Origin of the sequence: Helicobacter muridarum, assembly GCF_000765805.2 — a bacterium.
GTDB lineage: Bacteria > Campylobacterota > Campylobacteria > Campylobacterales > Helicobacteraceae > Helicobacter_A > Helicobacter_A muridarum.
Genome location: NZ_JRPD02000001.1, coordinates 57,672 through 173,014 on the forward strand (window position 1 = coordinate 57,672; position 115,343 = coordinate 173,014).

At 33.0% G+C, this 115,343-nt stretch carries 104 protein-coding genes, 1 other RNA gene and 9 pseudogenes; 56 read left to right on the forward strand and 58 right to left on the reverse strand.

Going from position 1 to position 115,343, the window contains the following annotated elements:
* The first annotated feature begins 59 nt into the window (after positions 1 to 59).
* On the forward strand, positions 60 to 1,295 hold the full coding sequence (locus LS73_RS00280; protein ID WP_233708826.1) for a hypothetical protein: 1,236 nt from the start codon (positions 60 to 62) through the stop codon (positions 1,293 to 1,295).
* Positions 1,296 to 1,463: 168 nt separating this feature from the next.
* Positions 1,464 to 2,201 carry an AzlC family ABC transporter permease gene (locus LS73_RS00285; protein ID WP_233708825.1) on the forward strand — a complete coding sequence of 246 codons (738 nt, stop codon included), beginning with the start codon at positions 1,464 to 1,466 and terminating at the stop codon, positions 2,199 to 2,201.
* A gap of 42 nt (positions 2,202 to 2,243) precedes the next feature.
* Here LS73_RS00285 and LS73_RS00290 read toward each other — a convergent pair whose 3' ends face one another.
* Complete coding sequence (locus tag LS73_RS00290) at positions 2,244 to 3,086, reverse strand: pyridoxine 5'-phosphate synthase (protein WP_034559302.1); 843 nt, start codon at positions 3,084 to 3,086, stop codon at positions 2,244 to 2,246.
* Positions 3,087 to 3,193: 107 nt separating this feature from the next.
* Between LS73_RS00290 and LS73_RS00295 the strand changes: the two genes are divergently transcribed.
* Positions 3,194 to 4,027, forward strand: a complete 834-nt coding sequence (locus LS73_RS00295; protein ID WP_034559304.1) for a CheR family methyltransferase — start codon at positions 3,194 to 3,196, stop codon at positions 4,025 to 4,027.
* A 13-nt stretch (positions 4,028 to 4,040) separates the two neighbouring features.
* On the forward strand, positions 4,041 to 4,733 hold the full coding sequence (locus LS73_RS00300) for a CheB methylesterase domain-containing protein (protein WP_052089937.1): 693 nt from the start codon (positions 4,041 to 4,043) through the stop codon (positions 4,731 to 4,733).
* An 80-nt stretch (positions 4,734 to 4,813) separates the two neighbouring features.
* Here LS73_RS00300 and dapE read toward each other — a convergent pair whose 3' ends face one another.
* On the reverse strand, positions 4,814 to 6,031 hold the full coding sequence (gene dapE / locus LS73_RS00305) for a succinyl-diaminopimelate desuccinylase (RefSeq protein ID WP_034559306.1): 1,218 nt from the start codon (positions 6,029 to 6,031) through the stop codon (positions 4,814 to 4,816).
* Between the two features lie 112 nt (positions 6,032 to 6,143).
* Here dapE and LS73_RS00310 point away from each other — a divergent pair, with 112 nt between their 5' ends.
* Both LS73_RS00310 and LS73_RS00315 read left to right on the forward strand, forming a co-directional pair.
* Positions 6,144 to 6,893, forward strand: a complete 750-nt coding sequence (locus LS73_RS00310; protein ID WP_034559308.1) for an exodeoxyribonuclease III — start codon at positions 6,144 to 6,146, stop codon at positions 6,891 to 6,893.
* A 42-nt stretch (positions 6,894 to 6,935) separates the two neighbouring features.
* Positions 6,936 to 8,798, forward strand: coding sequence for a menaquinone biosynthesis decarboxylase (locus LS73_RS00315; RefSeq protein ID WP_104692179.1), 1,863 nt, complete (start codon positions 6,936 to 6,938; stop codon positions 8,796 to 8,798).
* Positions 8,799 to 8,835: 37 nt separating this feature from the next.
* Here LS73_RS00315 and rseP read toward each other — a convergent pair whose 3' ends face one another.
* The 10 genes from rseP to mraY all read right to left on the reverse strand — a co-directional run bounded on the left by rseP (position 8,836) and on the right by mraY (position 18,837).
* Positions 8,836 to 9,966 (reverse strand): RIP metalloprotease RseP, encoded by a 1,131-nt coding sequence (gene rseP / locus LS73_RS00320; RefSeq protein WP_034559437.1) that lies wholly within the window; start codon positions 9,964 to 9,966, stop codon positions 8,836 to 8,838.
* Positions 9,963 to 10,508 (reverse strand): CDP-diacylglycerol--glycerol-3-phosphate 3-phosphatidyltransferase, encoded by a 546-nt coding sequence (gene pgsA, locus LS73_RS00325; protein WP_034559435.1) that lies wholly within the window; start codon positions 10,506 to 10,508, stop codon positions 9,963 to 9,965. The genes rseP and pgsA overlap by 4 nt, the downstream gene beginning before the upstream one ends.
* A gap of 233 nt (positions 10,509 to 10,741) precedes the next feature.
* Entirely contained in the window at positions 10,742 to 11,488 is a 747-nt protein-coding gene (locus tag LS73_RS00330) for an SIR2 family NAD-dependent protein deacylase (protein ID WP_034559433.1), read from the reverse strand.
* A gap of 86 nt (positions 11,489 to 11,574) precedes the next feature.
* On the reverse strand, positions 11,575 to 12,345 hold the full coding sequence (locus LS73_RS00335) for an SDR family NAD(P)-dependent oxidoreductase (protein ID WP_034559431.1): 771 nt from the start codon (positions 12,343 to 12,345) through the stop codon (positions 11,575 to 11,577).
* Positions 12,327 to 14,045 carry a glycosyltransferase 87 family protein gene (locus LS73_RS00340; protein ID WP_052089960.1) on the reverse strand — a complete coding sequence of 573 codons (1,719 nt, stop codon included), beginning with the start codon at positions 14,043 to 14,045 and terminating at the stop codon, positions 12,327 to 12,329. Before LS73_RS00340 ends, LS73_RS00335 begins: the two co-directional genes overlap by 19 nt.
* An 8-nt stretch (positions 14,046 to 14,053) precedes the next feature.
* Complete coding sequence (locus tag LS73_RS00345; protein ID WP_052089959.1) at positions 14,054 to 14,488, reverse strand: UbiA prenyltransferase family protein; 435 nt, start codon at positions 14,486 to 14,488, stop codon at positions 14,054 to 14,056.
* A gap of 307 nt (positions 14,489 to 14,795) precedes the next feature.
* Positions 14,796 to 15,149 (reverse strand): UbiA family prenyltransferase, encoded by a 354-nt coding sequence (locus tag LS73_RS00350; RefSeq protein WP_114985950.1) that lies wholly within the window; start codon positions 15,147 to 15,149, stop codon positions 14,796 to 14,798.
* Between the two features lie 53 nt (positions 15,150 to 15,202).
* Positions 15,203 to 16,723 carry an FAD-binding oxidoreductase gene (locus tag LS73_RS00355; protein ID WP_034559423.1) on the reverse strand — a complete coding sequence of 507 codons (1,521 nt, stop codon included), beginning with the start codon at positions 16,721 to 16,723 and terminating at the stop codon, positions 15,203 to 15,205.
* Between the two features lie 20 nt (positions 16,724 to 16,743).
* Positions 16,744 to 17,736 (reverse strand): DUF2059 domain-containing protein, encoded by a 993-nt coding sequence (locus LS73_RS00360; protein WP_034559421.1) that lies wholly within the window; start codon positions 17,734 to 17,736, stop codon positions 16,744 to 16,746.
* A gap of 30 nt (positions 17,737 to 17,766) precedes the next feature.
* Entirely contained in the window at positions 17,767 to 18,837 is a 1,071-nt protein-coding gene (mraY, locus tag LS73_RS00365) for a phospho-N-acetylmuramoyl-pentapeptide-transferase (RefSeq protein ID WP_034559419.1), read from the reverse strand.
* Positions 18,838 to 18,995: 158 nt separating this feature from the next.
* Between mraY and gpmI the strand changes: the two genes are divergently transcribed.
* The 4 genes from gpmI to LS73_RS00385 all read left to right on the forward strand — a co-directional run bounded on the left by gpmI (position 18,996) and on the right by LS73_RS00385 (position 23,467).
* Positions 18,996 to 20,525 carry a 2,3-bisphosphoglycerate-independent phosphoglycerate mutase gene (gene gpmI, locus LS73_RS00370; RefSeq protein WP_034559416.1) on the forward strand — a complete coding sequence of 510 codons (1,530 nt, stop codon included), beginning with the start codon at positions 18,996 to 18,998 and terminating at the stop codon, positions 20,523 to 20,525.
* 284 nt (positions 20,526 to 20,809) lie between these two features.
* Positions 20,810 to 21,682 carry a biotin--[acetyl-CoA-carboxylase] ligase gene (locus LS73_RS00375; protein ID WP_034559413.1) on the forward strand — a complete coding sequence of 291 codons (873 nt, stop codon included), beginning with the start codon at positions 20,810 to 20,812 and terminating at the stop codon, positions 21,680 to 21,682.
* 16 nt (positions 21,683 to 21,698) lie between these two features.
* On the forward strand, positions 21,699 to 22,529 hold the full coding sequence (locus LS73_RS00380) for a ParA family protein (RefSeq protein ID WP_052089957.1): 831 nt from the start codon (positions 21,699 to 21,701) through the stop codon (positions 22,527 to 22,529).
* Between the two features lie 14 nt (positions 22,530 to 22,543).
* Positions 22,544 to 23,467, forward strand: a complete 924-nt coding sequence (locus LS73_RS00385; RefSeq protein ID WP_034559411.1) for a ParB/RepB/Spo0J family partition protein — start codon at positions 22,544 to 22,546, stop codon at positions 23,465 to 23,467.
* A 307-nt stretch (positions 23,468 to 23,774) separates the two neighbouring features.
* Here the strand turns inward: LS73_RS00385 and recG are convergent, their stop codons facing one another.
* Positions 23,775 to 25,613, reverse strand: coding sequence for an ATP-dependent DNA helicase RecG (recG, locus tag LS73_RS00390; protein ID WP_052089955.1), 1,839 nt, complete (start codon positions 25,611 to 25,613; stop codon positions 23,775 to 23,777).
* Between the two features lie 124 nt (positions 25,614 to 25,737).
* On the opposite strand from recG, the gene LS73_RS00395 reads away from it, so the two are divergent.
* From LS73_RS00395 to LS73_RS00440, 10 genes are all read left to right on the forward strand, one after another.
* A complete protein-coding gene (locus tag LS73_RS00395; protein ID WP_233708824.1) occupies positions 25,738 to 26,754 on the forward strand; it encodes a glycosyltransferase family 9 protein in 1,017 nt (338 codons plus the stop codon).
* Between the two features lie 142 nt (positions 26,755 to 26,896).
* The gene (locus tag LS73_RS00400; RefSeq protein ID WP_034559407.1) at positions 26,897 to 27,757 is read left to right on the forward strand and encodes a P-loop NTPase; all 861 of its coding nucleotides are present in this window, start codon (positions 26,897 to 26,899) and stop codon (positions 27,755 to 27,757) included.
* A 48-nt stretch (positions 27,758 to 27,805) separates the two neighbouring features.
* A complete protein-coding gene (locus LS73_RS00405; protein WP_034559405.1) occupies positions 27,806 to 28,117 on the forward strand; it encodes a hypothetical protein in 312 nt (103 codons plus the stop codon).
* 27 nt (positions 28,118 to 28,144) lie between these two features.
* Entirely contained in the window at positions 28,145 to 28,867 is a 723-nt protein-coding gene (locus LS73_RS00410) for an RNA polymerase sigma factor FliA (RefSeq protein WP_034559403.1), read from the forward strand.
* Positions 28,860 to 29,930 (forward strand): flagellar motor switch protein FliM, encoded by a 1,071-nt coding sequence (gene fliM / locus LS73_RS00415; protein ID WP_034559401.1) that lies wholly within the window; start codon positions 28,860 to 28,862, stop codon positions 29,928 to 29,930. The genes LS73_RS00410 and fliM overlap by 8 nt, the downstream gene beginning before the upstream one ends.
* Complete coding sequence (fliY, locus tag LS73_RS00420; protein ID WP_034559399.1) at positions 29,923 to 30,762, forward strand: flagellar motor switch protein FliY; 840 nt, start codon at positions 29,923 to 29,925, stop codon at positions 30,760 to 30,762. The genes fliM and fliY overlap by 8 nt, the downstream gene beginning before the upstream one ends.
* A 156-nt stretch (positions 30,763 to 30,918) precedes the next feature.
* Complete coding sequence (locus tag LS73_RS00425; protein WP_034559396.1) at positions 30,919 to 31,806, forward strand: EamA family transporter; 888 nt, start codon at positions 30,919 to 30,921, stop codon at positions 31,804 to 31,806.
* A 28-nt stretch (positions 31,807 to 31,834) separates the two neighbouring features.
* Positions 31,835 to 33,073 carry a flagellar hook assembly protein FlgD gene (flgD, locus tag LS73_RS00430; RefSeq protein ID WP_081955664.1) on the forward strand — a complete coding sequence of 413 codons (1,239 nt, stop codon included), beginning with the start codon at positions 31,835 to 31,837 and terminating at the stop codon, positions 33,071 to 33,073.
* Between the two features lie 32 nt (positions 33,074 to 33,105).
* Positions 33,106 to 34,263, forward strand: a complete 1,158-nt coding sequence (locus LS73_RS00435; RefSeq protein WP_034559395.1) for a glycosyltransferase — start codon at positions 33,106 to 33,108, stop codon at positions 34,261 to 34,263.
* A gap of 98 nt (positions 34,264 to 34,361) precedes the next feature.
* Complete coding sequence (locus LS73_RS00440) at positions 34,362 to 35,417, forward strand: radical SAM/SPASM domain-containing protein (RefSeq protein ID WP_052089954.1); 1,056 nt, start codon at positions 34,362 to 34,364, stop codon at positions 35,415 to 35,417.
* A 97-nt stretch (positions 35,418 to 35,514) separates the two neighbouring features.
* Here the strand turns inward: LS73_RS00440 and LS73_RS00445 are convergent, their stop codons facing one another.
* From LS73_RS00445 to LS73_RS00460, 4 genes are all read right to left on the reverse strand, one after another.
* On the reverse strand, positions 35,515 to 38,583 hold the full coding sequence (locus LS73_RS00445; protein ID WP_034559394.1) for an efflux RND transporter permease subunit: 3,069 nt from the start codon (positions 38,581 to 38,583) through the stop codon (positions 35,515 to 35,517).
* Entirely contained in the window at positions 38,573 to 39,682 is a 1,110-nt protein-coding gene (locus tag LS73_RS00450; protein ID WP_233708823.1) for an efflux RND transporter periplasmic adaptor subunit, read from the reverse strand. The genes LS73_RS00445 and LS73_RS00450 overlap by 11 nt, the downstream gene beginning before the upstream one ends.
* A 9-nt stretch (positions 39,683 to 39,691) precedes the next feature.
* Entirely contained in the window at positions 39,692 to 41,209 is a 1,518-nt protein-coding gene (locus LS73_RS10020) for a TolC family protein (protein ID WP_034559698.1), read from the reverse strand.
* A gap of 63 nt (positions 41,210 to 41,272) precedes the next feature.
* Positions 41,273 to 43,579 (reverse strand): metallophosphoesterase, encoded by a 2,307-nt coding sequence (locus LS73_RS00460; protein ID WP_052090002.1) that lies wholly within the window; start codon positions 43,577 to 43,579, stop codon positions 41,273 to 41,275.
* 87 nt (positions 43,580 to 43,666) lie between these two features.
* On the opposite strand from LS73_RS00460, the gene LS73_RS00465 reads away from it, so the two are divergent.
* The 4 genes and pseudogenes from LS73_RS00465 (at position 43,667) to LS73_RS10035 (ending at position 45,629) form a co-directional block, all read left to right on the forward strand.
* Positions 43,667 to 44,698: a type I glyceraldehyde-3-phosphate dehydrogenase gene (locus tag LS73_RS00465; protein ID WP_034559700.1), complete on the forward strand. Its 1,032-nt coding sequence runs from the start codon at positions 43,667 to 43,669 to the stop codon at positions 44,696 to 44,698.
* A 38-nt stretch (positions 44,699 to 44,736) separates the two neighbouring features.
* The gene (locus LS73_RS10025) at positions 44,737 to 45,210 is read left to right on the forward strand and encodes a hypothetical protein (RefSeq protein WP_236097210.1); all 474 of its coding nucleotides are present in this window, start codon (positions 44,737 to 44,739) and stop codon (positions 45,208 to 45,210) included.
* A 29-nt stretch (positions 45,211 to 45,239) separates the two neighbouring features.
* Positions 45,240 to 45,368, forward strand: a pseudogene (locus tag LS73_RS10030) (hypothetical protein); the annotation flags it as partial.
* Between the two features lie 3 nt (positions 45,369 to 45,371).
* A complete protein-coding gene (locus LS73_RS10035) occupies positions 45,372 to 45,629 on the forward strand; it encodes a hypothetical protein (protein ID WP_236097211.1) in 258 nt (85 codons plus the stop codon).
* Positions 45,630 to 46,008: 379 nt separating this feature from the next.
* Here LS73_RS10035 and LS73_RS00475 read toward each other — a convergent pair whose 3' ends face one another.
* Positions 46,009 to 48,459, reverse strand: a complete 2,451-nt coding sequence (locus LS73_RS00475) for a tetratricopeptide repeat protein (protein WP_233708821.1) — start codon at positions 48,457 to 48,459, stop codon at positions 46,009 to 46,011.
* Positions 48,460 to 48,580: 121 nt separating this feature from the next.
* Between LS73_RS00475 and fabG the strand changes: the two genes are divergently transcribed.
* The 5 genes from fabG to LS73_RS00500 all read left to right on the forward strand — a co-directional run bounded on the left by fabG (position 48,581) and on the right by LS73_RS00500 (position 53,566).
* Complete coding sequence (gene fabG / locus LS73_RS00480; protein WP_034559201.1) at positions 48,581 to 49,324, forward strand: 3-oxoacyl-ACP reductase FabG; 744 nt, start codon at positions 48,581 to 48,583, stop codon at positions 49,322 to 49,324.
* Positions 49,325 to 49,360: 36 nt separating this feature from the next.
* The gene (locus LS73_RS00485; RefSeq protein ID WP_052089911.1) at positions 49,361 to 50,248 is read left to right on the forward strand and encodes a menaquinone biosynthesis family protein; all 888 of its coding nucleotides are present in this window, start codon (positions 49,361 to 49,363) and stop codon (positions 50,246 to 50,248) included.
* 273 nt (positions 50,249 to 50,521) lie between these two features.
* An RNA gene (gene ffs / locus LS73_RS00490) (signal recognition particle sRNA small type) lies at positions 50,522 to 50,619 on the forward strand.
* A gap of 354 nt (positions 50,620 to 50,973) precedes the next feature.
* Positions 50,974 to 52,422 (forward strand): catalase, encoded by a 1,449-nt coding sequence (locus LS73_RS00495; RefSeq protein ID WP_034559203.1) that lies wholly within the window; start codon positions 50,974 to 50,976, stop codon positions 52,420 to 52,422.
* Positions 52,423 to 52,546: 124 nt separating this feature from the next.
* Complete coding sequence (locus LS73_RS00500; RefSeq protein ID WP_034559205.1) at positions 52,547 to 53,566, forward strand: twin-arginine translocation signal domain-containing protein; 1,020 nt, start codon at positions 52,547 to 52,549, stop codon at positions 53,564 to 53,566.
* 260 nt (positions 53,567 to 53,826) lie between these two features.
* Here LS73_RS00500 and recO read toward each other — a convergent pair whose 3' ends face one another.
* Both recO and ubiE read right to left on the reverse strand, forming a co-directional pair.
* A complete protein-coding gene (gene recO / locus LS73_RS00505) occupies positions 53,827 to 54,459 on the reverse strand; it encodes a recombination protein RecO (RefSeq protein WP_034559207.1) in 633 nt (210 codons plus the stop codon).
* Positions 54,460 to 54,497: 38 nt separating this feature from the next.
* On the reverse strand, positions 54,498 to 55,220 hold the full coding sequence (ubiE, locus tag LS73_RS00510; RefSeq protein WP_034559210.1) for a bifunctional demethylmenaquinone methyltransferase/2-methoxy-6-polyprenyl-1,4-benzoquinol methylase UbiE: 723 nt from the start codon (positions 55,218 to 55,220) through the stop codon (positions 54,498 to 54,500).
* Positions 55,221 to 55,408: 188 nt separating this feature from the next.
* Here ubiE and serA point away from each other — a divergent pair, with 188 nt between their 5' ends.
* The 7 genes from serA (at position 55,409) to LS73_RS00545 (ending at position 63,349) form a co-directional block, all read left to right on the forward strand.
* Complete coding sequence (gene serA, locus LS73_RS00515) at positions 55,409 to 57,016, forward strand: phosphoglycerate dehydrogenase (RefSeq protein ID WP_034559212.1); 1,608 nt, start codon at positions 55,409 to 55,411, stop codon at positions 57,014 to 57,016.
* Positions 57,017 to 57,610: 594 nt separating this feature from the next.
* Positions 57,611 to 59,107 carry a major outer membrane protein gene (locus LS73_RS00520; RefSeq protein WP_081955650.1) on the forward strand — a complete coding sequence of 499 codons (1,497 nt, stop codon included), beginning with the start codon at positions 57,611 to 57,613 and terminating at the stop codon, positions 59,105 to 59,107.
* Positions 59,108 to 59,225: 118 nt separating this feature from the next.
* Entirely contained in the window at positions 59,226 to 60,140 is a 915-nt protein-coding gene (locus tag LS73_RS00525; protein ID WP_034559214.1) for a pseudouridine synthase family protein, read from the forward strand.
* The gene (locus LS73_RS00530) at positions 60,134 to 60,421 is read left to right on the forward strand and encodes a carbon storage regulator (RefSeq protein WP_034559216.1); all 288 of its coding nucleotides are present in this window, start codon (positions 60,134 to 60,136) and stop codon (positions 60,419 to 60,421) included. Before LS73_RS00525 ends, LS73_RS00530 begins: the two co-directional genes overlap by 7 nt.
* Before the next feature lie 30 nt (positions 60,422 to 60,451).
* Complete coding sequence (locus LS73_RS00535) at positions 60,452 to 61,648, forward strand: GHMP family kinase ATP-binding protein (protein WP_034559218.1); 1,197 nt, start codon at positions 60,452 to 60,454, stop codon at positions 61,646 to 61,648.
* Between the two features lie 10 nt (positions 61,649 to 61,658).
* Positions 61,659 to 62,807, forward strand: coding sequence for a glycosyltransferase family 10 domain-containing protein (locus LS73_RS00540; RefSeq protein ID WP_052089913.1), 1,149 nt, complete (start codon positions 61,659 to 61,661; stop codon positions 62,805 to 62,807).
* Between the two features lie 299 nt (positions 62,808 to 63,106).
* The gene (locus tag LS73_RS00545) at positions 63,107 to 63,349 is read left to right on the forward strand and encodes a hypothetical protein (RefSeq protein WP_034559221.1); all 243 of its coding nucleotides are present in this window, start codon (positions 63,107 to 63,109) and stop codon (positions 63,347 to 63,349) included.
* Between the two features lie 426 nt (positions 63,350 to 63,775).
* On the opposite strand, the gene LS73_RS00550 is transcribed toward LS73_RS00545, so the two are convergent.
* The 9 genes and pseudogenes from LS73_RS00550 to LS73_RS09960 all read right to left on the reverse strand — a co-directional run bounded on the left by LS73_RS00550 (position 63,776) and on the right by LS73_RS09960 (position 68,582).
* Complete coding sequence (locus LS73_RS00550; RefSeq protein ID WP_034559224.1) at positions 63,776 to 64,714, reverse strand: CobW family GTP-binding protein; 939 nt, start codon at positions 64,712 to 64,714, stop codon at positions 63,776 to 63,778.
* An 11-nt stretch (positions 64,715 to 64,725) separates the two neighbouring features.
* Complete coding sequence (locus tag LS73_RS00555; protein WP_034559225.1) at positions 64,726 to 65,037, reverse strand: hypothetical protein; 312 nt, start codon at positions 65,035 to 65,037, stop codon at positions 64,726 to 64,728.
* A 57-nt stretch (positions 65,038 to 65,094) separates the two neighbouring features.
* Positions 65,095 to 65,976 (reverse strand): polysaccharide deacetylase family protein, encoded by an 882-nt coding sequence (locus LS73_RS00560; protein ID WP_034559228.1) that lies wholly within the window; start codon positions 65,974 to 65,976, stop codon positions 65,095 to 65,097.
* On the reverse strand, positions 65,958 to 66,800 hold the full coding sequence (locus LS73_RS00565) for a carbon-nitrogen hydrolase family protein (protein WP_034559230.1): 843 nt from the start codon (positions 66,798 to 66,800) through the stop codon (positions 65,958 to 65,960). The genes LS73_RS00560 and LS73_RS00565 overlap by 19 nt, the downstream gene beginning before the upstream one ends.
* A 150-nt stretch (positions 66,801 to 66,950) precedes the next feature.
* Positions 66,951 to 67,508 carry an isochorismatase family protein gene (locus tag LS73_RS00570; RefSeq protein ID WP_052089915.1) on the reverse strand — a complete coding sequence of 186 codons (558 nt, stop codon included), beginning with the start codon at positions 67,506 to 67,508 and terminating at the stop codon, positions 66,951 to 66,953.
* Between the two features lie 203 nt (positions 67,509 to 67,711).
* Positions 67,712 to 67,876 carry a DNA methyltransferase gene (locus tag LS73_RS09945; RefSeq protein WP_199768439.1) on the reverse strand — a complete coding sequence of 55 codons (165 nt, stop codon included), beginning with the start codon at positions 67,874 to 67,876 and terminating at the stop codon, positions 67,712 to 67,714.
* On the reverse strand, positions 67,860 to 68,099 hold the full coding sequence (locus LS73_RS09950) for a hypothetical protein (protein ID WP_199768438.1): 240 nt from the start codon (positions 68,097 to 68,099) through the stop codon (positions 67,860 to 67,862). The genes LS73_RS09945 and LS73_RS09950 overlap by 17 nt, the downstream gene beginning before the upstream one ends.
* A pseudogene (locus LS73_RS10575) lies at positions 68,083 to 68,322 on the reverse strand (DNA methyltransferase); the annotation flags it as partial. The gene LS73_RS09950 and the pseudogene LS73_RS10575, both read right to left, overlap by 17 nt.
* 14 nt (positions 68,323 to 68,336) lie before the next feature.
* Positions 68,337 to 68,582 (reverse strand): hypothetical protein, encoded by a 246-nt coding sequence (locus tag LS73_RS09960; RefSeq protein WP_199768437.1) that lies wholly within the window; start codon positions 68,580 to 68,582, stop codon positions 68,337 to 68,339.
* A 291-nt stretch (positions 68,583 to 68,873) separates the two neighbouring features.
* On the opposite strand from LS73_RS09960, the gene LS73_RS00580 reads away from it, so the two are divergent.
* Together LS73_RS00580 and LS73_RS00585 are read left to right on the forward strand one after the other, a co-directional pair.
* Positions 68,874 to 69,311: a DUF3015 family protein gene (locus LS73_RS00580; RefSeq protein ID WP_034559233.1), complete on the forward strand. Its 438-nt coding sequence runs from the start codon at positions 68,874 to 68,876 to the stop codon at positions 69,309 to 69,311.
* A gap of 73 nt (positions 69,312 to 69,384) precedes the next feature.
* Complete coding sequence (locus tag LS73_RS00585) at positions 69,385 to 71,367, forward strand: Lnb N-terminal periplasmic domain-containing protein (RefSeq protein WP_233708820.1); 1,983 nt, start codon at positions 69,385 to 69,387, stop codon at positions 71,365 to 71,367.
* 497 nt (positions 71,368 to 71,864) lie between these two features.
* Here the strand turns inward: LS73_RS00585 and rsfS are convergent, their stop codons facing one another.
* The 5 genes from rsfS to LS73_RS00605 form a co-directional block, all read right to left on the reverse strand.
* Positions 71,865 to 72,173, reverse strand: coding sequence for a ribosome silencing factor (gene rsfS / locus LS73_RS00590; protein WP_081955653.1), 309 nt, complete (start codon positions 72,171 to 72,173; stop codon positions 71,865 to 71,867).
* 110 nt (positions 72,174 to 72,283) lie between these two features.
* The gene (locus LS73_RS00595; protein ID WP_034559236.1) at positions 72,284 to 72,955 is read right to left on the reverse strand and encodes a nicotinate-nicotinamide nucleotide adenylyltransferase; all 672 of its coding nucleotides are present in this window, start codon (positions 72,953 to 72,955) and stop codon (positions 72,284 to 72,286) included.
* A 174-nt stretch (positions 72,956 to 73,129) separates the two neighbouring features.
* Positions 73,130 to 73,366, reverse strand: a complete 237-nt coding sequence (locus LS73_RS09965) for a hypothetical protein (RefSeq protein WP_034559238.1) — start codon at positions 73,364 to 73,366, stop codon at positions 73,130 to 73,132.
* Positions 73,367 to 73,758: 392 nt separating this feature from the next.
* The gene (locus LS73_RS10040; RefSeq protein ID WP_233708819.1) at positions 73,759 to 74,148 is read right to left on the reverse strand and encodes an HNH endonuclease family protein; all 390 of its coding nucleotides are present in this window, start codon (positions 74,146 to 74,148) and stop codon (positions 73,759 to 73,761) included.
* Positions 74,148 to 75,467, reverse strand: coding sequence for a DUF262 domain-containing protein (locus tag LS73_RS00605; protein ID WP_233708818.1), 1,320 nt, complete (start codon positions 75,465 to 75,467; stop codon positions 74,148 to 74,150). The genes LS73_RS10040 and LS73_RS00605 overlap by 1 nt, the downstream gene beginning before the upstream one ends.
* 289 nt (positions 75,468 to 75,756) lie before the next feature.
* Between LS73_RS00605 and LS73_RS00610 the strand changes: the two genes are divergently transcribed.
* Together LS73_RS00610 and LS73_RS00615 are read left to right on the forward strand one after the other, a co-directional pair.
* Positions 75,757 to 76,797: an aliphatic amidase gene (locus tag LS73_RS00610; protein ID WP_034559242.1), complete on the forward strand. Its 1,041-nt coding sequence runs from the start codon at positions 75,757 to 75,759 to the stop codon at positions 76,795 to 76,797.
* A complete protein-coding gene (locus tag LS73_RS00615; protein WP_081955651.1) occupies positions 76,797 to 77,825 on the forward strand; it encodes an AAA family ATPase in 1,029 nt (342 codons plus the stop codon). The genes LS73_RS00610 and LS73_RS00615 overlap by 1 nt, the downstream gene beginning before the upstream one ends.
* Positions 77,826 to 78,206: 381 nt before the next feature.
* Here the strand turns inward: LS73_RS00615 and phnW are convergent, their stop codons facing one another.
* The 5 genes from phnW to LS73_RS00640 form a co-directional block, all read right to left on the reverse strand.
* On the reverse strand, positions 78,207 to 79,316 hold the full coding sequence (gene phnW, locus LS73_RS00620; RefSeq protein WP_034559257.1) for a 2-aminoethylphosphonate--pyruvate transaminase: 1,110 nt from the start codon (positions 79,314 to 79,316) through the stop codon (positions 78,207 to 78,209).
* 10 nt (positions 79,317 to 79,326) lie between these two features.
* Positions 79,327 to 80,109 (reverse strand): phosphonoacetaldehyde hydrolase, encoded by a 783-nt coding sequence (gene phnX, locus LS73_RS00625; RefSeq protein ID WP_034559244.1) that lies wholly within the window; start codon positions 80,107 to 80,109, stop codon positions 79,327 to 79,329.
* Positions 80,106 to 81,827: an ABC transporter permease subunit gene (locus LS73_RS00630; protein WP_034559245.1), complete on the reverse strand. Its 1,722-nt coding sequence runs from the start codon at positions 81,825 to 81,827 to the stop codon at positions 80,106 to 80,108. Before LS73_RS00630 ends, phnX begins: the two co-directional genes overlap by 4 nt.
* Before the next feature lie 112 nt (positions 81,828 to 81,939).
* Positions 81,940 to 82,815, reverse strand: a complete 876-nt coding sequence (locus LS73_RS00635) for an ABC transporter ATP-binding protein (protein ID WP_199768436.1) — start codon at positions 82,813 to 82,815, stop codon at positions 81,940 to 81,942.
* Between the two features lie 2 nt (positions 82,816 to 82,817).
* Complete coding sequence (locus LS73_RS00640; RefSeq protein WP_052089917.1) at positions 82,818 to 83,819, reverse strand: extracellular solute-binding protein; 1,002 nt, start codon at positions 83,817 to 83,819, stop codon at positions 82,818 to 82,820.
* Positions 83,820 to 84,162: 343 nt separating this feature from the next.
* Between LS73_RS00640 and LS73_RS00645 the strand changes: the two genes are divergently transcribed.
* The 4 genes and pseudogenes from LS73_RS00645 to LS73_RS00660 all read left to right on the forward strand — a co-directional run.
* Positions 84,163 to 85,035: a DNA adenine methylase gene (locus LS73_RS00645; protein WP_034559246.1), complete on the forward strand. Its 873-nt coding sequence runs from the start codon at positions 84,163 to 84,165 to the stop codon at positions 85,033 to 85,035.
* On the forward strand, positions 85,028 to 85,711 hold the full coding sequence (locus tag LS73_RS00650) for a type II restriction enzyme (protein ID WP_199768435.1): 684 nt from the start codon (positions 85,028 to 85,030) through the stop codon (positions 85,709 to 85,711). The genes LS73_RS00645 and LS73_RS00650 overlap by 8 nt, the downstream gene beginning before the upstream one ends.
* A 158-nt stretch (positions 85,712 to 85,869) precedes the next feature.
* Positions 85,870 to 86,598 (forward strand): annotated as a pseudogene (locus LS73_RS10050) (DNA-methyltransferase).
* A 166-nt stretch (positions 86,599 to 86,764) separates the two neighbouring features.
* Positions 86,765 to 87,158, forward strand: a pseudogene (locus LS73_RS00660) (HsdM family class I SAM-dependent methyltransferase); the annotation flags it as partial.
* A 38-nt stretch (positions 87,159 to 87,196) separates the two neighbouring features.
* On the opposite strand, the gene LS73_RS00665 reads toward LS73_RS00660, so the two are convergent.
* The 19 genes and pseudogenes from LS73_RS00665 to truD all read right to left on the reverse strand — a co-directional run bounded on the left by LS73_RS00665 (position 87,197) and on the right by truD (position 106,027).
* On the reverse strand, positions 87,197 to 88,306 hold the full coding sequence (locus LS73_RS00665; protein ID WP_233708815.1) for a site-specific DNA-methyltransferase: 1,110 nt from the start codon (positions 88,304 to 88,306) through the stop codon (positions 87,197 to 87,199).
* Between the two features lie 48 nt (positions 88,307 to 88,354).
* Positions 88,355 to 89,209, reverse strand: coding sequence for a DNA adenine methylase (locus LS73_RS00670; RefSeq protein ID WP_104692181.1), 855 nt, complete (start codon positions 89,207 to 89,209; stop codon positions 88,355 to 88,357).
* On the reverse strand, positions 89,199 to 90,284 hold the full coding sequence (locus LS73_RS00675) for a hypothetical protein (RefSeq protein WP_052089715.1): 1,086 nt from the start codon (positions 90,282 to 90,284) through the stop codon (positions 89,199 to 89,201). The genes LS73_RS00670 and LS73_RS00675 overlap by 11 nt, the downstream gene beginning before the upstream one ends.
* Before the next feature lie 26 nt (positions 90,285 to 90,310).
* The gene (locus LS73_RS00680) at positions 90,311 to 90,994 is read right to left on the reverse strand and encodes a TIR domain-containing protein (protein WP_052089717.1); all 684 of its coding nucleotides are present in this window, start codon (positions 90,992 to 90,994) and stop codon (positions 90,311 to 90,313) included.
* Between the two features lie 243 nt (positions 90,995 to 91,237).
* On the reverse strand, positions 91,238 to 91,384 hold the full coding sequence (locus LS73_RS10055) for a hypothetical protein (protein WP_233708814.1): 147 nt from the start codon (positions 91,382 to 91,384) through the stop codon (positions 91,238 to 91,240).
* Positions 91,365 to 91,805: a TdeIII family type II restriction endonuclease gene (locus LS73_RS00685; protein WP_267891674.1), complete on the reverse strand. Its 441-nt coding sequence runs from the start codon at positions 91,803 to 91,805 to the stop codon at positions 91,365 to 91,367. The genes LS73_RS10055 and LS73_RS00685 overlap by 20 nt, the downstream gene beginning before the upstream one ends.
* The gene (locus LS73_RS10395; RefSeq protein ID WP_267891675.1) at positions 91,792 to 92,001 is read right to left on the reverse strand and encodes a TdeIII family type II restriction endonuclease; all 210 of its coding nucleotides are present in this window, start codon (positions 91,999 to 92,001) and stop codon (positions 91,792 to 91,794) included. Before LS73_RS10395 ends, LS73_RS00685 begins: the two co-directional genes overlap by 14 nt.
* Positions 92,001 to 92,957, reverse strand: coding sequence for a DNA-methyltransferase (locus LS73_RS00690; protein ID WP_034558334.1), 957 nt, complete (start codon positions 92,955 to 92,957; stop codon positions 92,001 to 92,003). Before LS73_RS00690 ends, LS73_RS10395 begins: the two co-directional genes overlap by 1 nt.
* A gap of 2 nt (positions 92,958 to 92,959) precedes the next feature.
* Positions 92,960 to 93,928 carry a DpnII family type II restriction endonuclease gene (locus LS73_RS00695; protein ID WP_114985951.1) on the reverse strand — a complete coding sequence of 323 codons (969 nt, stop codon included), beginning with the start codon at positions 93,926 to 93,928 and terminating at the stop codon, positions 92,960 to 92,962.
* The gene (locus tag LS73_RS00700; protein WP_052089719.1) at positions 93,921 to 95,522 is read right to left on the reverse strand and encodes a DNA methyltransferase; all 1,602 of its coding nucleotides are present in this window, start codon (positions 95,520 to 95,522) and stop codon (positions 93,921 to 93,923) included. The genes LS73_RS00695 and LS73_RS00700 overlap by 8 nt, the downstream gene beginning before the upstream one ends.
* A 2-nt stretch (positions 95,523 to 95,524) precedes the next feature.
* A pseudogene (locus LS73_RS00705) lies at positions 95,525 to 95,632 on the reverse strand (GMP synthase (glutamine-hydrolyzing)); the annotation flags it as partial.
* A gap of 37 nt (positions 95,633 to 95,669) precedes the next feature.
* A pseudogene (locus tag LS73_RS00710) lies at positions 95,670 to 96,537 on the reverse strand (CfrBI family restriction endonuclease).
* On the reverse strand, positions 96,527 to 97,684 hold the full coding sequence (locus tag LS73_RS00715; RefSeq protein ID WP_034558336.1) for a DNA-methyltransferase: 1,158 nt from the start codon (positions 97,682 to 97,684) through the stop codon (positions 96,527 to 96,529). The pseudogene LS73_RS00710 and the gene LS73_RS00715 overlap by 11 nt, the downstream one beginning before the upstream one ends.
* A gap of 3 nt (positions 97,685 to 97,687) precedes the next feature.
* A pseudogene (gene guaA / locus LS73_RS10060) lies at positions 97,688 to 98,890 on the reverse strand (glutamine-hydrolyzing GMP synthase); the annotation flags it as partial.
* Positions 98,891 to 99,646: 756 nt separating this feature from the next.
* Positions 99,647 to 101,788 (reverse strand): annotated as a pseudogene (locus LS73_RS10065) (GNAT family N-acetyltransferase); the annotation flags it as partial.
* An 87-nt stretch (positions 101,789 to 101,875) separates the two neighbouring features.
* Positions 101,876 to 102,253 (reverse strand): annotated as a pseudogene (locus tag LS73_RS10070) (glutamine amidotransferase-related protein); the annotation flags it as partial.
* Positions 102,254 to 102,563: 310 nt separating this feature from the next.
* Positions 102,564 to 103,148, reverse strand: coding sequence for a DUF502 domain-containing protein (locus tag LS73_RS00725; RefSeq protein ID WP_034557107.1), 585 nt, complete (start codon positions 103,146 to 103,148; stop codon positions 102,564 to 102,566).
* A 52-nt stretch (positions 103,149 to 103,200) separates the two neighbouring features.
* Positions 103,201 to 104,649, reverse strand: coding sequence for a glutamate--tRNA ligase (gltX, locus tag LS73_RS00730; RefSeq protein ID WP_034557106.1), 1,449 nt, complete (start codon positions 104,647 to 104,649; stop codon positions 103,201 to 103,203).
* Between the two features lie 160 nt (positions 104,650 to 104,809).
* On the reverse strand, positions 104,810 to 106,027 hold the full coding sequence (gene truD / locus LS73_RS00735) for a tRNA pseudouridine(13) synthase TruD (protein WP_052089498.1): 1,218 nt from the start codon (positions 106,025 to 106,027) through the stop codon (positions 104,810 to 104,812).
* Between the two features lie 102 nt (positions 106,028 to 106,129).
* Between truD and LS73_RS00740 the strand changes: the two genes are divergently transcribed.
* The 12 genes from LS73_RS00740 (at position 106,130) to LS73_RS00795 (ending at position 115,334) form a co-directional block, all read left to right on the forward strand.
* A complete protein-coding gene (locus LS73_RS00740) occupies positions 106,130 to 106,525 on the forward strand; it encodes a hypothetical protein (protein ID WP_034557105.1) in 396 nt (131 codons plus the stop codon).
* A 48-nt stretch (positions 106,526 to 106,573) separates the two neighbouring features.
* On the forward strand, positions 106,574 to 107,053 hold the full coding sequence (gene coaD, locus LS73_RS00745; RefSeq protein WP_034557104.1) for a pantetheine-phosphate adenylyltransferase: 480 nt from the start codon (positions 106,574 to 106,576) through the stop codon (positions 107,051 to 107,053).
* On the forward strand, positions 107,053 to 107,730 hold the full coding sequence (gene tmk, locus LS73_RS00750) for a dTMP kinase (RefSeq protein WP_034557102.1): 678 nt from the start codon (positions 107,053 to 107,055) through the stop codon (positions 107,728 to 107,730). The genes coaD and tmk overlap by 1 nt, the downstream gene beginning before the upstream one ends.
* 29 nt (positions 107,731 to 107,759) lie before the next feature.
* Positions 107,760 to 108,353 carry a ComF family protein gene (locus LS73_RS00755; protein ID WP_034557099.1) on the forward strand — a complete coding sequence of 198 codons (594 nt, stop codon included), beginning with the start codon at positions 107,760 to 107,762 and terminating at the stop codon, positions 108,351 to 108,353.
* A 96-nt stretch (positions 108,354 to 108,449) separates the two neighbouring features.
* Complete coding sequence (rpsP, locus tag LS73_RS00760) at positions 108,450 to 108,680, forward strand: 30S ribosomal protein S16 (protein ID WP_034557098.1); 231 nt, start codon at positions 108,450 to 108,452, stop codon at positions 108,678 to 108,680.
* 23 nt (positions 108,681 to 108,703) lie between these two features.
* Complete coding sequence (locus LS73_RS00765) at positions 108,704 to 108,961, forward strand: KH domain-containing protein (protein WP_052089497.1); 258 nt, start codon at positions 108,704 to 108,706, stop codon at positions 108,959 to 108,961.
* Between the two features lie 51 nt (positions 108,962 to 109,012).
* Positions 109,013 to 109,690 (forward strand): ribosome maturation factor RimM, encoded by a 678-nt coding sequence (gene rimM, locus LS73_RS00770; protein WP_034557097.1) that lies wholly within the window; start codon positions 109,013 to 109,015, stop codon positions 109,688 to 109,690.
* Positions 109,691 to 109,764: 74 nt separating this feature from the next.
* Positions 109,765 to 111,126, forward strand: coding sequence for a GTPase ObgE (gene obgE / locus LS73_RS00775; RefSeq protein WP_034557096.1), 1,362 nt, complete (start codon positions 109,765 to 109,767; stop codon positions 111,124 to 111,126).
* A gap of 64 nt (positions 111,127 to 111,190) precedes the next feature.
* Positions 111,191 to 112,318: a flagellar biosynthesis protein FlhB gene (gene flhB, locus LS73_RS00780; protein WP_034557094.1), complete on the forward strand. Its 1,128-nt coding sequence runs from the start codon at positions 111,191 to 111,193 to the stop codon at positions 112,316 to 112,318.
* A 14-nt stretch (positions 112,319 to 112,332) separates the two neighbouring features.
* Complete coding sequence (locus LS73_RS00785; RefSeq protein WP_052089495.1) at positions 112,333 to 113,586, forward strand: hypothetical protein; 1,254 nt, start codon at positions 112,333 to 112,335, stop codon at positions 113,584 to 113,586.
* Between the two features lie 45 nt (positions 113,587 to 113,631).
* Positions 113,632 to 114,534 (forward strand): 4-hydroxy-tetrahydrodipicolinate synthase, encoded by a 903-nt coding sequence (dapA, locus tag LS73_RS00790; protein WP_407918742.1) that lies wholly within the window; start codon positions 113,632 to 113,634, stop codon positions 114,532 to 114,534.
* Positions 114,535 to 114,563: 29 nt separating this feature from the next.
* Entirely contained in the window at positions 114,564 to 115,334 is a 771-nt protein-coding gene (locus tag LS73_RS00795) for an enoyl-ACP reductase (protein ID WP_172458492.1), read from the forward strand.
* Positions 115,335 to 115,343 lie beyond the last annotated feature (9 nt).

The following is a 115,343-nucleotide window of genomic DNA, read 5'->3' on the forward strand; positions in this document are numbered from 1 at the left end:
GTAATACTGGTTGTAATTTGAGGAAGCGTTATTATATAAGAATCTATTTAAGGAGAAGTATGCGGATTTTGATAATTTTTATGTGTTTGGGCATATTTGCTAGCTCGCAGGCGAGACATACAAATCTTGATAATGCGTTAACTAGTGGCTCAAAAAAGGTAGACATAGTCTTATATGGAAAGAGTTTAGATGGCTTTGGTAGTTATGTTAACGCATCTGTAGGGCTTGGTTATGTTACAGGATTCTATTATGATATTCGAGGGGCAATATCCTTTCGTGCAGCACAGAGCCTATTTGATTCTCGCAATGCTTTTAGGGGAGATTTTGGCGGTGTTGATGAAACAATAGTAGGCAATAGCACAATATTGCTAGATGAGTCCTTTCTTGAATATTTTGATGGCGATACTGCCATTAAGGCTGGGCGGTTTCAGCCTATTAATGAGTATATTAATGTTATGATAGATGGAATCTGGATAAGGAATGCAAGCCTTAAATCTATTATCCTAGAGGGAATGTGGGCTTATAGAAGTGGACGAGTTACATATTATGAAATGCAGCCATTTAGAAGGCTTGGTGGGGATAGCATAGGCTGGTTTGATTTTGGAGCAAAATATTTTTTCTCAAAGAAAGATGCTAGTGTTAAGGATTCTATGTATATTAGCATTTTTGGCAATTTTATACCTAGTGTGTTTGGGAGCGTTGGGGTTAGATGGCATTCTGGATTTAGGCTTGGACAAGGTGAAACTTGGCTTGGTATAGATGCTGGATTTGCTGCTAGCTTTGAGGATAGCAAAAATAGATTTTCAGCTGACAACAACACGTTTTTATTTGATGCAAAGGCTAGCATTGGGCTTGGTAGTTGGCTTGATGTGTTTGTTGGCTATGTAATGAGTGGAAAAGGTGGCATGGGAGGAATAAATACTCTTGGCGTAGGCAATGCAACACAAGCAGGGGATTTAATGTTTTATAAAAACATACAGCCCTTTTTTACTTGGGGTGGAGATGCTATTAAGTTTGGTAGGAATGCCAAGCTAGTTTATGCTGCTTCTAGGATTAGCTTATTTGATAATAAGCTAAGAGTGTATGCTGCCTATGGTATGACAATATTTGATGGATATAGCGGTAGATATGGAAACAACAATATATCTAATATCATTCAAAACGAACTTAATGTTATGGCAGAATTTTCAATCACTAGCTCACTAAGCATTATAGCATATATATCTGATACTCATTTTGCTAAAGGTGCACCAAATAATTTTCAAGTTAATGGCGGCTTTCGCTTTATGTTTTAGCTTGTTGCAAATAATTGACCGCCAATATTCAAGAAACAAACACTAACGTTATGCGAGATTGCACACTAGGTAGGTTTAACTGAATTTTAAAATATAATACATAAATGCTTCTTGATATAAAACTCTTAGGATTCTAGTATAATCGATTAACCTAGCTAAAGGATTGCAATGGATGGGACTCCAAACATGAATACAGATGTATTGGCATTTAAAGAAGGATTTAAATATAGTCTACCAATCCTTGCTACATATGTCCTTATGGGAGCTGTGTTTGGAATCATGATGGCAAAAGCTGGTTATAGCGCGTGGCTAAGTTTGCTTATGTCTATTGTTATTTATGCTGGTGCAATGCAATTTGTAGCTGTTGGATTGTTGGCTGGTGGATTACCTATATTAAGCATTGTTGCTATATGTTTAAGTATCAATGCAAGGCAATTTTTTTATGCTATTGCAAGTCTTGATAGATATGGATTTAGAGGTTGGCGCAAGTGGTATTTAGTCTTCTCTGTAACTGATGAAACATTTGCCATATTAAACTTAAGAGAGCAGAAAGCAGGCATACAAAACCAAGATAAAATTCACAATCAAAAAGTCATGTTTTTTATATCATTATGTAATCATTGCTATTGGATTATAGGCTGTGTAGGCGGAACATTGCTTGGCGGATATTTGTCTTTTATACAAAATATTAATGGCTTAGATTTCATTGTTATAGCTACTTTTACTGTGATACTTTATGAAAATTACAAAATAAAAAGCAATCGAGTATCAATAGGTATTGGAATGGTTTGCACTATTGCCTGTTTATTTTTTGATAGAGAGAATTTTTTGCTTTATTCTCTTGTGTGTATATTTTTAGTTCTATTACTTGGATATAGATTAGGTTTTATGTCTATTAATAAGTAGACTATATAAGAGCTCAAACATAATAGTAGCTTAAATTAAGTTTTAGTCTCTTTTTATAATCTTTATCATATCCTTTATAGCGTTTTCTAATCCAGTAAAGATAGACCTAGCAATAATGCTTTGCCCAATATTTAGTTCCTCTATATATGAGATATTGGTAATTGGTTTTACATTATGATAATTTAGACCATGTCCAGCAAATACTAATAGCCCTTCATTGCTTGCTTGCTTGCTTTGATATATCAATGAATTTAGCTCGAAACTTAGCAATGACGCCAACTTAGAGCGACTAAGCTCTAACTCTTTAATGCTGTTATGTGTGCGTGATAAATTTGATTCTATCATTAATGATAGATTGGCGTATTTTCCTGTGTGTAGCTCTACGCCTAATGAGCGACTTAGTGTATTAATCATTTCACTTGATTTACTTGACTTTTTTGAAATTAATCCTAGTTTTTCTCCAAATTTTAGACATTTCTCTATGCTTGCCTCATTTGGGTCTATAAATAATGCCACATCAATATCACTATGCAAAATCCTCTCCATAACCGGCAATAAGGAATCTTGTAGTAGCAATCCACCCTCTGTTGTTACTTCATTGCGATTTTCTGGGACTATAGTTATTCTATGTGGTTTTAATTCGCAAACCACTTTAATAATATTTGCATTTGTCGAGCATTCTACATTAATGGGCAAGAAGCTTGATTCTATAATGCGACTCAAATCATATTCACAAATATGTCTTCTATCTTCACGTAAATGCACTGTGATTTGGCTAGCTCCAGATCTCTTAGCAATGAATATTGCTTCAAGTGGATCTGGGTCATTAATCTTTCTTGTTTCTCTTAGATATGCTATATGGTCAATGTTTACGCCTAGCCTCATTACAGCCCTTTATTTTGGATAATATGCTAATATTATAACTCAAGTAACCATAAAATTTATAAGATTCCAAAATAATCAAAAATTTTTATAACCCAAAAAGGACAGGTATGCAATTAGATATTAAGCAAATACATATTATTCAAGATTTACTAAGAAATATATGTGGTATTCACTTAGTAGATTCTAAACAAACTATGATAAAAAATCGACTAAATATTCTTTTGAAACATGATTTATTAAACAATATAGCAACTTTTGAAGACCTAGTTAGTTCTATAAAAAGCAATTCACAAATTAGACAAGCTTTCATAAATAGCTTCACAACAAATAAAACAGATCTATTTCGTGAATCATATCATTTTGATGATATGTTAAATAGGACATTAATAGAACCTCTGCGTAATAATAAACAAATTAAGATTCTATGCTCTGCTTGCTCTAGCGGCGAAGAAGCCTACTCTATTGCGACAACTTGCGTTTATGCCAAAACATTATACAAGTCGCACTCCGTTATTACCATAGTTGCTACTGATATTGATACCAATATGCTGGAAGCGGCAAAAAAAGGAGAATATACTTTTGATCCAAGGTTGCATAAAATTCCTGATTGGGTTGAAATTGAGAAATATTTTGATGTTCAAAAATCAGGAGCAATATTTCAATTCAAAGCAAAAAACAATATAAGAAGTCTTATTACATTTCAGCAACTTAATTTTTTATCTAATGCATATCCTTTTAACGCTAACGATTTTGATATAGTATTTTGCAGGAATGCTCTTATTTACTTTGAGCATAATAATCAAGAGGAAATCTTGACTAAATTAAGTCATGTTTTGAAAGATGGAGGAACGCTTTACTTAGGGCATTCAGAAGATATACTAGGTCTTAAAAACAAATTTGACAAGTCTGGCAATAAAACATTTGTTAAGAAGTCTTGCTGATTAAAGGAGAGTTATGTTACCTAAGAGCATTATTCTATCCAATCAAGTAGAAGAAAAATATCATCCTGATACTGTTCTTCCAAAGAAGCCATCTCAACAGGCTCGCGACAAAGTGATAGTAATTGGTAGTTCAACAGGTGGAACAGAAGCACTTTATCAAATATTTTCAGCGTTGCCAACAGGACTACCTCCTATTGTAGTTGTGCAGCACATTCCTAAGACATTTTCTTCTTCACTTGCTAATAGATTGAATGCAAATAGTAAACTAAGCATTTGTGAGGTTAACAATTTAATGGAGTTAAAACAAGATTGGGCATATATAGCCAATGGAGATTCTCATGCAGTTTTTAAATACGAGGGTAGAAAGTGCTATGTCATGCCACTCAATGCGCAAAAGATTAGTAGACATAGACCAAGTGTAGATGTTCTATTTAGAAGTGCTAATAATGTAATAGGGCGAAGCACTTTAGCTATTATCTTAACTGGAATGGGAGATGATGGAAGCATTGGCATGAAAGAGCTTTTTGATAATGGTGCATATACTATTGCCCAAGATGAAAGCAGTTGCATTGTATTTGGCATGCCAAAAAAGGCTATTGAGGCTGGTGCAATAAAGGAAGTTTTACCTTTAAGTAAGATTCCAAATAGAATAGTAGATTATGCTAATGGGAAGATTTTATCTTCCCATAAAGATATAGAAATTTAATAAGTAGTTGCTATATGCTTATTTAATTCTTATTTGTCATTCTTAGGTTTTTTATATTTACCTTAGAGTAAGAGATTTTATTAATGAATTATCTTTCCAAAGTTGCAAAGTACATTAAAAAATATAATATTTAATCGTTCTATATCTTTTAGTTTAACTCTTTCGTTTATAGCATGTATCCTATCATTGCATACTCCAATTTCTGCTACACCAATACCATGAGCACTAAAGAATCTAGCATCACTAGTCCCCCCGCTAGTGCTCCTAGTAACATCTATAACATCAAACTTATTAGAATCTAGTATACTAGATTCTAATATATCTATAAACTTTTTATCAGTGGTTAGGAAACCCTGCGCGCTTTGCCTTAGCTCTAATGTATATGGAAGCCCAGATAGCACTCCTTCTATATAGCTTCTTAGGGAATCAAGACTAGTTTTAGTAGAGTTGCGCACATTAAACATAATACGCATATCATTAGGTGTTACATTAACAGTTTCAATACCTGCTCTAATATCGGTAATAACTAGCTTTGAGGGTTCAAATTCCTTTGTACCGCTATCTAAATTCACCCCAGCCAATTTCCCTAATCTATCTCCTAAAAGTTCAATGGGATTAATACATTTACTTGGATATGCTACATGTCCTTGCTTTCCAGATATATATATCTTGCCATTAATTGAACCACGTCTCCCCACTTTTATAATATCTCCAGCGATATTATTGCTTGTAGGTTCTGCTACAATGCAATGCGTTGGCATAAGATTCTTGCTTTTAAGAATCTCTAGGGCATATTTGCTACCATGTATTGCTTCACCTTCCTCATCGCTAGTTAATAAAATAGAAATAATAAAATCCTGCTTATTATCTTTTGTAAGAAATTCCTTAATAGCACTAATGAAGCAAGCAACACCGCTTTTCATATCTTGAGCCCCTCTACCATACAAATACCCATCGCTTATTGTAGGTGTAAATGGGTTGAATCTCCAATGATTAGCATTGTTTTTATTATTTAGGGCTTTGTTAGAATGCTCATTCCATTCTCCACCTGGTGGAACAACATCAATATGCCCAGCAAAGCATAAATGCAAAATATCTCTATTAAAAGATTTGGATTCTAAATGTGTTGGAATCTTATATAAGAAAAGATTTTTTACCCCATCTTTGTCTATATGCAATGCCTCAAAATCTGGCAATAATCCTTTAATGTATTCATAGATATTTAATTCTAAGGGCGTTATAGTTGGATAAGAAATAAGCTTTTTTGTAATATCAAGAGCATTTGTTGTTGAAGTCATAATAATCCTTAAATAAAGCATTATAACACAAAGCCAATCAAGGCACTTTAGCAATATGTTGTTATAATTCTTTTTGGATTAAAATTAAGATTCTACAACATAAGGAGATATTTTGAGGTTTATTTCATGGAATGTTAATGGCTTGCGAGCTTGCATGAATAAGGGGTTTATGGATTTTTTCAATGAAATTGATGCTGATGTTTTTTGTATACAAGAATCCAAAATGCAGCAAACACAAAGCGAATTTAGCTTTGATGGTTACTATGAGTTTTGGAACTGTGCAGAGAAAAAGGGGTATTCAGGTACAATAATCCTAACTAAGCAAGAGCCATTAAGCGTCAAAAATGATATGGGTATTCCACACCATGACAAAGAAGGAAGAGTTATAACGGCTGAATATGATGATTTTTATCTAGTAAATGTATATACGCCTAATTCTAAAAGGGAGCTTGAGAGATTGGAATATAGGCAGCAATGGGAAGATGACTTTCGCTCTTTTCTTGGTGAGTTAAAAAAGAAAAAAGGAGTGATTGTATGCGGAGATTTGAATGTAGCGCATAAGGAAATTGATTTAAAAAATCCAAAAACAAATCGTAGGAATGCTGGTTTTACTGATGAAGAGAGGGAGAAGATGAGTGAGCTTTTAGATTCTGGTTTTATTGATTCTTATCGTTACTTATACCCTGATAGAAAGGATGCATATACTTGGTGGAGTTATATGGGCAAGGCTAGAGCAAATAATACGGGTTGGAGAATCGATTATTTTTTACTATCGGAATCATTACGAGATATATTAAAAGAGGCTTTTATTTATCCTGACATAATGGGAAGCGATCATTGCCCAGTAGGAATACAAATATAACTAATACTTCATTATTACATTTATAAGCAATAAGGATTTCAAATGCAAGACCTTATATCATTTTTACAAGAACACAATGAGCTAAAAATTATTGAAGAGCCCCTAGACATTTGGCTAGAGATTCCGCACTTAGCCTATATAGAAGTAAAGAAGCAAGATTCTAAGGCATTGCTTTTTACAAATCCCATTCATAAGACAAAGGAAGGCATAATTACATATAATATGCCTGTAGTAATGAATGTTTTTGGTTCATTTCGCCGTTTGGAACTGTTAGTTACTAAATACAATACCAACAAAAGCTTCCCAAATATAGAATCTATTGCTTCACAAATTAAATCTTTATTAAATCTAACTCCACCTAAAGGAATTAAGAATCTATTCGCAAAGCTCTTCGATCTTTATGCCTTGCGACATGTATTTCCAAAGAAATATAAAGGCAAGGCTCCATGTCAAGAAGTAATTATACAAGGAGATTCTATTAATCTTTATTCATTGCCCATACTTAAAACATGGGAAGATGATGGTGGACAGTTTATTACTATGGGGCAAGTTTATACACAAAGCCTAGAAGATTCCAAATCCAAGTCTGCAGCAAATAATGTAGGCATGTATCGCCTGCAAGTTCATAGTAAAGATTCATTGCTATTGCATTGGCAGATTCATAAAGACGGGGCACATTTTTTTCATGAATACAAAAAAGCAAATAAACTAATGCCAGTAAGCATTGCTATAGGGGGCGATCCTCTATATATCTGGTGTGCTCAAGCTCCTATGCCTCCTAGGGCGTTTGAGCTAATGCTATATGGGCTTATTCGCGGGAAGAATCCTTTACTAGCAAGCTGTATTAGCAATGACTTAAGCGTGCCTTATGATTGTGATATAGTTATTGAGGGATTTGTTGATACAAATGAATTTGCACCTGAGGGGAAATTTGGAGATCATACTGGATTCTACACTCCTATTGATTATTATCCAATCATGCGCATAAATGCTATTACCATGCGACAAAAGCCAAGTTTTGCTGCAACAGTAGTAGGTAAGCCACCACTAGAAGATAAATATATGGGATTTATGACAGAGAGACTTTTCCTGCCATTACTGCAAACAAGTGTACATGGATTAATTGATTATTCTATGCCAGAGAATGGTGTGTTTCATAATCTTATTCTAGCAAAGATTGAGACAAACTATCCAGCTCAAAGTTTGCAAATAATGCATAGTTTCTTTGGGCTTGGACAATTGAGCTTTGTTAAACATGCTATTTTCTTGGATTCAAATGCGCCTAGTTTGCATAAAGACTATGAGACTTTGTGCGATTATATCTTACAGCGAGTAAGCACAAAAGAGTTATTCATTACTCAAGGTATTTGTGATGCATTAGACCATGCTACACATGAATTTGGTGTAAGCGGGAAGTTAGCCATTGATGCTACCAAACAACCATTAAAATTTTCCTTTCAATCAATAGATTCTAAAGGATTGCTAGATAAAATGAAAAGTATTTCTAGCGAGATAGAATCATTGCATATATATCCGCATGAAAATCCAATTGTCCTTTGTCGTGTAAGAAAACAAAAAACACCTATATTATCATATGCCAATAGATTCTATGATGAGCTAAATGAATATGCAAGCTTCTTTATATTTATAGATTCTAATGAGGACTTGCAAAATTACTATTTGCTTATTTGGCGTATTGTAAATTCCATTGATGTAACTAGAGATTTGGTTATTAAAGATACTTGTGCTTTCTTGGATGCCACAAGTAAGGGCGAGCTAGAAAATTATACAAGTGATTGGCCAAAGGATACATTATGCACCAAGCAAGTCCTAGAATCATTACAAGAAAAGGGGCTATTAGATGGAATTGATTTAGAGTTTATACAAAAATTTGGAATCTTATGAATTTTGCTTCGCAATAATCTTGTTTTTAGTATTTGATTTAGATAGAGCTGCTTATCAAACGATAAATATCGTTGTAGATTCCTATGCACATAATTGCTACAATTATGCTTATACCAATGGATACTATCATGCTTTCTGCTTTTTTGCTAATGCTCTTGCCTGTAAGCCATTCATAGCATGTAAATACAATTTGTCCTCCATCAAGCAGGGGTAAGGGAAGTAAGTTTATAATCCCTAGATTGATAGATATAAATGCTACTACCCAAAGAAAGAATATAAAATCTACATTTAGTGCCTTGATGCTTACTTCTGTTATTCCAATAATACTGTTTATATTTTCTAATCCAATTACTCCAATTAGCAGATCCTTTAATCCCTCATATAGCAATAATGAAGTTTTTATAGTTTGATTTAGTGATTGTATAATTGATTCTTGTAATGAAATATTTTTAAGCTCTTGTTTAGGTGCTATGCCTAGTATCAATCTATTATCATTCTTGCTATGACTAATGGGCACTTCTAACCTAAGATATTCTACATCTATGTCGCTGCTATTTGCAATGTTTTGTAAATTATTAGCCTGCCTTGATACAACTACTAGGGCTATTTTATCTTGCATTAATTCATTGCCTTTAATATTATTAGCAGAATCTAAGTTTGATTTAGATTGTTGTGAGTTAAGAATCCTAGATATATCCTGAAATGATTTTACTTCTACCCCATTAATACTAAGGATTTTGTCATTTTCAAGTAATATGCCATGTGATGGAAGACTTGGATTCACTTCTCCAATTATTGGCTCATTGCTATAAGTTGGTATGCCATGCAAGAATATACATATATATAATAAAAAAGCAAGCAATATATTGAACAATGGTCCAGCAAATAAGATAGCTATTCGCTCTAAAGGATGCTTTGCGAAAAGAGAGCTAGAATCTTTTATAAGATCTGTGTTATTTGTTTCACCTTGTAGTTTTACGTATCCGCCAAGTGGAATGAGCGATAAGGAGTATTGTGTGCCCTTATAATAATAGCTAAGCAATTTTGGACCAAAGCCAATACTAAAAGTTTGAACGCGCACACCAAATAGCTTTGCGAAGATAAAATGCCCTAATTCATGAAAAAAAACAACAAAGGAAAGCGCAAGTATGGATATAATTAGATTCATAATGATAAGGCTTTATAATATTTAATCGTGTAGTCGATCCCAGAATATACGGTAACAAATACTGCAATCCATAAAAACAGCTCACCACCGGGGAAGAAATTTGCCAACAAAAAGGCAATAGCTAGAATCTGAAAGCCTGTTTTATATTTACCAAGTGCGCTAGCAGCTACATTTTGATGAAAGTTAGCTGCTACAACTCTAAGCCCTGTAATATAAAATTCCCTTGAAAGAATGATAAAAACAGCCCAAGCATTAGCCCTATCAAGTATTAATAGCCCAATAAAAGCACTAAGCATTAGCATCTTATCTGCCAAAGGATCAAAAACTTCACCAAATGTGCTACCTAGGTTAAATTGTCTAGCAATATATCCATCAAAAAAATCTGTAATAGAGGCAATGCAAAATATAAGACACGCGAAGTAATCACGCCATGAAATATGCACATAACTTGGCACAATTAATTCCCAATGCAAAAGAATCGCCAATAACAAAATGGACAATATTATTCTTGAAAATGTAAGGACATTAGGCAAGTTTTTCATCAAATTCCCCTAAATGCAGGCTTAAAGACGAATAAAATAAACTTATATAGAATTCAAAACCGCTAGATTATTATAACAAAAAGAATTAGGCACATAATGCAAGTAATAAATCTTGTGTTGTTTAATTATAGATTTATTTTTTGCTATATAAACGACAAAGAGTAATTTAATAGTCAATGTAATATATATGCAATCAGGAATTTTTTAACTTTATAATCACAATGCCAATATGCTTAATTAGATTTATTAAAAAAATCAATCAAGCCTTCTTGTATACTATTTATTGCTTGTGTGGCAGTCATATATAATTTCATATCAAATAAAGATTCCATAATATTTGGGCTATATTCAAGATTGTTTAGAATCTTAAAACCGATTTTTTCTTGTCCAGTTCGCCTGATAAGTAATGAGTTAATATCTATCACATTGGCACTTGTGCCAATTACTACTACGCAATCTTTGTTTGTGAGATTGCTAAATACCTGATGTAATAATCTATACTTTGGTGCTTCCTCAAAGAAAAACACTATGAAAGGTTTTAGATACTTGTATCCACATGTTTCACAATCATGCGGCATAAACTCTTCATAGCCTATGTTTAATATTGTTTCACATTGTGGGCAGATAATTTTAGTTAGTTCCCCATGCAAATGCACCACATTTTCTACACCAGCACGCTCTAGTAAATCATCTACATTTTGTGTAACATGGATTATTTCTATTTGCTTTTGAAGTGATGATTCAAATATTGAGGATAGTTTAGCTAGAAATTTGTGCATATCATTTGGCTTTGCTTGTTTTAATTCTTTGCGCCTAAGATTATAAAAATCATGTACAAGATTGAAGTTCTTAAGCCAATTTTTATAATTACATACTTCCATAGGGTCATGCTTTGCCCATAACCCATTATTGTCTCTAAAGGTGCTTAGCCCAGATTCTGCGCTTAGCCCAGCTCCACTAAAAATTATTAATTTCGCCACATTATCCTCCTTAATATTTGAATCATATTTAGGATTTTATCCAATATCAAGCTGTAAGTAATGCTTATTTGATTTTGTAGCTAGGTTTATAGTTTCATCTTGTTAAAGATTCTACTAGGTAATAGTCTAATTATTATCATAATAGGCTTCCATATCCATTTAGAATATATGTTAGTTTTATTTCCTTGTAATGCCTTATATATATCTTTTGCTAGTTTGGTAGGGCTAGCAACTAGCATCCTTTGGCTTAATATGCCAAGAGCAATGCTTTGTAGACTTTTAGTATTTGTAAAGCCAGCCCTAACGCACAGAATCCTAACTGTTAGTTGTTCTTGCAAGCCAAAGCGATTGGCAAGCCCTTGCATATACGCGCTAAGAGCGGCTTTAGAGCAACCATATATATAATTGCTAGCCCTTCCTCTATCTCCTGCTACAGAGCTTATAGCAATGATAAAGCGATTTTTATGGGCGTTGTTAGATTCCATTTCAAAGCGATTTGCTATTAGCTCTAATAAACTAATAGCTCCTAGTATATTTACATCTATACTCTGTTTTGCTAGATGAAAATTTGCTTGTGCATCTTGCTGCTTTGGCATATATCCAGCTACATAAATTACGCCATGGATATTATTAAAAGATTCTATAAATTCCCTATGCACCCAAAAGTTGCAAACATCAAGCTCCATTATATTAATATTGCTAGTTGTGGTGTCTTTATATAAAGATTCCAATGTTGTAATATCTCTAGCACAAAGTATAAATTCTATGCAATCATCTTTCATAGATTTGTCAAATACTTCTACAATCGCTTTTGCAATTTCACTTGTAGCACCTATTATTAGGATTTGTTTAAGCATGATTCCTCCTTTTTGCAAACAATATATATTGCATATGCATAAAGCAAACTGCTATAGCATAGTGCTTCGAATCTTCCAAATGTATAAAAGTTAAAATCCATGTAAATCAAAATATATAGGCAATAGCAAATAAGAATAAAAAACCTTAATCCACTGCATGCAAATAATCCAATAAATGCTAGACAAATAACTAATGTGTAGTCATAAATATGATGTTGGAATAAGCAGAACGAAATTACAATGCTAGATAATATTATTGTCTCCTTTGATGTCTTAAACTTTATAGTGCAATAAGTCCAAATTATGAAGCAAGCAATTAATAGATATACAAATGGATTCTTTAGATTTAATCCGCTAAAGGTAGTCCTTGCAAGGCTTAGAATATCTATAATCATTGAGCTTGCATGTTCGCGTCCTACAAGAATTGGTAGAAATAGTGATTCTATAAATCCTATATTAAAATGCCAAGCAAATGTGGCAATGACTACAATATGGATAATGCAAGCAAGACATGCAGCAACATAGAATCTAGCTAGCAAGAATCCAATTATAAGAGGGATTCCAAATGTATATTTTACACATACTATAGAAAGACAAATTCCACAAATAATGGGATTATGTCTATAAATAAAAGCTAGAGTAACAAATAATGCTATAACCAAAGGAATATTGCCACGATAAATAGCAGCAGCATATACTTCGCTTAAAAAGAACAACATAGTAAAAATAGCAAAATATGTGAATGGAATCTGTCTTTTGAGTATTTCTCTATAAAATAAATAGCATGTAATAATTATGCAAAGATTATTAAACGCGCAATACCAAATCTTTGCTACATCATATTCAAGCATAGCAAAGGGATACATGATAACATATAATAAATGCGCATAGTTTGGTTTATTAGCAAGGAAATAATTGCCATTTAGTGTTTCGTAATATGGATTAAGACTTTGCTGTAATCCATGTAAGCCAAATAGCTGCACTGCTGGATACCATTGCATATCACCACTATCATTACTCCCTAAATACGCCCCACCATCTCTAATAATAATGCTATCTGTATAAAAGAATATGCAAAAAATTATAAAAGCAAACCATACTAGCAATAAATGCAAACTAATATTAGAATTCTCTAGTCTAGTGATTGCTATATGTATTTTATTGCATAGCTCTCTAAAGGATAAGCTAGGAATTAAGGCAAGGTTTTGCTTAGTATTAGTAAAAATCTTACCCATATATTCAAGCTTAGCCATTTGGCATCTAGGATAGATTTTTGCTTTAGTTTTATTTTTATAATCATTCCTAAGCATAACTATTAGTAGGCATATAATCCATATAGTGCATATAATTAATGCTCCTTTTTTGGTTAGTTTTACTTCATAATCAATATAGCCTATTCTTTGTTTTGGAGCTAGTTTTTTGCTTGATGTAATATATACATTGAAGCTTTGGCTTTCATGTATGTAGATAGAATCTAGATTGGAGCTAGACTCTTTTAGGTTTTGCGTATAGATATGAAATAAATAGATGTTTGATCTTGATAACTCCTTAAAAATTCCAGAGTAACCGCTAGTTTCTACAACTGCATGGAATGTTGCTGGCGTGTTGCCTTGCTCTTTTATGACAATGGGAGCATTTTTGATTCTAATAAGGCTACAGGCACAAAGCAAGATAATAAAAAATATTGAAATATACCTCATAACAATCCTTATAAGTAAAGTAAGACAAAGAAGCTAAGAGTCCACAAGCAAATTACAATTTGCAAAAATCTATCACTAAGCACAACCATACTTGGATCTTCTGCCTTATCAAAGACAAATATAAGTTGGAGATAACGCAATATTCCAATCAATACAAAGAATCCAGTTAGATATAAATAATTAGTCTGCATACGATTAACTACAGAAGGTTCAATGCTATATAAAATATAGGCTAAAACAATAGTTCCTCCAAGTATGCTAAGGGAGCAATCAAAGAATGCTATGTTATAAGATTTAAGATTGGCTCTTGCAGTATCTAGGCTAGATTTATATTCGCTTCGTCTTTTGCCTAGAGCTAGGAATAGGCAGAGGCAAAATGTTATGATAATAATATAGTGAGAGAGTTCTATTTTTACCGCAAATGAGCCAACAAATAGCCGCAAAACAAATCCAACAGCAATGGTGAATATATCTACAATGGCAATAGCCTTAAGTATAAATGTGTAGGCGATATTTAGGATAATGTAGGATAGTATTGGAAAAAAGGCAATATAAGTATTATAACTTAGCTTTAATTCTTGGTCTAAGGTATTTCTATTGGGGCTTAAATCACAATGTTGATTTTTTGGAATATTATCATTATAGCTTGTGGTATGTGCGTATTTTGATATGTTAAGATATATAACATAATTATTAAATTTGTCTATGGAGTCAAAGCTAGGATCGTATCTATTGTCATATTTTTGTGGGTCATGTTTGCCCCCCCCCCCCCCGTATATTTTGTGATAAGTATAAAGAGTTAGCGATTATAACAAGCCCAGCTATAAATAATGCACAACCAAAGCATATTGCATTACTATAGCTTATAGCACCGCTTGCAATAGGTCGCAGGGCTTTAAGTTTATGTGCTCTATCTGCTTGGACGTCAATTATGTCATTCATAATATAAACGCTACTACAAACAAGGCTAAATCCTATAAATACGCCCAATAAGCACAGAAACACAAATGGTTCTAAAATCTGTAAAGCAAAGAATGCAGGCGCAAAGATGAATAGATTCTTTACATATTGGTAAGGTCTCATAAGTTTAATATAGTTTTTCATCTATCTCCCTTATTTATTCTTTGAGGTTTTTGTTTTTTGAATCTAAGAACAAGTTAGATTCCCAATCTTTTGCTCTGCAGGCTCTCTATCTTAGAATCTAGTCCATAATCTTTTCTTAATTCTCTAAACTCATTAGCGCGTTTATAAGATATGTCAAATATATGTTTGCTCATACGAGAATCTTTGGTTAGATAAATCCTCCCACCACATTTAGTAACGATTTCATCAAGCCTATCTAATAGCCCAAATATGCTTGGGGTATTTTTAAAATCTAAGGCTAAGGAGTAGCCCTCCAAAGGAAAGCATAAGAAGCTAGAATCCTCTTTGCCATAAAGCTTTAGGACATTTAGAAATGAGCCTTGCTTAGATTCTGCAATGAGATTTAATATATCATGCAGGCTTTGCGTGCTATCTTTTGGAATTATTATCTGATATTGCAAGAAGCCATTTCTGCCGTAGATTTTATTCCATGATAGTATGGAATCAAGTGGATAAAAAAAATGCTTAAAATACACTAATTTTTGCCCATTCTTAGCCCTTGAATAATAGAGTTTATTGAAGATTCCTACACTAAATGGGTTTAACGTGGAATTTGGCAGATAGAAAGGAATCTTTAGTTTTGCCTTATAGTGTGCTTTTTGTTTGATGTTATATTGTGGCATATATTGTTCATTTGACTTCTGATTGGATTTGGGCTTTTTGTCTTCTATTGTATGTATATTGCTTGTTATTTGGTTTTGCCTTTTGTCATTGTAGTTAAAATCAGAATCCAAAGCAAAGTCCCCATAGCTTACAATTCCGCGCCCAAGATTTTTATCTTTAGCTAGGCTATCAATCCAAGCTACTGCATAAGGTGCTTGTTTGTGTGATTCTAGGTATTCCATAGTATTACTTAGATTATTAGTTTTGATTGTAGTTTGGCAAATCTTAGATGAGCTAACTTTTCTTAGCCTTATTCGGGCTTCAAGTATAATGCCTGTTAATCCCATGCCACCAAATGTTGCGTAGAATAAATCAGAATTCAAATCTCTGCTACACTGCATTATATCGCCATTTGGTAGCATAAGAGAGAAGTTAAGCACAGATTCTATAAAATTACCTCCTTTAATAAGCTCTACACAATTTAGGGCTTGTCCGCAAGATTTACATAATATATTTTTATTTATTTTTGTGTTAGCTTTGGAATCTAGCTCTTCAATCTGACTATAGTTATTGTGGTGATGGTTTTTTCCATGCACATTTGAGGCTATTGCTCCGCCTAGTGTGATGTATTGTGTGCCCGGTGTAACATGGAGAAAAAAGCCCTTTGGCATACTAAAGTCTAGTATATCATCAAGCATTACTCCGCATTGCGCATGCAAAATTCCGCAATCTTGGCAAAAGCTATGTATTTCATCGTAAGGTTTGCATAGTAGAATATTCTTGCTTAATGAGCTATCACCGTAGCTTCTACCATTACCACGAGCTATAAAGGGCTTTTTGCTTGCTAGGAATTCTTGCAATTTTGCTATTTTTTCTAACACTTCTAGGTTACTATCAATGCTAGGATAGCCACCAAATCCACTTATTTTCATAAACTACATATGCCCAATATTTAATCATCTAAATCATCTTCCAAGCCAAAGTAACTTACAACGTTATCAAGAACGCGATTAAGATAATTTTCTTGGTATGTATTAAATGTATCAGATCCATAAGTATTTAGCCATGCTAAAGTTATATTTTGTCCGGCTTTGGATTTATAAAACTCAATTAGACTATCTAATTCTTCTTGAGAGTAGCTCTCTGATTTAATATGCAGGCTATATTCTATTATCACTGTTTTTAAATTATGCAAAAGATTTCTTATATCATTTGAACTTAAGAAATCAAAATTACGAAGATATGATTCCATATCTAATAGAGCAAAGTCGATTGACTGCCTTTCTTTCTTTACATCAACTAGCTCTAGAATAGACTTCTTACGCTTTTGCTCCTTTGGATCGTTGCTGCTTAGTTCAAATGGAGGCAATTTTGGCACCTCAAAAGCCTCACTAAATGACATAACAAGCTCTATGAACTTGAGATTAATCTCTTTATCTACCATTGAATCTTTTTTGCCCAATGGAGATTGTGCGAAATCATATAGATTTTGAGCTTCTTCTAATGTGAAAAATTTTTGCATATACATAGCTATAAAATGTCTAAAGTTCTCTCTATCCTTGGCTATAGTATTTTTGTTGTATCTATTCATAACGCGTTCGAATGTCTTATAGCTAGTGATTTTATGCTTTTTTAGAACTTCTTTATCTATGCTATCAAATGTCAATCTAAGCACATTGTCATCAAAAGTTGCAATCACTCCGCTATCTCGCACATAGCCATTTAGTAAATAGTATGTGCTTTCTTGTTTTGATCTAATATCATAGTTGCTAGTATTGCTAATGCTATGATCATCTTTGTGACTATGTGCTTGCATTGTTGTTGGCATAGTAGCTAGCATAGCAACACAAGTTATATGTTTTAAAAATCTTTTTGTATATCTTGAACTAGATTCCATAAATTTGTTGAATATATGACTTTTAACTTTTGATTGGTCATTTTGCATTATTGTCTCCTTTTAATAGATTGAATGAATTTATCGAATTTTTAATGTGATTAGAGCTATGATATTGCTTAATATAGCAATAATCCAGAATCTAACAATTATTTTATTTTCTGCCCAACCTTTTACTTCAAAGTGGTGATGAATTGGTGCCATGAGAAAGATTCTCTTTCGCCTTAGCTTATAACTACCAATTTGCAGTATTACAGATATTGTTTCAATTACAAATATTGATCCCATGCAGATTAGTAATATTTCATTCTTGGAGACAATGGCGCAAAAGGCTATAAATCCACCAAGTGCTAGGCTTCCGCTATCACCCATGAAAACTTGTGCGGGATGGCAGTTGAACCATAAGAAGCCAAATAATGCTCCAATCATAGCTAGGCTTAATACCATTACCTCCCCTGAATCTACAACATGAGGAATGAATAAATAACGAGAAAGCTCTACATTCCCACTAATATAGACAAATATACTAAGCGAAGCCAATGCGCAAATGCTAGGAATAGTTGCTAATCCATCAAGCCCATCTGTTACATTTACGGCGTTGGTGGTAGCGAGGAATACTATTAGCCAAAATCCAATCATTAAAAAAGGATAAGATTCTAAGTATAAGATAGGATTTTTCATCAATGGCATAAATAGCGAAGCATTTAGCCCAACTATATATAGCCAAATGCTTAACCCAAGACCAACTAAGAATAATAAGCCAAATTTTAATTTAGAGCTCATACCCGCATTTTTTCTTGCTGAAATTTTCATATAGTCATCTCTAGCTCCAATAAGCATAAATAACATCATGCCGACAAGACCTATATGAACATATACGTTATCTAGCCTAGCAGTAAGTATGCTAGCAATAGCAGCGCATGATATAAAAACTATGCCACCCATAGTTGGCGTATCTTTTTTATTGCTGTGTGCTTTAATGGAATCTGATATTGGTTGGTTGGCTTTTTTAGCTTTAGCCCATGTTATAAAATGTGGCATAAGAAATACTGCAAGCAAAAAAGCTATGAAGAATGCCATGCCAGCTCGAAAAGTAATGTATTTTAACAAAGAGACATTTAACAACCCTTGTAAATGTAGCTCATATAGCATGCACACTCCGAATAAATAATTTAAATATTGATTAAACAAAATAATCATGTAATTATAAAGAAAATTTTGTCTATAGTGAATCTTTGATAAAAATTTATTATAATTTGTTTAGTAAGTGCTATATGATTAACTATAAACAATAAATTTAAGGATTGTTCATGAGTAAGGTCGTATTAATCATTACAGATGGCATAGGATTTAGCCCTAATACTCAATACAATGCCTTTTATCATGCGAAAAAGCCTCATTATGATTATCTATTTGAGCATGTCCCAAACTCCTTGTTGCACACTTATGGCGAGAGTGTTGGGTTGCCTAGTGGGCAAATGGGTAACTCTGAAGTTGGGCATATGAGCATTGGAAGTGGCAGAGTTTTATATCAAGACTTAGTTAAGATTAACAAATCAATAAGCGATAATACTTTAGCATCAAATCTAGTATTAAGGGATATGCTAGATTGTGTAGATACTTTGCATTTAGCTGTATTAGCAAGTAATGCTGGAGTGCATTCACATATCAATCACCTAAAAGAGTTAGCTAGAATTGCCAAATCTAGAGGCAAACAAGTGTGGCTACACTTAATATCTGATGGTAGAGATTCTAAACCGGGGACATTCTTAGAGCAAATTAGTGTGCTTGATGATATTTTAGATTCTAATGTCAAGGTTGCTACAGTATCTGGAAGATTCTATACGATGGATAGAGATAATCGCTGGGAACGTATAAGTCTAGCCTTTGATGCTATAGCAAATGGAGCAAATTTACAAAGCCAAGATATACAAAGCTATATCAATCAATCTTATCAAGATGGAATCTTTGATGAGTTTATTTTGCCTGCTAGTTTTAATAATTATATGGGTATGCCAAAGGTAGATATACAGAATCTAACTCAAAACCATATAGATACTAATAATAAAGATTCTAAAACTCAAGGTTTTATATTTGTCAATTATCGTAGCGATAGAGCTAGAGAGATTGTAGCAAGTCTTGGGCTTAGGGATTTTAAGGAATTTAAACGCGATATGCCAAATTTGATTGTTGCTTGTATGTGCGAATATGATGAGAAGTTTCCGTTTAGGGTTATGTTTCCAAAAGATAAGGTGCAAAATACTCTAGCTCAAATCATCTCAAATTATGGTTTAAGGCAGGCTCATATTGCTGAAACTGAAAAATATGCCCATGTGACATTTTTCTTTAATGGCGGAAGAGAAGATATGTTGAAAGGCGAAGAAAGGTTGCTTGTGCAATCACCAAAGATAAAAACCTATGATTTGCAGCCAGAAATGAGTGCGCCTGAAGTAGGTGATGGAGTTTGTAAGTTTATTGAGAGCGACTTTGATTTTATTGTTGTGAATTTTGCCAATGGAGATATGGTTGGACATACTGGGAATTTTGAGGCTAGTATCAAGGCTGTTGAGGCTGTGGATAAGGAATTAGCAAAGATATGGAGTCTTGCTAAGCAAAAGGGATATAGCGTTGTGATGACAAGTGATCATGGAAATTGTGAGGAAATGAAGGATTTAAACCTAAATCCATTACCAAATCACACAGTAGGAGATGTATTCTGCTTTGTTGATTCTAGCGATGTGGTTAAAATTAATAATGGCGCGCTTAGTAATATTGCTCCCACCATACTTAAAATCATGAAACTGCCAATACCTAGTGAAATGGATAAGCCTTTGTTTTAGCATTCGTATTAAGATATAATAGGATTTCGTTTTAGTTGTTATATATTTTACTTTAGAGATGTTTTTTGCTATTGCATTAGTAAGTTAGGGCTGCCAAGTTTAATTAATATTTGCATTTTGACTAGCCCCTTGTTTTATCATTTTTTATTATTTGGTTATATTGTTTATATCATATTACCTATGATTCTAGCAACATTGCCAATTCATTAGTTTTTACTGTGTTTAAACTAAGGATTTCTAGCATCTTTAGCTATGATTCTAGTTTTATATTAATAAGGATTCTTATGCGCTTATATTTTTTTAAAGAGATTAGCTCGACACAAGAATTTCTATATTCGTATTTAAAAAATAAGTCAGATGATATTCCTATATTAGTTGTTGCATTGCATCAAACAAATGGCATTGGTTCGCGTGCGAACAAATGGATCTCGCCAAATGAGGGAATATATTTTTCTTTTGCCATACATAAGTCTTATTTGCCAAGTGATTTGCCCTTGCAATCTAGCTCAATATATTTTGGTTGGTTATTTTTGCAGCGTTTAAGAAAATACAATAAGCATGTGTGGTTAAAGTGGCCAAATGATATTTATATTGGAGATGTTTGTCCTAGCTTAGTTAATTCAGAGTCTAGCTTGGACTCTATGACTTCTATCCAAAGTGCTAGCTCTTGCAATAAGTCGGATATAAGTATGGGTAAAATTGGTGGAATCATGACTCAGGTAGCAGGGCAGAGTGTGGTTTGTGGTATGGGAATAAACCTATTTGATTCTTTTTATGCTTCACTATATCCACATTCAAGCCAGCAAAATACAGATCAGATTCTAAATGAAGTGTTAGGTTTTTTAAACCTTAATAGTGTAGAATCATCTCAAATATTATGGTTAGAATCAACTAAAGATTTAGCAAGAGTAAGCGATTATATGTCCTTTGTTGACATTCCTTCAATTGAAGTCAACATTGCTGATACCTCTTTTTTTACTAATATTGCTTGGAGAGATGTTTTTGCTAAGTATCGGCAGGAATTTTACAAGAATAATAATGTAATAGCCCATATTATTAAAGATGGCATAGAGGAGGAAGTAAATTTATCTAATTGCACATTATGCGAAGATGGCTCTCTTATGAAAGATGGCAAAAAGTTTTATAATATGCGTTAGGACATAAGGAGAATAAATGAGTGAAATTATCTGCATAGCAAGTCAAAAGGGTGGTGTTGGCAAAACAACAACAGCCATAAATCTTTCCGCCTCGCTAGCCTTGCTTGATAAGAAGGTGCTTCTTATTGATTTTGATCCACAGTCAAATGCAACTGTTAGTCTTGGTATAAACCGCAGAGATATTACAGAATCTAGCATGTTGATAGTTATGAGCGGACGCAAAAATATCAAAGACATTATTCAAAAGACATGCGTAAAAAACCTCTTCATTGCACCAACAGACCAGAATCTAACGGGTGTAGAATCTGAATTTTATAGTCAAAAAAAAATTATGCTTCCCAATCGTATAGAAGAAATTCGAAGAGAATATGATTTTATTATCATAGATACCGCCCCAACATTAGGACCTCTTACAATCAATCCGCTGACTGCTTCAAACTCTGTAATAGTAACCGTGCAATGCGAGTATTTTGCCCTTGATGGCATGGCACAACTTTTATCTACTATAAAGGCTTTGCAAAGGACAAATAATCCTAAACTTCAAATTCGTGGCTTTCTGCCTACTATGTATTCTACTCAAAATAATCTTTCCAAAGAAGTTTTAGATGATTTAACTCGAAGTGTAAGGGCTAATTTCTTTCAAGATGACGAGGGTTATATTGTCATTCCTAGAAATATCAGACTAGCAGAGTCGCCTAGCCACAAAAAGCCAATATGCCAATATGACAAAAAATCAGCAGGGAATCTAGCGTATATGCGTTTAGCTAGAGCCATTATTAACAAGAAAGTGCAAAAACCTATCTTAGATATGGAATCTAATGAGCAAATCAATCCTTTAAGTCACTGACATAGAGAGTTTGCATGGCAAAGAAGAGGGCATTAAAGAGTGGACTAGATGAGCTGTTAATAGATATAGATGGTGTGTATCAAGGGGTTTATGAAACTATTGAGTCTCAAAAGATTCGAAGTATTCATGTCAATGATATACTAACAAATCCAAATCAGCCTAGAAGAATCTTTGATGAAAATAAATTAAGCGAGTTAGCTCAATCTATAAAGAATCATGGCTTACTCCAGCCAATCCTAGTAGTGCAAAATCCTAACACAGAAAATATCACTTATACATTATTAGCAGGTGAACGTAGACTTCGAGCTGTTAAGATGGCTGGCATGGAGGAAGTCCAAGCTATTATTCTTGATTATGAACAACATAAGCTGCGAGAAATGGCACTGATTGAAAATATTCAAAGAGAGGATCTAAATCCAATAGAGTTAGCTATTTGTTATCAAGCTTTAATTGATGAGCATAATATCACTCATGAGGAATTGGCACAAAGGATATGTAAATCTCGCTCACAAATCACTAATACATTACGCCTACTTGACTTAAGCGAGCAAACACAAGATCTAATATTAAAAAATGAGATCACACAAGGGCATGCTAAAGTGTTGGTTGGCTTGGAAGAAGCAGATGAAGAAAAGATTATTCAATCCATACTAGGACAAAAGTTAAGTGTTCGTGAAACAGAAATGTTAGTAAAAAAGTTTAAGAAGAAAAGACATAATCCAAGTGCAAATATTCCTAGTAAAGCCAATGTTTTAGATTCTAATGCTTTGCAAAATCATGCTAAATTGTCGCAGGTAGATATAGGATTACTTAAGCAGTTGCAACAAATACTGACTGATTATGATATATCTTCCCATATCAGTGCGTCATCAATCACACTTACATTTCATAATAGTGAATCGTTGCAAAATCTCATACAAACATTAAAGACTAAATAATTATAAGATTTTTTGACTAGCTAATTGTCATATTTTAGACGAAACGTTTCGTCATTCTTCATCAGTCCTTAGGTTTGGTGAAGAATCTCTATTAATGATATGTTTATGCCTGTGGTAATTTGGTAACTCAAAGCTCTCGCATAGCTAGGCTCAATATGACAATAGAGTTATAACAGTTGGATGTTTTTCGCAGTGCGCATTTGAGTGCTCACTATTTTGCATCGAACTAAAGCTTTAACATGACATTGCTAAATAATTTTGTTTTTGAATCTGGCTTATAGCGGTTTTATAATTTCAACATAACAGCCTAGTTGTTAGTATTTTTAATAGAATCTAATCTTTGTTTTGCTTCTTGCAATATCTTTATATCATCTTTTATACTAAAGTAATTGAAGTTATCTCCACTTTGTGCAATCCCATCAAGTAGGTCTCCGCTATTGCGATAGTGCAAATCAAGTTCAGCTATATCAAATCCGCTTAATGTTTGTGAGAATCTTCTTAGACGTTCATTATTAGTATCGTTGGTATATAGATAGCAATATCCCTTAGCCCCATTGCGACTAACTCTACCTCGCAATTGATGCAAGCTTGCTAGCCCTAATCTTTCTGCGCCTACAATTACAATTATTGTAAGTCTAGGCAATGAAATTCCTACTTCTATCATTGTTGTAGCAAGTAAGATAGCCCCGCTTGTTTGTCTAAACTGCTCTAGCACCTCTTCCTTATCCTTATCCTTTCCATAGGTGCTAAATACATGGTTAAAATTCTTTTCCCAATATCCTTTGGCTTCATTTAGCGGCATGTATGGAATATTGCCTCTCTTTGCTATATAGTTTGAAATCCCATCTGTTACGCCTTCATTGATTTTTGGATAAATGATTGCTACCTGATTATTTAGTGCTATTTCTTCTTTGATTCTAGCAATTAGCACGGAAAACCCACTTTTATCAATGATATATGTAGTAATATCCTTTTTAAAGGGCAGATCTTTTATAAAGGAAAAATCTAACATATTGTTTTGTAGCATTGCCATTGTGCGCGGTATTGGAGTAGCAGAGAATTGCAAATTATGAGGCTTCTTAGTGTTAGTGGCACTTTTTGATTCTAACATTTTCTCAAGCTTTGTCCTCACAGATGTGCCAAATCTGTGTTGCTCATCAGTCATCACTAGCGCAAACTCGCTAAAATCAGACTCCTTATATAAAATAGCCTGCGTTCCAATAATAAAATCTGCATTTATATCGCTTTTCTTGCTATTGCTAGAAGTTATGCAAATAATTTTAATATAGCTTGGGAGGTATTTCCTTGCTTCGCTATATATTTGCTCTGCTAAAATGCTAGTTGGTGTCATTAGAATTGACTTTTGTGGATAAGCTAGGATTACACTAGCAAGGATTACCATAGTTTTGCCACAGCCCACATCACCCATAATTACTCGCCTAGCAGCTATATTTGAGCTTAAGTCCATTGCTATGTCATTAATGGCGTTTTGTTGTGCCTTTGTGAGAGAAAAGGGGAGATTTTTACTAAAGTCATGCAAGTTTCCATTGCATTGGAATTTGGATTGGAATCTTATTTTTTTGCTCCTTAGTCTCTCAATATATAAGAATATCTCTATGAATTTTATGGCTTTTATATGGTTAGGGGGCATGGAATTGGCTATATTATACTCCTTGAAGAACTTTATATCTGGGTGAAATATCTCATAGATATACTTGGCGTAATTCTCACCTATGTTTGTGGCAAGTAGAGATTCTATGGAAATATATTTTTGAAGGCTATTGAGGTTTATTCCACGTGTCTTGAATATAATTTTAATAGTGTTAATTTCTGTTACTATCTTTGGGTTGATTAGAATCTTATTATGTGCATTTTTTGATTCTGTTTGAATGCTTCCATATACAAAGAGCTTGTTGCCAATTCGGAATTTTTCATAATGATATGAACGATAATGAAATATAACTATCTTAATAGCTTCATTGAATGCGATGGCTTTAGCATTAATAATTAGGGCTTTTTGGGTTTTTATACTCATAATCTCGATTTCTAATGCTCCACATTCTCCTAGTCTTAATGATTCTATAAGATAAGTAGAGAAATATCCCTTGGGAATATTGTCTAGGCAGTATGCAAGCAAAGAGCGCATAATTTCTCCTGTTGTAGTAATTCGATTAGGTATTTTACTTTATTCATGAGCTTAAGATACTAAGCATTGATTTATGTATTGAATAGTAATGTGTTAGAATCTATTGATATTGCTAGGGATGTTTATGGGTATTATGAGTATTGGATTTTATAGAGCAGGATTAATAGGCGATAATGTGGTCGCTTTGCATGGAATCTATGCTACGAAATTTCTCTATCCTAATAGCAAATTGGTAGTATATACGAATACATTTGGAATAAACCTATATAGCCAATTTGATTTTATCGATTATCTTGTAAATGTTGAATCTCTTAGCGATTCTGAATTAATTGAAAATATAAATTCATATATGTTTAGTTGCTTTATCTTAACCCAACCAAACAGATCAAAATCCAAGCTTTTATTAAATACAAACTGCGGAAGGATTATTACATTCTTAACTCTTTGGAATCTAACAAAGCCGAGATTTGAAGGCATCTTTATGTCTCGTAATTTTAACAATACTCCACAATATCAAAGAATCTTGAATCTAGTATATAGGATTAATCCCTCGCATTATAAGGAACACTACAAGAATATAGATTTTTCTGCCATAAGGTTAACTAGCAATTCAAATAATAAGGCAAAGATTGCGCAATTTTTATTAGAATCAAAACTAGATTCTAAGCCCTTAGTTATTATTAACCCATTTGTTCGTAGCACTCACTGCAATCTTAGCATTGATGGATATTGCTCACTTATTGCTACTCTATCATCTATGTATCCAAACATAGCTATAGTAATTCCTACATATAAGGGCAATGAAGATATATCATCTAATCTAGCCAAACTAGATAATGTAGCTATATTTTGTAATGATTCCGATTTGCTAAATATCGTAGCTTTGCTAGAATCTAGCTCCTTGCTAATTAGCCCTAGCACAGGTATAAGTCATATTGCTAATAATTTAGAAGTCCCTATGATTTGGCTATGTAGCAGGAGGGATAAATGTCTTTGGCGTGGTGATCATATGGATTTAGATTTTTTTATTGTGTTAAGGCAAACATCAAATAAAATGAGTAAAGCAAGTGAAAACATCTATATTTCGCTTATTATAGACAAGTTTTCAAAGCTTATTAATGATATTTCCAAAAAACACTAAAGTATTTTATGTTGTTTTTTTGGTAAAATCCAATCATAATAATTGTTTAAATTGGTATGATTGCTAGGATATTGCAGTTGTAGATTTTTAACCATGTAATACCATGATACCTTGCAATCAAGGATTATGCGTAAGGAATATTATGATAGATAATCAGGCAAAAAAATTGGAATCTATGATATATAATAGGGCTAATACTAAATATATAGCTATTACTTCGGGCAAAGGTGGAGTGGGAAAGTCTACGATTAGTGCAAATTTAGCGTATAAGCTCAATAAGCTCGGATTTAAAGTTGGTGTATTTGATGCAGATATTGGATTAGCAAATCTTGATTTAATATTTGGAATTAAAACTGATAAAAATATATTACATGCCCTAAAGGGAGAAGTTGGGATTGATGAAGTTATTTATGAAATTGAGCCAAATTTATATTTGATTCCAGGTGATAGCGGAGAAGAGATTCTAAAATATGCTAATAATAACTTAGTAGAAAACTTCATTAATGATAGCAATGTTTTAGATACGCTTGATTTTTTACTAATTGATACAGGGGCTGGTATTGGTGCATTAAATCAAGCTACTTTGCAAGCCGCTGAACATATTATTGTAATAACTATGCCAGATCCATCAGCTATAACAGATGCTTATGCAACAATTAAATTAAACTCGCATACAAAGAATCAAATCTTCATGATTATTAATATGTGCAAAAATCAAAAAGAAGCTTTAGCAGTATTTGAAAGAATGGAAAATATTACAAAAAGACATATACCAAATCTAGCTCTAAAATATCTTGGCGGATTAGAAAATAATATAGCTGTTAATAAGGCTACAAGGAATCGAGCTTTAATCTCAAAGGTTGAGCCATTAAATCCAGTATCCATTGGAATTGGTGATATTGCTGCACTTTTAGCAAGTGAAATCACTGATATGGAACATAATATGCTTTTAGAGTCTAAAGGCTTTAAAAGTTTTTTTAAGCGTATGCTAGGCTATTTATAGATTCTATTAAGGATATGAATCTCAACTTTACATTCACAAAGGATTGTTATGTTAAAGCAGGATAATTATCTAAGTTTTGCTATTGTGGTAGGATTTTTCCTTGGTTTGATGATAGGTGTTGCTAAGTTTGAGGAACCAGAACTCATGATTTTGTGGACAATATTATCTACTATGGGTATCTATCTAATCATTACAGTAGCAATTTCGTGTTTTTATCTTTTTATGGATTGCAATGGCGAGAAACTTCATAGAGAAAAGTTAGAAGAAAGCCTTGAGCATTATCGCAAAGAATTTGATAAAAAAGAGCGAGAAGTGCAAAATATTCGCTCCTTTATTAAGGGTTTGCGAAGCACTGATTAACACTCAAGTTAAGAATAAAGGAAGCCCATGCAACAGGCACTAAATGCGACTCTTAAGGGGCAAAGTAGCTATAATCAATATTTAAAGAATTCACAAGATGAGCTAGCTTTGCAGTATTTACCCGCAGTCAAAGCTATGGCTTTTAGACTAAAAGAGAGATTGCCTAGCTCAATTGATATGAACGATCTAGTATCCATTGGCACAGAGGAGCTTGTAAAGCTTGCTAGGAGATATGACGTAAATAAAAATGACTCTTTTTGGGGTTATGCTAGGACTCGCGTGAATGGTGCAATGTTAGATTATTTAAGAACTCTTGATATTGTTTCTAGGAGTTCTAGGAAACTAATTAAAGCTATTGAAGCCGAGACTTCTCGTTATTTCAATGAATTTGAAGAAGAACCAAGTGATGAATATCTCTCAAAAGTTCTAAATGAAGATGTGGAGAAGATTCATCAAGCAAGGTTTGTTAGTGATGTATATTCTGTTGTCCCATTAGACGAACAATTTAATGTGCTAGAAGATCATGACATCTTGCAGTATTGTGAGCACAAAGAGCTAATGGGGCTAATTCAAAAAGTTTTGTCAAAACTTTCAGAAAGAGAACAACTAATTATACAGTTGTATTATTTAGAAGAATTGAGCTTAGCAGAGATTAGCGAAATCCTAGATATAACAGAATCTAGAATTTCCCAAATATCAAAGGAAGTAATTAAAAAAATTAGAAAAGAGATAGGAGAGGTAAATGGCTAAGATTCTAAGTCAAGAAGAGATAGACTCTTTATTAAATGTAGTTGATGAAGATGGCGCAGTAGATGATGCTGGGCAGACAGATATCACTCCTGAAAAGCAAGTTATAGTTTATGATTTCCGCCGTCCAAATAGAGTAAGTAGGGAGCAGTTAAGAAGCTTTCGTTCTATACATGACAAAATGGCTAGGAATTTGTCTAATCAGATTTCTGCAATTATGCGCTCTATTGTTGAAATTCAACTTCATAGCGTTGATCAAATGACTTATGGCGAATTTTTGATGAGTTTACCAACTCCTACTAGCTTTAATGTTTTCTCTATGAAGCCAATGGATGGTGCTGGTGTTTTGGAGATTAACCCAAGCATTGCATTTCCTATGATTGATAGATTGCTTGGTGGTAGAGGAGACCAGTATGATGATACAAGGGAGTTTTCTAATATAGAGCTTAACCTTTTAGATACTATCTTGCGTCAGATTATGCAAAATCTAAAGGAATCTTGGGCAGCTGTTGCAGAAATTTTCCCTAGCATTGATGCAAAGGAATCAAGCCCAAATGTAGTGCAAATCGTTGCTCAGAATGAAGTTGTTGTTATGGTTGTTATGGAGATTGTTATTGGACATAGTAGCGGAATGATGAATATTTGTTATCCAGTTATTTCATTAGAAACAATCCTTAGTAGGTTAGCTAGCAGAGACTTGATGATGAGTGAGACAAGTGGGAAGAAGTCAAGAAACAGGGAGTTGCAAGCATTAATAGGTGGTGCTGATGTTCATATTGCTGCTATGCTTGGTGGGACTAACCTAAGCCTTAGTGAGATTTTGGATTTGAAAGTTGGTGACGTTATTATGCTTGATAGAGTAGCTGATGATACTGTTCATGTCAATGTTGATGGTAGGGAAAAGTATAGAGCAAGGATAGGTTTGCAGAGATTCAGAAAAACTATACAAATTTTAGATGAAATCAAAACAGAAAAAGACCAAGTCAAAGAAGTTATAGAGATGCTTGAAGCTCAAAGGAAGAGCAAAGTAATAGATGTTCAAGACGAAGGACTTAGTAATGAATGATTTTATAGAGCTGTTTATACAAGAGGTTATCGCTACTATTGATGGCATGATGGGGAGGAGCGCGACAGTTACACATAAAGAAGATGGTGATGTTTCTGATGATTTGCTATCCACACCTTTTGGCAAGGTAGTAGTTAATATATCATTAGATGGATCAAGTGTTGGTTCTTTAGCCTTTATCATGCCAGAAGTCCTAGCTACTGCTTTACCTGATTTAATGATGGGAGGAGAAGGCGATACAGGCAAGGATATGATGGATGATGATGACAAAGATGGATTGAAGGAAGTATTTCAATCTATCACAGGTGCTCTAGCCACTGCGTTAGGAGGACATGAGAAATTACCTCATTTTAGCTTTAGTATTGCAAGTGTTGATAATGTAGAATCAGGTGGTGCTTTAAGCGATTATGATAAAGCTTCACATTTTGATATTACTATAGATTCTGTTGAATCTAAATTTATATTACTAACCAAGAATGATTTATTATCTCATTCTAAACAGAGTTCAAATGAAGTTGCTGCAACTGCTGCTTCTAATAACAAAGATATGAGCTTAAGCACTAAGGAAATGCGAAATATCAGCATGTTGCTTGATATTGGTTTAAGTGTTAAGGTTCGCATTGGTCAAAAAAGAATGCTATTAAAAGATGTTATATCTATGGATATTGGCAGTGTTGTAGAGTTAAATCAGTTAGCAAGCGATCCTCTTGAGATTTTAGTTAATGATAAGGTTATTGCTAAGGGTGAGGTTGTAGTTGTAGATGGTAACTTTGCTGTGCAAATTACAGAGATAGGCACAAAGAAAGAGCGGTTAGATAGCATTAGGGGATAATTTATCAATTAAATATTTAACTTATTTTCTAACTAGGTTAGATGGATTTTCCATGTTAAACCTTGTTAGACCCTTTAGCTAAGTTGTTTATTTATTTTAGAACTTATAATTTTTGATCTTAGATACAAAATACAAATTGTATAGCAAAGGGTAGGTATGAGATACTTAATTATTGTAACATGTATTTGGGCATTTTCGTTTCCACTTATTGGGCATTTTATAGCTAGGGAAGTAGATATTTATTTTGCCATTATTATGAGGTTTGGTTTAGCATTATTGGTCTTTTTGCCATTTACTCGCTTTGTAAATGTGCAAAATGCCTTGCGTTTAAAGCTTATGGGCATTGGTGCCATACAAATTGGAATTATGTATCTTTTTTACTATGCTTCCTTTGGATATTTAAGTCCATCTGAGGTAGCATTATTCACAATTTTTACACCATTTTATGTTAGCTTATTTTATGATATTTGTGCTAGGAGATTTCGCTCATTTTATCTTGTTAGTATATGTATAGCCGTTTTTGGAGCATTTATTATTCGTAGCGGAAATGTAGATTCTGACTTTTTGGTTGGATTTCTGCTTGTGCAAGGGGCAAATGTGTGTTTTGGAGCTGGACAAAGTTTATACAAAGCACTAATAGAGCAGTATAATAAGTCAAATCCAACACTAAAGCAACAAGATGTTTTTGGATATTTTTATATTGGTGCATTGATTGTAGGATCTGTGAGTTTTATATGTTCTGGCAATATAGAGCGAATGCCTACAACTTACACACAATGGGCTATACTTGTATATCTTGGTATAGTTGCTTCTGGGCTTGGATATTTCCTTTGGAATAAGGGTGCTAGTATGGCTGATAGTGGGATATTGGCTATTATGAACAATGCAGTTATACCGGCTACTATTGTGGTCGACTTGTTGCTATTTGGTAGCAACAATGATATAACAAAGCTATTATTAGGAGCAACGATTATAATAATATCTCTATTAATACATTATAGAATTATTAAATTTTATCAAGGAACGCAAAATGCTTTAACTTAACTAGCATATAAGACTTTAAGGATAAAGCATGGCAATAGATCTAGCAGAGGTAACAGGAGCAACAGCCTCAAGGGAGAATAAAAGAGAAAGCGAAAAAATCGCAAATGGTCTTGATAAGGACGCGTTTATGAAGTTGTTTTTAGAACAGCTAAAAAATCAAGATCCAACATCACCTATGGAAACTGACAAAATCATTACGCAAACTGCACAGCTTACGCAAGTAGAAATGCAAGAAGAAAACAAAAGAACCATGAAAGAGGTGGCTCAAGCTATGAAAGCCTCCCAAGACACCAATAAATCTTTGCAAGAATTTCAAAAGGAAATTAAAAAATCCCTTGAAATATTAAATATTGGTATGGAAGAGAATACCCACGCCACAACACAAGGGGCTCGTGCTAATACATTGAATGCTATTAGTATGATTGGTAAAATAGCTGAAACCGATATTATGGGGTTGAATGTAACAGGTAGCGGTGAAAATCGCTTTAGCCTTTATTTTGATAATAAAATAGACTCTAATAAGGGGACCCCCGTTGTTGAGATTCTAAATAGTAATAATGAGGTTGTGCGGACTCTATCCTTAAAGGATAGAGACGGACAGCAAGGGTATATAGAATTTAGATGGGACGGTAAGGATTCCGAAGGTAATATGGTAGATATAGGTAGCTATCAAGTTAAGGCGCATTACAACTTGGATCCAATTACAAAGCAATATGATGAAACTAGAATAGGTAGAGGTGAGGTGCAAAGCATAATTTATGATAAAGGTGTCCCTCTTATGCGTTTAGGTGATCATATTGTGCCTGTGCAAAGTGCTCTAGAGTTTTATCCTCGTGGCGAATCTCATAATAAATCTATAGAATCTATTAAGCAGGAAGCCTCTAAAGCTATGAGCAACTATAATGACGACTTTCAGACAGAATCTCTAAGCGATAGGTATCAAAAAGTCATAAGCGATCGTGAAGCTAAATTGGTAAACAATGAAGAGTTAGACAATGAAGACTCATTGGCTCTAAAGGAGCAGGCAAGATTAGATGAGCTCAAAGCACAAGAAAGAAAAAAATATGAGAAAATGCTAGATAGTGCGGAAAAGGGTAAGCAACTAGACCAAGAACAACTAGATAAACTTTCTAAGCCGCTAGCACAATCTAATGAAAATTCTAATAGCCTAAGTTCGCTTTTACAATCAGGTAAAAGTATGGCAAAATCTCCCTCTAATATGGTAGGAGATTCTAGCTTTGATAATTCTGTGAACGTTGCAAGCTAATTTTTAATTTTTGTATAATCAATGATTAAGTAATGCGGACTAAAGACACTAAGATATTTATCACTCTAAAAGATATTACAGAATCTGGCGGCGGCGAGAGGGTATGCGTAAATCTTGCTAATGCCTTGCAAGAAATTGGCTTTGATATTAGCATTATTAGCTTCTATCACTCAAATACAAAGCCTATTTACCAATTGAATGAGGACATAGAGATAATCTACTTAACAAAAGGGAATATTAGTAAAAATTTTGTCTTTAAGGCTTTTTATAAGATAATTTATAGATTCTATCTTAGTCTTAAGACTTGCTCCATCATTGCAAAGGCTAAAATTTCAATTAAACAAAAATCTTATTCTAAGATAAGGGTTATAGCAAATGATGGGCTATTTATCCCATTACTTAAGCTTAAGGACATGGCAGTATTGCGGATTTGGCATATGAGAGCACCTATTAAAGAGCGTAAAATATTACGACTTTTTGATATGTTAATCGTTCTTTCACAAAAGGAGTTATATATTTGGGAAAATTATCATAGCAACATTAGAGTAATTCCAAATTTTATTTCAACTAACCTTATACAATATTCCAATGATTATGAATTGCGCAAATCATTAGCACAACCAAGCAATCATAAAAAAACAATATTATCTATTGGTAGTATGGGAAGAGGTGATATAAAGGGATTTTTTAGATTAATTGATATAGCTAAGATTCTAAAAGATATTTGCGTTAATAAATTTCCTAGACTTTTGCATAATTGGGAATGGGTAATAATTGGTAATGGCGAATTAAAGGGAGATTATCAAAAAAAGATACAACAACTAGAACTTGAGGATTTTGTGCGTATGGAAGATTTTAGAAATGATATAGAATCAAGCTATAAGTCAAGCGATATTTATGCTTTAACAAGTCATTCAGAGGGCTTTTCTATGGTGTTACTTGAGGCAAGTATATTTGGTGTTGCCTGTATATCTTTTGATATTGCTAGCGGTCCAAGCGATATTGTGTTGCATGATAAAAGCGGCTATCTAATCAAAGATAATGATTTGCAAGATTTTGCACTTAAGACTTTTAATCTAATGCAAGATGATTTGTTGAGAAAATGTATGGGCAATTGTGCTAGGCAGTATGTAGTAGACAAATTTAGCAAAGAAAAAATTATGCCTCTATGGCTTAGCGCGTTAGAGTAGTTAGATCTATATTGTGGCTGGTTTGAGATGAATTCTTTTTTATCTAGTTTGAAGTTTGTGCTAGTATTTAAGCCTCAAATCTAATTTTGATTCTAATTATGAAGCAATTTCAAAGAGTATATATAGAGATTACTGATTATTGTGGGCTTAGTTGTGCCTTTTGTCCTAGTTCTTCGCGACTCTATAATCAATATAAAACAAGAGCAATTGCCGCTCAAACATCATTAATATTCAAATCCCAAAAGCTAAGTCTAGCAACTTCTTTTTCTTTACAGTCAATTAGTACACCACAAAATTCTATGAAGTTAATCAATGTAAGCTCAAATATCAAAGCCAGATTTCCATATCGTGGAGTAATGCCTATAGATATGTTTGAATCAATATGCGCACAAATTTATAATAAAACTCGCAGAGTATGTCTGCATTTGCTAGGCGACCCTCTAAGCGTGCGAAATCTTGATGAATATGTGGCAATTTTAGGTAGATATAAATTACGAGTAGATTTGGTTACAACAGGGCTATTTTTAAGTAAGAGTCATTTTGACATGCTAATTGGTTTGCCGTTTGTGCAAGTATCATTCTCGCTTAGCGCGTTTTTTGCGAATCAATCTAAACTTAATAAAACACATTTGATAAGAATCCTTGAATTTTGTCGCTATAAAGTTAGTAAGAATTCGCCTATTTTTATTAATTTGCGTTTGCATAGCAACGATATTAGTCAAAATTCTAAAGCCCTTAATGATATGCTTAGAGAAATATCTGTATTTTTTAGAATTAAGCCTAATCAAATAGAAAGCATGCTTCCAAATGGCAAGGTGCGACTTGCAAATAAAGTTTTACTTGTTCCTAAGCAATCTTTTGAATGGAAGCTAAATAATTATAGTATAGATCGAAATGAATTGGTTAAAAGAGAGCATAGCAAGTATGGAGTAAGATTTTGTCATGGTGCGCATGAGCAAATTGGAATCTTAAGCAATGGCAATGTTGTGCCTTGCTGCATTGACTATGATGGCAATGCTAGCTTTGGATGTATCAAGGACATAAGTCTTAATGAGATTCTTAACTCAAGTAAGTTTATAGAGTTTAAAAATAAGCTAGAGCTTGGTATGCCTGCTAGTAAACTCTGTCAAAGTTGTGGCTATGTAAAGCGATAGTTTGGGCTAAATCTTTAAATGAAACTCTAAGTTATGCCAAATTTGTTCTCTTTTTGATTCTAGCCTAATTAAATCTCTAGCTAAATTATTAGGTATTTTAGTCTTGTGAGATAATCTTAAATTTACTTGCAATCATTTTGAATGTTGGGGGAAGTATTAGCAATGTCAATGCGCTAGATGTTACTAATCCTCCAAGAACAACAATTGCCAATGGCCTTTGCACCTCGCTACCAACTCCACCGCCAATAAGCATTGGGACAAGTCCAAGGGCTGCAATGCTAGCAGTCATTAGCACAGGACGCAAGCGTCTCTTTGCACCCATCTCAACAGCATCTGATATACTATGTCCTTGCTTTATTAAATGAACAAAGTATCCTACCATAACAAGCCCATTTAACACAGCAATACCAAATAGAGCGATAAACCCGACACTAGCTGGAACTGAAAAGTATTCGCCTGATATATATAGAGAAACAAGTCCTCCTGTAACTGCAAATGGAATGTTTAATAAAATCATAAATGCAAGCGTTATAGAGCGGAATGTAAAAAATAATATAAAAAATATTACTAATATGCTTAGTGGTATAACAGTGGCAAAGCGAGCATTTGCTCTTTGCTGATTCTCAAACTGCCCGCCATAAGTTATAGTGTAGCCTTCAGGTAATTTAACTTCTGCAGAGATTCTTGCCATTGCCTCATCTACGAATCCACCCAAGTCTCTATCTTCGACATTGCTTCTAACAACCCCTACGCGACTACTTTGTTCTCGCATAATGCTAATTGGACCATCGACATCTTTAATATCTGCTATGGAATTAATTGGCACGACAAGATCATCTTCACTACTAAGCTCTAAGCTTTTAAATCTAGAGACACTGTTGGCTATATCTGAATGCTGCCTAATGATAACAGGTGTTCTAGCAAAGCCTTGTGGAATGTAATCAACAAATAATCCTTCTAGTGAGCTTTTTAAAAATTTAGAAAACTCTTCAACGCCAATATTTGCCCTTGCCATTTTTTCCCTTTGTGGTGTTATGTATAAATAATTTACACCTTTGTTTAGCGCAGTGTAAACTTCTTTGTTTCCTTGTATGCTTTTTAGAATTTCAGCTATCTGTGTGCTAATGTTATTTAGTTCGTCAATATCAGATCCAAAAATTTTAATCGCTAAATCACCACGTACGCCTGTTACCATTTCGCTAATTCGCATATCTATTGGTTGTGTTATAATGAATGTAGTTCCTTTGAAGTCTTTTACAGAATCATGTATCTTATCTATTATTTCTTTCTTGCTTTCTGATTCCCACTCTTCTTCTGGTTTTAAGATAATAAATGAATCTGATTGATAGAGTCCAGCTAAATCAAGTCCTAATTCATCTGCTCCAGCACGTGTAATGATTGTCTTAATATCTGGAACAGAATCCATAATTTGTTTTGTTATTCTAAGCAAAATATCACGAGATTCTTTAAGCGATGTTGATGGTGTAGTCTCAATGGTTAATACAATATCTCCTTCATCTAGGGTTGGCATAAATGCTCTACCAATATGTGGAAATAATGAAAAAGTAAAAACCAAGAAAATAATAGAAGCAATGATTACTGTGCGCCCATTATTTAAACAAAAACGAAGCATTGGGTAATATACATACTCAATAGCTCGAATTAATAATGTTTCTTTGTGTGGTTTTACCTTTAGCACTAATGAGCACATAACAGGAATAATTGTGATAGATAGCACAAGAGAGCCAATTAGGGCATAGACTATTGTCTCTCCAAGTGGGACAAACATTTTACCTTCTAACCCTTCTAATGTTAGAATTGGGACAAAGAATACAATAATTATGACGATTCCGCTTACCACAGATGGTGCTATTTCCTTTGAAGCACGATAAATTGTATGAATCTTAGTTAAATTCTTTTCATGGCTTAGCCTTTCAAATGCGTTTTCTACCACCACTACAGCAGAATCAACTAGGATTCCTACAGCAATAATTAGCCCTCCTAAACTCATCAAATTTGCACTTAATCCATTTTTCTCCATTAGCACAAATGCTACTGATAGTGCTAAAGGCAATATCACGCTAACAGCCACAGCAGCGCGTAAATCTCCTAAGAATAAAAATAATACAATAATAATAAGAATGATAGCTTCAGCAAGCACTTTTATTACAGAGTCAACAGCCTTTTGTGTCAAATCACTTCGATTATAAAAAGTATTAATTATCACATCATTAGGTAGATTAGCTTTGATTTCATTAAGCTTTTTTTCTACGGCTTTTATAGTATCCCTAGAATTTGATCCACGTAATCCTAGTACGATTCCCTCAGTGGTTTCATACTTACCATCTATGGTTACAAATCCAAGTCTTGTTCTATAATTTTCTATAACTTCAGCAAAGTCTTTGATTCTTACATAGCCATTTGGCGTAGACATTGATATATTTTCTATATCTTTAATATCCCTTGCTGCGCTTTCTATCTTAACTAAATACATTTCTCCGGGACGATTTATTATGCCTGCGCCATCATTTTTTAGATTTTCGCGCAAGACAGATTCTAAATCGGAGATGGAAATCCCAAGCTTTGCCATATCATGAAAATCTGGAATTACTACATAAGCTTTAGCTTGTCCACCATAGCTACTTACATCAGCTACCCCTTTAATACTTCTTAAAGCAGGTCGAATGGTGAAGTCAAGGAGTTGACGCTTTTGCATTTCTGATATGTTGCCTTCAATTGTAAACATATACATATCGCTAAGAGGAGTTACTATTGGAGCAAGTCCACCTGTAACACCAGCTGGCAACTCGGGCATAGCTGTTATTAGTCTTTCATTTACCATTTGCCGAGCTATATTCATATTTACAGAATCTTCGAAATTGATAGTTATATCTGCTATTGCAAACTTGCTTATACTACGGAGGGAAGTTTGCCCTTGTAAGCCTAATAGCTCCAACTCTAAAGGTCGCACAACTCTATTTTCTACTTCTTCAGGAGATGCACCTGGCATTTTCATAATGATTTTTACTTGTGTAGAGCTTACATCTGGAAATGCATCTATTGGTATGCGCACAAAGCTAAATACACCATAAGCAAGTAAAAGACATGCAAGAATTGTAACAATTATCCTCTGTCTTAATGAGAATTCAATAATTTTAGTGAGCATTGCCACCGCCTGATTCTTCTCCTAAGCCGTTCATAATCCCTTTTAGAAATATGAGACCGCCTTTTGCTATCTTTGTGCCTACTTTTAACCCTTTACCTTGGACAACTGATTCTGTATTTCTATCCTCAATGATTAATATGCTAGTTGGTTGGAATCCACTCTTTGTTTTTATAAATACAATATAATCATCATCAAATTTTATCCAACAATCATCTGGCACTATCACATAACCACTACCAACATCACCAGCTACATAAATTTCTATAATTTCACCTACTTTTAGATTCCTTGCTTCCACACGGGCAACTGCGCTAATAGTATTTGTTTGATAATCAACAACATCTGAAATACTATCAATAATGCCAATATTATTGCCATTCTCATCAAACACATTAAAGCCTTTCTGCACACTCTTAATATTATTTTGAGGGACTCTTATGCGCAATAGCACGCTATCATTATTTGGCTTTGCAATTCTAATATATGGTGTAAAGGCTGGAATCTTCTCTCCAATTTGCTTTGGAGCTACACTAAGCTTACCATCTCCAGTAGCACGCACAACGAATCCATACTGTCCACGTGGATTATCAGGATTGATTCCAAAAAGACTAAATGAAGATCGAATTTCATTCATTTTTAATCGTAGTTCATTCATATTTAAGTAACTAGTTTGATATGCACGTTGTGAAATTACCCCTTGTCGCAAAAGTTCTTTATCCTTGCGCTCTACTTCTTGTGCAATTTGGAATCTGCTAGTGGTATTTTGCAAGGAGAAATATAATTCGCTTAAGCTGTTAGAGCTAATTTCTACAATTGATTCTCCCTTTTTTACGCTTTCTCCTGCTCTCTTATAAAGATTGACTACAACTACTTCTAGACTTGAGTTTTGTGTATATCCATCTCTATCGTCAAAATCCACTACAGCAGAAAAAGAAACGCCTTTGCTAGATGAAGCATTTTTAACAGTGAATGTACCTATATTCATAGCCTTGATTTCAGAATCTTTTAACTCTATAGAATCATAGTCTTCTGCTATCAATGCTCTCATATATAGAAGCATTGTGAATATAACTATAAAGCTTTTATGTATTATCTTCATTGTTTTCCTTTAGTCTATTTTTGTAAAACTCTCACCTAGTGTCTCTTCCAAAAGTGCCACTAAATCAATATATTTGATCTGTGAGTTGACAAGTTCTATTTGGGAATCTACAAAGGCATTTTGTTGTGTGATATACTCAAAAAGTGTTACTTGTTGTGCCTCGTAGCCTAGTCGATTTAGCTCTGCTAAGTATTGCTTTACTTGTGTATTTTTCTCTGCTAAGTTAATATATTCTCTTTGTAAACTTAGCTCTTGTAGGTATGCCTTTGCTTTGATTGCTATTTGCTTTTTAGTAATAGCCTGTCTTGCTAAAGTGCCTGATTCCAATGACATGTATTTTGCTTTCAAATAAGATTGCTTTTTTGTAATAGGAAGAGGAACAGATACTTGAAATGCTGGATTATATGATGATAATGAATAATTAACTCCTGCTCCGATTTCTAGAGAATCCCAATGATTCCTGCCTTCATATTTACCCATATATTGATGTTGCTTGATTTGTAAATCTAAAATCTCTGTGTAAAGAGAATTTACTAGCTTATCTTCTAGATTATTTATATTAGTTGATATATAACTGAACTCTAAATCCTTTATGATGATGTCATTTGTGCTTATATTTGTTGTATTGCTATTGTTAGGACTATTATTTATGTTACTTGAATCATTATTATCTTGGTTAAATGTGGGCACATTATAACCTTGCAGGGACATTATATTTAACAATGGGTTTCTATCTACTTTATCATCTGCTTTTTTGACATTAGATGAATTGCTAGCCATATTGTTGATATTTGTTTTTGGTGCATTTGCATTTTGTTTTGCAATTGTGGAATCCTTTTTAGTGTTAGATTCATTTGAATTAAAATTCGAAATATATGACCTATTGTCTAATCCCAATATTATAAATATTGACTTTTGTAGCTCTAATAGCTCGTTTCTCACTGAAATAGTGGCAAGTGTAGAATCAATATATGCAGATTCAAAGCTTACGAAGTCCTTTTGGCTAATGCTCCCGCCATCTAGTCTTTTTTTAGCAATGCTTAATAGATTCAAAAAATTCTCTTCTCTTTTTAGATAGTATTTGTATTTTTCCTTTGTTGCTATGTATGTGAGATAGATTCTCTTTAATCCTATAAAATTCACATTGCGCAAAAGTTTTCTTGTTATGAGATATTCTTGATTCTTACTATTCAAACTCTCTTTTAGCAATGGATTGACCCACCAGAGTTTAGGTTTGATGAGTAATATAGCATTAAACTCACCACCTATAGAACCATTCTCGTTTGTGGTATTGCCATCTGTTTGTATAAGTGGATATTGCCAAGCCAGATTTGATTTACCCTCTGCTAACATGCTCTCAAATTGAGCCTTATTTTCTATTATATCTATTGAGTTTTGTTCTATGGCGTTTACAATATCTTGTATTGTAAACGTTTGCGCTATGCCTTGTGTAGCTAAAGTCCCTATAAATATCCCATAGCCTAGGATTTTCATGGTATAGATACGAAGAAATCTTAAGATTTCCAACTTTACTCCTTTTAATTCTGCTTAAGGATTTTATTATATAAACATTAATCTTAACCGATTTTTCTAATTAGTATTTATATTGTAGATAAAATCCAAGAATAGACTCCATATATGCGATATATCTTTTTTCAATAAATCACTTTTATCTTTCATTTTCTCGATGAACCAAAAATAAAATATTTCTCTAAGAGGTGTATTTATCCACACTAGTTTTTCAATACAACCATGAAGTGCCCATATTCCTAAGATATTCTCTATTGCTTGATATTCATTTGATATAAATGAGCGAAAATTATATATATTTTTGCTACTGTCAATGGCTATTATATTCCAAAATAAAAATGGTTGTGTTTTTATAATGCTGGAGAATTCTCCTAATGCCTTTAATAGATATAAGTCTTCTCTAATCTTGTTAGGAATTTTTACTAGATTGCTAGGATTGATGTATGTGGATTTAGATTCCATAGAATTTTCTATATTTTTGCATTCATTGGAATCTTCATGCTTCAAAGGCTTTTTAAGACTTTTAATAAGTTTTTGTTTGCTTTGCAGCATAATAGCAAATTGCCTTAATTCTTGCGCCGAGTTTATGATTGCTATTTGTGTTATGCAATCTATTTGTAGTAGGTTTGCTATCTTTTGCAAACTTTTATAGCTTGCCTCTTTTGTTTCTATCTCGTTAGCAAAAATATTTATTAAACAATAACTCTTCTCCACACCAAGCTCTAAGCAAAAGCTCCTAGTTCCAAGCTCTTCTTGAAGTAGTGAGATAATTTCTTCTTTATTAGATTCATTAAGTATTATATTTTTTGGAATCTCTTTTGAGATAGATAAACCACTTTTTATTACTATGTAGTAAAAACACTCATCATAATAGCTTATGAAATGTTTTTGTGCTATTTTACTAGCTAGAATTGTGATTGGGTATTTGATTTGATTGTCATTTTGCAAACTTTGTGATGTAAAATATGTATTATTCTTGCCTCGTGCAAAAATCTTCCAAGTCTCTGTATCAACGATATATGGTTCAAATGCACAAGCAACATTTATCTTACTATTTATTGGACTAAACGATACTAAGTAGCCTATGTATATCTTGCTTATATAATCGTTCCTTTGCATACTTTCAAACTCTTTTTGCAGTAAATCCCTATTCTTCCTATAATTTGGATTCATAAAATGTTTATTAGCAATGCTTACTTCATGGAATCCGCTTTTATCAAGCTCTAAAGCGCGAAGAAATCCTCCTTTTTCTACTTTTGCCTCTAAGACATAATTCCTATCATATAAGTTTGCAGGTAAATCCTCTCTGTTTCTATGCCCAAAGACTTGGTATTGATTCTTATTTGTGTTTGACGCAAATGATTTTGCAATATTTAAGGTTTGCATATATGTGCCTGTGCCATAAATAAACTCTGATGCGCTAATTATTGCCAGCTTATCTGGAATATTTGGTAATCCTCCATGTGTGCAAAGGATATATTTATCATGGAACTTATAGTATAGGTTTGGCTTTAGTGTTAGGCATAAATTCTTCACAATCTCCTTTGGTATGCCGTGCTTTTCTATCTGGGTTTGTGTATTTAATCGAAATTCTCTAGAGCTAGATTCCCTATTATGCACCCAATTCCAAAGATGACGCTCGTGATTGCCCTCTAATATACAAACATTATGATTATTCATAATTTTAATTAAAAAATTCAAGACTTCATGGTTTTGTAGCCCTCTGTCAATATAATCACCAAGGAAGATATAAAAGCAATCATCTCTTATATTGCCTAGATATTCTTTTAGCACTGAAAAGCTACCATGAATATCTCCTATGTGATAAATCCTTTTGTATTTGCTTAAATCCTTTGGTTTTGTTGCTAGGAGAGAGTTAATATCATCTGGTTTTATTGTTTCGTAGGGTATTGGAATCTTTGTATTTAATAGCTTATCATAAAGACTTAGAATCTCTTCATCTGTATAGTGATAGTATTCTAAGGGATTTTGTAGTTTCATTTCCTTATTCCTGGCTTTAATCTCGCTTAAAGGGACATGGCTAAAATCCACTATAATTATTTTATATCGATGAGCTTTTGCTAATTGTTGATAGTTGCTAAAGAAAGATTGAGTTATATGTAGATTTTCAATTATTGTAAAGTCGCCGTTTTCCATGCGCCATTTAAGTAATTCAAATATCATATTAGATTGGATTCTTTGATGTGGATAGTGGAAATAATATCTACCTGATATATCTAATCTTGGAGATTGGGCTGCGTTTGATATTTTTTTGAAATCTATTGTATAGTGATGTAGATTATGCTTTTTTATCCATGTGGTTTTTCCACAAAGAGGCATGCCCCTAGTTAATAGTAAGTATCTCAAATCCCACTCCTTAATAAATGCTCAATTACTGTAATTATTCTATCAGATTTTGGATATAATGCCCCAATCTTTAGCTTGGAAGCGTATATGACATTAGGAATTAATGGCTTAGGGAGAATGGGTCGGACGATTTTACGTTTAGCATTGCAAAGAGGACATACAATTAAAATTCTTAACGACATTGCAAAGTGGGAGATTCTATGTTATTTAATAAACTTTGATAGCTCACATGGTGTCTTAGACAATCAATACGAATTTTTATTAGAGAGTAATGATTGTGCATTGCATATCATGCCTAAGCACAAAAATACCAATAGCACTAATAAAGCTATAGGGCAATATATACATCTAAGTAATGAGCCTAGCCCAGAAAGTATAAAATGTGATGTAGATGTTATGATAGAATCTAGTGGTAAGTTTTTAGATTCTAATTCTCTCTCTTGCTATCTTCACAATGGAGCAAAGAAAGTTATTTTGTCTGCTCCGTCAAAAGATTGTATACCAACATTTGTGTTAGGTGTAAATTCTAGCGAGTATAGTGGACAAAAAATTATTTCTAATGCCTCTTGCACTACTAACTGTATAGCTCCAATATGTCATATCTTAGATATGCACTATGGTATAGATAAGGCTTTAATGACTACAGTGCATAGCTATACAAATGATCAAAGCCTACTAGATAATGCGCATAGATATGATAAGAGACGCTCTCGTTCTGCACCAAATAATATTATTCCAACAAGCACAGGTGCTGCTATTGGGTTAAAAAGTGTTTTGCCTAATATGGCGGATAAGATTCATGGTCAAAGTCTAAGAGTTCCTGTAGCTGATGTGTCTATGGCTGATTTATCTTTTTATATGAGCAAAGAAGTAAGACTTGATGATATACATAAACTTTTGGAATCTTATGCTATGGATTCTATGATGGGAATCCTTAGTATTGATACAAAACATAGAGTAAGCAGTGATTTTATAGGTAGCTCTTATAGTAGTATAGTGGCAAAAGATTTAAGCATACAAGTTGGCAAGCTTGTAAAAATTATGTCATGGTATGATAATGAGAGTGGCTATGCTAATAGAATCTTAGATATGGCAGAGTTTATTCACAACTTTGGCTAATTGATTTAAGAAACTTATAAGGATTAATCATAGAGGCGATGAAAAATAAGATTATTAGAGAAATCAAAAGACCTTTTAGGCAGCTAATTACCAAATGTGGGTTTGGAAAACCTACACGCATGAGCGATAACGAAATAAACCATGATAAAGAACTTTATACAAAGCTGAATAATGATCCTAGATTTGAAATACGAAGCGAATATGAATGGATCTGCAGAGATGATAAATATGCAGAGAATGGCAGCATAATGGATAGTTCGTATTTTATTCAAGATATTTGGGGAGCTAGAAAAGTTTTCTTAAACAAGCCTAAGATACATTATGATGTAGGTTCGCTTGTTGTAGGTTTTATAGCTCATTTATTGAGTATGAATCAAAGAGTGGTTCTAATTGATGTTAGAGCTATGAATAATGATTTTGATACTGATTTTATCAATAATTATAGACATGGCTTGTCTAATACAGGGGGGGGGGGGGTATTAGCTATATCCAATCAGATGCCACCCACTTAAATAATCTAGCTAGCAATAGTATAGAATCAATCTCTGCGCTATGCAGTGTTGAGCATTTTGGCTTAGGTAGATATGGAGATCCAATAAATCCTAGCGCATGGAAAGATGCTTTGCTCTCATTCCAAAGAGTTTTACAGCCAAATGGAAGGTTATACTTTAGTGTGCCTGTTAGCAAAACCAATAAGCTATGCTTTAATGCACATAGAGTTTTTCATCCCCAAACCATTATAGAAGTTCTTGATTACATGCAAGTCCTTGAAGTTAGCTTTATTAAAGGATTTGATACACAAGTTTATATGGAGTATAGAGATGGAGAACTTTTTGTTTATGATTCTATCTTTGATTCATTGTCGGATAAAAGTAAAGATTATGTTGTAGGTTTATTTGAGTTCCGTAAAAAGCCTAGCATTTTGCAGTAAATAGAGGTAGATTTATTTTCTTGTATTTTTTAGTATTGCCAATTAATTTTTAGTTTAGATTCTTATTTTGCTATTTTATAGTTATTAAGTATTTATTACCCTCTCCTCCTAAAGTTAAGAAAGCTCTCACCTCTTAAATAAGAGATAAATTATTTAGCACCTTTTAGCAGCTTGTATTCTTAGGTAAAATTTAGCGCAATATTGTTAGAGTCTTTTGAGTTAGGAATTAGCTTACTTTTGATTCTAAACAAAAAGCCTTGTTAGTAGCTAAGATTGCTCTGCTTTAGCCTGTTACTTTCACATTTAAGTAGTTGTGATTCACAAAAGCAGAATTAGACTCTTAATAAAGTTAATTTTTGAAACTACAGAGAGCTAAAAACTATTCAAAGTTATTATGTAAGCCCATTGCATTATTGCACAATGTTCCCCAAGTTGTGGTATTGCCTAACTCTAAGCAATCATTTAAGGCTTGTTTGCTTTTATCCATTTGCTTTAGTGAATAATTGACATTTGCTATCTTATAGAATCTTTGTTGCCTATCATCTGTATTTAGTTTAAATTTACCAAGCCATTCTAATTGATTCAATGCCTCTTCATATTTATTTTCATCAATCAGTCCATTTATGTATATGAAATTTACATAAGGGCTATAATCATATTGCTTTAGTGATTTCTGTAGCCTTATGATAACATTTGCTTCATGTCTTAGTGCTAATTTATCTTTATTGTTTTGAGCATTATTTAATAGGGCGAAGTGCATTGGTAGAAGCCTATTATCATTAGGAAACCAAGAATCAATTTTTGCACTTAAGCTTATAGCATCATTTTTTGTTCTATCATCATCAAATAAAACGTCAAACATTTTGAAAGCTATGTCATAATATTTCCTCTGTCCCATTGCAAAGGCTAAATCCATTACATCTCTTGAAGCTTTTAAAGCCTCATTATCCCTGCCTAGTGCAAATAGAGTATTTGCTTGTAAGTAAAGCCATTTAAGCTCATTTTCTCCATCTTTAATATGTTTATGCAGCCCTGAGAATAGCTCATCTGCCTTTTTGTAGTTAGCTTGATTATATAGGCATTCAAACACATCAAGACTATCTTTTACTGTTAGACTTACTTTATTTGCATTACTTAGGAGACCGGCTATACCATTGCAACTATGATTCTCCAGATATATGAGAACTTGATTATCTATTGCTTGCTGCAATATTTCAGAATCGCTAGGTAAATCATCTTTCATTGCTATTACTTTTAGGTATTCTTTATTTTCTAGGAAAAGTTTAGCCTTTAGTTCCATAGCCCTCTTGGCATTTTCTGTATTTGGATATGTAGCAATTATGTGATCATATCGTTTTATTTTTTCATCATAACTGCCACTTATATCAAATAATAATGAATCATCTCTAGCCCTTATTGCATCAGCCAACTTGTGGTTTGGATGATAATGCAAGAATTCTACGTTTAACTTATGCGATTTATCAAATTCTCCTGCATGCATTGCAAATTCAGATGCTTTCATAAGTAACCATGAGTGTTGCTCACTATCAATAGGTACATTTCCACTTAGATATTCAGCAATGGTAGCTGCTAGTGAAAAACGTTGTTTATCCTCTAGCTCTTGTAAAATATCTATACTGTCTTCCATATCTATTAGAAAATATGCAGGAAAAACTTTAAAAACTTTTAAAAATAGATCATTTGCATGATCGAAGTCATCATTTCTAATACTAAATCTAGCCCAAGATATAGCGATCTCAGCTGCAGATTCTAAATCCTTTGCTTGTTGATATGCTTCTCTATAAATGAGAGGTGCTCTTTTTATGTCTGCCTTTGATGTTAGGGAATTTGCGATTTGCATTTTTGATAGTGGCGCATATCTTGATGTTTCATGTTCCTCTGCTACGCGATTAAAATAATAAAGAGAATCTTTTACTCTATTTTCACTTAAATATGATTTACCTAGTATATACATTACTTCTGGCGCATTATCATCGCTAGCATAAGCTTTAACCCATTGTGTGCCTCTGTCTATAATTACCTTATTTGTTTCGTTATCGCCTTTGGCCTTGTCTAATGCTACTATGGCATAGTATATAAGATCCTTTGCAAAGATGGTATCAGGGTATTCTGTAAGAGTTTCGGAAATCTTTTTTAATGCTGTAACATATTCCTTATTCTTAATGTCATCTTTAATCTCCATAAATGCATCTAAGTCTTTGCCTGCATTGTATTCTAATGGCTTGCGATTTATGTCTAGCTCGCTTATAGTTGGAGTGGAAGTTTTTGGAATTGATATTGGGAAGTTTATTGAATATCTATTCCCCATGTTTTCGTTTGGATTAATAAATGGAAGCTTATTTGTATAGGCTACAATTTGATAGCTTTTTGATAGGGCTTTTCTGGTTACTGGTATTGGTTTTTCATTTTTTAAATCACTAAATACAGAAAATAATTTTAGTTTTGAATTGTTGTTAGGGTATATATTAACAACCATATATCGCTTAGGGGCTTCATTTGGATTATCTGGATTTGGTAATTCTTTCATTTCATAGCTAAACGAAATCATAGAGCTTTTTGTGGGATTAAATCCGCTTTGTGGAATTCCTTCAATCTTGCATGAAATATGCTCCACAATACCAGTTATATTTACTTTCTGCTCGCATGTGAATGGGTATGAATTGCGAAGGTTTAGTATGGCAAATGGTTGTTGATTCTCCTTACCATGATTTAATTTTACTTCAAGGGCATTAGCAGTTTTTATAAATGCCATAAATAGAACATATAAAAGCATATAGAATCTTACTTGATGTAACAAGCCCAATGTCATATCCCCCGAATTCTTACATAATGTTTAGCTGCTTTGCATTATACGATAAAACTATGTCATTTAGGCTAAAATCTGTTTTTTAGGCTATACTAATACTTTATTTAGTTTCGTAGGAGAAATGATGAGATTTAGTGGGAAAAATGTTTTGATTACAGGTTCTAGTAGAGGGATTGGAGCACAAATAGCACGTGTATTAGCAAGTCATAATATTAAGGTCTGGATCAATTATAAAAGCAATGCAAATCTTGCTAATGATTTACAAGAAGAGATTCTATCAAAAGGTGGAAATGCTGCTGTAATTGGCTTTGATGCAAGTGATGAAGTAGCCTTTAGAGAAGCATTGGAGCTAATTAAGGAAAGCGATGGAGAGTTTTCATATCTGGTAAATAACGCAGGTATTACTAATGATAAATTAGCATTGCGCATGAGTGTGGATGATTTCATGCAAGTTGTTGATGCAAATTTAAAATCTTGTTTTATTGGTTGCAAGGAGGCATTTAGGATTATGAGTAAGCAAAAAATGGGCAGTGTAGTAAATATATCATCAATCATTGGGGAAAAGGGCAATGCTGGACAAACAAATTATGCTGCTAGCAAGGGAGGCATTATTGCTATGACAAAGAGTTTTGCTTTAGAGTCTGCAAGTCGGAATGTAAGATATAATGTTATTACTCCGGGATTTATAGATACTGAAATGACAAGTAGGCTTAATCAAGATGTGATGGATATCTATCTTAAGAATATTCCTTTAGCAAGATTTGGGAAGCCAGAGGAAGTAGCAAATACGGTAGCATTCTTACTTAGTGATTATTCAAGCTATATTACAGGAGAAGTTTTAAGAGTTAATGGCGGATTATATATGTAGAAGTTATGAAATCTACAAGCATTATTAAGGAAGAGTATGACTAATTCTAATTCTCATATCCCTAATGATGCATATACTATAGCTCATAGCCCTGATGCTGATGATATTTTTATGTATTATGCTATTAAGTTTGGTTGGGTTAATAAGCCATATAATCTAATCAATTACGCTCTTGATATTGAAAGTTTAAATGTAGCTTGTTTGCAGGGACAATATGATATAAGTGCTATTTCATTTGCACTTTATCCTCTTATTTGTAATGAATATGCGTTGCTTAGGACAGGAATGAGTTTTGGTTATGGCTATGGTCCAAAGATTATAAAGCTTAGGGGTAAGATTCTTGGTAGGAGATTTAAAGTTGCATTAAGTGGCACACATACAACCAATGCCCTTATATTTCGTTTAAAATATCCTGATGCTAGAGTTATATATAAGAATTTTCTAGAGATAGAGCAAGCTGTGTTAGATGGTGATGCTGATGCAGGTGTGTTAATACATGAATCTATTTTGAATTTTTCTTCTAAGCTCGAAGTAGAAACTACTATATGGGATATTTGGGTGGATTTTATTAAAAATTCCTTACCATTGCCATTAGGTGGCATGGCTATTAGGCGATCAATCCCGCTAAATCGAGCAATTATCTTGGAGGAAATTTTAACAAAGGCTATACAAATAGCATTGCGTTTTAAGTCGTTGTTATCGCAAATGCTAATAGATAATAATCTTGTGCGAGTAAATCCAAGTGAATTGCAAACATATCTAAACCTCTATGCTAATGAATCCTCTCATACTATGGATACAATGCAACTTAATGCGCTAGAGCGGCTATATGAGCTAGGATATAATTCTGGCATGTATTCTAGTAAAATCCAAGTAAAAAATCATCTAATACCTAAGGAATATAAGGACTTGAGATATAGCTAGGTTTAGTTAGCCCCCTATTATTCCTAGGAGTTCTAAAATACTCTAGGATTTAAGGCTTAGTTATAAATGCCTTTATGCTTAATATTTTAGGATTCTTTATTTTTACATGGTTAATTGTAACTATATGTTTATAGTGCTTATTGCATTTACTCCATAGTAATGACTATAAAGTGATTTTTTGTATATTATTAGGATTAATCTCTAGTATTTAAGCCATTTATTCCTATATTTAAGTATTTTTTAAGTTTATATTAATATAATCATTTTGCTTCTCTTCTAGCCCTATGCAATAAGTAACAGAGACAAAGCTTCAGGATGGGAACATAGCAGAGCATCTCTGTTGTTTGTGTGCCATTGGTTACTGGAAGGGAGGTTTTCTCATTTCCTCGATATTATTGATCCTTATCCTTTCTAATCATTTATTATATTAATGCTTATTTCTTGCTAATATAATTTATGCTATCATGGTTATTAGAAAAATCATGTAATAATGTAATACTCATTATTCGTATAAATTAAATAATTATCTTCTATGTCTGTTAATAGTTTTTATTGTGTTTATAGTTGTTTATGCTGTAGATTAGTTATTATATGCTTCTAAATGGACTATTAATTAACATTAATATATTATTTATAAAAAAAATTAATTGATATTTTTTATTGTTTATGAATTATTAATCACTTTATTTGTATAATGATTTAACTTTATAATTAAAGGAGACATGATGGCAAAAGAATTTGTTCAGATGACTACAACAACAGGTAGACCAGTTTATGATAATCAAAATGTAATGAGTGTAGGACCAAGAGGTCCACTACTTTTACAAGATGTTTGGTATTTAGAGAAATTAGCTGCATTTGATAGGGAGAGGATTCCAGAAAGGGTAGTGCATGCACATGGTAGTGGTGCACACGGTGTTTTTGAAGCTACCGCTGATATTAGCAAATATTCAAAGGCTAAGGTGTTTGTTAAGGGCACAAAGACACCTATGTTTATTAGATTTTCAACAGTTGCACCAGAAAAAGGAAGCGCAGATGCTGTAAGAGATCCAAGAGGCTTTGCTGTGAAGTTCTATACTCAAGAAGGAAACTGGGATTTAGTAGGAAATAATACTCCTATATTTTTTATTCGAGATCCTCTTAAGTTCCCAGATTTCATTCATAGCCAAAAAAGGGATCCAAAGAAGGGTGTGCAAGATCCAGAGATGTGGTGGGATTTTTGGTGTCAAACACCAGAATCGCTTCATCAAGTAACCTATCTCATGGGTGATAGAGGTATTCCAGCTACTTATCGACATATGAATGGATATGGAAGCCATACTTTTAGTCTCATCAATGCTAAGAATCAAAGATTTTGGGTGAAATTCCACTTCCATACATTGCAAGGGATTAAGAATTTGACTAATGAAGAGGCAGCAGCAGTGCGAGCTAAAGATATGGATTCTCATCAAAGGGATTTATATGAGTCAATTGAGAGAAGAGATTATCCAAAATGGAGAGTTTCTATCCAAGTTATGCCAGAGAGTGATGCTAAAACTTATCGATTCCATCCATTTGATGTTACGAAGATTTGGAGTCATAAAGATTATCCTTTAATTGAAATTGGAATTATGACTCTTAATCGTAATCCTGAAAATTATTTTGCGGAAGTTGAGCAGTCAGCCCTTAATCCGGCAAATATTGTTCCAGGGATTGGCTTTAGTCCTGATAGGTTGTTACAAGGTAGGCTTTTTTCTTATGGTGATACACAGCGCTATAGATTAGGTGTAAATCATCATCAGCTTCCTATCAATGCTTCAAAGGTGGCTATTAATAATACTGTTCGAGATGGATTTATGACTAATGGTTCATATGGTAGTATGAGGAATTATAATCCTAGTGTTCTTCCGGGCTATAAGGATAGTTGGAATCTTAAAGAGCCTATTTTGGATCCAAGCACATTTGAGAAAGAAACTAGGTTGGCTAAATGGGATTATAGAGAAGAAGACAATGACTATTATACACAGCCAGGAGATTTGTATCGCTTAATGAAGCCAGATGAGAAAGAGAGACTTTGCCAAACTATTGCAGGCACTATGAAAGGTATTGATAGTCGTATTATCAAGATTCAGTTAGAGCACTTTAGGAAAGCAGACCCAGCCTATGGCAAGAGAGTTGCAGATTTATTAAAATAGTCTAGTCATAAACATTAAAGGCATATAGCCATTGTTCTAGGATTTAGCTCTTTTGGGTTTAATCCCTAGAATCTATCCTCCTAGTTCATATCCAGATTTTATAATACTATCTTGAGGAATACTTATGGATACACAAAAACTTAATCGCCGAGCTTTCTTAAAGGGAAGTGCAATAGGTTTGGGCGTAGCTACAATGGGCAATATGTTGTTTGCTCATGCAAATAATAAAAAGGAAGAGAATATTAGGAGCTTTTCCCTTTCCTTTGCTTATAAGAGTAAATTTCAAACATATAACACCCTTGATCTTTGGCTACCTCTAGCTCTAAACAACGGATTCCAAACCCCGTATAATCTTATGGTAGAGGGTAATTATGATAGTTATTCTCTAAGTAATGATAGAAATACTCCAATGTTATATGCAGTTTGGCAAAATAATAATAGTGAGAAATATCTAAAAACATCTATACATGTTAAGACTAGATTTTTGAAATCTGGCCTTGATTTTGCAGATTTTACAAATATTAACACACAAGATCGCTATATCCGATCAAATCCTATAATACAGGGCATTGTTATGTCTGTTACTAATGGTGTGCAAAGCGATATGCAAAAGGCTGAAAAGCTGTTTGCTTGGGTTGCAAACAACATTTCTAGTCAAGAGGGAGCAGATATACAGGGAATTCGCAGTATTAAGGATATATATGGTAATGAAATTTTACGAGGAGAGAATCTTAGCTCCTCTTCAGTATTTGTTGCTCTATGTCGTGAAGCTGGTATTAGTAGCCTTGAGTGCTTTGGTATTAGTCTTGATGGTGGACGTTATGATTTGAATAACTCCAAGCCTACAATTTACACAAGAAGTGCTATTGCTATTAATGGACGTTGGATTGTTAATGATTCCTTGCTTGCTATCAAGGCTAGAGAAGCGTTGCAAAATATGAATACTAATGCGCATGACTATGCTGCTATTATTAAGTCTAGTTTCAATCAATGGGATAATAACTGGATGATGCTAAATCATACTCGGGACATTCAGCTAGATTCTATATTAGTTAGCACATTGCAACAAGCTTATGGTGAAGTAGATGGAGTTAAGCTAAGTAGTTATGATTTTAATCATTTCAATGGCAATATTGCTGTATGATTTATTTAGCTTCATAGAAAACATTGATATTTGATTGCTTGGCATATGAGCACATTAAACACGAAAGTAATTTTAGCTTGGTAATGATTATCTTAGCAGTGTGCTCACTTTGCTATGATATTATAGAATCTAATTTATATATTCAGCTAAAGCATTAATAAGTAATGATTTTTGCTTTCTTTCTAGGATTTTATTAGTTTAAGAATTATTCTTGCTTGAAGACTTGCTTGGCTATCTAACCCATATTTTCTTTATATTGTCTATATTCCTTCTAGTATGACTTGATAGAGTATATTGCATTCCTCGTTGCTAAGATTCATAAGATTTTTTGTTTCAAAGAATTGCATTACGCAGTCTCTATCTAGCGAAGTTTGTGAGTTTATACAGGTTGGATGTGCTATTAAGAATCCTCTAGTAACTGCTATTTCATTATCTAGCCGATTATCACATATAAAGCAAGTATCTTTTTTGTATAATCTTCCCTCAAATTCTAGTAACTCCACATACATATAACACACTACTCTCTTTGCATCTTGCTTTATAAGTCTATTTGTTCCATTTTCTAGCATGTTATAGTAAAAAGACGAAATCTCTTTTGGCTCATGGCTATTTGGTTCTTGTAGGTGATTGTCTAGTAATGTGCAAAATTGTTGCCATATATAGACCTTGTCTAAATCCATCTCATATTTTTTTGGTATATGAAAAATGTTGCGAAGCTTTGGCATATAAATACCTTGATGTTCCACCTCGAAGTCTATATTTCGTCCTGTATATAAGATGTTATGTCTAGCTCCATAGAATCTATACAATGTGTAGTAATGTCTAGATGTGATTAATTTGACTATTACATCTTCTTTTATGCTCTTAGTAATTCTTAATATAAAGCCTTGCATGTAAAATTTATAATTATGTAGAGCTTATTAGTGTGGCATTATTTTTTTTGCTTTTGAGCTATGACTAGAGAACATACATTCGCGCTGTAATTCTTAGAAAAGATAGTTAGTAAGCCATGTAAGAGTAATTCTTCTTCTAAAGACTCCAGAGTTATGAACTCATCAATGGACTTTGGTAGATATTTATATGCCTTGAAATTTTGTGAGATTATTCCGCCTACTATAGGAAGCAGAGTTTTGGTGTAAAGTCTCATAAATATTGAAGGTAGATTCTTTTGACTTTGTGCCATAAACTCTAATATCACTAGCACGCCATTGGGCTTTAAGATTCTATAAAATTCCCTTAGAGAATCTCTTCTATTGACCACATTGCGTAAACCATAAGCAATTGATACTATATCTTTGCTATTTGATTCTAATGGGATATTATCGGCTTGAGCTGTGATAAAAATCCCATCAATAATTTTCTCTCTAGCAATACTTAGCATATTGTTTGATGGATCTACTCCTACAATGGAATCTATTACAATTTCTAAGCCCACGCTCTCTTTTGCCCAATGCAGCATCATATCCCCAGTGCCACATGCAATATCAGCTATATTTACATTTGGCTTAGCCACAATTTTTAGGGCTTGCTTGCATGCTTCCTTTCTCCATTTTATGTCTGCGCCCATGCTCATGAGTCTATTAGTAGTATCATAAGTTGGAGCAATATCATTAAACATATCTATGATTTGTGTTTGTTTGTGTTGAGATTCCATAATTTGCTCTTCATTGCTTAGATAGTTAAGCTAGAATTGTACCATTTTTCTTTCTTTAATGTTTATCCATCTCTTAATCTAGCAAGATGGCGCACAATATTTATAAGCTATGATTTAGAGTAATGCTATACAATAGCAACCTTATTTTGCTAAAAACTATTGACATGAATTATAAAAAAGGAGAAGTTATGCAAAAGCATATTATAGTTTGCGATCATATCCATGATGAAGGGCTAAAAATATTACAATCTCAATCTGATGTTATAGTGGAGAATCTAGCCCATTTACCAAAGACAGAACTTCTCACACATTTGCATAAGGCAGATGTGTTAATTACTAGAAGCTCTACATCAGTTACTAAAGAATTATTAGAAATGGCTTTTAAGGATTCCAAAAAACTAAAAGCTATTGTTCGCGCTGGTGTTGGTGTAGACAATGTAGATATAGATGCTTGTTCGTATCTTGGTGTGGTAGTGATGAATGTTCCAACAGCTAATACTATAGCAGCAGTTGAGCTTACTATGGCGCATTTATTAAGTTCTGTTCGAAGATTTCCTGGTGCAAATCATCAGTTAAAATCGCAAAAAATATGGAATAGGGAGGATTGGTATGGAACTGAGCTAAAAGATAAAAAGCTAGGCATTATTGGATTTGGTAATATTGGCAGTCGTGTGGGCAGACGTGCGAAAGCCTTTGAAATGGAAGTAATCGCATATGACCCATATATAAAGCCAAATAAAGCCTTAGATGTTGGGGTGCAATATACAACAAATTTTGATGACATTTTAGCTTGTGATGTAATCACTATACATACTCCAAAAAATAAACAAACCAAAAACATGATTACCTCTAAAGAAATCGCCAAAATGAAAAATGGTGTAATCTTAATTAACTGCGCTAGAGGAGGTTTATATAATGAAGATGACTTATATGAGGGGCTAAAATCTAAGAAGATTGCATGGGCGGGCATTGATGTTTTTGACAAAGAGCCAGCAACAAGCAACAAGCTCCTAGAGCTGGATAATATATATGTAACACCTCATATTGGGGCAAATACTTTGGAATCTCAAGAAAAAATAGCTATTGAGGCAGCTAATTCAGCCATATCTGCAGCTAGAGGATCTGCGTTCCCTAATGCGCTAAATCTCCCAACCAAAAATCAAGATGTGCCAGATTACATTGAAAGTTATCTTGAGTTAACACAAAAGCTAGGTTATTTTGCCGCACAAGCAGTTAATGGTGTTATAAGCTCTATAGCAATTCATGTTTATGGAGCAGAGTTAGAAAATTATCAAGATGCTTTGCTTACATTTGGACTTGTTGGCACTTTAAAGCCCTCATTAGACGATGGAGTGAATTATGTCAATGCGTATTTTGTTGCAAAGGATAGGGGCATTAGCACTAGTATAGACGTTAAACATAATGCAGGGGCATATAAGAATCTAATTACATTGGTAGTTAATACAGAGCAAGAAAGTATGAGCGTTGGCGGAACTGTATATGATGGTCATATTATTAGATTTAATAATATCAATGGATTCGGAATGGATTTAGAGCCAAAAGGACATATGATTTTAGTGAAGAATACTGATGTGCCCGGTGTAATTGGTAGCATTGGTAATACTATAGCAAAACATAATGTTAATATAGCTGATTTTAGGCTTGGCAGACATGGCGATATTCATCATAAAGCAGCGTTAGCTTTAATTTTAGTTGATAATGATGTTACAAAGTCTTTGCTTAATGACTTACGCTCTATTAAAGAATGCTTAAGCGTGCGAAGCGTTTTGCTATAATTCAAAAATGTTATTCTACTTATTTAGAATCATAAAACTACATAGTTAAGTATTTGTAATTATACCATTGTAAAGATTCAAGAATATAAATAACCAAATGTATTCTAAATTAATTTATATATTTTACTCTTTAATATGAATTATTATTAAAGAAACTTCTTAATTATGATATTTGACACTTCCATATTTTTAGAATGCGCTAAATTATTATTTCACTTAGCTTACGAATTAATACTAATTATTTGAAGCCAACTTAATGCGTGTTTAGTATGTGGTTATTTTAAATAAATTATAAATAACTATAAAATATTATTTAAATGTTTTATTTTTGTAACACTTAATGATATTAATATTTTGCTATATTATATTTATTATTTTTTCATCAAAAACTACATATTTTAGTATAAATATACATATATTATTATTTTATTTATGATTATTACTATTTCACTACAATCTCTTTTTACTAAATAACTGTATATTAAAAGTTAACATTAGAACAAAATATACGCATTTCTTTAATTTTTAAAGTTGTTTTATGTAATTAAATTCTATTATCTATTCATATATAACCAAAACTAAAGGAGAATAACCATGAAAAATCAATTGAATGTCTATAAGATAAGTTGCAAAAGAGTTATAAGGGATAATAGAATCTTTGCAAAGTTCCTAGTGACAAGCCTAATTTGTGGTGCATCGATAGGTAGTTTAGAGGCAGCATCAAAGCTATCTGATGTTGTTAATAATGCTACTATAAGCGGCTTTGCATTTGCTAGAGTAACTAGCCTTCATGGACAAGATGGTAGCGGGACAAGATGGCAGTGGCGTTTTAAGCCAGTTATTACTACTGGTGCTGTGAATGGTTGGAGCGGATCAATTGGTATCTTTTATTCTAAGGGTTCTTCTGTGCCAGATGCTAACAATACAGATGGGGATATTAGCGCTAGCCGTGGTGATGTTGTTGTAAATTCCATAGATAGATTTGGTATTAGTGATTACTATATAACATATAAGTCTAAAGAAACTTTAGGTAGTGATACTACTATTATGGTTGGTCAGAAGTCTCCGGGCACTGTGCTTAACGACAATGTGCTAGATAGGGCAATGGGTGTATTTGTAAGCAATAAAGATATGTCAGCTCTTAACATTGGCTTTCAATGGTGGGATACATGGATTGGTGATGATATATATTTTGCTCCTAGGAATGCTGGTAGTGGCGTAACTGGTATCAATAGAGGTGTTGGCAATAATGTATTATTATTCTCCCTTTCTAGTGGAGCAGATTTTACCAAAGATACGGGTTTAAGATATAACCTAACCTATGCCTATGGTAATAGATGGTTTAGCTATATGATTTTTGGAGATGTCTCTTATACTACAAAATTTAGCAATCAATCTTTAGAGATTCTTTTGCAATTAAGTGCTACAGGGTTAGTTAATAATCCGCAAATACTCTCTAATCAGGAAGGATTTAGAAAAGTATATCAGCAGTTAGGCACTGCTGCTAATGAAACTAATCAAAGTAAATTTGCTAAGAATAGCGGTGTATATAACCTTAGATTAAATTATAAGTATGATCTTAGTGCTGATGAAGATGGCAAATCTGTTGGTTCTGTAGGATTGTCTGTTGGAACTATGGGTAGCTTTGGACGTGGCTATGGAACTATTATTGATAATACAGGCGGATTTAAAGTAGGTGGTGTGATTTGGAATAGCTATCCAGGTCCAGATGCTCATGGATTTGGGATTTTAGGCACAGGAGCTTTTGATGGTAGCTGGCTATATGGTGGTTATCTTAAAGGTGAGATGAAGTATAAGAAGCTTGGCGCATCTTTAGATGTTGTATATGTGGCGACTTCGCATTTCTATTATCTTAGAAAGGGCAGCAGAGGACCAGCTTCTGACAATCTTAATGCGAATGGAACTCTTTTCCCTACAGCAAATCATATAAAGAAAGCAAATTTTCTTGAGATAAGCCCAACTATTAGTTATAAAGTTGCTCCACATATTACTATGACAGCTTATTATGGATATTTGATAGGAAATCCTTCATTTGGTAGATTTAGGTATTTGATTACTTATGTATTCTAATTTTATAGCTTGCTTAGTAAGTATAGGGTTATGATTGTGATAAGTGCTTTAGACGTTGATAACTCGTTATTATTATTAATACATTAATATTATGTGAATTTATTATTAAGGTTTTTTAGTGCATGCTCAATTTATCGCGTTAGTCTATAAGATTCCGCATATATCGAGCTTTGCCTTTGTGCAAAAGATTAAATCCGCCTTAAGAAATAAAGGCATCATAATTGATAAGATAGGTTTTTCTGGAACTCTAGATCCATTTGCAAGAGGACAGCTTCTGCTAGCTACTAATCGTTATACAAGGCTTCTCCCACATATTGAAAAAAGCTATAAAAGCTATCAGGCTACATTATTTTTAGGTTGTAATAGTGCTAGTCTTGATACAGAAAATATTATCAATATAGAGCATATTGCAAAGCAAGATTCTAAACTTATCGAATCTATATTTAATAATCTAATCGGAGATGTGCGCTATACTCCGCCTAGATTTAGTGCTAAGCATATAAATGGCTCGCGTGCGTATGAACTTGCTAGGGAAAATAAGAAGTTCTCTTTACCAGAATGTTTGATGAACATAAGACAATGTGAGCTTATATCTTATAATCATCCATTTGTTAGCTTTAGAGTAACTCTTAGCGAAGGTGGATTTGTGCGCAGTATAGCAGAGATTGTTGGGAAATCCTTGAATTGTCAAGCAAGCCTTTGTTATTTAGAGAGATTAAGCGAAGGGCAATTAGCTTATTATGAGTGTTTGAATTCTAACAATACAATTAGCCTAGATTTTGAATATTTTGGAGTGTGCCAGAATCTCAAACTTGTATTATTAGATATTAAAAATGTCATAAAATATGATACAATAAGCCTCGTTGATTATGAAAAGCAAGCCTTTGAGGGCAAAAAAATCCATCTGAACAACGCTTATAATATAACCAAAAATGGAATCTATCTAGCCGATTTTGGTAGTTATTATGGAATAATAGATATTAATCGGCAAAGAGAAGTTAAATATATAGTAAATAGGATTGATAAATGTTGATTTTGTCGAGAAAGCAAGAAGAAAGCATTGTTATAGGAAATGACATTATCCTAAAAGTAATCAGCATTGACAAGGGCAATGTGAAGTTAGGTTTTGAAGCCCCGCCAAAAACACTAATTCTTAGAGCTGAATTGACAGAAGCTGTTAAGAGTGAAAATACACAAGCTACAGGCTATGTTAGCCAAGATATACTTAGTGAGCTAGGTGCTCATTTGAAGAGCAGGCGTGCTAAGGAAATCAACGCTAAAGATGTATTTAAGCAGACACAGACGAAAAAATAATCCTATATCAACCTTTGTTCTATCAATTTTATGCAAAATCATAAGAAAAATAGCCTAGAAAACCATAATCTTTTATCTACTAGCCCAAATACAAGCTCATTGATTAATAAAACTAAAAACTATATCACCAAGTCAACTAAAATCCCCCAAACTTCTAAGCAGTGGATAATCAAAGCCTACCCTAAGATTAATATTGCCTTGAAGGTTTTCTATAAAAATCAAAATACCAATTCTAATTCTATTTTACATGAAATCGCTTCTCGCTTTCACCTTGTGCTTGGCGAATTATATGATATAATGAGTTTTTCTTTGCATACTGCTGATTCTTTATGTTTTAGCTTGGATTCTAATCTGGCAATATTTCGTAAGATAGAGCCAATAGATTTAGGTATTGAATTTATTTTACAAGGTGATTTTGATTGTGATATAGAATCTAATCTTATTTATAAGTCATATAAGATTCTTTTAGAGTTTTATAATCTCAAACGAACACAAAATTTACTTAGCTCTCAAACAAATCTTGATAATACCATGAATCTATCTACAAAACAAAGGTCGATTCTCATAAAAGTTAATAAAAAAATCCCCACTGGTAGCGGACTTGGCGGTGGCAGTGTAAATGCAGCAATAAGCCTTATTATGCTTAATGATATGCTTGATTGCAGGCTAAGTGTCGATGAGTTGCTAGCATGCGCTAAGACTTTAGGTAGCGATGTGAGTTTCTTTGTCATGGTATATTTACAGGGTGGGGATAGACTTCATAGTTTCTTTTTATATGATTTTGCGGAATCTAGTGATAATCATTTGCCATTTTGTAGCGCAAATGTTTTTGGCACAGGAGAAATAGTAGAGCCATTCTTTGAGGAAGCGTTGAGTATTAAACTGCATTGCAATAATATCTCATGTCATACAGGCAAGGTTTATGATATGTTTGATACATTATGTTCTACATCTATAGAATATATCCATGCTTGCGATTTTAAATTATGCAGATTAGATTCTGTAAATGCTAATACGCAATTTAGCAATTTGAATAATATTGAGGTTGATTTTAGTTTAGATTCTAAGACATTGCTTAGCATACACTCTATATTTGAGTTAAATGATCTATATTTGCCTGCTAGTAGTCTATATCCTTTGGAATCAATTCGCGCTGCATTAGATAAGGAATATCATAAAGTTTTTTTTAGTGGTAGTGGTTCGACTTTTTTTAGTTTAGATATGTAAAAGAGTTAAAATGCAAGAAATTAAGCTTAAGATTGTAGATTGGTGGGAGAAACCTAGTATTGAGAATTTTGATAAAAACTACTTTGTAAAGTTGCTTCGTAAAAAATATAATGTAATCTACAGCGATAGCCCAGATTATATAATATATAGCATTATTGGTAATGAGCATTTGAAATATGACTGTGTTAGAATCTTTCATACACAAGAAAGCATTGCTCCGGATTTTAACATTGCTGATTATGCCCTTTGTTTTGATTATATAGATTTTTTAGATAGATATATAAGATTCCCTCATTTTGCATTTGATTATTATCATGAAGATTTATATCTTAGCATGAAACGACATAAGATAAGCCAAGCAGAGATAAAATCAAAGCAAAAATTTTGTAGTTTTTTGGTTAGCAATCCATATGGAAGCCCGATTAGAGATGAATTTTTTGAGGCTTTATGCAGGTATAAAATGGTTGATTCTGGTGGGCGATGGAAAAATAATATGGGTGCACCAATTGACAAAATATATTCACATTGTGATGTGCCTTTTAATGATTTTCCGCGATTAAAAAGACAATTTATCTCTCAATACAAGTTCCATTTGTGTTTTGAAAACACTTCTAGCCCGGGTTATATTACAGAGAAGCTTTTTACAGCCTTTGGTGCTAGGACTATTCCAATTTATTGGGGGGATAGCTCACTTTGTGAAAATTCTCCTTATTATAGCTCTAAGCTAAAGTCAAACGGAATGGGGGAATATATAATAAATCCAAAGTCTTATATTAATTTGCATAATTTTTCTTCATTTGAGGAAGCTATTGAGTATATTATTGAGGTGGACAATAATCCATCTCTATTTGCTGATATGCTACAAGAAAGAGTTTTTCTACAAGACTATGATATTGTTAAATATTATGAAGATAAGATTTTGGCATTTTTTGATTCTATTTTTACTAAGGACATTCATAATCTTAAGGGAGCTGCTATATCTAATGATAATGATGCTAAGCGAATAAGAGGGTTTAATTGTCAAAATTATGAACATTCTAAGAAAGACTATGCTAATATGTATGATTTGAGAGAGAGATTTAACGCCTTTATTCCAAGATTTTTTCGCCCATTTTTTAGCTTGAATAAATATCATTATAGATATAGGAAGAAGTCTTAAATATTTTAGCATAAATTACTATTGATTAAAAGCTACATATTGATTTAGGCTGGTGCCTTATTCCCTTGTCATGCTGAATCTCTTTTATCATTCTAGGCAAAGCGAAGAATCTAAAAATATATTTATCCCTGCGAGAATTTGGTAGCTAACGCTCCCACATCGTATTGGCTCAATATGATAAAAAATTAAATATGATAAAGAGAAATTTTTAGTTTGCTTAGCAAACTAAAAATGACAACACCCCCGCTTGTCATTCTAATGGCATTAGCCAGAAGAATCTCAAAACAAAGCAGAATAAAATGGCTGGAGAGATACCAGAGTATTGGGAAGTGAGGAAACTGAAATATGTTATTTATTTAAAAAATCAAAGATGCGGCAATAGTGATTTTAAAATAGAGCTTGAAAATATTGAAAGCAAAACAGGGCAATACATTCTAACAAATGAAATTGTATTTGAGGATAGTGGAATCAATTTTTATAAATGTGATATTTTATTTGGTAAATTACGCCCATATCTTGCAAAAGTTTTTCTAGCAAAATAGAGATGGTATTTGTGTTAGTAAGTTTTTAGTTTTAAATCAAACAAAGAACATAAAGTTTTTAATACTTTCACCATTTTTTATAAATATTGTAGATAGCTCAACCTATGGCATAGAAATGGCAATAGCAAATTGGAAATTTGGGAATCTTATAATTCCGATTCCACATTTAGAAGAGCAAATAAAGCCTATTAAAGAATAAAACAAGTTTTATAAGCTAAAGCATTTGCGGTATAATGAATACATTTTGTTATACATAATCCTTTTGTTACATATAATCCTTATTTTTGCCGTTTTGATTCACATATCTCTTTTCATTCTGAAAGAGACTCTTTTTGTCATTCTATTGTGAATTAATTATGGCTTATCTTTCTACACTAAAGGCGTTATTATCTTTTGTTTAGACTCCATTAATTCTTAAAATATTTGTTAACTCATATTTATTTCTAATAGTCGTTTAAATCCATTTAAGGAGTCTAGAATCTGTTTTGATTCAAATCCTCTTGTGATAAATACTAATGATGAACCTTGCCTATCTTTTGGGATATGTGTTGGTGAGTGAATAATATGACCAACACCATTAATAGCTATTAAAAAATTCTCATTAATGTCTAAAACTCCCTTTACTCTTAGAATCTTTTTGCCCCATTTATGTAAGAGCATGCTTAGCCACACACCAAAAGCATTCCATTCCAATGGATTATCAAAGCTTAATGATATAGTATCAAAGCTTTGCTCATGTTTGTTTGTAGGGATTTCATTGGTTAGGAATCTATGATTAATATCAAATATGTTTTGGAAATCAAGCTCGGCTTTATCTTTGATTTCTAAGCTTAGATTGATGCTTTTTAGCTTTTGGATTAGTTCAGAACTAGGCTTTTTTATGTCACTTTTGCATATTATTATTAAATCGCTTGCTATAATTTGGGCTATTGCCTCCTCGTTTTCTAAATGCGAAAGTGCGTTTATGCTATCTATGCAGGTAACTACACTTTTTACAAAAAAGTGATTACTTAAAAATATATCATTCATTAATGTCCATAAAATTGGTGCGGGATTAGCAAGTCCTGTGCTTTCTATGATAATCCTTTTTGGCTTTTGCCCTCTTAGTTCATATTCATTAAGTATATTTTTTAGGCTTTCAATTAAATCAAGTCGCTTGTTACAACAAACACAACCAGAAGATAGCTTTAGGATTCTCTCACTAGAATAATGCTGTAATACTCGCTCATCAAGCGAGATTTCTCCTATTTCATTAATGATTAATGCTGTATCTTGACTTTGATTGTTTTGTAAATATTCTTTAATTAGACTTGTTTTGCCGCTGCCAAGAAAACCTGTAATGAGATGAACAGCTATCTTTGCCATGTTATTGCCTATTATTGCTTGCTATTTGTATTTTCTAAAAATCTAAGTAGGTTAGCATCAAGAGGATCGGCACTCATGCCTAATATTTCCTCAACCCTAGCCCAAAGCTCTCCTAAGTCATCGACAATGATTGTTTTACCCTTTTTGTCGCTGATAATAAACTTACTGTTTTGCCAAATCTTAAAATAAAGTCCATAAAATTGTAAGATTTCAGAAATAATTCTAGCTTTTTTGAGCTTAGACCTCTTATATTCTTGAGAATCCATTTCTTTCATATCGCTCCAATGAAAGGAACTAATCATCTGTCCGCATAAAATGCACATTTCATCTCCTAGACTTAGATTGAGCCATTTAGAATCAAGCCTTATTTTTTAGAGTCATTAACTTTTACGAGGCGATCTTCTTAAGAAGTCATCAGCTATATCGTTGAAATTTACCCATTTTACTCCATCATGGCTATTGATATGAGAAATTATTCTCTCATGCATTAGGAGCACTTGAGGACGTCCACTTACATCAGGGTGTATAGTCATAGTAAAAACAGCATAATCCATCTCTCTATATACCCAATCAAATTGATCCATCCACATTTGTTCTATATCTCTTGGCGATACGAATCCAAAGCTGTTAGGAGCTTTTTTAATAAACATCATAGGTGGCAAATCATCTAAATACCAATTAGCTGGTATTTCTACCAAATTTGTTTCCTCTCCTCTAACTAGAGGTTTCATCCAATCCTTAGCCTCTGCGCTGTAATCAATCTTCGTCCATTTATCTCCTACTCTTACATAATATGGCGTAAAGTCATTGTGCATAAGGGAATGGTCATATTTGATTCCGTGCTTTAGCAGTAGCTCGTTAGTAATATTTGAGAATTCCCACCAAGGAGCAACATACCCAGTAGGTGATTTGCCTGTTAAATCTTTGATTAACTCTATGCTTTTTAACAATACATCTTCTTCTTGTTTCGCGCTCATAGCGATTGGATTTTCATGTGAATATCCATGCACACCTACCTCATGTCCTGCATCAACTATCATTTTCATTTGGTCTGGAAATGTCTCAATAGAATGTCCCGGTGAAAACCAAGTTGCTGGAATATTATATTTTTTAAATAGTTTTAAAAGTCTAGGAATCCCAATTTCACCTGCAAAAAGCCCTCTTGAAATATCATCTGGACTATCCTCGCCTCCATAACTTCCAAGCCAACCTGCTACAGCATCAATATCAACTCCGTATGCAACTAAAATTTCTTTTGCCATATTTTTCCTTTTTTGTTAAATTTACGCAAATCCGCGAGATAAGGTATAGCTTCCCTTTGCTCTTGGATTTGTCCTATGTCAATAACTGACATTACGCATTCATTTTCTTTTTGTGCTTGGGCTATAATCTCACCCTTAGGGCTTATAGCCCTGCTAAGTCCAGCAAATTCAAGTTTTTGATTAAACTTCTCATCAAATTCATTGCCACTTCTATTACAGGCTATCACAAAGAGTCCATTCTCAAGTGCTCTAGCTCTAGATAATAAATCCCAAGCATAGCTTCTAGCCTTTCCAAAGGCACTAGGATAAATAATAACTTGCGCTCCATATAGGGCTAGATTTCTTGATATTTCTGCAAATCCTATCTCATAACATATAGCAATCCCTACCTTAAGCTTAAAACCTTTTATATCAAGGCTAAAAACTTGCTGCTTCCCTCCATTTGAGAATCTTTGCTTTTCAGTATTCCAAAGAAATATTTTTCTTTGCTTTCCTAATATCTTTCCTTTCTTGTTAATTATATAGGCAGTATCAAAGAGCCTGCCCTTATTTTTCTCTATGCTGCAAGCTATCATATAGATTCTATGTTTTTTTGCAAACTTGCTAAGAGTTTTTATTGTTTTGTTATGTTTGTCTTCAAGGTCAATACCAAAACTTTTATCTTGATTGCTAACGCAATAACCACTATCAAAAAGCTCAGGTAATACCACTAGCTTAGCACCTGAATGCACACCATCTAGTGCCAATCGCATGGCAAGCTTTAGGTTTCCATTTAGATCGTAAGTCTTAGAATTCATTTGAATAAAAGCTATTTTAACTTGCATTGCAAAGACCTTTTATTTTGATACTAGACTTTAAAAGCTTAATTTTTGATTAAAGTCGTATTCAATTATTTATATGATATTTAATTGTGTAACTTTTACAAGTTTGAGCTTGATATTTGTCAAACTAACCTATAACTTGATTATGAATTATTATTTTACTAGAGATGATATAGCTTTGAATTCAGGGCTTAAAGAAGTCTTTAGCATATCAAATAGTATACTTTCTACATTTGCTATTGTAATATCCATGCTTTGCATTAATGATAGGGCATTTTTTTTATTTTTATAATCTCTTGAAATTACAGCATCATCTGGTATAATGACATTATAGCCTAGAGATACTAAATCTCGCGCGCTTTGCAAAATGCAGACATGAGTCTCCATTCCGCAGATAATAATTTGCGAGATTTGCTTATTTTCCTGTAAATATGACAAAAATGGGCTATCTTGATAACAGCAACTAAATGCTCTTTTTTCAAAGTCTATCTTTTTTGTATTAGAATCAAACAGCCCAGATACACTATTTCCCAAGCCCTTGGTATATTGGAGAGATTGCATGATTGGCACTTGCAATGCTACACAACCATTGATTAGAATATTGCATTTTTTTAGCATTAAAGCAAACTCATCTTTGTGCATGCTAGCACTAAGACGTTCTTGAATATCTACGACTAACAATAGAGCTTTTTCTTTGTTCATATTAAACATCTTTAATTCGCCTTCAACTTGGATTTGATTCTATATCTATACTAATTTTCATCATATAAGTCAATAATTCTATTGTATAATTTGGATTTATTATGCTTGTTGACTTTGATGTTAGTCTAACTTGTATTTTATTTTCATAAAGTTATTATCATAATACTTAATGTTATGCAAAATTTTTATTATTGCGGAGTAACTTTATTTAATTATGTTGTATCTAATATTCTTTGCTGTGCTAACTTTATATAATCCTGATTAATCTCATATACAATATAGTTTCTCTTAAGTCTTATTGCGGCTAAAGCAGTTTGTCCGCTATCCATAAACGGATACAAAACAATATCTTCCTCAAAGTTATAAAACTCTATCAATTGCTTTGGTAGCTCTAATGGAAAAGGGGCTGGTGTCCCGTCTTCTTCGCGCTAACTGATGGGAATCTCCATATAGATTTACTCCACTCCATAAAATTTTCTTTACTAATGGAATCTTTTTTATCTTTTCTTTCCCTTTTAAAATCACCTTTAGAAAAATTAGTATATACTCATGCGTATCTCTTAGCACAGGATTGCTAGCACTCTTAAACTGCCCAAGCAAGGCTTATCCCGCTACTAGCACTCTTATCCCAAATGATTTCACCTCGCATTAAAAATCCTAACCCAATCATGATTTCACTTACATACATTGTAAGCGGAATGTATGGCTTTCTGCCGACATTTGCTATATTAATACAAGCCCTACCGCCATTTACTAGAACTCTATATGTTTCCTTAAAGACATTTTTTAATAATTGTAGATATTCTTCTAAACTTAAGTCTTTATCATACTCTTTATTTAATTATAAGGCGGAGAACTTAGCATTAAATGAATGCTATTATTAGGTAACTCCTCCATACATTCACTGCTATGATGGAAGATTTTATTTAATTTTTCTTTAGGGATTTGATTTTCAATAATTCTTGTGTTACTTGGATTTTTTAGAATTTGTAAATTTTCATAAAGCTTTGAATTGTAGAATTTTGATGAATCATGTCCAATTCTTGCTCCTACACCAAATGATGAGGTTTTTGAGTTGTTCATTTGCTTTCCTATCCATTTAGCTATGAGTTATTTTAACTTTTAAATTTTAACATTTTTCTTGATAAGTTTTTTAGCTTCTTGCTAGGCTAATTGATTCTTAAAATACTTAAACTGATTTATTGGATTCTTAAGTAATATAGTAATATGTAGAATTGAGCTATAATAATAATTTTATAAAGTTCAACTATATTTATGATAAAATTATATTAAGTTTCTTAATATTTAATTTATATAAGCTTAATAAATATTGATGTTAACGAAACAAATTTCTTAAAAATAAAGGTTAAATTTATGAAGAAAATTCTCATTAGTATGGCTATTAGCGCAGGTTTGACAACGGGTCTATTTGCTTCAGCAAATAGTAATGCAGGTTGCGGACTTGGTTCAGTTATTATCAATAAACAAGGCTCAATATGGAATCTTTTTCAAGTAACAACAAATGGTACAAGTGGGACACAAACTTTTGGTATCACTTCAGGGACATCGGGCTGTGAGCGTGGTGTAGGTTTTTTGGATAGTCGCACACAAGAATTTGTAGCTTCAAATATGGACGCTATTTCTCAAGAAATAGCAAGAGGAGATGGCGAGCATTTAGATACATTAATAGAGCTTCTTGATATAAGTGATAAAGATGGCTTTAAAGTAGCTCTTCAAGAAAATTACAATAAACTTTACAAAAATAAGGACGTACAAAGTGCAGATGTACTTGATGGGGTAGCAAGTCTATAATCTCGCATACATGTGTTATATGGCTTGAAGGTTTTGTTTCTCTTCTAATTTATCTTTAATCTTAGAGGTTAGCTTGATTTATAGAGATTTCCTACTCGCCTTAGTTCTTATATGCTGTAACTATATACAAGCTTTTGCCGCAGCTTCGCAGACTGATGCAATCGTTGAAAGCCTTATCACGCAGGCAAAAGCACTGAATATTGCAAGTTCTAAAGAATGGAAAGATTTATTGCATATTGGAAAGTATAAAAGCGAAATAATTTCTCCTTACTTTTTTCTCACGCCACTAGATTCCAAAAAATCAAAAAGTCTTGCTCAAGATGAACTAGAGGCTACCATTAGAGCTTTTTATCAACCTATCTCTGATATTGTTGTGCCCGATGTGATTAAAGAGAGGCGTTTGAAGCGAATTATTGAGTATAAAGAAAACAATATCAATTTACCCACGCTCTCCATTGAAGTTCAAGACTATCATGCTATTTGTCGCTTCCCTGCGCGCATGTATTTTCTCTCCAAGCATCTTAATTTTACTGATTTGCCACAAGTGCATTGTGCAGATTTTCAAGCCATGCGTGATTATATGAGCCCAACAAAAGCAAGCATTATTTTTCCTTCAGCTCATATTAATTCTCCTGCTTCAATGTTTGGTCATACATTTTTGCTATTAGATTCTAAGTTTAAATCAAGACTTCTTTCTTTTGCTATTAACTATCAAGCAGATGCAGATCAAAATACAGAAAATCCTTTTGTATTTGCATTTAAGGGGTTATTTGGGCTTTATACTGGAAGCTACTCCATTTTGCCCTACTATGATAAAATCAAAGAATATTCAAATGTAGAATCTCGTGATATGTGGGAATATGAGCTAAATCTTAATACAGAAGAAATCATGCAAATGTATAATCATATTTGGGAACTAGCTGATGCGTTTAATTGGTATTATTTCTTCGATAAAAATTGTTCTTATAATATATTATGGTTGCTTGAAGTCGCACGTCCAAGTCTTCATTTGAGAGATAAATTTATCTATCAAGTCAATCCACCTGAAACACTTTTTGCATTGGAGCAAGCCAATCTTATTGCCAATGTTACCTATCGTCCAAGCAAACGAGCCAAACTACTATCATACGAAAAAGCAATGAATAATGCTCAAGTCTCAAATGCTAAATCTTTGGCTAAAGGAAAAAAAGAGCCTGAAGAAATCTTGCGAAATAATAATTTGACACTTCAAGATAAACAATATATTTTAGAATCTGCCCTTGAATTAAGCGAATATCGTTTTAGTAAGGGCAAACTTGATAAAGAAAGCTACACTCAAATCGCCTACAATCTAGCCTCTGCTCGTTCTAAGTTAGGGGCTAGCAAATCACCTTTTATACCTACACCTTCAAATCCTTTGGAGGGTAATCAAAGTTTAAGAGTTACCCCTTTGTTTATTGCAGATACGCAAGGCATGCATCCGGGTCTTGATTTTAGAATCACTTTTCATGATTTGACAGATAATGACAAAGGCTATCTTAAAGGTGCTCAAATTGAATTTATGCGCTTTTTGGTTTATTATGACACAAGTAAAACACTAAAAAATGCCTTTACTCTCTATGATCTTAATATACTCTCTGTTGCTTCGATCGCACAAATGAGTAAGTTTTTTAAGCCATTTTCCTATCGTCTTGAAACAGGACTTAATCGAACCTTTAATGACAACTATTTGCATTACTTTTTGGCATTTGGAGGTGGATTATCTTTTAATTTATGGAAGCTTGGATATGTATATTATCTACTTGAGCCAACATTTTTTATCAATTCGAATAATATCCCAGACTTTGCTCTAAATCAAGCATTAGGATTTGTTTTGCAGGATAATAACCGTTTAAAAGCCACTCTTGAATATAAATTTAAAGCTTATGGGATAACACATTTTAATCATTCGATTGATACAACAATAAGCATAAATCTTAGGCGCAATTTCGCCCTCTTTACGCGTATGCAGATTCTAAAAAACGACATACGTAGTTTTAAGCCAATAACTATGCTTGGATTAAGATTATATTTCTAATCACCATACTTCCTTACAATCCTACAGGTTTATTTTTAAACCATTTTGTGCCTTTCAATTACTTTTTTGTTCATATAGCTTATATATTTTCAAACGACTCAAAATATATAAGCTTTGTGCAGTTGTACTTTTGACTAAAATCTTGTGTTTATGCTCGTAAATGTATTTGTAAATTACTTGTAACACCTATATATAGAGTAAAATTTGTAGCATTATTCATTATAATAAAGTAGGTTGGATATTTGGTTAGGCTTAGTTGATTTTGTGTAAATGTGATTAGTTTTTGTTTGATTCTATAATTTTTAACATAAATGATTCTTTATTAAAGAATCATAAAGGCTTATAGACTTTTCTCACACTGCAAAATAGCCCTTATTTTACTTCTTTCTACAAATCAGTATCATTCTAGATTCTCTTTTCTTGAGTATCAAGTATGATTCTTTTTGTAGTGTTTGCATCTTTTGCTTTATTGCAACAAAGCGGAATTGATTAAAAATTTAAATAATAGATTGATTCTTATTTAGTGTTCCTAAGAATTCAGAAAGATTAAATTTCTTGCGATGATTGGGCGTGAAAATATGAATCATAATATCTCCTAAATCTGCAATAATCCAATCCTCACTCTCTTCGTCTGTTGCATAGAATACCTCTCCTTTAGGCTTTAGCTCATTTTTCAAATGATCTAGCAGTGCAAAGGCATGTTTACCTATCATCGCGCTTACAATTATTACACTATCAACAATATAATCCTTATCTCTTAAATCAAATACTTCAATGTCTTCACCCTTTTTATCCTCTAAGAGCATGCTAATGTAATTTACTCGTTCTGGCAAACTTCTTAATTGTGTATATTGCGCTATTTCTCCTTTTGTTTCTTTCTCTTGCAATGCTACTCCTTTTAAGAAAATAAGCTACATTATAGCTTAAAATATGTTTTTATCATGCTGTGGAGATTTTCAGGTATCATATCAAGCGCACTATTTATATCTCCATTTTTAAGTAAAATGCGCACAGTACTTGAGGATAGTGCGCCAAAGTTATGTAATTCTATACATTCAATCACTTCTGGGGTAATCACTTGTTGGGCAAATGGTAATTTGGAATCTAATTGTGTGGGCTTAGATTCTAATCGGTTAATAAGCACAAATTTCACCATTTCGCATAAATCTTTTGGCTTATGCCATTTGTGCATATTTGATAGATTGTCTCTACCTAGCACAAAAACAAACTGCGCATAAGGATAATTTGCATTTATTTGAATCTTGATTTGCTGGATACTTTCTATACTAAAAACAGGGCGATTTTGTTTTATTTCATAGTCATTTACGCTTATTCGTGGCAAAGATGATAATGGCGGGTATTTATGATTATATTCTTTAGCGATTGCTTCACACATTTGCAGACGTTGTGCTGCGCTAAAAAGAGGAGTTGATTTAAGAGGATTCATAAAATTTGGTATAAGTATAATATGCCAATAGAGCGGATTTTCGCACAAAGAATGAATAATTTCATTATGCCCTTTATGGATTGGATCAAAGCTTCCGCCATATAGTGCTACAAAACCATGCATTTTATAAAATACCTTCATAATAAAACCAAAGACATGTTACTTTATGCAAAGAATAAAGAGAAAACAATAGAAATTATTATACTTTGAAAAAAACATAAATGTTGAAACACCGATAAAGCTATATTCAAATGCCCTAATGCAATAAGCAATGCACCAATTAATGTAGCGTTTTTTGCCCTAGCCAATTATCGGCTAAATAACCTCCGGGTAATGTAGCAAGGTATAAAGTCCAGCAAAGATTCCAACAATAGCACTAGCACTTTGTCTATCAAGATCTAAACCACCATCATTAATAGTAGCTATCATAAATAATACCAGCAAGGAGCGGATACCATAATAAGAGAATCTCTCCCATAACTCTGTAAAAGTAAGACCAAATAAGGGTTTGGGATGCCCTATAAATGAGCTATCTAAATCAGTTTTACGCATAAATTCTCCTTAAAATCATGGAAATTATAAAATTAATGCTTTTAGCATAGCATAGTTTTATTATTAAAATTATAGGTTTTTTATGCCTATTTGCTAATAATCATAGAATTTTTACAGAATATGGGTATTTTAGCAAAGTTAAATCCAAGCTTAAGGTGTTCTTATGGATTTTTCTAAGAAATGCCATCTAAGAAATGCCAATGGATATTTGGTGGATACTTAGTGGATATTTACAAGGGATTGGAGCTGTTTTAAAAAGGCATTTTATTGCTTTATTGGCTAAAGATTCTTGAGGTGATGTAGCAAGGCAGATTTTAGTAAAGATTTGATGTTTTTAAGGCAATGTGAATTAAAGGGGGGAGGAATCCCCCCTATGTGTGGTAAGATTATTTTTAAAAGCTCCAAGTTTCAAGCACAAAATCTTTTATTTCCTCGTGTCTTTTGGTTATGGAATCTTTCTCCCATTTTTCATTGACTGCAAAATCTTTGATTTGCCTTTGCTGTATCAAGGGAGTATTTTCATAGCTTGCAAGCTTGTCTTTAAGGGGGTTATTGCCAATAGCACTATTCTGTGAAGCACCAATTAATAAAAGATTGCCAATGCAATGCAAATGCTTTTGTCTAAAATCGTCATCATATTCACAATAACCACTTGCTAACTTTTCTCCATTTTCTGTTTGTGGAGCGATATGCTCTATTTGGGGCTTTTTAACATCTTTAAGCGTAAAAGTATAGGATTTTGTTTTACTATCTTGCTCCCTTAGATAGTTTTCATAGTGCATTAGTAAGTAGGCAATGATTTTTTATCATTTTCCTTGTAGATATTAATTAGCCCATTAGAGAAGTTACCATCGCTCCAATACCGCCACTCATCACTGCAAATCTTTTGTAATCCTAAAATGAGACTTTCTACACTATTAAAGTTTTTTAAGACGCTATTTAGTCTTGAGGCTAAATCTGCCCTTGTCCGCACGAGCTTATCCCTCAAAGCAATAATTTCTAAGGCTTTGAAAACCTGCTCTAATTCTTGCTCGCCTTTAAATATTCTATAAGCTTTTAAGATAAAAGGATAGATTTCCCACACATTTAAGTAGAGTAAATAATCCTTATAAACACTTTTGCTTCCCTCAAATTCTTTAAAATTCACAAAGGCATTTTTAAGCTCCTTTACATAGTTTTCAATCCAAGCAATTTTTTCCTCATTACTCTTAGTCTCTGTAGCTCGTTTATATTCTTTTTTATAATTTTTCTCATTGTCATTTTCCCTATATTCAAAACCAAATTTGGATATATTAAACCAATTAAGAATAGAATCTTCATTATTTTTTATGGCATTGATTAGGCGATAAATTTCTTTAAAAATATCTGTTATTTCTCTAAGTTTTGTTTCTGCAGTTTCTTTATCGCAGTAGGTATAGATTTGGTAGGCAAGATAGGATTTGAGTTTCTCTAAATTGGTAAGATCCTTGCCACGATTGTTTTGCAGTTCAAACATCAAAACAGAATCTTTTTTGTTTGTAAAAGGCACACTTAAAATCTCGGCATTTTCTAAAGCTTTAAAAAGAGCTAAAATCTCTTGGCTTCCCCTTTTCTCTAATTCTTTGGTAAAAAACTCTTTTGCTTTTTTAATACGTTCTTGCGAGGGAGTTTGTGGATTATGCTTGTTATTATCATTTTGGATAATCACATCTTTGAAATAATCCCTATCATATTCTACTGCTTGGAGTTTGGGCTTAGAGCGATAAATCAAAAAATCCTCTTTTATATATCTCAAGAATTCCTCATTGCTTTTTTCCTCATCTAGCCTTTGATTTTTTGCTTTTTGCTCTAAAGCATTGATTAATGCCCTTGCAAAGATGATAATCGTAGTAATGCGTTGTTGCCCATCAATAATATCAATACCATTGGTTTTATTTTCATCTGTTTTTTCAAGCAAAACATTACCAAAAAAGTAATGATTATCTCCCTTTGTCGCCTCTAGCAAATCCTCTAAAAAATCATTCCATTGTTTCTCATCCCAAGAATACGCCCTTTGATACACAGGGATTGTATATTGCTTCTCTCCCTCAAAAAATTCTTTAATGGTTTTATTGGGGTTCATTCCCTCCCCTTAATTGATGATTTTTAAAACTTTGAATTTTACAAAAAACAAATTGCAAGGGGTTAATGCCATAGACATGGATAATTTAATCTCAAAATGAATGTAAGATTCTCTTTAGTTTAATCTATCAAGCATCTAAGTAGTGTGCTTTATGCTAGATTTTGTAGATTGCTTATTGCCCCTAGAGAAATGTTACTTTATGTAAAAATAAAGAGAAAACAATAAGAATCATTGCACTTTATAATGCTGCTGTGCTAAACTAAAAGCTAATTTTCAATAAAGGAATATCATGAGACATGGAGATATATCAAGCAACCCTGATACGCTAGGGATAGCAGTAGTCAATTATAAAATGCCAAGATTGCATACAAAACAAGAAGTGTTACAAAATTGCTATAATATTGTTGAAATGATGCAAGGTATTAAGCAGGGATTACCCGGTTTGGATTTAATCGTTTTTCCTGAATACTCTACTATGGGTATTATGTATGATAAGCAAGAAATGTATGATACCGCAGCTTGCATTCCCGGAGAAGAAACAGAGATTTTCTCATCAATGTGTAAAAAGTTAAAAATTTGGGGTGTATTTTCATTGACAGGAGAAAGGCATGAGGAGCATCCTAAAAAGCCTCCTTATAATACTTTAATCCTTATTAATGATGAGGGGCAAATTGTGCAAAAATACCGCAAAATTATGCCTTGGTGCCCTATAGAGGGCTGGTATCCCGGAGATAGGACATATGTTGTTGATGGACCTAAGGGTATGAAAATCTCACTTATAATCTGTGATGATGGGAATTATCCAGAAATTTGGCGTGATTGTGCTATGAAAGGGGCTGAACTTATCATTCGTTGTCAAGGCTATATGTATCCTAGCAAACAGCAGCAGATAGACCTTGTTAAAACTATGGCTTGGACGAATAATTGCTATGTGGCTGTTGCCAATGCAACTGGCTTTGATGGAGTTTATACTTATTTTGGACATTCTAATATCGTAGGTTTTGATGGCAGGACCCTTGGGGAATGTGGCACAGAAGAAAATGGAATCCAATACGCTCAATTATCCATACATGAGATTAGAAATGCAAGAAAATACGACCAAAGCCAAAATCATCTTTTTAAATTGCTCCATAGAGGATATAGCGGGATATTTGAAAGTGGTGAGGGGGATAAGGGCATTGCTGATTGTCCTTTTGAATTTTATAAACAATGGGTGCTTGATGCAAAGAAAGCCCAAGAGAATGTCGAACAATTTACAAGAGAAAATATAGGTGTAGCAGATTGTCCTGTAGCTAATCTCCCACACGAGGGCAAAGAAAAGGAAAAATAATGCCTTTTATTACAGATAGATTAGAATCTCTACAAAGGCAGCAAGAAAGTATCGATTCAAAGGAGATAAGCAAGAAAGAATTAGTAAATGAGCCCACACAAAAGAGCTTTGTTAGTCGCTTTTCCTATCAACTACAAGATGTAATGAATTTTCTAAAAGCTAATATTATAGGACAAGATGAAGCTCTAAAAAGTATAGAGAAAATACTCAAAGTAGTAAAAGCAGAACTTAATGATTCTAAAAGACCTCTAGCAGTAGCTCTGCTTTTAGGTCCTACAGGAGTAGGTAAAACTTCTACAGCTAAGCTTTTGGCTCAAGCTTTGAGCAGAAATGAGGATAATTTCTGTCGTATAGATATGAATACTCTAGCACAAGAACATTATGCTGCCTCCTTAATTGGTGCGCCACCGGGCTATGTAGGGAGCAAGGAGGGGAATACTTTATTTTCTGCACAAAACATAGCAGGCACTTATAGTGTGCCCTCTGTAGTGCTTTTTGATGAAATCGAAAAAGCCAATCAAAATGTTTTACTTTCATTGCTTGAAGTGCTTGATAGCGGCGAACTTACTTTAACTTCAGGAGTTAAAAAAATCAATTTTAGAAATGCAATTATCATAATGACTAGCAATCTTGGTGCTAAGGAAGTTTTTAACTATCGCAAAAAACATGGGAATCCTGATTATAGGAGAGAAAAAAAGATTATAAAAAAGAAACTTGAAGAAAACTTCTTACCCGAATTTATCAATAGAATTGATTATATTTTATATTATCAAAGCATAGAAAAAACGCAACTAGAACAAATCATAAATTTAGAATTGCAAACACTAAAGTCAAAGGGGCTAGGCGATATTATCATTTCAAAAAAAGTTATGAAAAAACTAATAGATTCTTATAATTTTGTCTATGGAGTAAGAGATATAAAAAGAATGTTTTATAATGATATATTACCCTTGATAGCAGATAGGATTTTAAATGATGAACAAGTATCTATCATCGATATACAAGATTGTAAATTTGTAATAAGATAGGCCCAATACAGATATTTTTTAAGGTATCCCTTGAAATGGTTACAATAATAATTTATCCTATTCTAAATTCTTAGTTTTAATGGGTTGTTTTTTAAATAAAAGAGCTAAAATATTTATTCTCTCATTTTTATTTTAATTTACCTGCAGACTTAGAGATTATATCATACATTGCGCAATTAATACTTTTTACTTCATTTTTAATGAGATTTAGAATTTGCAACACATCATAATTATGTTTCTTACTTAAGATTCTAGTTCTATTTTAAGAACTATTTTAAAAGTCTATAAATATTCATACAACCTTTGCAGAAAATATGATTTATTTGACTTTATTGCCTTATTAATAACATCTTATCTTAATAATAAAGATTGCAAGATTGGCTATTTAGAAATTGTATCTGTATAAATTTTTATAAATTCAAGCAATCTTTCTATATCATTAACTTTTAGATCGCCTATATTGCCTATTCGAAAAGTATCAGCATTACTTAACTTGCCCGGATAAATCACAAAGCCATTAGATTTCAAATATTCGTACATACCCTTAAAAGTAAAATCTTTAAAATTAGGATAACAAAATGTGGTAATAATAGGCGAATGATAGCTTTTAGCGATGTAGCATTCATAACCTAGATTCTCCATACCCTGACTTAGAATTTCTTGCATTTGTTTGTAACGTTTGTATCGCATTAATATTCCACCTTCCTCCTCAAGCTCTATTAAAGCCTCTCTAAACGCGTGAACAATATGCGTAGGTGAAGTAAAACGCCATTTTCCATTATTTTGCTCCATACATTCCCATTGTGCATACATATCCAAACATAAAGATTTTGCACAATCTTTTAGCTTTTCTAAACTGACTCTTTTGGCAATGATGAAGCCAAATCCAGGAACTCCTTGTATGCATTTATTTGCTGATGATACTAAAAAATCAATCTCTAATTTCTCTATATCTATAGGAATCCCACCAAAAGAACTCATAGCATCGATAATTAGCACCTTATTATTTGTTTTTACAACTCTACAAAGCTCCTCTAAAGGATTCAAGATTCCCGTTGTTGTCTCACAATGAACAAACACAACATGCGTAATGGTGCTATCTTGCAATGCTTCATTCATTATTTCTGGTGTTATAATTCTATTTTCTTGGATGTTGATACAAACGTGATTAATTTGTGCAATTTGTGCAATTCTTTTGCCATATTCACCATTGGTTAGTATAAGTAACTTGCCAACTTTTCCAAATGCCGTTGTTATAACACTCTCTACAGAAAAACTCCCGCTACCTTGCATCAAAATAGTTGTATATCTTTCTGATAAATTAGCAATAGAACATAATCTTTGACGCACATCTTGCACAACAGAGTTATAATCACTATCCCAAGTGCATAAGTCCTTTAGCATAGCAGCACGTACTCGTTTACTTGTAGAAAGTGGACCTGGTGTTAAAAGCATATAATCATTATCTGGGATATGGGAATAATCTTGCATAATTACTTCCTTATAATCTTTCATCTATTTGCTCTAGCGCAAAAGGTAAGTGGCTTAAATCATCAATTACCATATCTGCACCCGCTTCATAAAGTTTCACCTTAACGTGGTTTTTTAGATTTTCTAATTTTTCTTTAGAGAGACTTCCAATTTCATCTTCACTAAGTCCTAGACTTGAGCTTCCAAGCACTACACCTATGTTTTTGCAACCAGCATTTACTCCCTCTTGCATATCTATTGTTGTATCGCCTATTTTTACTATATGTTTTTGTGGATAGATATTTAATCGCCTTGCATTTTCATAAATCATATAAGGATAAGGGCGACCATAACCTAATTCATCAGACGCAATGCAGCAATCTGGTTTATATCCATTTTTAGCGGTAAGCGGCAAGATAATATCCATCATTTTTTTTGTATATCCAGTAGTTGTTCCAATCTTAATATTATTCTTGCGTAAAAATTCTACACTTTCCAATACAAAGGGGTTTAATTGTGTATAATCACCCAATGTTGCAAATACACTTTTTTCAAAAACATCATATAAAGATTTAACATCATCTTCTGTGTAATCTCTTTTATAACGCTCTATAAATTGAGCTTTTATTTGCGGCATAGATAATAAGGCTTTAGTATGATCCATTTTAAGCATTCCCATATGCTCTCTTGCCTCATTAATGCTAAGATCTAATCCAAATTCTTTAAAAGCCTCTATAAAAGCACCTAGTGGAGAAAAACAACCATAATCAATAGTAGTTCCTGCCCAATCAAAAATAACAGCTTTAATTTTCATTTTGTCTCCTTTAATATTTTTTTAATAATAAAACTCTTTACAATCTCGTAAAGAAATTTCATTATAAAATTTATACACATGATTAAAATAGCAAGTGCCGCAGCCTCTTCAATATAACCTTTTTCATCAAGATGAATTATAGTAATAGCAGCCATTTTGTTAGTGGTACTATAAATAAAAACGATTGCCGAGATACTTATCATAGAATTAAGAAAAAAATATATAAAATTTTCTAAAATAGCTGGTAAGCAAAGTGGGATATATATACGCTTTAACATACCCCATTTACTTATCCCCATGCTTTCACAAACAGCTTCTAATTCATTATCAATTTTAGCCAACGCATTTTTTACACTTAAAGATGGGATAGAAAAAAAGTGTATGATATTGCAAATAACAATAATCCAAAAAGTTCCATAAAGTGAATAAAAAATATTACTTAGATACAAATCTTTATCCAATTGAAAATCTGGTTTATTAAAAAATAAAATATAAGCAATTCCAACGACTAATCCCGGTAATGCTGCTGGAGCAATGATTAAAAAATTAGCGATATTTTGTAGTATAGGACTTTTATTCATCTTATTTAAGTAGCCAAAAATAAAAACAAAAATCGCCCCAGACACTGCTGTGAGTAAAGAAATAATCAAGGAATTTTTCAAGGTATATAAACCATCAATACTAGATTCTATTTGAAAATGAGCTAATGTTAAACTAAGATCATGGGGGTAAAGTGTAATAAGCGAAGCCAACAAAACCGAAAACATAATTGTAAGAATAACAAAGGTTGGGATACTCGCCAAAATGCCAAATATAACATCTCTTAATGTATGTGAATCTATTTGGTATTTTGTAGCCTTTGCGCTTAAAACATGTGTTTGCTTTTCTGCTTTTTTTAAAATCCAAAAAATAATCAAAGAGGGTATAAATAAAATAATGCTAATTGTAGCCCCCATACTAAGATTTTGCACTCCTATAATTTGCTTATAAATTTCAATAGACAAAACGCTATACCCACCACCAATAATAATAGGTGTGCCAAAATCTGTAAAACAAAGTATAAAAGATACAAGCACAGCACTTAAGAGTGAAAATTTAATATTAGGCAATGTAATGTATAAAAAGCTTTTTAGGGGTGAGATTCCAATAATTTTTGCTTGCTCATAAAGTCTATAATCTGCAGATTGAAGCCCTAAGTGAATAATTAGAAAGCTTTGTGGAAAAATATAAATACTTTGAGCAATAACAATTCCTGTAAATCCATAAATAGAAAAGTCATCAAGTCCTAAAAAGGAGGTGATAATCCCCTTCTTACCGAATAAAAAGGCTAATCCTAAGCCATACGTTAAATTTGGCACAAAAAGAGGTAGCATAGAAATATGATGAAAGACTTTTTTTCCTCTTAAATTGGTGCGTAAAATAGCATAAGCACAAATCAAGGCAAAGCTCACACCAAAAAATGTAGAAGTCAAAGAAACAACAAAAGTGTTTTTAAGAGAGACGAGCAAAAGACTATCATCTAAATAAAGTTTAAAATTTTGTAATCCTATAAAATTATTATTGGTATCTAAAAATGCCATTGCAAATAAAAATCCCAAAGGAATTACTAGGAATATTCCTAAAACAATAAGACAAATACAAAATAGAAATGAATGCAAATTAATCCTTTGTAAAAATTGCAAACCAAAATTTAATAAAGGATTGTTCAATACAATCATATTTTTGCCTTATTTTTACAATAAATGGTGTATTTTTTATCGGTATGGTAAAAAATATTATCCCCAACTTTGAGCTTCAACTCGGCAAAATCCTTAGTTGAAACATAGCTTATCATGTCATCTGCTTGTTTTTTGTTTGAACAATTAAAGGTGATCTTAAAAAACTACCCAAAAATTCCACATCTTTTATTATCCCATTTTTATCACCTTTGTCCTTTTTAATAGTTATATGTTCAGGTCGCAACAATGTCATTGATTCATTAGTGTATAAAGTATTAATTTCTCCGATAAAATTGGCTGTAAAGAAATCTTTAGGATTAGTATAAATTTCTTGTGGCGTATCAATTTGAGTAATTTTGCCCTGATTTATAACAGCAATTCTATCAGACATGCTCAACGCTTCATCTTGGTCGTGAGTTACCATTATGCTTGTCATATTTAACCCATCATGAATTGCCTTTATATCATTTCTTAATTTGTGTCTGACTTTTTTATCAAGCGCACTTAAAGGCTCATCAAGCAATAAAATATTAGGCTTTAAAGCTAGAGCTCTAGCAATAGCTACTCTTTGTTGCTGTCCACCGCTTAATTCTCTTGGGAACTTCATTTCATTGCCAATTAAACCAACAAGTTCAAAACTCTCATAAACAATCTGTTTGATTCTCTTTTTAGAATGACCTTGCTCTTTGAGCGGAAAAGCTAGATTCTCATAAGCACTCATATGAGGAAATAGGGCATAAGATTGAAATACCATAGAAAACTCGCGCTTTGATGCCTTTGTTTTGGTAATGTTATTTTGCTTATAAAATATCTTACCACTATCGCATTGTTCTAATCCGGCTATAATACGCAAAAGTGTGCTTTTACCACAGCCACTATAACCCAATAAAGAAATAAATTCTCCCTTTTTGATTTCTAAATTGATATTTTGTAGCACTTTTTGTTCATTAAAACTTTTGCATAGATTTTCTATTTTTAATAAAGGCATTATTATTCCTTATTTTCTCCATCAAAGTAAGTATTCCACTGCTTTAAAATTACTTCTCTTTTTTCTGACATTTGCACAAAATCTGTAGGGGCAAGTTTTGTATAAGGATCTTGAAGATAACCCAATGGTTTTGTTTCTTGTTTAATGCCTGTTAAAGCATTATTACTTGCATAAAGCTTCATTGCTTCATCGCTACTTGCCCATTTAGCAAAAATCTCTGCATTAGGATTTGGAGAGCTTTTCTTAAGTAATGCCAAACTCTCCAAGTCAAAACCATAGCCCTCACTTGCAAATATCATTTTAATGGGCTTATTTTCTATTAACATTCTATGTCCTCTATATCCTAATGAGATTCCAATTGGATATTCCCCACTTAATGCCATTCGTGCTGGTTTTGAGCCAGAATGTGTATAGAGGGCAACATTTTTATTTAGTTCTTTCATATAATCCCAAGCTTTCTCCTCTCCAAACAATTCAATCCAACCAACAACAGTTAAAAATCCTGTTCCAGAACTTGTTGGATTTGACATACTAATTAATCCCTTATAGATTGGCTTGGTTAAATCTTTGTATGATTGCGGAATTGGTAGCGATTTATTAGAAAGTTCCTTTTCATTGATAATAATAGCACTCTCTACGCCTGATAAGCCTACATAATAGGGTGGATTATCTATATCTTTAAAGTTAGCTTGAAAGTCATTTAGATTAGGTATATCTAAAGGTGCTAAGAGATTTTCAGACTTTAATTTTTCCATATTAAAAATTGACAAGCCATAAATCACATCTGCTTTAGGATTATCTTTTTCAGCTAAGACTTTAGAGCTAATAACTCCATGAGAATCTAAGACAACTTCAGTTTGTATGTTTGGGTAAGCCTTATTAAAAGCACCAATATATTGTGTGATTTGCTCATTTTCAAAAGCAGTATAAATAAGTAGCTTATCATTACTTGCTACTTCAGTTTTTTTATCTGATACACAACCAAAAATAGTATTCCTATACATAATAAAATCAAAAATCTCATAATGCTCTCTTGTTTAAGATTGAATGTTGACATTATCATCATTGCATATAAAATCTATGATTATTTTGTGTAAAATATAAGTAAATCAAAAGGTTTATAACTACCTATCTTTAATTATTTAAAAAGTAAGAATAAAATGGCTTAGAACCACCAAAGGCAAAAAGATTCAATATATTTTATAATCTAAAGATGTGCAAAACCTATATCCTACGCAAAATATGGATGGAGGAATATAATCTTTTATAATACAAACATAGCTTTGGGAATCCATTTACTAAAGAAACTACGGCTTTGCCTTGTTTTGGTATGACTAGGGTAGCGTTATGACTAAACAGCTTACAAGATTAGATTCTTGCCTTGAGGCAAAAAGCTTTGTTAAATGGGCAGGGGGTAAAAGGGCGTTAGTGGATTCTATTATTTCTTATATGCCGGGTAGTTTTAATGCCTATTTTGAACCTTTTGTTGGTGGTGGCGCATTGTTTTTTGCTTTAAGGAATAGAGGACTTTTAGATTCTAAAACTATATATTTAAGCGATAAAAATAAGGAGCTTATCAATGCCTATGAAGTTATACAAAATAATCCAAAAGCACTTTTAAAAGAGCTAGAATCTCTGCAAAATAAACATAATAAGGAGTTGTTTTATAATATCCGCAATCTTGATAGAAGCAAGGATTTTGCAAAATTAGATTCTAAATTTAGAGCAGCAAGATTTATTTACTTAAATAAAACCTGCTTTAATGGGCTATGTCGCTATAACGCTAAGGGACAATTTAATACACCAATAGGAAGCTATAAGAATCCAAAAATTTATAATGAATCTTTGGTTTTCAACGCACATAAAGCCTTGCAGGGAGTAAATCTTTTTTGTGGGGATTTTGAGGAGATTTTAGTAGAGGCTAAAAGTGGAGACTTTGCCTATCTTGACCCACCCTATTTTCCGCTTAGCAATACTTCAAGCTTTGTAAGCTATACAGATAATTTTTTACAAAAAGAGCAGGAACGCTTGAGGGCGGTTTTTAAGGAGCTAGATTCTAAAAATGTGAAAGTTTTGCAAACTAATTCAAGTGCAGATTTTATAAAGAATCTTTATAAAGATTTTGGCATTATAGAATTAAAGGCAAAAAGAGCAATAAACTGCAAGGGCGAGAAAAGAGGCGAGATTATAGAATTATTGATTAGGGGGAATTATGAGTAAAAATAGCGAGAGTTGGGAAAAGATTTTTAGAGATTTGAAAATTGATAAACACGATTTTAATAAATCACCTTTTAATATAAGTGCTGAGCAAATTAAGTTTTGTGTTAAAAATTTTGCTAAAACTTCACAAAAAGAAGTGCGTATTTTGTGTAAACAAGATTCAAAAGAAGAAAGACCACAGGTTTTTATTGATAATAATCTTTTTATTTTGCCTGTGAAAAATGGAGGGTATACTATTTGCAAGGGAGATGGATATATTGATATTCCAGATATTCAAACTCAATCTATAAGCTATAAAAGCAAGCTTGATTTTGAACTAAAAAGTGCTAAAGTGGGAGATTCTGAAATGCAACATTTGGATTTTGCCTATGCTTCTAGCTTAATTAGGACTTTTTTGAATGATGAAAGCTTAGTTTTGAGTATAAGAGGCAGAAAATATACGCCAGAATTTAGTTTTAATACAAATATTTACAACAATATTCTTGTTAAATCTGTGCAAACTGAAGTGGATAGTGGTTTTGAGGGAAAAGATAAAATTGTGCTAATAGAAGCAAAAAATTCTCAAACAAAAAATGTAATTATTAGACAACTTTATTATCCTATGAGACAATGGCATATCCATACACAAAAGGAAGTTATCACGCTTTTTTTGAAAAACGAGGCGATGAATTTTTAATTTGGGAATTTGCTTTTAAGGATATGCAAAATTATAATAGTATCTTTTGTAAAAGAAGTGCGAGATTTGAAATTGGGAACAATTAAATGCAATTTAACAAGCTCTACAATAGTGATGTATTAGGTATTTTAAAATCATTGCCTAATGAGTGCTTAGATATGGTTTATGGCGATCCCGATTATAATGTAGGCACTAATTATAATGGTTCAAAATACACGCAAAAATGGGAGGATTATATCGCTTGGTATTGTGAGTTAGCTAGAGAATCTATGCGTGTGCTAAAGCCTAGCGGGAATCTTTTTATGATGAATTATCCCAAGCAAAATGCGTATTTGCGTGTGCGATGTTTAGATTCTATCGCTTATGATGTGCAAGAGTATGTATAGGTGTATAATACAAATGTCGGGCATAGCAAAAGGCGACTTACAACCGCACATAGAAGCATACTTCACGCAACAAAGACAAAGGATAATCACTTTTATAAGGACAATATCGCTTTGCCCTATCAAAACCCAAATGATAAAAGAATCCGCCAAAGACTAGCCCAAGGAGAAAAAGGCAGAATACCTTATTCTTGGTTTTATTTTGATTTGGTGAAAAATGTGAGTAAGGATAAAACCTTTCATTCCTGCCAGATTCCTTTAGGGCTTGTAGAAATGTTGATAAAGTCTTGCACCAATGAGGGGGATTGTGTATTTATTCTCTTTGGTGGAAGTGGTGGTGAGATTGTGCTTTGCGAAAAGCTAAAGCGTAAATGGCTAAGCTTTGAATTGCACAAGCCTTACTATGAAATGATACTTGATAGGTTGGCAAACAAGGGAGAAATTAAAGATGAATTTAGACTGCAAAAATTTCAAAATCTCAATAATCAGAGAAGCCTATGGTGATATTTTCTATTTTTTAAATAATAATAGCTAATCAATAATTTCAACCCAAAAGTAGGTCCCTTGAACGCAAACTGATTTTAGAGTCGACAAAAAAGCGTGTGATACAAACCTATGAGACCTACAAAGACAAAATAGAAAATATAAATAGTCTGCCTTGCGGTGCAAAGAGGAGTTTATCCACCGTTTTAATGAGGAAAACAACGAGTAAGCAGGAGAACACTTCACACCGCGAGAAATAATAGAGCTTATGACTCATCTTGTATTTTTGCTTATAAAGAAAGGTATTCAAACATGCACTTACCTTATCTATGATAATGCCTGTGGTAGTAGTGGTATGCTTACAGAGTCTAAAAAGTTTATCATTAACCCACAAGGAGAAATAAAATCAAATGCAAGTATTCATCTATATGGACAAGTCGACTTTAAGCGAGGATAAACTAGATAATTTGCAATTTGATTTTATTCTCACAAATCCACCTTATGGCAAGTCTTGGGAAAATGACCAAAGGATTTTGGGCATAGAGAAAAAGGGTGCAAAAAGTGATTGCAAGGATTCTAGAATCTTAAAAATTGTATTTTTTATTTTTGGAGATTTTCTTTACTCTAATTGCTCCGATTTAATTTGCTTTGTAGCATAGAAATACTTGTTATGCAACAAGCAGTTAACGTCCTCACTTGATAATATTTGTTGATTCAATTCCTCTATCCATTTTTGGTTAATTTTCATTGCTTCTTTGCTCTCATCAATGCCTATGAAGTTTCGCCCAAGCAAGAATGATTCTCTCAAAAATCCCCCACTTCCACAAAAGCAATCCATTACCAAAGAATCCACATTAGAGGACATTTGAATAATTCTTCTTAACATTGCATTATTTTTTTGTGTAGGATACATAGGATTTTGCGTGTCTTTAAATTCCCAAATATCTTGAATCTTTTTACCCTTAGAATCTTGCGCATACACCTTTTTTCTAGGCACTCCATTTTTGCTCCATTCAATCAATCCCGCCTTTTCTAGCCTATCTAACTCACTTAGAGGACAACGCCAATGTCTGCCTTTAGGAGGTTTTAAGCCATTCCATTCTTGCCCACTTTCGCCATTTTGTGTAACTCCGGGTGCGTGAAGCGGAATCGTAGTATAAAAGCCCTTATCATCTTGTTTTTTAAATCGTTTATGTAAATCAGTTTTTGTGATTTCCTCATAAACTTCATTCCAAATATATTGATTGCTTTTTGCATAAAATAAAATTCTATCTTTGATGTTCCCATAGGCTTTGCGTTTAAAGTTTTTGGGATTGCATTTAATACGCACAATATCACTAATAAAATGCTCTCTGCCAAAAATCTCATCACAGAGGATTTTGACATAATGCCCCACCTTATCATCAATGTGTAAATATAAACTTCCCTTTTCACTCATTAATTCTTTGATTAAGATTAAGCGATAGTAGAGAAATTCCAAATAAGATTCCAAATTAAATTTATCTTTATAGGCAATTTTTGAATCTAAACTCGCACTCATCGTGCTGCCTAACCTAAAGATATTATTGGTAGCAAAAGGAGGGTCAATATAGACTAAATCTACACTATTTTTAAAAGTCTTTTTATGATTAAAATCTTTATTTTGCAAGAGATTTTGCATAGCATTAAGGTTATCATCAAAAATAAGTAAATTTTCTTGATTAAAATCTCCTTGTAATTCTCTGCTCAATGGGAGCTTTAGAAAAACAAAAACTCCTCAAAAAGATTGAAAAAAATCTTACGCACTATGCAATAAATTCTGTTTGTTAAGTTCAAAATTACTAATTAAAAGTTCCGTTCCTTTTGCTGCTTGTGTTTGTTTATAATTATTCATTCCGTATTGCAAAGAATATTCGCATATATAAAAATCCTTATAAAGTTCTCGTATCAACTCACTATCATCATAAGTGAGTAAAAATTTGTGTTTTGTGTTTTTGAGATTCTCACAAAGCTTTTGATGATTAAAGCCTGTATGCAAATCCCCCTTTTTACCATAGAGCCTTGATTTTGTGGCAGAATAGTAAGGTGGGTCTAAAAAGATAAAGACATCTTTGCCCTCTTTGTGTAAAAGATTCTCATAACTTTCATTGATAAAAATAAAATTTTGCAAGATTGTATCCATATTTTTAAGTCTCTCAATAGAGCTTTGTGTAAAGCGAGATTCAAAGGCTTTTTGTGAGTATCCACCACAATCAACTACGCCACTAAAAGTAATGCGATTAAGCACAAAAAAATCCACAGCCCTTTGAAAATCATCTAAATTTTTATTTCTGCGATTTAAGAGATTCTCATAAAGTCCTCTACCATTTTTATAAGAATTTTTAATATTTTGAATTTCATTGATTAAAGCTTGATTTTGTGTTTTTAGGATATGCCAAAAACAATACACATCCACATTGAAATCATTTGCAAAAAATTGAATTTGTTTGCGGTATAAAAGATTTTGAGCAAGATAAATCCCTACACTCCCACCACCAAAAAATGGTTCTCTATACTCATTAAAACTTTTCGGAAAATAATCTTTTAAAAATTTGATTGCCCTACTTTTGCCACCGGGATAGCGAAGCGGTGATTTATAGAATCTAGCGTTCATTGTTTATCCAAATTTCAAAATGATTCTGCTTGGATTCTATATTTAAAGCTTCTAAGGTAGCAATTTGAGAGCTTGAAAAACCATTGTTTTTAATAAAAGAATCTAAATTTTCATTTGGCAAAATAATGCTATCTTGCAAAATACTTGAAGTTAATCTCAAAACAATTTTGAAACTATCGTAACTTTGAATTTTTGCAAGATTATTATAAAGCATAAGTTTTAAAAGTCCGTCTTTTATATCCTCATTGCTTGGTAACAATGCGTTTTTGCTATGTTTGCTTTCACATAGATATAATATGCCATTTTCAAAAAGAATATCATCAATGGTAAAGAAATATTGTCCGCCCAAATAGTTTTCTATAACAATTTTTGATTTTTGTCCTATACCAATATGTTCTTTAGGTTGTAAAGTCAAGCTTTCCCTATTTTGGGCTTGTTTTGCCTTAGTTCTTGAAAACTCCATAAAAGAAACTCTGGTTTGTGAAATTTTTTGTATAAATTTATCTATATTTTGAGGATTATGAAGTTTAATATTTAAAATACTAGAAATATTTGCATAGGCATTTTTTGTAAAATTTGCGAGTGTTGTAAGATTTTTATTGCTTAGCTGATTGAGATTCCAATGTAATGCGGATTGATGATAATTAACAAGTTGGGTAAGCTGCCCTAAAATATACTCATTGTTGAAATGCTGATTGGCAATTTTGCCAACCCTGCTTAAATGAGGCTGCGCTTCATCATAAAATCCTATAATCACATAAACATTTAAAAGACTCATTAATGAAAGTGTATCCCATTGCAAATAGTCCATATCCCCATTGATACCCTCATCTTTGATAAGTGGAATGATTGTTACAACCTTGCTTACTCCACTATCAAAAGTATCATATACTCTTGCATAAGGGTAAGAGCGTGTGCGTTTAGGGCTAACCCATTTGCTTAAAGCTAAAGTTTTATTTTTAAAGCGAATCAAACATTTACTAGGCAAAATATTAATATTTTCAAAAGTGAGATTTTCTAACTCCTCTCTCCACATTTTTTGGTAAGAAAAATTTTGTATTGTCGCTTGCAGCATAATATTCCCTTACGATAAACTCTGTATTAGTTCATAGCTTTAAAGACATTATTTTTATCTATTATAAAGCCACATTCTTCCAATCTCTCTACCAACTTTTTTAATATTTCTGTTGGATTTTCCTTAAATTGAAGTCTAAAAACACCATCTATATCTGATGGTATTTCAACTTCTCCTTTGCTTAGAATAATAGTATTTTTTCTACCTAATTTTGCCATAATCATACCCATTTCAAGTATGACATTTTGCCTTGCTCGTGTATGAATATAGCCCCCAATGTTATCTTTATGTTCCTCGTAATCTTTTTTTGACAAAGAAATATCATCTGGAGTAAGCAAAATTATACCCGCATGAACACAAGATATTTCTTTTTCCAAAGCTTCAATAATAGTCATACCTGTGTTATTAGTAATTTGGTTTGTTTGAATATCAAGTTTTTCAAGTATATGTTCAAGCTGTTCTTTGGCTATTTTATCATGCCCATAGACTATAAATAATTGTTTATTATTTTCATATATTTTTTCTTTTCCTAATATTTCATTTATTTCTTGTTTTACTTTTTCCTCATTTTTACCCTGAACCTGCACATTGCCATTTATATGAATAGTAATTGTTGCATTATCTTTTTTTGCCTTATAACTATTATTACCACTTTGAGAAAAATTTGCATAATTTTTTAATTTTTCCAATATTTCTTGCTGCTTACTCATTTTCACCCCTTTACAATTTATCTAATTTTATAACAAAATTATAATATATCCATACTCCACTCACTCCCACTCAATCTTGCCCGGGGGTTTGCTTGTGTTTGTCTGCACCACGCAGGTTTTTGTCCTCTACTTCGTTGATGATTCTATTACTCACAGATTCAATGCTGATTAAATTTCTTAAAATATGCATCAATTTCCTCTCTCATTTCGCACCCTACCTCCTCAAAAGCTGATAAAATCAGCTCATAACTTCCTGCTCCACCTAGAAAATCCCTTGCCAAAGGCTGATGTGAGCGTAGAGAAACGAAAAAATTCCTCTGCTACTTTAATTTCAGAATCTAAATCTAGCATTCCTGCCATTGTCCCACTATTATTTAATATTTTTTGCATAAGGTTTTGGCGCGTAAGGATTATAAGGAATCGCTATAAGTGATTGGATATTGCAATGTGGATTGTTATACGCAAAACACGCTACCCAAGTTAAAAGTGTGCGTTTAAATTCTTTAAATCCACCCTTGTTTGGTTTAGCGGTTTTAATATCAATCAAATACACATTATTGCCCCTTTGCAAAAACAAATCCACCTTTGTGGGTTTAATAGTACTTGTTTCTCCACTTTGTGAAACCGACAAGATTCTAGCGATTTCCTCGTTTTTGTTAGGCTTAGAATTGCCACTTTCTAAAGAATCCATAATATCTTGTATCACTCTTTGTGCTTCTTTGGTAATTGTATTTGTAACTGCTATTTGCCGCTCAATCTTATCAAAATGTGCCTTAGCTAATTCCTCCGCCACAGGCTCAAAACAAGGCAAGCCGCAGTTTCTTTAGTAAAGATACTTGTGCCAAAATTAGTATTGAGGCTTTGGATAAAGGCAAAAGAGCCATTCTATCTTTGCCTAAAAGTCTTGTATGAAAGGGCATAGAAGAAGTTTCGGGCTTGTAATTTTCAAACTTATTGCGTAATGCTTGAAACAGACGATTTTTGATATTGCTTTTAAGATTTTGCATTATACCTCCCTCAATAACAAATCAAAAATACCTAATTTTTGCATATTATTCTTATTAAATTTTTTTAATTTTATTTTCTTTATATCAATTTCCTTTATATTTTGTGGAATCTCAAAATATTTTTCGAGTCCCTCCCAATCGCATTCTCTTAGCGTAACAATTTCATTTAAATGAAAACTTACATAAAATTCTCCTACTTGAGATACAAAATATTCAGAATCTATTTTTTCTTTTGCAATTTTGCAATACTGCTCATCTTTCTCAAATCCTATAAAGTTTCTCCCGAGTCGTTTTGCGGCAAGCGCTGTTGTTCCTGTTCCTAAAAATGGGTCTAAAATTGTATCTCCCTCTTCGCTACTCATTAAAATGATTCTCTCTAGCAAATGAATAGGAAGTTGGCAGGGGTGATTATCTCTATTTTTAGCGTGTCTTATGCGGTGAATATCTGTCCAAACATCAGAGCAAAGTGGTCCAAAAGGGTGTAAAATACTTTTTTTCCCCCCATAATCCTTAACTAAAACGCCTTTTCTATCTCTTTTATGTGGGTAACGAATTTCTTTAAATCTACTTTTAGCTTCGCCTTTTGAATAAAATAATATTCCATAGTGTGCGGGTTGTAAAGTTTTGCCCATTGGAGCTGTCATTGCTTCCCAGCTTATCCAATGTTTGAAAATTACTCTATGATTTAAAAAGTTTGCATAAGAAATAAGCCATTTAGGAATATTATGTAAAAAAATAAAACCATCACTTTTAAGCACTCTCACGCACTCATCTATCCACTTTTCACACCATTGTAAATATTCAGATTCTAAAAGCCTATCTTTATGAGAATTATATTTTTTTCTAAGATTAAAAGGTGGGTCAGCAAAAACACAATCTATACTATTGCTTGGAATTTTTCTAAATAATTCTAAACAATCACCTTGCCAAATTTCATTGATAGGTGAACTTTTCATTTTTACACCTTGAAAATATTTTTAAGCATTAGTTCAAATCGCTGTAACTCATCAGCACGAAAAGTAAAAACTTCATCATAAGCCTCAACCATACGCCTTAGGTCTTGCTTGCGGACATACCAACCAATCCCATCAATAAATCCATAAAATTTAGCACTTGGATAATGCTTTTTAATCAACATTGCTACACCAATCTCTGTTTTTGCTTTATCGCCTTGCCCAGAACTTGTTGTGCTTAAAAAAGAAGATTCTATAATAATTTGTGGATTTTGTTTATTTGGAATAATAAAATCCATAGTGCGTTTATTGAGGTTTTCATTTAAGCTTAAAAGTGGTAAATCTCCACTTTCATAAGGAATATGTAGGCAAATGAGAATCTCTTTAATTGCGGATTCTGGATTATTCTGCATAGCACCAGAATAACTCCCTTTTTGACGATAGCGAATAAGTGTATCAATCATTGCATTTTTATCAAAATTAATTTTTTGTAAATTTAACTTATTGAGCTCAAATAAAGGCAAGGTTTTAGCCAAAAAAGGATTGGATGAGCCTTGAAAAAAGAGATTAATGAGTCCTTCTGCAAATTTTTGATTATTTTTAATAAGATTTTTTATTTTTTTATCACCCCATTCCTTTAAATCGGTTTCAATATTGTGTGTATCCCAATATTGCATATTAAGAAGCATTGATAAATCATTATCTTTTACAATTCGTGCAATCGTAATAATTCTTTTAAGATTTTCATTAGCAATACCATTAAGCACGAGTAAGGCTTCTAATCCAAATTCATTTATTTGCATAAAATTAACAAATACCTCTTCTTTGCAACCTTGATTTAAGATTTGGTTTTGTAAATTCAATAACAAAGTTTTTATGAGGCTAATTGTATTTGCCTCGTAGTTCTCTTCAAATTGAGGATTTGAAAAATAAAAAGAATTTCTCTCAATTACAATATCATATTTCTCATTCATTATTGTTTCTCTCCCTTAAATGAAATATACTCTCATTATACCTATTTTTATCTTTTTCACTACGATTAAGCACAGGTCTATCGTATTTTTTCACAATTTGCATTCCCGCTAATTCTGCAATTTTTGGGTAAAGATTAAATTTATCATTGGCAACCAAAAAAACATTATAATCCTCTTTTAAAAATCTTTTAGCGTTTTTCAAAGCTTGTGCTATGCCTTGAGTATATGTTTCTTGTGCGCTCTTGCTTTGCCCCTCGCTTAACTTGCCAATCTCTAAATTATCCTTACGAGGCAAATCAAAAATATCATAGGCATAAGCGTGTTGCTCGTGATAATCAATTAAGCCTACATAAGGCGGAGAGCTAAAAATCCCAGCAATTTTTTCAGATTTGATTAAGTTTGCAAAAGTTTTATCTTGCTTTTGTATTTCAAGCACAATATCTACATTTGTAGAATCTGCGTTTAAGCAAAGCGTATAGCTATCACTGCGTAAAGCTTGAAATTCTTTTAATCTTTTTAAAGTATCTTTTGCGTAAGCTTTCCACCATTTGCTTATGCTAAAAAGAGGTTTACAGATTCTGCCGTGTTTTTTACAATAATAAGTCGTAGTAATAGGCTCTAAAAGTGTCGCTAAATCCCTGTGTGTAGTGGCTCTCACGCTTCTTGCTGTGCGACTTAGGATAATACACAAAATATCTTGTAGGTTTTTATCAGCTTTTACAATCTCATTTTTAAGCAAAATTAATTCTTTCCTTATGGGCTCTATATACCATTTTTCAAGAAAGCTACCTTGATTTTTAATGTTAATTTTGATGCTATGTTTTGCCAAAAGTGCGTCATAAATCACTAAAAATTCCTCTTGTTTTGCTTTCCCATAATGATTTTCATCAATTTGTTTTAAGGTAACTTGACGCTTAAAAGTTTTATTAGGAAAATGAATTTGATTAAATGCGCTTAAAGCATTGTTTAGCTCTGTTTCAAAAGGTATTATGGGGGAATTTTTGTTATAAGATTCTAAGATTTTTGTTAATCTATTGAGTTCTGTTTCGAGCGTTTTTAAATCATATTTAGTAATTTTGGCATTACAAAGCATTGTATTAAAACTAGAAAGTTCTACACCCACAGAATGCATTCCTGGTTCGTTTGCCACACACAAAGTCGTGCCACTTCCCGCAAAAATATCAAGCACAATATCGCCTTTTTTAAAGCAAGATTCTAGTTTTATAGAATCTATGTGAGAATCTAAAAAATACTCCACAAGTTGAGGGATAAATTTACCTTTATAAGGGTGGATTCTATGGATATGCTTAGTTGTTTGTGCTTCTTTATATTGTGCAAAAGAGAGGGGAGAATCTAAATGTTTTTGCGATTTAATTGTATTGTCATAGTAGGTTTTTAACTCATTTTTATCAATCAAATTTATTTTAGAATCTGTGCTGTGATTAGCAATTTTTCCATAGTTTAAAAGATAGATAATATTGTTACTTGTTACTTTCTTGTTAAGATATTCACTCGCCCAAATACTTGCTTGTTTGGGTGTAAGCAAAAATTTTTCTTGTATAAAATCTCCATTATTTACTAAGGTTTGCGTCATTATTACTCCCACTCAATCGTTCCAGGGGGTTTAGAGGTTATATCATATACCACGCGGTTAATGCCTTTAACTTCATTGATGATTCTATTACTCACAGATTCTAAAAGATTGTCCAACTTCATTATATTTCCTAATTAGAAATTTATCTTAATTATTATAGGGAATCTCTAATTTTTCAAGAATTTTTTTAAAGTCATTCATAGAATCCTTATTATTTTTAAGCTCCAAAAATTCAATCCCTAAAGCTTTTAATTGATTTTTATTCTGCAAACTTAGAGTATCTGCTATGAATATATTGGTATCTCTTGCAATTACAGCATCTGCAGATTCTGGATTGCCTTTGCCCATAAGTTTTACTTCTATGCGATATTCCTTGCTTTTATCAAAATTATAAAGCCTAAAATCCACTTCTCTATCAAAATCAAGTTCACCATTTTTCTTAAAAATTTCACTATTGATATAATCCTTTTTGACTCTGCATTTTTTACACAAAGCCAACATTAAAGGCTTTTCTACCCTCTTGCCTATACTACTCCAAGCCCCACCACGCAAAGCAATTTTCTTTGTAGCCAAGGCATTAATTACTAATAAACTTTCATTAAGGTTTAACTCCACTGAAATTTCTTTGTAAGAGATTTTAATGCTAATGCCTATGCTCTCATTTGCCTCTCCAAGAGAAACTAGTAAAGATTCTAAATAATCAATATTGGCATTTGCCACGTTAATTACAATTTCTTTTGTCGCACTACCAAAATATTGCTGATTGTTTTTTATTCATACCTGCAAAAATTGCCACTTCATCAGGCTTTATTGTTTTATCATTAATAAAGTGCTTTTTATACCAATCCAAATTAATGCTCTCATCATTTAGTTTTGCTTCTAAAATTTGCCTGAAAAAATCTAAGGCAAAATCTAAAAACTCTAAATTAATTACATTGATAACTTCCTCTCTATAATCCTCTCCTTTTAAAAGTTTTTCTATGGTTTTATTGATAATAATAGAATCAAATCTCATTGAAGCCTCTTTGTCTTAGTTTGTTTGCATACTCTATATTTTGCTCACACAAAAGCGGGATACGCTTCATTATCTTAGCCACTCTACCAAATGTCCCACTTCCAGCAAATGGATCGCAGACAACATCGCCCTCAAAAGAATAATATTTTAAGACTTTTTCACAAAGTTCTTCCGGGAAGACCGCCGGATGATTCTTGTCTGACTTTGGAGAAATAGTCCAGCAATTCGTAGAATCCACCTCCTCGTTATTTTTTAAATTTTTATCATATTTTTTAATATTTTTATCAAGCAAAAAAGGAGAGTTTTTGCGATAAACCATAATGCTTTCTGTAATACAATTTGGTTTATAACTTAATGGTTTTTTAGTCTGCAAATATCCAGCAATACGATTTGGCACAGAATATTCTGGTTTTATCCAAATAATTTCATCAACAAAATAAAATCCACTTTCGCATAAAATTTTATGGAAGTCAAAATGTATAGGATAGCGAATGCTTTCAAACTCTCTACCCGCTCTTTTTGTAATCACAGGTGAGACATTAATTAATATAAATCTACCATTCTCAAGGATTCTATAACACTGCCTTAAAGTTTCCTGCATAGAATCTAAATAGTCTCGATAGCTAATATAATCGCTATATAATCTCGCATTATAATAAGGTGGTGATGTAAAAATGAGCTGAATTTGCTCATCTTGGACTTTTTGTAGGCTTTTAGTGTTATCGCCAACAAGCAAAGATGGCTTGGTAATTTGCTTTTGTATGGTTTTACTTGTTTTTTTTGTTTGCCTATATTCGTAATATTCAAACATTTTTTGCATAACTTCATTATTGTAATACCCCAAAATTTTATCTCTCAAAACTGCGAATCTAGCTTCCTCCTTTGCTTTGTAAAGCGTTGTTCTAAACATTTGATAAATTACTTCCATATAATGTTTCTTAAAGACTTCTTGTTCTAAAAATATATATATTTTATCATTGTCTTTTTGTCTGCCAATGGAAGATACAATTTCTCTTTTTAGATCAAGATTACTTTCTTGTTGAAAAACTCCTAACAACATATCAAGATTAGAATCACTCTTTTCTAAGCCCATTTTTTTAATTGTTTCTATGGTGAGATTAGGGGCAAACAAGGTTTTATGAGTCATTCCCTACTCCCACTCAATCGTGCCCGGGGGTTTGCTTGTGATGTCATACACCACGCGATTAACGCCCTCTACTTCGTTGATAATGCGATTACTCACAGATTCTAAAAAATCGTGGGGTAAATGTGCAAAAGTCGCGGTCATTCCGTCAATTGCTTCCACCGCTCTTACACAAATTGTATTATCATAAGTGCGATTATCACCCATTACGCCCACGCTTCGCACATTGAGTAGCACACAAAATGCCTGCCATACTTTATCATAAAGCCCCGCTTTGTATAGCTCCTCTATGAGAATAGAATCCGCCTCGCGCAATAAATTTAAATCTGCCTCATTCACCTCTCCCATAATGCGTATAGCAAGTCCGGGTCCTGGGAATGGGTGGCGCATTAGCATAAATTCGGGCATTCCTAGCTCTTTGCCTAATGCCCTTACTTCATCTTTAAAAAGTTCCCTTAAAGGCTCGATGAGTTCAAACTTCATCCATTCAGGCAAGCCCCCTACATTGTGATGCGACTTTATCGTCTTTGAGGGTCCCTTTACACTCACAGATTCTATTACATCAGGGTAGAGTGTGCCTTGTGCTAGGAATTTTATCTCGCCCTTTGCATTATGCTTTTTTGCCTCTTTTTCAAAGACTTCAATAAAAGTCTCACCGATGATTTTACGCTTTTTCTCTGGCTCAATCACACCTTTAAGGCGGCTTAAAAACAACGCACTAGCGTCTGCAGTGATTAGTGGCACTTTGAGATTCTCTCTAAACATTTTCTCCACTGCCTCTCTCTCACCCTTGCGTAAAAGCCCGGTATCTACGAACACAGGAATAAGGTCGTCCCCTATTGCACGGTGGAGCAACGCTGCAACAACGCTAGAATCTACCCCCCCACTCACCGCACAAAGCACTTTAGAAGCATTTGGTATAAGGCTTTTTAATCTTACAATCTCACTATCTGCAAAGCTTCTCATATTCCATTCTTTTTTGCAATTACAAATTTTTGTCGCGAAATTCTCTAAAATGTGCGCCCCATACTCGCTATGTGTTACTTCAGGGTGAAATTGCAGGGCATATATTTTTTTATCATGGTTAGCAATAGCACAATATTGTGTATTTCCAGACTTTGCAATTTCTACAAAGCCTTGAGGCATAGATTCTACTTTGTCAGCATGGCTCATCCACACGATAGAATCTTGTTTCACATTTGCAAATAGTTTATTTGTTGCTTGGTTTTGATGTGGTTTTATCTTAGCATTAGATGAATCTAGATTTTTGGTTAAGGATTCTAAGTCAGAGTCATTAAATTCGCTAGATTGCAATTTGTCAATTAGTTTTTTTCTATCTATACCATATAACAAATGATTTTCATAAAATTTTGCTACATGCTCAGAGAATATGCAGTCTTTGCTTTCTTGTGAGAATCCTAATGCCTCATAAAATCTGCGTGCTTCTTTTTCCTCTCTTAGGCATGGGACATATAACATATCTTGTTCACTTACTTTAATAAAAGTATCAAGCAATGCCTTGCCTTCTATGGAAAAATGTGAGTGATTTGAAGTTAAAAAGATTTGGAAAATATTGCTTTTAAAAACATTGCCAACCAAGAACGCATGTGTTTCATCATATGACTTTTTGTATTTCATGGCTACATTCGCGCTTAAGCATTGCTCGCAATGATGCAAAATATTTTGCATATTAGCTAGATTAGCATCAAGCTTCTCACTAGATAGATGATTATGTGTATGCGAGAAATGTTCATACCACACTGCACTTAAGTCCATTGTGCTCTTAGTATCTATTGGTTGAATGGCATTCACTATAATCTTTGGTTTGTAATCTTGTTTAGAATCTTCACTAGCGTGGAGATGCTTATATGTTACGGGACTAATTCTACTTATTGCGCGAAATTCATAATATCTTACATTGCCATCTAAGCTTATAATCTCCTTTGTTTTATCCATGCCAATACGTTTAGCTACATTTTGTGATGCTATATTATCTTCTCTACAAATGCAATAAATTTCCTTAGCGCGTAAATGCTTAAATGCATAATCCTTGCATGCTTGTGCTACCTCTAGAGCGTAACCTTTATGCCAATGATTTCTATTGAACATATAGTATAGCTCTAAATAATTAGTGTAAGATAGTCCAACCTGACCAATTACTTGCCCGCTATGTTTATCTACTACTACCCACCAGCCAATACCAAATTTATTATAATTTGACTTTTCGTTATTTATCCATTCTTTTACACCTTTATCATCTAAAGCACCATTCCAAGCCTTCATTGTTTCATTGTCTTGAAGCATTTCTTTGATTGCTAGATAGTCAGATTCTTGCAAAGGTCTTAGTATTGTGCGATGAGTTTGCAAACTAAAGTCATTGATGGAGGAATTTTTGATTCTATACACTAGACGTTGCATTTCGCGTCCGCGATAAGTCCAAGTTGTCTCGTCTATGAATATGGCATTGATTTTATTTGCCACAGATTTAGAAGATTCGTTACCTTCTTTGATTAGTAAATATATTTCATTTGTCCTTAGCACATCGAAAGCATATTTTTTACAACCCTCTGCTATTTCTGCTCCATAGCCTTTGTGCCAGTGACTCTTTTTAATAATGTAAGTCATGCCTAACACTTTTTTGTCATTATATTTTTGTAGGCTAAATCCAGCTTGCCCAATCATTTCTCCGCTTTGCTTTTCTATTACTGCCCAAAGTCCAAAGCCAAACTTTTTATATCTCTCCTGTTGCGTATCTAGCCATTCTTGCACACTTGCATCGTTAAAATTATACTCCCATGCTCCCATTACTTCATAATCAAATAGCATGGCATTAAGGCTTTGTATATCACTCTGTTTCATTTCGCGCGCTATTAATCGCTTGGTATCAAACATGGGGACATTATATGGCAATCCAAAATTGCGTGCTAGATTTAGCACTCTTGCCCTTAAATGCACTAGCGGAAAATCTCTACCGCGAGAATCTTTAGCACTTCTTGAGTAAAGGTTGAATCCAAGTGAATGATAGAATTTTATTGCGTCTGAATTTTCTTCATGACAATCTATTAACACTTCCTCATAGTCGCCAAGCCTTGAGTCAAGGGCATTTCGAATTAATGCTTTGCCAATTCCGCGTTTGAACGCGCTAGGTTTTACAAAGATTGTTTCAATCTTATTGCCCAATAATCCTATGAATCCAAGGCTTGATTGATAATCATTGGCAACTATAATATGTAGACTAGGTATTATGTCTCTTATGTCTTTTTCCATCTCTTGTATATGCTCTTCCCTTAGGAAGTGATGAGTAGCACTTACAGAGTCTTTCCATATTTTTATGATTTCTTTTGTTGTTTCATCATCTAGGGTTTTGGTGTGATTATTTTGCTTTGATTTATTATCATAATTTGTAACTGTTGGATAAAAGTTTGTAAACTCTAGAGATTTTTTTTTATTTTCATTTACTGTCTTAAATGTTAAGTTTTCCCAATCATTTGCAGTAATGATATATACAAAATGGGGCATAACAGCATTGGTTCGTGCCTTCTTAATCTTGCCTACAATTCTCATTTCTAAACGTTTGGCAACATTTTGAGGGGCTGGATTATTTGTAGCAATGAGACTTATAACAAGCGGCATTCCAAGAACCTCAAATGCGTATTCCATGCAAAGCCTAGCAGATTCTGTAGCATAACCCTTGTGCCAATATTCTTTCTTAAAGATATAACTTAACTCTGGTTTGAATCCTCTTTTATTTTCTAATATTTCATAAATTTGTTGTTTTGTGTGCAGATTGGAATAATTATCCATTGCTATTTCATCTAATATTTCTAATAGACTATTTACTTCATCTTCACCAGCCTCTGGTGTTGATGCAGAATCATCAAAATCTAGTTTTTGTAATGTTATCCCACATTGCCCAATCATTTCTCCGCTTTGCTTTTCTATTACTGCCCAAAGTCCAAATCCATAATCTTGATATGATTGTATTTGATTGTTCAACCATATCCTAGCTTCATCTTCGTTAAACGCTCTACCCCATGCGCTCATTAATGTGCTATCTTGTAGCATCATCTTTATATCTCTCCAATCTGCTAATGAAAGTTTGCGCAAGTAAACATTTGTTCCGCTAAGAAGAAAATCTCCGTATTTTGAATCTATTTTTAAAGAGCTGATGTTAGGATTTATATGATTATTATCAATATGCTTTTTATAGGTTATTATTTTTAGATTAGCCCTGCCAAACTCCTGTTTTCTTGTCTTAGCAACTCTCCCTCCGAAAAAGTCAGCGATATATTGCATACCATAACATATTCCAAGAATTGGGACGCCTAAGTCAAAGATATTAGAATCTGGCTTATAAGAATCTTTGTCATACACACTAGCAGGTCCGCCACTAAGAATTATACCTTTAGGATTCTTTGCTTTTATAGAATCTATACTAGTGAAATATGGAATGATTTCAGTATAGATTCCACATTCTCTAAGTCTCCTAGCAATTAGTTGCGTATATTGAGAGCCGAAATCAAGAACTAATATTTGTGTTTGATGAGAGCTATAATTTGCAATATTATTCATGGTCCATCCTTAAGATATAAGATTGTGCTATTATTATACTTAAAATTTATATTTGATTTAGCCCATGTTTACAAAAAGTAGCTTATCTCATATATTCATATATTAATAAGTTAATTTATGTAATTTTTAAATATCATATTTTGTAATGCTTGATAAATTTTTTTAGATGAGTATAAATCTGTCTATTGTAAATTGTGTTAAAAAGTAAATATGTTACTTGTTGGTATTAATATTGTGTAATTAAGCCATAGATTATATTCTTTTGACTTAATAAGCCTAGAATATTATATCGTTGAGCTAAATTTTATAGTTACTTTACTCCAAATGATACTACCTTTTTCAACCCTTCGCTAACACTCATATTTGACTTACGAATTTTGTCTTTATGTATTCTAAATAATAGCCCTGATGTAGGAGGGGCAAATGGGCAAAATACCCAAAAGTAATTTTCTTCTTCTTGTGTTATGAAGCCAATTATTTCATTATTACTAATTTCAATAAATGCTACACCTAGATATTTGTCTTTTGAGTTTCCGCTTATCATAGTTACCAAATCTTTAATAGTGTGATAAATGCTGCCAATAAATGGAATCTTTGATAGCGACCATTCTCCAACTTTAATAAAGATTGCATTTTGATTCTTTTCGAATTTATATCCTACATAAAATATAATAAGTAACATGAAAATTATTGCACCTATGCCTACTAGAATGCTTGGAAATTGCGTTTCTATTTTTTCATTAGCGAATCTATCTATCATAAATGATGCTGTATATAGTAGCAATGTCCAAGTAGAATTAATTATCTCAAAGAGAAAATATAGTAACCAAACCACAAGGGCAAAGGGCAAAATAACCATAATTCCCTTACCTAATATGCGAAATATGCTTGACATAAGTTCCTCCTAAATAATCAATTCTAATTATTATCTATCAAGAATTTGAATGTTAGGCTTGTTTATATCTAGAAAGATAATCTAAGAATTTCTCTATTCTCTCTTGTGTTTCTTTATATCCTATTATGAATACGCAAGCACCAAGATCAATTCCACCCTTTTTGCCAAGTAGGGCTAGGCGTAGGCTTTGCATAAATAAGCTTGGTTTTATGTTTGACAAATCTTTAGCAAATTCATTGATTAGTATTTTGTAATTCTCTTTGGTGTTGTTAGCATTAGATTCTATATGCTTAGCAAAGCTAGTTAATGAGTTAGTAAGTATCTCTTTATGTTGTGGAGTAAAAAGTTTATCTAGCATAGCCTTATCATACGCAGATTCTTTTTTATCTTGGTCCAAATCCCGGTTTGATGGAGCATAGAGTATTTCTAGGACATCTTTTTTGAAATCACATAGATTATTTACGCGAGTTTTAACCTCTGATAGCAATATAGATGTTCTGGATTTAGAATCTTTTATAAGGTTTTGTAATTCAGGTAAATCCAACAATTCACATAATCTTTCATCATCAAGCGATTTGATATGTTCGCTATTAAGCCAATATAGTTTTGAAAAATTGCAAGCTGAAGCCTTGTTATTAATTTTTTCTGCATGGAAACATTCAAGCATTTCTTCCATACTAAAGACTTCTTTATCGCCATGACTATATCCTAGTCTAAAAAGAAAATTCAATAAAGCTTCAGGTAAGATTCCAGCTTCTCTATACTCTAGTACGCTTAGCGCACCGTCTCTCTTACTTAGCTTTTGCCCCTTTTCATTGCAAATCATTGGTATATGATAGAATTTAGGAATCTCAAATCCTAGTGCCTCATATACAACAATTTGCTTTGGCGTATTAGATATATGATCGTCTCCACGTAATAAGTCAGTAATGCCGCTTAGCGCGTCATCAATAGCTACCACGAAATTATAAGTAGGCATTCCATCACTTCGCAAAATAACAAAATCATCAATTTCGCTTGATTTAAAGCTAATCTTTCCCCTTACTCCATCAATAAAGCTTATTTCGCCTTGCAATGGGGCTTTGATTCTTACAGATGGTTTTATGTTGGTTGGAATCTCTCCCTTAAAGTCGCGATATTTTCTTGTTAGTTTTGCATGATTTTCGTTTCGATTCTCTCTTATTGTTTGCAATTCTTCTTGGCTTAGGTAGCAGTAATATGCTTTATTTGATTCTAATAGTTTTTTAGCATAGTCTTGATATATATGTGTCCTTTTGCTTTGGTAAAGTGTGGGCTCATCATATTCCAAGTTTGCCCATTTAAAAGCTTCTAAGATTCCATGCAATGCTTCCTTGCTATTGCGTTTTATATCTGTATCTTCAATTCTTAAAAGAAATTTACCATTATTTGCCCTAGCGTGTAAATAGCTATAAAGGGCAGTCCGCAAACCACCTATATGTAGATGTCCAGTTGGTGATGGTGCAAATCTTGTAGTAATCATGCAATGCCTTTTAGAGATATTCAAAGGTGTTATTATACTCTAAAGAGGCATTTGAGTTTATACTTGATATGCTTATTTATGATGTTGGAATTTTATTGATTAAAATTCTTTTTTATTTACAAACTATCATATCTAATACTTAGCAAAAGGCAAATTAAAATTATTCAGCATTGTCATAGAGTGGAGCATTCTTTATATATTCCAGTAGGCTTGTAGCATATGATCCGCTTGGGAGCATAAATTCTAGTGTGGCTTGTGCTTTTGTAGGAATGTAATTAATCTTCATATCTTTAGGATAAACCCATGCATATCTCCTTGTGCCTTTAGCTAGCAGGTTATGTGCAAAGCTAGATTCTATAATGCCTGCTTGGTTTGTTGCAAGTAAATTTCTTGCTTTACTTTTTGTATTAAATTCTTCGGCTTTGATGGGGAGTTTTGATTCTATTCCACTTAAAAGCCCAGTAATTGCAATATCGCTTTGCTCAAGTCTTGTAATATCAGCTTGAATATGCTGCATACTGGATTCTGTAGAATTTAGTATATCCATTACCCTTTGTTCTCCAAATATGAAATATTTGCCAAAGGGATAATGTTTACATATATCTCCTAGTAGTGGTTTTAATATTAACTTAGAATCATGTAGCAACTTTAATAAGTCTAATGACAAATCTAATTTATATTCTTGAAATATTGCTTGTTTAGCATCTTTTGGTTTAAATGATGATATAAGGCTGCTTAATTTTAGACGAGATTCTAGCCATAGGTTGAAATAATGACTTTGCAGGCTAGAGATTAGGAATTTTTCCTTTTTTGTTTGTCTCTTGGCTGGTTTTGTAATATTCATAGCAAGCTTGTAGTTATCACCAAAGTTTCCAAATCTCTGAAATCCAAAGAAATTTGGGAATCCAAACTCTTGTGCTAGCTTTGCCTCACTTTTTAATCTTTCAAAATTCTGTATTGAAACCTTCTTTAGTCGAATGAAGAACTTATTGCCCAATAAATGACCAATTTTTAGCTTGTTATTATGTAAGTGGGATTCCATAATGCTTATATTTTCATGGATATTGCTAGTTATATTTTTGCATGATTTGTATGGCATAGAGATAAATTGATAGCTAAGGGCATGTTTGTCTTTTAATCCAGCATAGCCAATTTCTCTTTGTGGAATGCCTAATTTATCGCTAATGATTTCAATGGCTTCAGGCGTGCTTATGTTTTTCTTTTTAATCTTCAAGATAGCATGCTCTCCAGATTCTTGAAATTTGTATAGTGGAATCTCCTCTACAATGAAGTCTCTCGCATTTTGGGAGAAGACAAATTCAAGTGGAGCATGAAGCTTTCCATAGTAAGTAATACCCAGACTAAATTTTTTATCCATAGGCGATCCTTATTCTAAATTTTTGAATGTCAGTTTGAAAAATGTTATAATCTTAGCCCGTATTTTATAACAACCAAAAAGCTTGCTTTAAGGATAGTGATAATGTATATGGTTGATTTTTACTTGATACTTTGGGGTATTGCATTTGCTTGTGTTGTTCCAACTCTAATGATTGGAGTTGTATATATACTAGTTAGCAATAGAGAAACCCCAAGACATGATTTCACGGTTAATGATATGTTAAATGTTATCAAAGGAGCAAAAAGTAAGGATGCATTTACTTCAGCGTTAAATCAATTCAAAAGCAAATTCAAAGTATTAGATCAAAAAAAGTTTGATGTATGGATAAGTTGCGTTAAAGAGCTAGTTAATTCATCTCATTGGGATACAGATGCGATAGCTAAATTTGGACAAGAGCTAGAAGATGCAAATAGCGCGCAAGCAAAGAATATTTCTATAGCAATTGCTACAGTGCTAAAGACTAAAGAGAAAAAATAATTTTGTATTTATAAGCGGATTTGTAAGCCCAATTATTTAAGGAGCATAATGAAAAAATTAGCAATTTATCCTGGCACATTTGATCCTTTGACTAATGGGCATGTTGATATTATTAGAAGAAGTATTGCTATGTTTAAGCATGTAATTGTAGCCGTGGCAAAGTCAGAATCTAAAAATCCCCTATATACTCTTTATGAGAGAGAAAAGATGGTGCAGTTGGCACTTAAGGAATATGACTTTGATAATGTATCTTGCTTATGCTTTGATAATTTGCTAGCAGATTTTGCAAGTGAGCTTGGGGCTACTGTTATTATTCGTGGGCTTAGGGTTGTTAGTGATTTTGAATATGAGTTGCAAATGGGCTATGCTAATGCTTCCCTTAATGATTCCTTAGACACCATATATTTTATGCCCACATTGCAAAATGCCTTTATTAGCTCATCTATTGTGCGCAGTATCATCACTCATAATGGCAGGTTTAATCATCTTGTGCCACAAAGCATTCATGATTATATTAAGAGTAAGTAGTGCGTTATTTTGTAATTGAGGGTGTGGATACAAGCGGTAAAAGCACACATTGGAATTTGCTTGCTACTAGAATCCAAAATGCCCGTATCAACCCTCTTTCACAAGTTAACACTAGCTACATATCTCCTAATGATGTGATTTTTATACAAGAGCCAAGTAATTTGCCACTTGGTAAAAGGGTTCGCGATATGATATTGCATGAGAATATTACAAATGATGATATGTCAAGATTCTTATTATTTCTAGCACAAAGAGCTGAGCTAATACAATATTATAAATCCCTGCCAAATATTGTAATCTCTGATAGAAGTTTAATATCTGGCATAGCATACAAAGGCATTGATTCTATCATTAGTATAAAACAGGCTTTAGATATAAATCTTATTGCTACGCGCAATATTCTTCCAGAAAAAATTGTATTCTTAAAACTTAGCTATGATGAAATAATCAAACGTTTAAAGAAAAAAATGGAATTAAACAATACAGCCAAAGATCATATAGAGCTAAAGGGAGCAAAATACTTATATGATATTCAATTGCAATTTGAACAAATTTTACAAGAAATTAGCCTTTATGCTAGAAGCAAAGATATAAACATTAATATATTAGAGCTTGATGCCTCTTATAGTAAGGAAATTTTGCATAATGAGATTCGTTTATTCTTTGGAGTTTCTTAAAAATATATATCTAATGGTGTAACTGAATCATGTATTGTTCTATATGCAATAGGCTATCATTTAGCATTATTTGCAAACTATGTATTGATTCCTTATGGCGCATAGAATCTAAAAGGGAGCTTGATAATGGTTTAAGGGTGTTTAGCTCTTTTGCTTTTAGTGAGCTAAGGGGGCTTATACATACTAAGTATAATGTTATTGGTAGTAGGATTTTTAGACGCTTAGGAGAAATAGCTATTAAGGAGTTTTTTATATCATATAATGACCTATTGGGGTTAGATAGGAATCAAGTTGGCATTGTTTGTGTAAGAAATATGCGAATTGGTTTGTATTCTCATAGCGCGATTCTTGCTCGTTGTTTTAAATCATTTGGTTTTAGAGTTTTTCATAATGTTCTTAAAACAGGCAATGATATTCGTTTTATGCAATTGAATTTAAGACAGCGAAAAAGTGTTAGCCGTAATTTTTTATTTCATGCCAAGATATTAAGGAACATAAGTGCTGTTATTTTAGTTGATGATTTGATTACTACAGGTCAGACATTGCTTGAGGCAAGCAATGTTATAGAATCAAATGGTATAAAGGTTTTGTGTGCATGGACATTGTGTGATACAAGATTCTAATATATAAGTAACTTTTTGCTTGGCGATATTTTTGCTAAAAGCATGCTATAATGTAAGCTTATTTTTTATCTTAATATCATCAAATAAAGGATATAAATGGCAACTGTTATTAGATTAACAAGAATGGGCAGGAAAAAGAAGCCTTTTTACCGAATAGTTGTGACAGATTCTAGAAAGAGGAGAGATGGCGGCTGGATAGAATCTCTTGGTATCTACAACCCTATAGCAAATCCAGTTGTTGTAAAAATCAATAAAGAGAGATTAGAATATTGGAAAGGAGTTGGTGCTAAAATGAGCGAGAGAGTAGCAACTCTGAGCAAACAATAGACTGATTTTATAATGGATATGATATGCATGAACATTTGGTTGAGAGATTTTTAGAAGTTTATCTCAAAAAGATTGTCAAGTATCCCGAGCATATTGCCATTAAAAGGCAGACTGGTAAGAGTTCTGATTATATACTCTGCATTCATGCAGCCGAGAAAGATGCGGGTAAAATCATAGGCAAAGACGGCAAGATGATAAGCTCCTTGAAGAATGTTATATCTGCAATTAAAGCAAAGGATAATGTTTCCTATGAATTGATTGTAGTGCCAAAGCAAATATAGTTAAGCTACATACTGTTTCATGATATTTTATAATTTATAGACGAGCTTATTATGTTAGAAAGTGAGATGATGGATTCTAAGATTATCTTGCTAGATTCCAATGAGCTTGTTGCTGTTTCTTCTTTGGGCAAGCCATTTGGGTTACATGGAGGGGTTAGAACATTTCTTATTACAGATTTCCCAGAGATTTTTGTTAAGGATTCTAGCTTTTATATATGTCTTAGTGATATTGCTATTAATAAGAGTATCAATGATATTTTTAAGCCAACTGTTAGTAACTTACATAAAACAAAACATAGTAATAATATAGGGAATCCAATACACAATATAGCAAAAAGTCCAAACACAAAGCTTTCTAATATTTCTTGTATTGTGCTAACTCTTTGTAGATATGATGTAAAAAAGCAGGCACTATTTTTTAATGAAGTTACTAGCAAGGAGCAAGCAGAATTACTTCGTAATTCTACACTATATAGCACTATAGAATCTACAAGACAATTTTGTAAGCTTAGCGAATTTGAGTTTTTCTATTTTGATGTTATTGGCATGCAAGTAGTAGAAGATGACAAGATTCTAGGTGTGGTTAGTGATATTCAAGATATTGCAAATACCTATTACTTTATCCTTGATAAAAACTTTCTTATTCCATATATTGATAGATATGTTCTTAGCATAGATAAGGATAAGGGACAGATTATTACGCGTGATGCTAAGTTTTTACGCACTTAAGATTTGCATCTAACTCCAATAAAAGCACAGATTAATCATCAAAATCAAAGGATTACAAAACATAAGGAAGCATAATGTTCGTAGATAATGTAGAGATTTTTATACAATCAGGCAGTGGTGGTGCTGGGGCTGTTAGCTTTAGGAGAGAGAAGTATGTTTTACAAGGTGGTCCTGATGGAGGTGATGGCGGGCGAGGTGGAGATGTATATGCTTTAGTTGATAAGAATACCAATACTTTAGCAAAGTTTCGTGGACGCAAGAGATATGTAGCGCAAGATGGTGCACAAGGAAGTGCTAGGAATTGTCAAGGCAGAAGCGGGGAGGATATTATTATTAAGATTCCACCGGGCACACAAATCATTGATGCACAAACAAAGTTAGTTCTATTTGATTTGCTTTATGATGGGCAAAAAGTAAAGATATTGCAAGGTGGCAAAGGAGGGAAAGGTAACACAAGGTTTAAAAGTTCAACTAACCAGCGTCCAAATTATGCGCAAAAAGGTATATCAGGTAAATGCCTTAAAGTTATTTTAGAATTAAAACTAATTGCTGATGTAGCACTTGTTGGATTCCCTAATACAGGGAAGTCTAGTCTTATATCAAGGCTTACTAACTCTAAGCCAAAAATTGCCAATTATGAATTTAGCACTATTGTCCCAAATCTAGGTGTAGTAGATGTGTTTGATTTCTTTTCTTACACTATGGCAGATATTCCAGGTCTTATACAAGGTGCTAGCGAGGGCAAGGGGCTTGGCTTGCAATTCTTGCGACATATTGAGCGCACAAAGATATTATTATTTTTGCTTGATGTCTCAAAAATGATTGATTTTTCTAATCCTTTGGAATCAAATAATTCTTTGTATTCTGCCAATGCTTTAGAATCTGAATATAATTCTTCTTATGTTAATACCTCAATAAATGAGCAATCTCTAGTTAGGCAATTTGAGATTCTTTTTAATGAATTACGCCAATACTCAAAATTCCTTGCAAATAAACCCTATGCCATAGCTCTAAGTAAAAGTGATTTAGTCATTTTTGAATCTTTTGCACATTCTCATTTTCACTTTGATTTTAATGAGTATAATATTGGTGGATTGCAGACAATGGCTTATATTTCACCAAGCTTAGTGCATTATATGGAGTATGGATATGTGGACTTTGGAGTGAATTTATCTAATGATAATTTTAGAATAGATTTAGAAAATGAAAATGTTAATGATATAGGCTATGTGGATTCTAAACACATTGAATCTACTTTTCAAAGATCAACAATACAAGAACTTGAGTTAGATTCAAGCTATAAAGATTTTAATGTTGTAGATAAGCCGCTTTTTATTTTGCCAATATCATCTGTGAGCGGACTGAACCTAGACTCACTAAAAACATTGCTAGCTATTGCTTTGAAATCTAGTCTTATTCCAAGTAAAGACTCTTAAAATTCTATGAATCATTTCATGCTACAATTCCTATTAGCACCACTCTAATATAGTAGGCTATACAATGGCAGAAGAAGAAAAAACCCACGCCCCCTCCCAACGCAAAATAGAGAAAGCAAGAGAGGAGGGCAGTATTGCAAAAAGTCCGGATTTGGTAGGTTTTGCAGGTCTTGTTGTTGGTCTTTTTTTGCTATTTATTATCTTTCCGTTTTGGGTTCAAAATTTAAAATATATATATATTGAGTGTGTTAAATTATTTAATATGGACTTCACCATCAATAATATTTTTACTCTTTCTATGGCTACATTTAAAATTGTTTTCATTTGTGTGATGCCTTTTTTCCTAGCCCTAGTCATAGCTGGAATCATGGGCAATATAGCGCAATTTGGATTTTTGCTTAGCTTCAAAATCATTCAGCCAAAGTTTGATAAAATTAACCCAATCAAAGGCGCAAAGAATCTTCTTTCTTTAAAAAAGCTACTTGATGGGTTTATGATTACATTAAAGGTTAGTGTTGCGTTTGGGATAGGATTCTTTATTTTTATAGGATTCTTAGACGAAGTTGCAGGCATTTCTTTATCTCCTCTTAATGAACAACTAAAATGGCTATATCAAAAATCTTTAATACTTATTAGTTCATTGCTCGCTGTATTCTTGGTTATGGCTGTGATAGACTTCATTATAAAACGTTATCAATATATCAAGAGCCTTAGAATGACCAAGCAAGAGATGAAAGATGAATTCAAACAGCAAGAGGGTAACCAAGAGATAAAGGCTAAGATTCGGCAAATAATGATGAAAAACGCTATGAATAAGATGATGAGCTCTATTCCTAGCGCAAATGTAGTAGTTACAAATCCAACACATTATGCTGTTGCCTTGCGCTTTGATAGTGATAAGGAGTCTGCTCCTGTAGTTGTTGCAAAGGGTATAGATCATCTTGCTATTCGCATTAAAAGCATAGCAAGAGAGCATGAGATTCTAATTGTTGAGAATCCTCCTCTAGCAAGAGAGCTATATCGTATAGTAGACGTGGACAAAATGATACCACAAGAGCTTTTTAGTGCAGTTGTAGAATTATTCCAATATGTTGCAATACTTGAGAGAAAAAGAGGCAGAGAGCCAGAGTTTATGCGCAAGGCACAACAAAAAGCAGAAAATGCAAATAACACTAAGATAGCCTCTTTTTAGAGCAGGGGGAAGTTTTGTTGTTTTATAGTAATAATGCTAATGAGAGAGGGTTATATACTAGTATTTTTTGTATTCTTTTGCTTGCTGATGTGATTTTGCTGTTTTGGTTTGTCTCACAGACTAGCATTTATTTGCAAGAGGCAGTAGGGTTTTTTTCTTTTCAAGATTCTGCCATAACTTTTGGTAAGAGCTTTAGTCAGTCATTTTGTTATAAACTAGCTATCTTTGGTGTAAGAGTTTTTGAGAGTCTTGGAATACATCCTATATATAATGATTTTGGACTTCGAGCCCCCTTTATTTTATTTCATATCTGTAATTGCATATTGCTTTATTCAATATGCTTGAGTTTATTTAGGAGAGCTAAAGATTGTTTGTTTTGCGTAGCAATCTTTATGTTAGTTCCTGGTATTAGCGTTAGTGCTTTGGTGGTATCAAATGCTAGCGTTTTAATATTATTAGCCCTACTTATCATTTATTTTCAATTAGTGCGTAATTGTATAGCATATCCTTTGTTTATTGTTGCATCTGTATTTGATTCTGGTGGCAGTATTATGTGCTTGGCATTATTCATTTATGCTCTCTATTATCGTATGAGCAAAACCATAGCTTTTGCGATTATATGCTTTGGCTTAAATATGTATCTTTTTGCACCTGTTTTTGGTGTGCCCAAGTCCTACTTTTTGGATACGATTGGATTCTTAGCTATTGTCTTTACACCTGCATTATTTGTATATTACTGTGCTTATTTATATTTCTATACCTTTCATAATCCACCAAATCTATTGAATCTAATTTCATTTATTGGGTTTGTACTTGTGCTTTTGTTATCTGTTAGACAGAATATCAAGGTTGATAGTTTTATGCCGATTCTAAGTGTTGGTATTCCTGTATTTGTTGATAGAATGTTTTCTGAACTAAGAGTTAGATTGCCGCAATTTCGATTAAAATACTTTATGCGAGCAAGCGTGGTTGCAATCTTCTTAATATTTGGCAATTTAGTGTTATTTGGTAACAAGCTGACATATTATTTCAGTAATGAGCATAACTTTGCATATCCATTCTATGAGGCAAAAGATATAGCAAAACGTCTTTATGATATGAAAATTACAAATATTGCAACATATGATAATTTAGCCAAGCGACTTGCCTTTTATGGAATTAATACCAATCCTAGTTCTCCATATAGATTAATCCAAATGAAAGACGGTGATATTCGCGTTATATATAGCAATAATGTAATTGCACAATATGGGGTTATTAAGCAATAATGGGTGATTTTGAAATATTTTAGGTAATATTATTTAATTACTTAAATGATAGGCAAGGGGGAGGAAATGGTTATAGGAGCTATGAGTGCACTTGTTACGCCATTTAAGAATGGTAAGATAGATACGCAAAGTTATGAATATCTAATTAAAAGGCAAATACAATATGGTATGGACGCTGTTGTTCCAGCTGGAACAACAGGAGAGAGTGCTACGATGAGTCATGCAGAGCATAAGGAATGTATTGAGATTGCAGTGCATACTTGCAAAAATACATGTGTGAAAGTTTTAGCTGGAGCAGGAAGCAATAATACTATAGAAGCGATTGAACTAGCCCAATTTGCACAAAAATGCGGCGCAGATGCGATACTTTCTGTTGTCCCATATTACAATAAACCAACCCAAGAAGGACTATATTTACATTACAAAGCTATTGCAGAATCTATTGACATTCCAATCATGCTTTATAATGTTCCATCTCGCACAGGTGTTGGGCTTGATGTTGAAACTGCTATTAGGCTTTATCATGATATAAGCAATATCTATGCTATTAAAGAGGCTAGCGGACTTGTTGAACGTGTTTGTGCAATGCTTAATTATGATTCTTCATTTAATGTTCTAAGTGGAGATGATGCACTTAATTATAGCATATTATCATTAGGTGGTCAGGGTGTGATTTCTGTAACGGGTAATTTACTTCCAAAAGATATTGCCTCCTTGTGTCATCTTGCTATGGATAAGAATTTTACGCAGAGTTTAGCTATTTCTAACAAACTTTATGCTATAAATAGGGTCTTGTTTTATCAGAGCAATCCCATTCCAATTAAAGCAGCAATGTTTCTATCTGGGTTGATTCCTTGTCTTGAATATCGCCTACCCTTGTGTGAGCCTAGCAAGGAATGCATGAATTTAATCGAAAAAGCTTTAGAAAAATATGAGGTGCAAAAATGAGTAACACTCCAACTAACACAGCAGAATATATGAAAGGCAAAACACTAGTTATAAGTGGTGCTACAAGAGGTATAGGAAAGGCCATACTTTATAAATTCGCACAACATGGCGTGAATGTAGCTTTCACTTATAATAAAAATGAAGAAGAGGCACAAAAGATTATCCAAGATGTAGAATCTAAGTATCAAATCAAAGCAGTAAGTTATCCATTAAATGTATTAGAGCCAGAGCAATATATAGCCTTATATGATAAGATTGATAAGGATTTTGATAGGGTCGATTTCTTTGTGTCAAATGCTATTATATACGGGCGAAGCGTTGTTGGTGGTTTTGCTCCTTTTATGCGATTAAAGCCCAATGGTTTGAATAATATCTATACAGCTACTGTGCTAGCATTTGTTGTTGGAGCTCAAGAGGCGGTTAAAAGGATGCAAAAGGTGGGCGGTGGAAATATAGTAAGTCTTAGTTCTACGGGAAATTTAGTGTATATGCCAAATTATGCAGGTCATGGCAACTCTAAAAACGCAGTAGAGACTATGGTAAAATATGCAGCACAGGATTTAGGTGAGTTCAATATTCGCGTAAATGCAGTTAGCGGCGGTCCGATTGATACAGATGCCCTACGTGCATTTCCAGACTATGCAGAAGTTAAAGCTAAGGTAGAATCTCAGAGTCCCTTAAAGCGAATGGGGACACCGCAGGATTTAGCAGGGGCAGCGTTTTTTTTATGTGATAATACGCAAAGTGCTTGGCTTACAGGGCAAACTATCGTTATTGATGGCGGAACTACATTTGTGTGATTGTTTCTT

Bases quoted from the DNA above. Each gene is read 5' to 3' on its own strand.
- LS73_RS00280 (WP_233708826.1), top strand. From the start codon at position 60: ATGCGGATTTTGATAATTTTTATGTGTTTGGGCATATTTGCTAGCTCG.
- LS73_RS00285 (WP_233708825.1), top strand. From the start codon at position 1,464: ATGGATGGGACTCCAAACATGAATACAGATGTATTGGCATTTAAAGAA.
- LS73_RS00290 (WP_034559302.1), bottom strand. From the start codon at position 3,086: ATGAGGCTAGGCGTAAACATTGACCATATAGCATATCTAAGAGAAACA.
- LS73_RS00295 (WP_034559304.1), top strand. From the start codon at position 3,194: ATGCAATTAGATATTAAGCAAATACATATTATTCAAGATTTACTAAGA.
- LS73_RS00300 (WP_052089937.1), top strand. From the start codon at position 4,041: ATGTTACCTAAGAGCATTATTCTATCCAATCAAGTAGAAGAAAAATAT.
- dapE (WP_034559306.1), bottom strand. From the start codon at position 6,031: ATGACTTCAACAACAAATGCTCTTGATATTACAAAAAAGCTTATTTCT.
- LS73_RS00315 (WP_104692179.1), top strand. From the start codon at position 6,936: ATGCAAGACCTTATATCATTTTTACAAGAACACAATGAGCTAAAAATT.
- rseP (WP_034559437.1), bottom strand. From the start codon at position 9,966: ATGAATCTAATTATATCCATACTTGCGCTTTCCTTTGTTGTTTTTTTT.
- pgsA (WP_034559435.1), bottom strand. From the start codon at position 10,508: ATGAAAAACTTGCCTAATGTCCTTACATTTTCAAGAATAATATTGTCC.
- LS73_RS00335 (WP_034559431.1), bottom strand. From the start codon at position 12,345: ATGCTTAAACAAATCCTAATAATAGGTGCTACAAGTGAAATTGCAAAA.
- LS73_RS00340 (WP_052089960.1), bottom strand. From the start codon at position 14,045: ATGAGGTATATTTCAATATTTTTTATTATCTTGCTTTGTGCCTGTAGC.
- LS73_RS00350 (WP_114985950.1), bottom strand. From the start codon at position 15,149: ATGAAAAACTATATTAAACTTATGAGACCTTACCAATATGTAAAGAAT.
- LS73_RS00355 (WP_034559423.1), bottom strand. From the start codon at position 16,723: ATGAAAATAAGTGGATTTGGTGGCTATCCTAGCATTGATAGTAACCTA.
- LS73_RS00360 (WP_034559421.1), bottom strand. From the start codon at position 17,736: ATGCAAAATGACCAATCAAAAGTTAAAAGTCATATATTCAACAAATTT.
- mraY (WP_034559419.1), bottom strand. From the start codon at position 18,837: ATGCTATATGAGCTACATTTACAAGGGTTGTTAAATGTCTCTTTGTTA.
- gpmI (WP_034559416.1), top strand. From the start codon at position 18,996: ATGAGTAAGGTCGTATTAATCATTACAGATGGCATAGGATTTAGCCCT.
- LS73_RS00375 (WP_034559413.1), top strand. From the start codon at position 20,810: ATGCGCTTATATTTTTTTAAAGAGATTAGCTCGACACAAGAATTTCTA.
- LS73_RS00380 (WP_052089957.1), top strand. From the start codon at position 21,699: ATGAGTGAAATTATCTGCATAGCAAGTCAAAAGGGTGGTGTTGGCAAA.
- LS73_RS00385 (WP_034559411.1), top strand. From the start codon at position 22,544: ATGGCAAAGAAGAGGGCATTAAAGAGTGGACTAGATGAGCTGTTAATA.
- recG (WP_052089955.1), bottom strand. From the start codon at position 25,613: ATGCGCTCTTTGCTTGCATACTGCCTAGACAATATTCCCAAGGGATAT.
- LS73_RS00395 (WP_233708824.1), top strand. From the start codon at position 25,738: ATGGGTATTATGAGTATTGGATTTTATAGAGCAGGATTAATAGGCGAT.
- LS73_RS00400 (WP_034559407.1), top strand. From the start codon at position 26,897: ATGATAGATAATCAGGCAAAAAAATTGGAATCTATGATATATAATAGG.
- LS73_RS00405 (WP_034559405.1), top strand. From the start codon at position 27,806: ATGTTAAAGCAGGATAATTATCTAAGTTTTGCTATTGTGGTAGGATTT.
- LS73_RS00410 (WP_034559403.1), top strand. From the start codon at position 28,145: ATGCAACAGGCACTAAATGCGACTCTTAAGGGGCAAAGTAGCTATAAT.
- fliM (WP_034559401.1), top strand. From the start codon at position 28,860: ATGGCTAAGATTCTAAGTCAAGAAGAGATAGACTCTTTATTAAATGTA.
- fliY (WP_034559399.1), top strand. From the start codon at position 29,923: ATGAATGATTTTATAGAGCTGTTTATACAAGAGGTTATCGCTACTATT.
- LS73_RS00425 (WP_034559396.1), top strand. From the start codon at position 30,919: ATGAGATACTTAATTATTGTAACATGTATTTGGGCATTTTCGTTTCCA.
- flgD (WP_081955664.1), top strand. From the start codon at position 31,835: ATGGCAATAGATCTAGCAGAGGTAACAGGAGCAACAGCCTCAAGGGAG.
- LS73_RS00435 (WP_034559395.1), top strand. From the start codon at position 33,106: ATGCGGACTAAAGACACTAAGATATTTATCACTCTAAAAGATATTACA.
- LS73_RS00440 (WP_052089954.1), top strand. From the start codon at position 34,362: ATGAAGCAATTTCAAAGAGTATATATAGAGATTACTGATTATTGTGGG.
- LS73_RS00445 (WP_034559394.1), bottom strand. From the start codon at position 38,583: ATGCTCACTAAAATTATTGAATTCTCATTAAGACAGAGGATAATTGTT.
- LS73_RS00450 (WP_233708823.1), bottom strand. From the start codon at position 39,682: ATGAAGATAATACATAAAAGCTTTATAGTTATATTCACAATGCTTCTA.
- LS73_RS00465 (WP_034559700.1), top strand. From the start codon at position 43,667: ATGACATTAGGAATTAATGGCTTAGGGAGAATGGGTCGGACGATTTTA.
- LS73_RS10025 (WP_236097210.1), top strand. From the start codon at position 44,737: ATGAAAAATAAGATTATTAGAGAAATCAAAAGACCTTTTAGGCAGCTA.
- LS73_RS00475 (WP_233708821.1), bottom strand. From the start codon at position 48,459: ATGACATTGGGCTTGTTACATCAAGTAAGATTCTATATGCTTTTATAT.
- fabG (WP_034559201.1), top strand. From the start codon at position 48,581: ATGAGATTTAGTGGGAAAAATGTTTTGATTACAGGTTCTAGTAGAGGG.
- LS73_RS00485 (WP_052089911.1), top strand. From the start codon at position 49,361: ATGACTAATTCTAATTCTCATATCCCTAATGATGCATATACTATAGCT.
- LS73_RS00495 (WP_034559203.1), top strand. From the start codon at position 50,974: ATGGCAAAAGAATTTGTTCAGATGACTACAACAACAGGTAGACCAGTT.
- LS73_RS00500 (WP_034559205.1), top strand. From the start codon at position 52,547: ATGGATACACAAAAACTTAATCGCCGAGCTTTCTTAAAGGGAAGTGCA.
- recO (WP_034559207.1), bottom strand. From the start codon at position 54,459: ATGCAAGGCTTTATATTAAGAATTACTAAGAGCATAAAAGAAGATGTA.
- ubiE (WP_034559210.1), bottom strand. From the start codon at position 55,220: ATGGAATCTCAACACAAACAAACACAAATCATAGATATGTTTAATGAT.
- serA (WP_034559212.1), top strand. From the start codon at position 55,409: ATGCAAAAGCATATTATAGTTTGCGATCATATCCATGATGAAGGGCTA.
- LS73_RS00520 (WP_081955650.1), top strand. From the start codon at position 57,611: ATGAAAAATCAATTGAATGTCTATAAGATAAGTTGCAAAAGAGTTATA.
- LS73_RS00530 (WP_034559216.1), top strand. From the start codon at position 60,134: ATGTTGATTTTGTCGAGAAAGCAAGAAGAAAGCATTGTTATAGGAAAT.
- LS73_RS00535 (WP_034559218.1), top strand. From the start codon at position 60,452: ATGCAAAATCATAAGAAAAATAGCCTAGAAAACCATAATCTTTTATCT.
- LS73_RS00540 (WP_052089913.1), top strand. From the start codon at position 61,659: ATGCAAGAAATTAAGCTTAAGATTGTAGATTGGTGGGAGAAACCTAGT.
- LS73_RS00545 (WP_034559221.1), top strand. From the start codon at position 63,107: ATGGCTGGAGAGATACCAGAGTATTGGGAAGTGAGGAAACTGAAATAT.
- LS73_RS00550 (WP_034559224.1), bottom strand. From the start codon at position 64,714: ATGGCAAAGATAGCTGTTCATCTCATTACAGGTTTTCTTGGCAGCGGC.
- LS73_RS00555 (WP_034559225.1), bottom strand. From the start codon at position 65,037: ATGTGCATTTTATGCGGACAGATGATTAGTTCCTTTCATTGGAGCGAT.
- LS73_RS00560 (WP_034559228.1), bottom strand. From the start codon at position 65,976: ATGGCAAAAGAAATTTTAGTTGCATACGGAGTTGATATTGATGCTGTA.
- LS73_RS00565 (WP_034559230.1), bottom strand. From the start codon at position 66,800: ATGCAAGTTAAAATAGCTTTTATTCAAATGAATTCTAAGACTTACGAT.
- LS73_RS00570 (WP_052089915.1), bottom strand. From the start codon at position 67,508: ATGTTTAATATGAACAAAGAAAAAGCTCTATTGTTAGTCGTAGATATT.
- LS73_RS09960 (WP_199768437.1), bottom strand. From the start codon at position 68,582: ATGAACAACTCAAAAACCTCATCATTTGGTGTAGGAGCAAGAATTGGA.
- LS73_RS00580 (WP_034559233.1), top strand. From the start codon at position 68,874: ATGAAGAAAATTCTCATTAGTATGGCTATTAGCGCAGGTTTGACAACG.
- rsfS (WP_081955653.1), bottom strand. From the start codon at position 72,173: ATGCTCTTAGAGGATAAAAAGGGTGAAGACATTGAAGTATTTGATTTA.
- LS73_RS00595 (WP_034559236.1), bottom strand. From the start codon at position 72,955: ATGAAGGTATTTTATAAAATGCATGGTTTTGTAGCACTATATGGCGGA.
- LS73_RS09965 (WP_034559238.1), bottom strand. From the start codon at position 73,366: ATGCGTAAAACTGATTTAGATAGCTCATTTATAGGGCATCCCAAACCC.
- LS73_RS10040 (WP_233708819.1), bottom strand. From the start codon at position 74,148: ATGCACTATGAAAACTATCTAAGGGAGCAAGATAGTAAAACAAAATCC.
- LS73_RS00605 (WP_233708818.1), bottom strand. From the start codon at position 75,467: ATGAACCCCAATAAAACCATTAAAGAATTTTTTGAGGGAGAGAAGCAA.
- LS73_RS00610 (WP_034559242.1), top strand. From the start codon at position 75,757: ATGAGACATGGAGATATATCAAGCAACCCTGATACGCTAGGGATAGCA.
- LS73_RS00615 (WP_081955651.1), top strand. From the start codon at position 76,797: ATGCCTTTTATTACAGATAGATTAGAATCTCTACAAAGGCAGCAAGAA.
- phnW (WP_034559257.1), bottom strand. From the start codon at position 79,316: ATGCAAGATTATTCCCATATCCCAGATAATGATTATATGCTTTTAACA.
- phnX (WP_034559244.1), bottom strand. From the start codon at position 80,109: ATGAAAATTAAAGCTGTTATTTTTGATTGGGCAGGAACTACTATTGAT.
- LS73_RS00630 (WP_034559245.1), bottom strand. From the start codon at position 81,827: ATGATTGTATTGAACAATCCTTTATTAAATTTTGGTTTGCAATTTTTA.
- LS73_RS00635 (WP_199768436.1), bottom strand. From the start codon at position 82,815: ATGCCTTTATTAAAAATAGAAAATCTATGCAAAAGTTTTAATGAACAA.
- LS73_RS00640 (WP_052089917.1), bottom strand. From the start codon at position 83,819: ATGTATAGGAATACTATTTTTGGTTGTGTATCAGATAAAAAAACTGAA.
- LS73_RS00645 (WP_034559246.1), top strand. From the start codon at position 84,163: ATGACTAAACAGCTTACAAGATTAGATTCTTGCCTTGAGGCAAAAAGC.
- LS73_RS00650 (WP_199768435.1), top strand. From the start codon at position 85,028: ATGAGTAAAAATAGCGAGAGTTGGGAAAAGATTTTTAGAGATTTGAAA.
- LS73_RS00670 (WP_104692181.1), bottom strand. From the start codon at position 89,209: ATGAACGCTAGATTCTATAAATCACCGCTTCGCTATCCCGGTGGCAAA.
- LS73_RS00675 (WP_052089715.1), bottom strand. From the start codon at position 90,284: ATGCTGCAAGCGACAATACAAAATTTTTCTTACCAAAAAATGTGGAGA.
- LS73_RS00680 (WP_052089717.1), bottom strand. From the start codon at position 90,994: ATGAGTAAGCAGCAAGAAATATTGGAAAAATTAAAAAATTATGCAAAT.
- LS73_RS10055 (WP_233708814.1), bottom strand. From the start codon at position 91,384: ATGCAAAAAATATTAAATAATAGTGGGACAATGGCAGGAATGCTAGAT.
- LS73_RS10395 (WP_267891675.1), bottom strand. From the start codon at position 92,001: ATGCAAAATCTTAAAAGCAATATCAAAAATCGTCTGTTTCAAGCATTA.
- LS73_RS00690 (WP_034558334.1), bottom strand. From the start codon at position 92,957: ATGAAAAGTTCACCTATCAATGAAATTTGGCAAGGTGATTGTTTAGAA.
- LS73_RS00695 (WP_114985951.1), bottom strand. From the start codon at position 93,928: ATGAATGAGAAATATGATATTGTAATTGAGAGAAATTCTTTTTATTTT.
- LS73_RS00700 (WP_052089719.1), bottom strand. From the start codon at position 95,522: ATGACGCAAACCTTAGTAAATAATGGAGATTTTATACAAGAAAAATTT.
- LS73_RS00715 (WP_034558336.1), bottom strand. From the start codon at position 97,684: ATGACTCATAAAACCTTGTTTGCCCCTAATCTCACCATAGAAACAATT.
- LS73_RS00725 (WP_034557107.1), bottom strand. From the start codon at position 103,148: ATGTCAAGCATATTTCGCATATTAGGTAAGGGAATTATGGTTATTTTG.
- gltX (WP_034557106.1), bottom strand. From the start codon at position 104,649: ATGATTACTACAAGATTTGCACCATCACCAACTGGACATCTACATATA.
- truD (WP_052089498.1), bottom strand. From the start codon at position 106,027: ATGGATAAAAAATTTAGTCTGGGTATTACTTACTATGGAAAGCTTCAT.
- LS73_RS00740 (WP_034557105.1), top strand. From the start codon at position 106,130: ATGTATATGGTTGATTTTTACTTGATACTTTGGGGTATTGCATTTGCT.
- coaD (WP_034557104.1), top strand. From the start codon at position 106,574: ATGAAAAAATTAGCAATTTATCCTGGCACATTTGATCCTTTGACTAAT.
- LS73_RS00755 (WP_034557099.1), top strand. From the start codon at position 107,760: ATGTATTGTTCTATATGCAATAGGCTATCATTTAGCATTATTTGCAAA.
- rpsP (WP_034557098.1), top strand. From the start codon at position 108,450: ATGGCAACTGTTATTAGATTAACAAGAATGGGCAGGAAAAAGAAGCCT.
- LS73_RS00765 (WP_052089497.1), top strand. From the start codon at position 108,704: ATGCATGAACATTTGGTTGAGAGATTTTTAGAAGTTTATCTCAAAAAG.
- rimM (WP_034557097.1), top strand. From the start codon at position 109,013: ATGTTAGAAAGTGAGATGATGGATTCTAAGATTATCTTGCTAGATTCC.
- obgE (WP_034557096.1), top strand. From the start codon at position 109,765: ATGTTCGTAGATAATGTAGAGATTTTTATACAATCAGGCAGTGGTGGT.
- flhB (WP_034557094.1), top strand. From the start codon at position 111,191: ATGGCAGAAGAAGAAAAAACCCACGCCCCCTCCCAACGCAAAATAGAG.
- dapA (WP_407918742.1), top strand. From the start codon at position 113,632: ATGATAGGCAAGGGGGAGGAAATGGTTATAGGAGCTATGAGTGCACTT.
- LS73_RS00795 (WP_172458492.1), top strand. From the start codon at position 114,564: ATGAAAGGCAAAACACTAGTTATAAGTGGTGCTACAAGAGGTATAGGA.